Here is a 91,370-nt window from a genome sequence, read left to right as displayed (position 1 = left end):
GGCTCAGCTGATCTTGCGTCGGTAGATCGAGATCGCCCAGAAGTAGGCGACCACGAGGATGCCGACGAGCCAGGCGAGGGCGATCCAGATGTCGCTGCCGACGGGCTGGCCGGCGAACAGGGCCCGGGTGGAGTTCACGATGGAGGTCACGGGCTGGTTCTCGGCGAACCAGGCGACCGGGGCCGGCATCGTGTCGGTGGGCACGAAGGCCGAGCTGATGAAGGGCAGGAAGATCAGCGGGTAGCTGAACGCGCTCGCCCCGTCGACGGTCTTCGCCGAGAGTCCGGCGATCACGGCGAGCCAGGTCAGGGCGAGGGTGAACAGCACCAGGATGCCGACGACGGCCAGCCAGGCGCCCACGTCGGCTCCGGTGCGGAACCCCATGATGAACGCGACGCCGATGACGATCGCCACCGAGACCATGTTCGAGACGAGGGAGGTGAGCACGTGCGCCCAGAGCACGCTGGATCTCGCGATCGGCATGGACTGGAAGCGTTCGAAGATGCCGCCCTGCAGATCGAGGAACAGCCGGTAGGCCGTGTAGGCGACGCCGGATGCGATCGTGATCAGCAGGATGCCCGGGAGCATGTAGTTGATGTACGACTCGTCGGATCCGGTGTTGATCGCACCGCCCAGCACGTAGACGAAGAGCAGCATCAGTGCGATCGGCGTGACCGCGGTGGTGATGATCGTGTCGGGGCTGCGGAGGATGTGGGTCAGCGATCGGCCGGTGAGGACCCGGGTGTCGCTGAGGACGTGGGTGGTCATCGTGATTCCTTTCSTGCCTGGGCCGCGCCGTCGGTGCGGGCGGCGTCGTCCGTTTCGTCCTCGCCGGTCTCTCCAACGAGGGTGAGGAAGACCTCTTCGAGGGTSGGCTGCTTCTCGACGTACTCGACCGTGGCGGCCGGGAGGAGCTGCTTGAGTTCGGCGAGGGTGCCGTTCTGGATGATCGTGCCCTTGTGCAGGATCGCGATCCGGTCGGCGAGYTGYTCGGCTTCGTCGAGGTACTGCGTCGTGAGCAGCACGGTGGTGCCGCTGTCGGCGAGCTTCTTGACGGTCTGCCAGACCTCGATGCGGGCCTGCGGGTCGAGGCCGGTCGTCGGTTCGTCGAGGAAGATGATCGGCGGGTTGCCGATCAGGCTCATCGCGATGTCGAGCCGGCGGCGCATGCCGCCGGAGTAGGTCGCCGCCTTGCGGCCGCCGGCGTCGGTGAGCGAGAAGCGGGCGAGCAGGTCGTCGGCGATCGCGCCCGGGTTCTTCAGGTGACGGAGCTTCGCGATCAGCACGAGGTTCTCGCGGCCGGTGAGTACTTCGTCGACCGCGGCGAACTGCCCGGTCAGGCTGATCGTCTCGCGCACGTCGCCGGGGTTGGCGGCGACGTCGAGGCCGTTGACCGTCGCGGAGCCCGCGTCGGCCTTCAGCAGCGTCGCGAGGATGCGCNCTGATCGTCTCGCGCACGTCGCCGGGGTTGGCGGCGACGTCGAGGCCGTTGACCGTCGCGGAGCCCGCGTCGGCCTTCAGCAGCGTCGCGAGGATGCGYACGAGCGTGGTCTTGCCGGCGCCGTTCGAGCCGAGCAGGGCGAAGATGCTCCCCGCSGCGACGTCGAAGTCGACGCCCTTGAGCACGTGCAGGTCCTTGAACGACTTCTCGATGCCCTGAACGCGAATTGCTGATTCGGTGGTCATTTCTGGGTCTTCCTCTCTGCGTCGTCGATCGCCTTGTTGAGGCGAGCGCGTTCCTTGTCGATCCACTGCTTGCCCGAGTAGGCCGCGGCGAACTCCTCGGCGAACTCGACCGGGTCCTCGCCGACGATGTCGCGCACCGGCGTGCCGTCGATGGCGGCGCGCTCCCACAGGTCGGCCGCGTCGCCGAGCATCGTGACCATGGTGTCCCCATCGGTGATGCCGCCCGCGTACATCAGGTACCTGTCGACCGCCTTCGCGGCGGTGCGGTACGGCTCGGGGAGGGCCTCGATGCGGGCCTTGTACTGCTTGTACTGCTTCTTCTGCTCGAGCGACCCGGTGACGGTCTCGATCCACTTCGCGGCCATGGTTACTCTCCTTCTTCGTTCGTGCGTTCGATGCGGTGGTGGAGCTGGTCGATCCGTTCTGCGAGGAAGCTCCACGTCCCCCAGAACTCCGCCAGGTACGCGCCNCTCTCCTTCTTCGTTCGTGCGTTCGATGCGGTGGTGGAGCTGGTCGATCCGTTCTGCGAGGAAGCTCCACGTCCCCCAGAACTCCGCCAGGTACGCGCCGCCCGATGCGTTCAGCGTGTAGACCTTGCGCGGCGGGCCCTTCTCCGACGGAACCTTCTCGACGTCGACGAGGCCGCGCTGCTCGATCCTGACCAGCAGGGCGTAGACGGTGCCCTCTGCGATCTCGGAGAAGCCCTCGTCGCGCAGCCGGGCCGTGATCTCGTACCCGTAGGCCGGACGCACGGCCAGGATCGCGAGGACGATGCCTTCGAGCGTGCCCTTGAGCATCTCGGTCATCTGCTTGCCCATGGAACCCCCTCCTCTCTACTACTCGGTGTTGTTGACTACCGGTACATAGTAAGCACAAGTACCGGTAGATAGCAACACCAAGTAGTGAAATTCTTCGAACGGGTCGCCGAGCGGCGCCGGTTCGCGGGTGCCGGTCGCGCCGGTCGGCAGGCTGAAGCCGTCAGGCGCGAGCGGCGACGCGCAGAAGTTCCGTCATCCGCTGCACGGCGGGATGCGTGCGCATCGACCGCTTCACGCGCAGCATGATGCGCCGCTTCACGTCGACGTCGTCGACGGCGACCATCGCGACCCCGTCGGGGAGGCGGATGGCTCCGAGTCGCGGCAGCACCGTGACGCCGACGCCGGCGGCGACGTAGTCGAAGCCGGTCGCGTAATCGGGGGCCTCCAGGCGGAACCTCGGGGCGAATCCACGAGCTGCGCAAGCTGCCAGGACGATCTCCCGGCAGGGTCCGCGGGCGTCGTCGTTGTCGATCCATGGTTCATCGGCGAGCTCGAGCAGGGTCACCGACCGCCGTCGGGCGAGCGGATGTCCCCGCGGGACGACGACGACGTATCCTTCGGTGCGGAGCGGCTCGATGTCGTACCCGTCTGCGACGCCGTCGGCGACGGCGGGGTCGCGATCGCCGCGCACCGACTCGGCGACGTAGAGTTCGACATCGGGTTCGCCGGTGAGTTGCCCGTGCCGCTCGACGAGCGAGAGTTCGAGCCGGAGGTCTGGGAACTCGTCCAGCATCGTCGCGGCGATCGCGGGCATCCACGCCCGGTTCGAGGAGGAGAAGCAGCTGATGCGAAGGGTGCCGCTGCGACCCGAGCGGAGATCGTCGGCCAGCGAGTCGAAGTCGGCGAGCTGGTCGAGTACCCGCGCGGCACGATCGGCGACGGCGAGGCCCGCGGCGGTCGGCACGATGCCGCGACCGCGCTTCTCGATGAGGGTCAGTCCGGTCTCGCGTTGGAGCGTGCTGACGTGCTGGCTCACGGCGGACGGCGTGTAGCCGAGTCGTGCGGCCGCACGGTTGATCGAGCCGGTCTGCACGACGGCGCGGAACACCCGGAGTCGATGCGGATCCACCATGTTCCGGATCGTACAGTGATGCTGAACGAATCGGAAGGATCGTTCGCTTGTACTGCCGTGATTGCGTCAAGCAGTCTGGACGCATGCGACTGACTCCCACCACCGTGCCCGGCCCGACGAGTGCCGCGACGGCGCCGGATCCGATCGGTTGGAAGGTACTCGCCGCGATGATCGTGGTGCTCGTGCTGTGGGCCTCGGCGTTCATCGCGATCCGGGCGGTCGGAGACGCGATCTCGCCGGGCCCGCTCGCGCTCGGCCGGCAGCTCGTCGGCGCCCTGGTGCTCGTGGCCATCGCCGTCTGGCGGCGACCGCCGCTGCCCCGCCCGCGCGCCCTCGTGCTCATCGCGATCTACGGCGTGCTCTGGTTCGCCGGCTACACGCTCGTGCTGAACATGGCGGAACGCCACCTCGACGCCGGAACCGTCGCGATGCTCGTGAACATCGCGCCGCTGCTGGTGGCGCTCGCGGCCGGAGTCCTGCTGAAGGAGGGCTTCCCGAGGCCGCTCATGGTCGGCATCGGGATCGCGTTCGCGGGCGTGGTGATCATCGCGACCGGCGGGATCGGGGCGGACAGCGAGCCGATCGGAATCGTGCTCGGCATCCTCGCCGCGATGCTCTACGCCTCGGGAGTGCTCGTGCAGAAGGTCGCGCTGCGCTCGGCGGATGCCCTGAGCGCGACCTGGATCGGCTGCCTCGTCGGCGCACTGGTGCTGCTGTCGTTCCTGCCGCAGACCGTCGTCGAGATCGCGGATGCCCCGGCGCCGGCCGTGCTCGCGGTGATCTACCTCGGTGTGGGGCCGTCGGCCGTGGCGTTCCTGCTCTGGGCCTACGTGCTCAAGCGCAGCTCAGCCGGGGCCACGGCGTCGGCGACGCTCGCAGTGCCGGCGATCGTGGTCGTGCTCTCGTGGCTGCTGCTCGGCGAGCTGCCGACCGTGCTCGGCCTGGTGGGCGGAGCGCTCTGCCTGGCCGGTGTGGCGTGGAGCCGTCGTCGGCCCCGCGAGCGGACGGCGCAGGCATGAGAATGCCGCGTGGCGCAGCCGAGGCGCGCCACGCGGCATCCGTCGATCAGCGAGCCGCGCCCGCGAGCGTGCCGGTGACCTGGCCGGCCGGGTCGTAGATCACGCAGGAGACCACGCGGTCGCCCATCTGGTCCCAGCTGTCCTCCGAGGGGCGGTACGCGTACATGCCCAGCGCCGACGAGTCGTAGGCGAGGCCGACGAACGGCTCGAACTGCGCGAGGCAGGCCTCGTCGGCCTGCGTCTGGATGACGTCGTCACCGGGGTAGGTGTCGCCCTCGAGAGTGAGGTCGAAGTAGATCTCCTCGTCGTGCGGCTGGTCGCACGGCACGACGGGCACCTCGGAGACGAGCTCCTCGGTGACCTCGTTCATGCAGTCGCCGACCTTGAGGGCGAAGACGTCGGCGTCACCCTCCTCGATGATCTCCTGGGTGGTCTCGTCGCGCTCGGGCTGCGAGGCGGGGCCGCCGACGAGGTCGCTGACGATGCTGCATCCGGCGAGCGGGATCGCGACCGCGACCGCGGCGAGGGAAACAAGTGCGCGCGTCATTGTGCGACGCATGGTGGTATTCAAAGTGGGTAGGGCCTCTCGATTCGGGTGAAGGATGTCCGCGAGGGCGCGTCGATCAACCGGCGCCCCCGCCCTATCCGGTTGATTTCGAGGTCAGCCTATCGGGAGCGTCCGACGTGTTACACGCGTCAGCGCAAGGCAGGCAGCACCTCTGCGCCGATGAGCACGAGATGCTCCAGATCGCGCACATCGACGAGTTGGAGGTAGACGCGGTCGGTGCCGAGGTCGCGCAGTCGCAGGATCTTCTCGACCGCCGCTGCTGGGACTCCGGCGATGTTGACGTCGGCGAAGGTGGCCGGGTCCTCGTCGATGGCTGCGAGGCGTCTCGCGTAGTCGGCGTCGGAGGTCGCGACGACCGTGGGCAGTGCGACGCTCATGCGGATGGAGTCGGGGTCGCGGTCGATGTCCTCGCAGGCCTGCCGGACTCGGGCGAACGTCTCGGCGACCACCGTCTCGTCACGGAACCCGATGTTGAACTCGCTCGCGAACCGCGCGGCGATCGCCGGGGTGCGCTTCGGGCCCGACCCGCCGACGATGATCGGCACGCGGGCCTGTGCGGGCTTCGGCAGCGCCGGCGAGTGCACGAGCCGGTAGTGCTCGCCGGTGAAGTCGTAGTGCTCGCCGACGGGCGTCGACCACAGGCCGGTGACGACCTCGAGCTGCTCCTCGAGCAGGCCGAAGCGCTTGGCCGGGAAGGGGATGCCGTAGGCCTCGTGCTCCTCGGCGAACCAACCGGTGCCGAGGCCGAGCTCGACCCGGCCGCCCGACATGTCGTCGACCTGTGCGACCTGGATGGCGAGCACCGAGGGGTGTCGGAACGTCGCAGAGGAGACGAGCGTGCCGAGCCGGATGCGCGCGGTCTCCCGGGCGAGTCCCGCGAGCGTCGTCCACGCATCGGTCGGGCCGGGCATGGGGTCGGCGCCGTCCATGGCCAGGTAGTGGTCCGAGCGGAACCATCCGTCGAAGCCGAGCCGCTCGGCTGTGCTCGCGTGTGCGAGCTGATCGGCGTAGCTGGCGCCCTGCTGCGGCTCGGTGAAGATGCAGACCTCCACGCCCGCCGCCTACGCCTCGTCGACGAGCGCCGCGAGCACCTCGTCGTGGAGGGCGCCGTTCGTCGCGAGCGCGCTGCCGTGCCACGGCCCCGGTTCGCCGGTGACGGCCGTGAAACGCCCGCCCGCCTCCTCGACGATGGGGATGAGCGCTGCGAGGTCGTACGGCTTGACGTCGAACTCCCCGGTGATGTCGATGAGCCCCTCGGCGAGCAGCATGTACGACCAGAGGTCGCCGTAGGCGCGGTCGCGCCAGACGCGCTCGGAGAGTGCGAGCAGGCGGTCGAGGTAGCCGGCCTCGCGCCACTGGGCGATGCTCTGGAAGCTCAGGGAGGCGTCGGCGAGGGAAGCGACACCGGAGACCTGCAGGCGCCGGGCGCCGGGCACGGACGCCTCGCCGATGGCGGTCCGGGCCTCGCTGGCCCCGGCCTCCGCCGCCGATGTCGTGGTCCAGGCGCCGAGGCCGGTGGCACCCCACCAGCGGCGCCCCATGGCGGGCGCGGATGCCACGCCGACGACCGGCACGCCGTCGATCGCGAGGGAGATGAGCGTTCCCCAGACGGGCACGCCGCGGAGGAAGTTCGCGGTGCCGTCGATCGGGTCGATGATCCACTGCCGCGCCCCGTCGCCCTCGACGCCGAACTCCTCGCCGAGGATGCCGTCGTCGGGTCGGGCGGCTGCGATGCGTTCGCGGATCGCACGCTCGACCGCGAGGTCGGCTTCGGTGACGGGGGAGCGGTCGGGCTTCGTCTGCACGTCGAGGTCGATCGCACGGAATCGCGAGAGCGAGACGGCGTCGGCCAGTTCGGCCAGTTCGAGCGCGAGCGCGAGGTCGGAGGAGAGCTGGTCAGCGGTGTCGGCGGTCACGAAGATCAGGCTATCGTGGGCGCCGCGCTGGCCGGATCCGCGCCCGTCGCACGGTGTCGAACGGGGTGCGACGCGCCGATCGCGGGCTTCGATTGGCGCAACAGCGCATTCTCCTGATACTGTGATTCCTCGGTTCGGGTTATAGAAAATCCGGGCCGAAACAAGTGAAGAATGCACCTCTAGCTCAATCGGCAGAGCAACTGACTCTTAATCAGTGGGTTCTCGGTTCAAGTCCGAGGGGGTGCACGATCAAGCCTCGAACCTCTCGCCGGGTTCGGGGCTTTTTCATTTCCCGCGGCCGCGGCCGCGGCCGCTGCCGCTGCCGCTGCCGCTGCCGCACGCATCGCACGCCGTCGCCGTCGCCGGCCGGTGGTCGGTTGCCGGTTCGGACGTCCGCTGACTGTTCGACGCGGGAGACGGCTTGCACGGATGCCTCCGCGCCCTGAAGCGCGGAGGCATCACCGATGAGGTGAGATCGAGCCATCGGACTCGATGTTCGCGGCGGTCTCGGGAAAGTCGCGACGGCTTCGTTGATCGATCAGCTCGACCGCCCGTTCGTCAGGGTCTCGGACGGGTCTCCCATCGTGCTGCTCGAAGCGGACGGAGCGCACCTGCCCGTCGATCATCGTTCCATCGGCGCGCAACCTGACGGCGAGGTAGGCGCCGTAGCGCGTCGACTCTTCCGCGCCGAAGACGCCCCCGCCGCCGAAGTTACCCAGGCTGTACGCGATCAGCCTTCCGCGATAGAACTCCATCCCCCGCAGCACGTGCGGCCCGTGGCCCACGACGAGGTCGGCACCCGCGTCGACAGCCGCATGCGAGAACGCGATGGGGTCGCCGCGGTTCTCGCCGTACATGACCTCGGTTCCGGGTGTCACGGCATCCGCGCCGGCACCCTCGGCTCCCATGTGCGCGTGGACGACCACGATGTCCGCGTGTTCTGCGGCTGCCCGCACGACCTGTCGCACGTGGCGCAGGTCGGTGACCCGGTTGAAGCCGTCGTAGGGCGCGAATCCGAGCATCGCGACCGTGATGTCACCGATCCGTGTGAAGGCGATCTCATTGCGGTCGCCGACCGTTCGGACTCCGGCGTCGGTGAGATGCGCTCTCGTGTTCGCGTATCCGGCGCGCCCGAAGTCGCCGGTGTGGTTGTTCGCAAGGTTGAGGAGATCGAATCCGGCGAAATGTTCAGCCGCGTCCGGGTCGCTCCGAAACGCCAGGCAGTCTGCGTGCTGCTCGCACTTGTCGTATCCCGTGTCTGCGGAGATGACCTGTTCGAGGTTTCCGGTGACGATGTCCTGGGTGAACCAGGGCCGCACATCGTCGAAGTGGCCACGACCGCGGTCGGCGGGCACGGAGTGGTTCACGTCGTACAGCAGCATGTCGCCGGTTGCCCCGATGCTCACCTCTCCCGCCTGCGACGCGGGCTGGCGTGGAACCTCGGCCGGGCTGACCGGTATCGCCGTGACGCGGATCGTCGACACGCCCATCGCCGCGACCATCAGGGCCGCGACCGCCGCACGCCACGGGAGACGGTGCCGTGGCCGGGCCGGGTCGTCGCGGCGAGAGAGCTCAGCCGGTGTTCGGCGTGCCGGAAGGTCGAACAACCAGAGCAGTCGGTCGCGCACGATGAGGTGTCCGAGCATCGTGCTCACTGCGACGACGACCGCGGTGAGGATCATCGGGAGCAGGACGGCTGCGGCCAGCTGCACTGCGATCCTGGCACCCGAGAGCCAGCTCACCAGCGCGAGGTCGGCCAGAGCGAGCACCGGCATGTGTATCAGGTAGATCGGAAGCGTCCGAACGCCCAGCCAGGTCAGCCCCCGCCCGAGTCTCGGGATCTGCGGCAGGAGCGGTGCGACGACGATCCCCATGCCGACGCCGATGAGCGACACTGCAGGCCACACACCGGGCACTGTCTCCGATCCGGTGACCCTCATCACACCGAAGGCGACGAGGTACGCCGCGATCGACGTCGCCGCGACGAGTGGTCGCGGGCGCGCGGCGAAACGGCGGATGTGCGGGGCGAAGTACAGACCGAGCAGAAAGAAGAGGAGGTTGTACAGCAGCGAACCCCGGTTGCTCGCCACGTCGATCAGCCCCGCCGAAACCGTGACCGACAATGCGGCGGCGCCGCCGATGAGGATCCACCGCGGGAGACGCCGCAGTCCTTTCGCGACGAGGAAATACAGGGCGAGCGCGTAGAGGTACCAGGTGTTCGGGGGGCTGATCGTCACCGCTTCGATGAACTCGGCGACGCTGCGTGGGACGAAGGTGGGGAAGTCCGCGAACGCCCACATGGCGATCATGTGGATGAGGGTCCACAGGAGGTAGAGGTAGAGGAAACGCACCACGCGAGTGCGGAAGACGATCGCCCACGGCCGAGCGAGCGCATTCGCCGCGAAGTAGCCGGAGATCATGAGGAACAGCGGCATCAGGAACGGCCAGATGAAATCGCTGGCAAGGCCCCATACGCCGGGGATCGGTAGGCCGATCTTCCAATCGATCTGCAAGTAGGTCTTCAACACCACGTGCCAGAAGACGACGAGGAGGATCAGCAGGCCTTTGAGCGCATCCGCCCATGCCGACCGACCGGGAGGCTCGGTCGAGTCCCCGCTCATACGAGGATCGAGTTTCGGAAGGACGACTGCTCCGCGGATTCGAGGAGCGCTGCGATCAGCCCGACGTAGTCGAGTCCGGTCGCGGCGTACATCAGCGGAACCTGCGACTGTTCAGTCATCCCCGGAGCCGTGTTCACCTCATTCAGCACCACCCCGGCAGCAGTGGCGAAGAAGTCGAAACGCGCCACCCCGCTGCACCCGAGAGTCTCGTAGAGGAGGACGGCGGCGTGACGGATCGATGCTTCATCGCGTTCGCCGATCGGGGCAGGTACCGTGAACGCCGCACTGCCGTCGTACTTCTGCGTCCGGTCGAACACTCCGCCGGGGGCGACACCGATCTCAAGGGTGGAGCCGAGGCGCAACTCGCCGTCCCGGTCGCGGAACACGGCGATATCCACTTCTCGCCCCAGCACGTACTCTTCGACGAGCACAGGTTCACCGAACGCTCGAGCACGGCTCACCGTCTCGGCGACGCCGTCTCTCTCATGAACGACGAAGACGCCATTGCTCGAGCCACCGGTCGCCGGCTTGATGACGAAGGGGGGCTTCAGATCCGTCGTGGTCACGCTCGCTCCGACTCCGATTCCGGCGACCGCAGCCTTCGCGGTGGCGATGCCGAGCGAATCGGCGATCAACTTCGTGACCCATTTGTCCATCCCGAGCGCACCGGCCCGCACGGGGGAACCCACATAGGGCACGCCGGACAGGTCGAGGAACCCGGCGATCGCGCCATCCTCGCCGTTGACGCCATGCAGGGCGGGGAACGCGATATCGCAGTCCGCAAGCACCTCGACGGCACCATGCGCGGGCAAGACGCCGCCGTTCTCGTCATGCCACGCGCCGTCCTCCCCGATGGTGAGGGGAACGACCTCGAGGCCCAACTCGACGACCGCTCGACTGACGGCGGCGGCAGAAGCGAGAGACACGTCGTGCTCATCACTGACACCACCTCCGATGACGGCGATCCGGGCACTGGTGTTCTGCGTCATGACATGGCTCCTTGCGACTGACTCGCGGTCTCGATCGTGCGGTGGATACGGGGGATGCGGTTCCCTACGCGAGTGACGATCTCGTGCTCGATCGTGTGAGCCCACTCGGCCCACTCCGCGACAGTGGGCTCTCCGTCCGACCCGGGCCCGAAGAAGGTGACGCGTTCGTTCGGTCGCAGCACGTCGTCGCCCGTATCCACGACGACCATGTCCATCGAGAACCTGCCGACCAGGGGCCGTCGTCGCCCTCGTGCGAGGACCTCTGCCCGCCCGGATGCCTCGCGGGGAAGGCCGTCACCGTACCCGATCGGGAGCAGGGCCAGGTTCGTACGACTCCGTGTCACGTAATCGAGGCCGTAGCCCACTCCAGTGCCAGCGCTCACCTCGCGCGAAGACACGACTCTCGAGGTCAGTGTCACGGCCGGCCGCAACATGTCGGTGCGGCACGAAGGATCGATGCCGAACAGTCCCGCTCCGATTCGGTGGACATCGAAACCCGACCCGACACCGGTCAATGTCGCGGCTGTTGCCGCGAGGTGAAGGATGTGGGGCGCCAGCGTACGGCGTCTGGCCGTTCGAACCGCGCTCTCGAAGACCAGGCGCTCCCGCGTGTTCTGCGGATTGCCCGGATCGTCCGCACACGACATATGACCCATCACCCCGACCACTCGAATCGCGCCGAGCGCCTCGTGTTCGCGGGCGAGTGCGCACAGCGTGGGCCAGTCGCGCGCCGCGCAGCCGTCGCGGGCCATGCCGACATCGATGTGCAGGTGCACGCGCGCTGGTGTCCCGACACGCAGCGCTGCCCAACCGATGGAATACAGCAGATCCACACTCGGCACCGCGAGATCGACATTCTCACGCACAGCCGTCTCGAAGTCGGCGTCGGGCGTGTTGAGCCAACTGAGAATCGGCGCCCCGATACCGGTGGCCCGCAACGCGAGAGCTTCATCGACGGAGGTCACGCCGAGCGAGGTCGCCCCGGACTCGAGGACCGAGCGAGCGATCGCCCCATGTCCGAACGCGTCGGCTTTCAGCACGGCCATGACCCGACCCTCGGTCAACGCCGAGAATCTCGCCGTGTTCTCACGGATGGCGTCGTCATGCACGACGAGCTCCGAAACGGATGATTGCATGGTCAGAAGTCAAACGATCGCCGTGTTGCCGCCGAGTATCCGGTTTTCAATACGCGCACGATACGCAGAGCAGCCTCAGCAACGGCGGAATAGGCTGCCGGCATGACAAGCTACCTGCTGGCCGGGGGCGGGACCGCGGGACATGTCAATCCGCTCCTGGCCGTCGCCGATCGCCTGCGTGAACGCGAGCCGGACGCCACGATCCTCGTGCTCGGCACTGCCGAAGGTCTCGAAGCGCGACTCGTTCCCGAGCGCGGCTTTGTGCTCGAGACGATCCCGAAGGTGCCCTTGCCGCGCCGACTGAACCGCCAAGCGCTGCAGTTCCCTGCGCGCTTCCGCCGCGCGGTCACGCGCATACGCACGCTCGTCCGTGATCGCGGCATCGACGTCGTGATCGGGTTCGGCGGTTACGCCGCAACCCCCGCGTACGTCGCCGCGCGCAAAGAAGGCGTGCCCTACGTCGTCCACGAGGCGAACGCTCGGCCGGGACTCGCCAATGTGTGGGGCGCGCGCCGCGCCGCAGCTGTCGGCACCGTGTTCGCCGATACGCCGCTGCGCGGGGGAGAGGTCGTCGGGATGCCGCTTCGTGCCGAGATCTCCACGCTCGATCGTGCGGGGTCACGCGCGGAAGCCGCGGAGTACTTCGGGCTCGACGCCGACATGCCCGTGCTGTTGGTCTTCGGCGGATCGACGGGTGCCCGCAGGATCAACGAGGCCTTTGCGCAAGCATGGCCGGAGATCGTTGCCGAGGGCTGGCAGATCCTGCACGTGACCGGTGACGCGAACGCCGATGATGTGGACGCCTCCGGTGCCGAAGCTCGCGTTGTCGTGCCGTACGCCGACCGGATGGATCTGGCGTATGCCCTCGCCGACCTGGCTGTGTGTCGATCGGGGTCGGCGACCGTGAGTGAACTCAGTGCGCTCGGGATTCCCGCGGCGTATGTTCCGTATGCGGTCGGGAACGGAGAACAGGCGCTCAACGCCCGCGGGGTGGTGCAGGCCGGTGGGGCGCTGCTCATCGACGATGCTGAGTTCACCGCGGATGCCATCGTCGAACGTGTCATTCCCGTTCTGCGCGATGCTGAGGTTCGTGAACGGATGGGGCGCGCTGCCGCATCCTTCGGAACGTTGGATGGCACCGAGAAGCTGCTCGTGCTCGCTGATCGCGCTCGCGCAGGGGCAGGCGCCGCCCCGTTCGGCACCGCAGGCGTGTCTCCGTGACGTCGGTCTCGGAGATCACGGCGGTGCCGGAGAACGCCGCCATCGCCGCGGCGGCGATCAGTCGTCGAAGCCGCGTGCGGTCAGCGCATCGCCGAGGTGTTCGGCGGTCTGCAGCGCGCGCACGATGACCGGCACGGCGAGCGCGACGATTGATCCCTCTGCGCCACGGGCCTTCCTGGCCTCGAGCACCTCGCGCACGATGTCGGCGAGGAGCGGCACGCAGCGGATCGTGAGGGCCAGTGCGAGACCGACCCGGTCGGCGTCGATCCAGCGACGGAACGGGCGCAGCAGCGCCTGCATCGCATCGAGCGTCTCCGTGACGGGCGTCGTGAGCGTGTAGAGGGCGGCGAGCGCCACGGCGAGCACGAGGCGCACCGCCATCGTCGCAGCGGCCTCCCACCCGCCGAAGAACACCTGCACGGGAACGGCGAAGGCGAGGAGCCAGAGGATCGGCACGATCTGCCGCCAGACGAGCGGGAACGGGAGCCACGCCACGAGGAACACGACCGCCACGAATCCCGAGGCCGCGGCGAGCGCGACGGGGGAGGTCTGCATCGCGATCACCGTGACGATCACGGCGAGGAGACCGAGTTTCAGGAGCGCCGGGGCGCGATGCACGAGTGAGCGACCTGGATGGAAGACGCCGATCATCGCGGGCTCCCGATGATCTCGCGATAGGCGTCGAGCGCGGGCTCCGGGCGGTCGTCGGCGATGACCCGACCGGCCTCCATCACGATGACGCGATCGAAGTCCTCGAGCAGTTCGAGCTGGTGGCTGACGACGACGAGCTGCTGCGGCAGCTCGGCGAAGTGCTCGCCGACGAGCCGGGCATTGCGCGCGTCGAGCAGCGTCGTCGGCTCGTCTGCGACGATCACGGCCGGCTCGGCGACCAGCACCGAGGCGAGTGCGAGGAGTTGCTTCTGCCCGCCCGAGAGCCGATGCGCAGGTCGGTCGGCCAGCCCGGTGAGTCCGAATCGGTGCAGCGCCGCCTCGACGCGCGCCGCGGCATCCGCTCGATCGAGCTTGTGGCGTCGCAGCGTGAACGCGACGTCCTCGCGCACGGTCGGCATCACGATCTGGTTGTCGGCGTTGGTGAACACGAAGCCGACGGTGCGGCGCACCTCGCGTGCGTGGCGCGCGAGGTCGAGTCCGCCGACCGAGACGCGACCGGCGGTCGGCGCGACGAGGCCGTTGATCATGCGGGCGAGCGTCGACTTGCCCGAGCCGTTCGCGCCGACGATGCCGATGCGGTGCTCCGAGAGCACGAGCGAGACGTCGTCGACGACGCGTTCCGCATCGAAGTCGTGGCTGACGTGGTCGAAGACGATCTCGGTCATGGGGTCCGTTCCACGATCATGGCGATGCCCTGGCCGCCGCCGATCGAGCAGGCGGCGAGCCCCGGGCGGGCGTCATCGGAGGAGAACATGCGGGCGGCGAGCCTCACGAGCAGCACCGCGCCGGACGCGCCCCATGGATGCCCGAGTGCGATGGCGCCGCCGTCGCCGGAGATCAGCGACTCGTCGAGTCCGAGCTCGTCGCTGACGGCGAGGAGCTGGGCGGCGAACGCCTCGGTGATCTCGACGAAGCCGAGCTCAGCCGGGGTCAGTCCGGCCCGGGCGAGCGCGAGCCGGGCGGCGGGAGCCGCACCGATGCCCGGCAGCGCGGGGTCGCCGCCGGTGACGGCGGTGGCCACGATGCGCAGCGAAGGGAGACCGAGTTCACGTGCCACGCGAGCGGTCGTCACCGCCATCGCCGCGGCGCCGTCGGAGAAGCCGCACGAGTTGCCGGCGGTGACCGTGCCGAACGGGCCCGCTGCACCGTCGCTCGCTCCGGCGGGAGGAGCGAACGCGGGTGCGAATCGCGAGAGCCGCGTGACGTCCATCCCAGCGCGCGGGCGATCGTCGCTCGAGATGCCGTCGATCGCGACGATCTCGCCGGCGAAGACGCCGTTCGATCGCGCCGCGGCGGCGCGTGCGTGCGAGCGGGCCGCCCACGCATCCTGCCGTTCGCGGGAGATGCCGCGCACCGCCGCGAGCCGGTCGGCCGCCTGGCCCATCTCGGGATCCGGGAATCCGGTCGGTGCGAACGGCGCGCGCGAGTACCGTTCACCCGACAGCGGCCAGGAGCGGTGCGGCGCCGTCGACGCCGACTCGGCACCGCCGGCGAGGAACAGTGCGCCGTCTCCGGCCCCGACCCGGGCGGCGGCCTGCATGACGGCATCCAGGCCGGAACCGCACTGCCGGTCGACCGTGACGCCGGGCACCGAGGTGCCGAGCCCCGCCCGCAACGCGGCGACGCGGGCGATGTCGCCGCCGGGTCCCATGCAGTTTCCGAGCACGACGTCGTCGATCGCGAGGCCGCTCGGCGCGACGGCCGCCGCGACCCCGGCGAGGACAGGGGCGGCGAGCGAATCGACGGTGTGCGCGGCGAGGCCGCGGCCGGCCGTGCCGATCGCGGTGCGCAGCGGCGAGACGATGACTGGCGCGGAGCGAGCGCCGGAGCCGGGCATCACGACGGGCTCCCGTCGGACATCGCCGGGTGCGCCGGGCCGAGCGTTCCCGCCGCGAGCGCGACCCGGAGGAGGCCTCGTGCCGGCTTGCCGGAGACGGTGCGGGGGATGGCGTGCACGAACCAGCGCCGCGGCAGTTCGGCTGCGGGCAGGCGATCGCGTGCGGCGGCCATGACCGCTGCGGCATCCGTCGCGCCGTCGAGCTCGACGACGGCGACGACGCGTTCGCCGAGCAGTTCGTGCGGTTCGCCGATGACGACGGCCGCGACGACCCCGGGCAGGGCGAGGAGGCGCGCCTCGACGTCTTCGGCGAGCACGGTGGCACCCGCCGTCGTGATGGCGGCGTCGCCGCGGCCGACGATGCGGAAGGCCTCGGCATCGATCGGTTCGGCGAGGTCGCCGACCGTGGCGAAGCCGTCGCCATCGCGGCGGAGCATGCCGCCGCCGACGACGCCGAGCGCGAGGTAGGGCGAGCGGGCCCAGAGTTCCCGGCCCGACGCGGTCGGCCGCAACTCGACCTCGACGCCCGGGAACGGCGAGAGCGAACCGCCCCGGCCGGCCGCCACGAACGAGAGCTCTGCGGCGCCGTAGTACTCGGTCACGCGGATGCCTCGTGCTGCCGCCCGCGCGCGGAGGGGACCGCCCATCGCCGCGCCGGCGACGATCGCAGCCGACGGCAGCGCGTCGGACTCGATGAGACGTGCCAGCCGGGTCGGCGTCGCATGCACGACGCTCGCCCCGTCGAGCCCGTCGCCGACCGCTGCGCCGAGCCAGAGCGCGTGGAGCGCCGCGTAGAGGTGCATGGAGACGTGCAGCGGGCCGGTGACGGCGATCCGGTCGTCCGACCGGATCCCCGCGATCTCGGCGAGCGGTGCGGCCGAGGCGAGCCAGGAGGCGTTCGTTCGGGCGACGGCTCGCTGGCTGCCGGCGGGGTCGGAGGATCCCGAGGTGAGCACCGCGAGTTCGGTTCCCGCGGGCAGGCTCGACGAGATCCGCTCGGCGTCCGCCGCGTCACCGCCGACGAGCACCGGGCGGCCGCGGTCGAGGCACGCGAGCACGAGAGTGAGGAACTGTACGGGATCGGTGCCGGCCGGGCAGGCGACGAGTCCGTCGCCGCTCGGCAGCGAGGCCGCGGCGACCGCGTCGGCGAGCTCGCCGTAGCGCACGGCGTCGCCGCCGAACGCGAGGGCGAGTCCGTCGCGCTGTCCCCGCAGCCAGTCGCTCACGCCGCAGGGCCCGCGGGGGTCGGTTCGGAGCCGGACGCGCCGGTTCGCGATGCCCACGGCCACGATCGCGGCTCGATGAGCCCCGGCCATGCCCGGTGCACCCCCTTCGCCACGAGCACGGTCACGACGACCTTGGCGAGGTCGCCGGGAAGGTAGATCGTCGAGCCGAGCAGGGCGGCCCCGACCGGGATGTCGGTGATCGCGGCCATCACGGGCACCCCGACCAGGTAGATCGCGACGATGCCGCCGAGCGCGGTCCATGCGAGCGCGGGCGCGATCGGGTACCGCGGCAGCAGGCGGGCGGTCGCCCAGCCGATGACGGCGGCGCCGAGCAGCCATCCGATGAGGTAGCCGACCGACGGGCCGACGAAGACGCTGAGGCCGCCCCGGCCACCGGAGAGGAGCGGCAGGCCGGCTGCGACGAGCGCGATGAAGAGGAGCACGGAGAGGGCACCCTTGCGCGCACCGAGGATGGCGCCCGCGAGCATCACCCCGAGCGTCTGGAACGTGATCGGCACGGCGGCGCCGCCGATGGTGAGGGCCCCGGGAAGTCCCAGCGCGGCGATGAGCGCGGCGAAGACGGCGATCTGCGCGAGGTCGCGGGCACTGCTGCGGCGCGGGCGTGCGGCAGTGGGCGTCGCGTTCGACTCGGTGTCGGGCGGGGTGGTGCTGTGGGCGGAGGTCATCCGGTTCCCCTCTCGTGGCGTGCGGGCGATTGCCCGTGAATCACGCTACGAGTGGCGGGGGAGCGCCTTCTCGATCCAGTCGTACAAGAATCGCCGGTCGAATTTGGACGTCGGTGGCACCGAGCGTCTGAGCGCCCGGGCAACGCCTCACCTGCGCCGGATCAGGCGGCGCGGGCCTCGACTGCCGTGGCCATGCCGATGGTCGGCAGCGCGGCGGCTTCGACCAGGTCGGATGTCGCGGCGAACAGTTCGTGGTCGGCCGCAGCGTCGTCGGCCGCAGCGTCGACCGGCGCGGCCGTCTCGACCGGGTCGGCCCACACGATGAGCGGCGAGGGCTCCCAGCTGAGGGCGAGCGTCTCCTCACCGGCGGGCACGACGACCGCGACGGAATCGCGCTCCTCGAGGATCGCACGGGTGAGCTCGGCCGCGATCTGGTGCGTGAGCATCGCGTGGAAGATGCGGTCGGTGTCGCCGTCGGACTTGCGCACGAGCGACCACCCGCCGCCGGGCCCGATGAACTCGGACAGGCGCGAGTTCAGGAGTTCGAAGATGTGCTCGCCGCGAAGGTCGGCCGCAGAAGGGTGCGGCGTCGGGGCGGCAACATGGGCGGAGGCCTGGGCGGCAAGCCGTGCGCGGCGCCAGCGGCGGAACATCGGTGACCCCTCTCGTGGGTTCGTCTCGGGTCGTTCGTCCCAGTTTCGGGCACGGTGATGCGGATTGCGAGTGACACGCCGCGCAACGCCGGCGCGGCGGCGTTATTCGCCGAGTTCGCCCTGCTTGGTCTCTTCGGCGACCGTGCCGATCGCGATCGCGAGGCTCGCGGCCCACGACACCCACATGAGCAGCAGGCGCCAGTCGCGGGGGCCAGAGGCGGTGGTCTTCAACACGCCGATGCCGCTGATGATGGCGCTGATCACGGCGCCGCTGAAGAGGTACTTGCGCATGGGGCAACGCTACCGCGCCGCTTCGGGCGGCTGAGAGACATCCGTGAATCTGACCGATCGTGCAGAAGCTGACCGATCGGTCAATTACCGTGGATGCATGCCCTCAGATGCATCCGTGCCCTCCCGCGTGCGCGCCAGCGACGAGCTGCGCCAGGCCGCACTCGAGCAGTTCGCGACCGTCGGCTTCGCCGCGAGCTCGCTGCAGCAGATCGCCGACCACGCCGGCTACTCGAAGTCGAGCGTGCTCTACCACTACGCCTCGAAGGAGGCACTGCTCGAAGCCGCGATCGGCCCGTCGATCGACCTGCTCGAGACCCTGCTCGGCGACTTCGTCGCCGGTGGCCGCTCGGCGGCGGCGCAGGCGGTCTTCATCGAGCGCTTCGTCGACTTCCTGCTCGGCAACCGCCTCGCGGTGCACACCTTCGTGAACCAGGGTCAGTCGCTCCGCGGGCTGCCGGTCATCGAGCGCGCGAACACCGCCATCCAGGGCCTCGCCGACTCGATCTGCGCCGACGACGCCAGCCTCGCCGAGCAGATGCGCTTCGGCGTCGCGCTCGCCGGCGCCACGTACACGCTCGTCGCCGGCGCCACGTTCCTCGTCGGCGACCAGCAGGTCGCCGACGCCGACGTGCGCGACGCCCTCATCTCCGTGCTCTCCGAACTCCTGTTGACGGCCGACGGCCGCCCGACCCGATAGGCAGACCAATGGCTCTCCTCCTCCACCGCATCGGACGCTTCGCCTTCCGCCGCGCCTGGTACGTCATCGTCGCCTGGGTGCTCGCGCTCGGCGCGCTGCTCGGCACGGGCCTCGCGCTCGGCGGCCAGCTGCAGGACTCGTTCGCCATTCCCGGCACCGAGTCCCAGACGGCGATCGACCAGCTCGCCGCCGTGTTCCCCGAGACGGCCGGCGCTTCGGCCAAGGCCGTCGTCGAGGCCCCCGACGGGGAGACCGTCGAGGCGTCCTCGGCGCGCGACGCGATCGAGGCGATGGAGGCCGAGCTCGAACAGGTGGACGGCGTGGCGAGCGTGCTCGGCCCCTTCGACGAGTACGCCGGCGACCAGATCTCGGGGGACGGGCGCACCGCCTACATCCAGATCCAGTTCGACGGTCCGGTCACGGATGTCACGGCGGAGTCGCTCGACGCCGTCGAGGCGACCGGCGAACTCGGCAGCGAGGCGGGCCTGGCCGTCGCCTTCGGCGGCGACGTGTTCCAGGAGACGAGCTTCGGCCTGACGATCACCGAGGTGTTCGGCGTGCTCTTCGCCGCGGTCGTCCTGATCATCACCTTCGGCTCGCTCCTCGCGGCGGGCATGCCGCTGCTGACCGCCCTCGTCGGCGTCGGCGCGGCCTTCGGCGGCATCTCGATCGTCGCGGCGTTCACGACGGTCTCCTCGACCGCGCCCATGCTCGCGGTCATGATCGGCCTCGCCGTCGGCATCGACTACGCCCTCTTCATCCTGTCGCGGCACCGGAACCAGCTCGCGCGCGGGCAGGACCCCGAGGAGTCGGCGGCCGAGGCGGTCGCGACCGCCGGCGGCGCAGTGGTCTTCGCCGGCCTCACCGTGATCATCGCGCTGCTCGGCCTGCTCGTCGTCGGCATCCCGTTCCTCAGCGTCATGGGCGTCGGCGCCGCGTTCGCCGTGCTCATCGCGGTGGTGGGAGCCGTCACCCTGCTCCCGGCGCTCCTCGGCGTCTTCGGGCGCAAGCTCGTGCCGAAGCCGGGCAGCCGCGCCCATCGCCGCGCGAACGCCGACGACGACAGCGGCAAGCGCACGATGGGCCGCCGCTGGGTCGACCTCGTGCTGAAGGCGCCCGTCGTCTTCGTCGTGATCGTGGTGGGACTGCTCGGCGCCGCCGCCGTGCCGGCGCTCAGCCTCGACCTCAACCTCCCGAACGGCTCGGGCACCGAGGGTTCGAGCCAGCGCGAGGCCTACGAGATGATCGAGGAGGGCTTCGGCCCCGGCTACAACGGCCCGCTCATCGTCACGGTCGACATCACCCAGACGACCGACATCTTCGACGACCTCGACTCGATCGGGGCCCGCATCGGCGAGCTCGACGACGTCGCCTTCGTCGGCCAGGGACTGCCGAACCCGACCGCGGACACGGCCATCATCCAGGTGATCCCCGAGAGCGCTCCGGATGCCCCGGAGACCAAGGTGCTCGTCGAGAACATCCGCCAACTCGAGCCCTCGATCACGGCCGACTACGGCACTCCGATCGCGGTGACCGGCTACACGGCGGTCGCGATCGACATCTCGAATCGGCTCGCCGACGCGCTGATCCCGTTCGCCCTCATCGTCGTCGGGCTCTCGATCGTGCTGCTGCTCATGGTGTTCCGCTCGGTGTTCGTGCCGATCAAGGCCGCACTCGGATTCCTGCTCTCGGCGTTCGGCGCGATCGGCGTCACCGTCGCGATCTTCCAGTGGGGCTGGTTCGCCGACCTGCTGCACGTCGAGCCGGGGCCGATCCTCAGCTTCCTCCCGATCCTGCTCATGGCGGTGCTGTTCGGCCTCGCCATGGACTACCAGGTGTTCCTCGTCTCGGGCATGCGCGAGGAGTACGTGAAGACGGGTGACGCGCGGGGGTCCGTCGTGCACGGCTTCCAGCACGCCGCGCGCGTCGTGACGGCCGCCGCCCTCATCATGTTCTTCGTCTTCTTCGCCTTCGTGCCCGAAGGTGCCGGGGTGATCAAGGGCATCGCCTTCGCGCTCGCCGTCGGCGTCGCCTTCGACGCCTTCCTCGTGCGGATGACGCTCGTGCCCGCCGCGATGGCGCTCGCCGGCAAGGCGGCCTGGTGGCTGCCGAAGTGGCTCGCCAGGATCCTGCCGAACGTCGACATCGAGGGCGAGGGCCTCCGCGCCCACCTCGAGCAGGAGGAGTGGGCGGCCGCCCGCCCCGCCGCCGTGAACGCGGGGGATGCCGTCTTCGGGCTTCCCGAACGACCGATCGGCCCCCTTTCCGTCGAAGTTCCCGTCGGCGGAGTGCTCGTCGTGCAGGGCGACGCCGTCGACCGCCGCGTCGTCTCCGCGACGCTCGCAGGGCGGCTCGCGCCGGTCGGGGGCCGTCTCGCGGTGCTCGGCTCGCCGCTGCCCTCCGGCACCGGCACCGTCATGCGCGCGGTCGCGATCGCCGAGGTCGCAGCGGATGCCGCGCCGGGCGGCACGGTCGGCGAGCTCATCGCCGGCCGGCTCGACGCCACCCGGCCGTGGTACTCGATCGCGCCGTCCAACTCGCTCGTCCGCACCTGGACCGAGCGGGCGGCCGCGGCCGCCGGCCCCGGCCCCGACGGGCCCCGGTTCACGACCGCGACCCCGCTCGCCGCCCTCGGCGTCGAGGCCCGCACGCTCGTCGCGGTCGCGGCGGCGCTCGCCGAACGTCCGAAGGCCATCGTCATCGACCTCGACGACGATCCGGGCTCGGCCACGGGCGCACTCTGGCACGCCCTCGCCGCGCTCGTGCCCGCACAGGTCACGGTCGTCGTCGGCCTCGGCCGGTCCGCCGTGTCGCCCGCGATCTCGCCGCAGCTCGCGGGCCGCGGCATCCGCACCCTCGAACCCGTCTCGCGCAACCAGGAGGTCCTCCGATGAGCACCCGACTCTCCCGACTCTTCGGCTCGACCCCTGCGCAACGACGTGTGCGCTACGGCGTGCTGCTCGCCGCGGTCATCGCCGTGCCGCTCGCGGTCGCGGGGCTCGTCTCGGGGGCGCTCGGCAACGCCGGCGACAACCTCGAGCAGATTCCGGCGGTCGTCGTGAACAACGACGAGATGGTCACGATGACCCTGCCCGACGGCACCGAGCAGCCGGTGCTCGCCGGGCGCCTGCTCGTGACCGAGCTGACGGACCCCGAGACCGCCGGCTTCCAGTGGACGATCTCCAACGACGAGGAGGCGGCCGACCTCCTCGCCTCGGGCGATGCGTACGCCGTGCTCACCATCCCCGCCGACTTCTCCGAGTCGGTGACCTCGCTCTCGGGGTCGGACCCGACGCAGGCGAACCTCGACATCCGCACCGACGACGCCCACGGCTACCTCGCCGGATCGGTCGCGCAGTCGGTCGGCGACGCCATGTCGGCGACCTTCGGCCGCGAGCTGACCGCGCAGTACCTCGAGGGCTTCTACACGAACCTCGCCTCGATGGGCGGCTCGCTCGGCGAGGCTGCCGACGGCGCCACGCAGCTCTCGAGCGGCGTCGGCTCGCTCGCAGGCGGGCTCACCACGCTCTCGAGCGGCGTCGCCTCGGCGACGAGCGGGGCAGCGGATGCCGCGAGCGGCGCCCACACCTACGCCGCGGGCGTCACGCAGTACACGCAGGGCGTCGACGGACTCGCGAGCGGGCTCGGCGACCTCAGCACCGGTGCGGCCGGCCTCGACGGGTTGTCCACTGGATGGGACCAGTACGTCGGCATGATCGCCGGGGCATCAGGCCAGCTCACGAGCAGCGTCGACGCGTTGAACGACTACGTCGAGAAGAATCCGGCGATCCTCGAGCAGTACCCCGAGCTGGCCGTCTATCTCGGCTACGTCGACCAGGTCGAGCAGGGAGTCTCGCAGTTCGCAGCCGGGGGCACGAAGCTCGCGGCAGAGACGAGGGGCGTCATCGACGGCATCCAGGGCGGCATCGAGCAGTCGGCGGCCGGAGCCGCACAGTTGTCCGGCGGTTCGGCCGCGCTCCGCGACGGGGCCGACGGCCTGGCCTCCGGTCTCGACGAACTCGCCGGCGGCCTCGGCGCACTCCAGGGCGGCGCAGCGGATGCCGCGAGCGGCGCGACGCAGCTCGCGAGCGGTGCCGACACCCTCGCCTCCGGGCTCACCTCGGGCGCGGCGAGCGCGAAGGCGCTCACCGACATCGACGCCGAGCAGACCGCCGACGTGATCGCCGAGCCCGTCACGGTCGATGCGACCCGCGACCACCAGATCGCGGGCATCGGCGAGGTCATCGGCATGCTGTTCGTGCCGGTCGGTCTCTGGCTCGGCGCGATGGCGCTCTTCCTCGTCTTCCGCCCCTTCGGGCGCGAGGCGCTGCGCTCGACGGCGTCGACCGGCGGCCTCGTCTGGCGCACCCTCGCGCGGGCCGGGCTCATCGCACTCGCGCAGGCCGTCGCGGTCGTGCTGCTGCTGCACGGCGTCATGGGCGTGACGTGGAGCCTGCTGCCGCAGACCCTCGCGTTCGCGGCCCTGCTCGCGCTCGTGTTCACCTCGCTGCACGCCCTCCTGACGGTCTGGCTGGGCCGGGCGGGGCTCCTCATCTCCCTCGTGCTCGTGGCGCTGCAGCTCACCGCATCGGGCGGGCTCTACCCGATCGAGGTGCTGAGCGGGCCGTACCAGGCGCTGAGTCCGTTCCTGCCGCTGACCTGGGCGGTGCAGGGCATGCAGCTCATCGTGGCCGGGGCCTCGGGGGGAGCAGTCGCGATGGCGGCGGGAGTGCTCGCGGTCTTCGGACTCGTCGGCGTGATCGGCACCGGCCTCGTGGTCGGCAGGCGCCGCGGCATCCGCTCGATCGGATTCGCAGCCGCCGCCCTCGGCTGAGCCGCCGACGCGCAGCACGGGCGGCGCGGGCACCCGGTCGATCCGGCCGGGGCCCGCGCCGCCCGACTGTTAGCCTGAGGCGAGCGCGAGGAGGGACATCCGCCACATGCACGCCCCCGAACCGACACGCGACGAGCTGTACGTCGACGCCGCCTACGACATGATCGTGGTCTCCAACCGTCTGCCCGTCGACTACCAGCGCGGCGCCGACGGCGAGACCGTCTGGAAGAGCTCGCCCGGCGGGCTCGTCACCGCCCTCGAGCCCGTCATGCGGGCCGCCGACGGAGCCTGGGTCGGCTGGGCCGGCGTGGCCGACCGCGAGTTCGCTCCGTTCGAGCACGACGGCATCAGCATCATCCCGGTGCCGCTGTCGGAGTCCGAGCTCGAGGAGTACTACGAGGGCTTCTCCAACGACACCCTGTGGCCGCTCTACCACGACGTCATCGCGCCCCCGTCGTACCACCGCGAATGGTGGGACGCCTACGTGCGGGTCAACCGCCGCTTCGCCGAGGCCGCGGCCCGCGCCGCCTCCACGGGCGCCGTCGTGTGGGTGCAGGACTACCAGCTGCAGCTCGTGCCGCGGATGCTGCGCGAGAAGCGACCCGACCTCGTGATCGGGTTCTTCAATCACATCCCGTTCCCGGCATACGGCATCTACTCGCAGCTGCCGTGGCGACGGCAGGTGCTCGACGGGCTGCTCGGCGCCGACGTCATCGGCTTCCAGCGGGCCGCCGACGCGGGCAACTTCACCCGGGCCGTGCGCCGACTCTTCGGCTATGCGACCCGCGGCAGCGTCGTCGACGTGCCCGGGCCCGACGGCGAGGTGCGGCACGTCGTCGCCCGGCAGTTCCCGATCTCGATCGACTCGGCCGGGTTCGAGGAACTCGCGCGGAGCCCCGAGGTGCAGGCGCGCGCCCACGAGATCCGCGAGAGCCTCGGCAACCCCGAGACGATCATGCTCGGCGTCGACCGGCTCGACTACACGAAGGGCATCCGGCACCGGCTGAAGGCCTTCGGCGAGCTGCTGCGCGACGGCCGGCTCTCGGTCGAGGACGTCACGCTCGTGCAGGTCGCGAGCCCGTCGCGCGAACGCGTCGAGACCTACCGGCAGCTCCGCGACGAGATCGAACTCATGGTGGGCCGCCTGAATGGCGACCACTCGACGCTCGGCCACCAGGCCATCGCCTACCTCCACCACGGCTACCCGCGTGAGGAGATGGTCGCGCTCTACCTCGCGGCCGACGTCATGCTCGTGACGGCGCTCCGGGACGGCATGAACCTCGTGGCCAAGGAGTTCGTGGCCTGCAGCTTCGACGACGACGGCGTGCTCGTGCTGAGCGAGTTCACCGGGGCGTCCGACGAACTCCGTCAGGCCATCCTCGTGAACCCGCACGACATCGAGGGGCTGAAGGACGCGATGGTCGAAGCGGCGCGGATGCCTCGCAAGGAGCGGGCCCGTCGCATGCGGGCGCTGCGCAAGCGCGTCCGCGAGAACGACGTGGCGAAGTGGTCGTCGACGTTCCTGAAGACGCTGACCGGTGCCGGCATCATCGCCTCGGGCGTGACCGAGGGCCTGGATGCCGCGGTCACCCGCATCGCGGACACCGACCGGCTGCTCGTGGCGCTCGACTTCGACGGCACGCTCGCACCGCTCGTCGACCGGCCCGAGGATGCGCGGGCGACGAATCGGGCCCGTGCCGCGATCGAACGACTCGCAGCGACCGACGACACGCGCGTGGCGATCGTCTCGGGTCGTGCGCTCGAGAGTCTGCGCGAGGTCGCCGACCCGCCGCACGGGGCACTGCTCAGCGGCTCTCACGGCGTGGAACTGCAGCTCGACACGGGCGGAGTCACGATCGACCTGCGAGACGCCGAGCTCGCGGCGCTCGAACACCTCACGAGCGTGCTCGAGGACGTCGCCTCGGGCGCCGATGGCGCATGGGTGGAATGGAAGCCGGCGGGGCTCGCGCTGCACACCCGCAAAGTCGCCCCCGATGTCGCGGTCGAGCTGCAGCGTGCAGCACGGGCTCGCGTCGAGACGGAGATCCCCGAGCTCACCGTGCGCAGCGGCAAGGGCGTGATCGAGTTCTCGGTGCGCCCGAGCGACAAGGGGGAGGCGCTCACGCGGCTCAGGCAGCACGCGGGTGCGAGCGCCGTCGTCTACGTCGGCGACGACGTCACCGACGAAGACGCGTTCGCGGCGCTCGAGAGCGAAGATCTGGGCGTGAAGGTCGGTCAGGGCCGGTCGCTCGCGGCGTACCGCGTGCGCAGTCCGGAGGACGTCGCCGACCTCCTCGAGCGCCTCGCCGACGCCCGTGACGCGACGCGCGGGGGCCCGGCGCGCTGGCCATAGACTCGACCCATGTCGGAGTTCGATCCCAAACCTCGTAGCCGCACCGTCACCGACGGTATCGAAGCCATGACCAGCCGGGGCATGCTCCGCGCCGTCGGCATGGGAGATGCCGATTGGGACAAGCCGCAGATCGGCATCGCGTCCTCCTGGAACGAGATCACGCCCTGCAACCTCTCGCTCGCCCGCCTCGCGCAGGCCGCGAAGGAGGGCGTGCACGGCGGCGGCGGGTACCCGCTGCAGTTCGGCACCGTCTCCGTCTCCGACGGCATCTCGATGGGCCACGAGGGCATGCACTTCTCGCTCGTCTCGCGCGAGGTCATCGCCGACTCGGTCGAGGTCGTCATGCAGGCCGAGCGCCTCGACGGCTCGGTGCTGCTCGCCGGCTGCGACAAGTCGATCCCCGGCATGCTGATGGCAGCGGCCCGCCTCGACCTCGCCTCGGTCTTCCTCTACGCCGGCTCGATCGCGCCGGGCTGGGTGCGCCTGTCCGACGGCACCGAGAAGGACATCACGATCATCGACTCGTTCGAAGCGGTCGGCGCCGTCAAGGCCGGCACGATGAGCGAGGCCGACGCCAAGCGCATCGAGTGCGCCTTCGCCCCCGGTGAGGGTGCCTGCGGCGGCATGTACACGGCGAACACGATGGCCTCGGTCGCCGAGGCGCTCGGGCTCTCGCTGCCGGGCTCGGCCTCGCCGGCATCCTCCGACCGCCGCCGCGACTACTACGCGCACCGCTCGGGCGAAGCCGTCGTCAACCTGCTGAAGCACGGCATCACCGCGCGCCAGATCCTCACCAAGAAGGCCTTCGAGAACGCCATCGCCGTCGGCATGGCCCTCGGCGGCTCGACCAACATCGTGCTGCACCTGCTCGCCATCGCGCACGAGGCCGAGGTCGACCTCACGCTCGACGACTTCAACCGCATCGGCTCGAAGGTGCCGCACATCGGCGACCTCAAGCCCTTCGGCAAGTACGTCATGAACGACGTCGACCGTCGCGGCGGCCTCCCGGTGCTCATGAAGGCCCTGCTCGACGCCGGACTCATGCACGGCGACGCGCTCACCGTCACCGGCAAGACCCTCGCAGAGAACCTCGCCGAGATGGACATCGCGCCGCTCGACGGCGAGGTGCTGCGCACGCTCGACAACCCGATCCACGAGACCGGCGGCCTCACGATCCTGCACGGCTCGCTGGCTCCCGAGGGCGCCGTCGTGAAGACGGCCGGCTTCGACGCCGCCACGTTCGAGGGCCCCGCCCGCGTGTTCGAGCGCGAACGGGCCGCCATGGACGCCCTCACGGCGGGCGAGATCAAGCACGGCGACGTCGTCGTGATCCGCTACGAGGGGCCGAAGGGCGGGCCGGGCATGCGCGAGATGCTGGCCATCACCGCGGCCATCAAGGGCGCCGGCCTCGGAAAAGATGTACTACTCTTGACGGACGGTCGATTCTCAGGCGGCACAACCGGCCTCTGCATCGGCCATCTGGCACCCGAAGCGGTGGACGCAGGTCCCATCGCCTTCGTGCGCGATGGTGATCTCATACGGGTCGATATCGCAGCTCGTTCCATCGACCTACTTGTCGACGATGCCGAGCTGGCTGCCCGCCGTGAAGGCTGGGCTCCGCTTCCCCCGCGCTATACCCGTGGCGTCCTCGCGAAGTACTCGAAGCTCGTGCGTTCCGCCGCAGAAGGCGCCACGACGGGCTGAGTGCTGCGCTTCCCGCACACCGTCCACCAGAACAGGAACCGAATGTCCACGGAATCCAGTCCCGTGCCATCGCCCGCCCCAGTGCCCTCGGGCGCACCCGTGGAGATCACGGGCGCCGAGGCGGTCGTCCGTTCACTCGAGATGCTCGGCATCACCGACGTGTTCGGCCTCCCCGGCGGCGCGATCCTCCCCGTCTACGACCCGCTGCTCGACAGCAAGAAGCTCCGCCACATCCTCGTGCGCCACGAGCAGGGCGCAGGCCACGCCGCAGAGGGGTACGCCTCCTCGTCGGGCAAGGTCGGCGTCGCCATCGCGACGTCCGGCCCCGGCGCGACGAACCTCGTCACGGCGATCGCCGACGCCCACATGGACTCGGTGCCGCTGCTCGCGATCACCGGTCAGGTGTTCTCGAACCTCATGGGCACCGATGCGTTCCAGGAGGCCGACATCGTCGGCATCACGATGCCGGTCACGAAGCACTCCTTCCTCGTGAAGGACGCCTCGGAGATCCCGGCGACGATCGCCGCGGCGTACCACATCGCCACGACCGGCCGCCCCGGCCCCGTGCTCGTCGACATCACGAAGGACGCGCAGCAGGCGACGTTCTCGTTCCGCTGGCCGCCGAAGGTCGACCTGCCGGGTTACCGGCCGATCACGAAGGCCCACGGCAAGCAGGTCGCGGCTGCGGCGCAGATGCTCGCCGAGGCGAAGCGCCCGGTGCTCTACGTGGGCGGCGGAGTCATCCGCTCCGGCGCATCGGCGGAACTGCTCACGCTCGCCGAGACGACGAACGTCCCCGTGGTGACGACGCTCATGGCCCGCGGAGCCTTCCCCGACTCGCACCAGCAGCACCTCGGCATGCCGGGCATGCACGGCACGGTTCCCGCCGTCATCGCGCTGCAGGAGGCAGACCTCCTCATCGCGCTCGGCGCGCGCTTCGACGACCGGGTGACCGGCAAGGCGGCGCTCTTCGCGCCGAACGCGAAGGTCGTGCACGTCGACATCGACCCGGCGGAGATCTCGAAGATCCGCGTGGCCGACGTGCCGATCGTGGGTGACGCGAAGGACGTGCTCGTCGACCTCGAGGCCGCCTACCGCGACGCGATCGCGGGGGAGTCCGGCGCGCCCGACCTCGATGAGTGGTGGGCGACGCTCGACGGACTCCGCGCCGAGTTCCCGCTCGGGTTCTCGACGCCGTCCGACGGACTTCTCGCACCCCAGCAGGTCATCCAGCGCATCGGCGAACTCACCGGGCCCGAGGCGGTCTACGCCGCGGGTGTCGGCCAGCACCAGATGTGGGCGGCGCAGTTCATCAAGTACGAGCGCCCCAACTCCTGGCTGAACTCGGGCGGCGCCGGCACGATGGGCTACGCGGTTCCGGCCGCGATGGGCGCCAAGGTCGCCGAGCCCGACCGCGTGGTCTGGGCGATCGACGGCGACGGATGCTTCCAGATGACCAATCAGGAGCTCGCCACCTGCACGTTGAACAAGATCCCGATCAAGGTCGCGATCATCAACAACTCCTCGCTCGGCATGGTGCGCCAGTGGCAGACCCTGTTCTACGACGGCCGGTACTCGAACACCGACCTGAACACGGGCCACGACAGCGTGCGCATCCCCGACTTCGTGGCGCTCGCCGAGGCATACGGTGCCCTCGGCATCCGCGTCACGAAAGAGGAGGAGATCGACGACGCCATCAAGCTCGCGCTCGCGACGAACGATCGCCCAGTGGTGATCGACTTCGTCGTCTCGGCCGACGCGATGGTGTGGCCGATGGTGCCGCAGGGCGTCTCGAACAGCTACATCCAGTACGCCCGCGATCACTCGCCGGCATTCAGCGAGGAGGACTGACCATGTCGACACACGTTCTCTCCCTCCTCGTGGAGGACAAGCCCGGTCTGCTGACGCGCGTGGCGGGGCTCTTCGCCCGGCGCGGGTTCAACATCGAGTCGCTCGCCGTGGGCCACTCCGAGATCCAGGGCCTCAGCCGCATCACGGTCGTCGTCGACGTCGAGGACCTGCCGCTCGAGCAGGTGACGAAGCAGCTGAACAAGCTCATCAACGTCATCAAGATCGTCGAGCTCGACCCGGCGCAGTCGGTGCAGCGCGAACACCTGCTCATCAAGGTGCGGGTCGACAACGCGACCCGATCGCAGGTGCTCGAGGCGGTGAACCTCTTCCGTGCTCGCGTCGTCGACGTCTCGACCGACGCCCTCGTGATCGAGGTCACCGGCGACTCCGGCAAGACCACCGCGTTCCTCAAGGTGCTCGAGCCGTACGGCATCAAGGAGATCGCCCAGTCGGGCCTCCTCGCGATCGGCCGTGGCGGCAAGTCCATCACCGAGCGCGTCTTCAAGAACTGACCGTTTCCACGAACTGCACCATCCCCGATCAAGGAGAAAGACAGCATCATGGCTGAGATCTACTACGACAAGGACGCCGACCTCGCCCTCATCCAGGGCAAGAAGGTCGCCGTCATCGGCTACGGCTCGCAGGGCCACGCGCACGCGCAGAACCTCCGCGACTCGGGTGTCGAGGTCGTCATCGGACTCAAGGAGGGCTCGAAGTCGAAGCCCAAGGCCGAAGAGGCCGGCTTCGACGTCAAGAGCGTCGCCGACGCGGCCGCCTGGGCCGACGTCATCGTCATCCTCGCGCCCGACCAGTACCAGCGCCACATCTACGCCGAGTCCATCAAGGACAACCTGGCCGAGGGCAAGACCCTCGTGTTCGGCCACGGCTTCAACATCCGCTTCGGCTACATCGAGGCGCCCGAGGGCGTCGACGTCGTCATGGTCGCCCCCAAGGGCCCCGGCCACACCGTGCGTCGCGAGTACGAGGCCGGCCGCGGCGTTCCCGTGATCGTGGCCGTCGAGAAGGATGCATCGGGCAACGCCTGGCCGCTCACCCTCTCGTACGCCAAGGCGATCGGCGGCCTCCGCGCCGGCGGCATCAAGACGACCTTCACCGAAGAGACCGAGACTGACCTGTTCGGCGAGCAGGCCGTGCTCTGCGGCGGCGTCTCGCAGCTCGTGCAGTACGGCTTCGAGACCCTCACCGAGGCGGGCTACCAGCCGCAGGTCGCCTACTTCGAGGTGCTCCACGAGCTGAAGCTCATCGTCGACCTCATGTGGGAGGGCGGCATCGCCAAGCAGCGCTGGTCGGTCTCCGACACGGCCGAGTACGGCGACTACGTCTCGGGCCCGCGCGTCATCGACCCGCACGTCAAGGAGAACATGCAGGCCGTGCTCGCCGACATCCAGTCGGGCGTATTCGCCCAGCGGTTCATCGACGACCAGGACAACGGCCAGAAGGAGTTCCTCGAGCTCCGTGCCAAGGGCGAGGCGCACCCGATCGAGGCCACCGGCCGCGAGCTCCGCAAGCTCTTCGCCTGGAACGCATCGAACGACGACGACTACGTCGACGGCGAGGTCGCGCGCTAATCCGCACTCGATCACCCGCTGCATCGCAGCACTGACGGCCCGCTCCGGATGCTCCGGAGCGGGCCGTTCCCGTGCGCTGCACGAACGAGCAGCGCGGGTTGCGCTGAAGCCCGTGTCACGGGGCCGCCGCGTGTGTGGTCAGGGTGCACGCGAAGGCCCGCCCGGGGAACCGGACGGGCCTTCGCTTGCTTCCGCGACGGAGCGCTACTCCGCGGCCGGGGTCTCCTCGGGGGCCTCGACGGACTCCTCCGAGTCGGAGGCGGCGTCTCCGGCCACCGCGTCGACCTGCTCCTGGCTGTAGCCGCAGTAGTTCACGGCCTCGCGCTGCCAGTAGCTGACGAGGCGGTCCTTGCCGGCGGCGTGCGCGGCGGCGACGGTGCCCTCGTAGATCTGGCCGTCCTTCGACTCCTTGTTGACGTCGGGCACTTCGGAGCAGACGTGGAAGACCGAGCCCGACTTCGTCCAGTACACGAGGTCTTCGCCCGTCAGCTGCACGATGACGTTCGACTCCTCGGTGTACTGCTCGACCGAGGGCGGATTGTAGTCCACGCCGAGTGCCAGTGCACCGCCGCCGATGACGATCGCGATGATGCCGGCGAGCGCCTTCTGCTTGCCGTCCATGTCCTTGTTCGTGAAGATCAGGATGATGAGCGGCAGGAACGCGATGACCGCGATGATCGCGCCGAGCTGGTTCTGCACGAAGAAGCGCGTCTTGTCCTCCTTCGACGCGGGGTCGAGGCGGTTCGCCTTCTTCCAGAGCAGCGAGCCGCCGATCGCGAGCGCGCCGATCACGACGATGAGCACGATCAGCAGCACCATGTTCACCGGTACCTGACGCAGCACCCAGAAGATCGTGAACGCCTCACCGGCGATGGCGAGCAGCCAGAGACCGCCGGCGATCAGCCGGAACGTCGTGGCCTGCTTCTTCGCTTCGGGGGTCGGGGTCCACGTCCGTGCGTCGGCGGTATCGGCGACGGTCGTGCTGCCGCCGTCCTCCGCCGTCGTGGACTCGACTCGTACGACCTTCTTCTTGCTCTGCTCTGCCACGTTCGTCCTTCCGAGGGGTTGAGTGCCGCGATGAGCATATTGGAACGGGGTCGGCGGAGGGGAGAACGACGCGGAATCGTCATCATGGCTTCGTCGGACACCGATTCGGCGACGCGCTGCGCGCACCGGGCGTCGCGGCCTCGCCGCGACCGGGTAGCGTGTCGGGAATGTCACGAACTCTCCCGGTCGAGGTCGCCGTTCAGGATGTCGCGGGGGTGCGCGTCGCTCTCACAGCGGGTGCCGCTCGCGTGGAGCTCTGCCAGGCGCTCGGCTTCGGCGGGCTGACCCCCTCGGTCGGCCTCATCGAGGCCGCCGCTGCCGCGGCACGCGACGCGGCGACGCCGGGCTTCGTGCACGTGCTGGTGCGCCCGCGCGGCGGCGGATTCGCCTACGACGCCGACGAACTCGACACGATCGACCGTGACATCCGCGCCGCGATCGCGGCCGGTGCCGACGGGGTCGTCGTCGGCGCGCTCACCGACGCGGGGGAGCTCGACCGCTCCGCCGTCAGGCGATTCGTCGAGGCGGCGTCGGGCGGCGACGTGACGGTGCACCGTGCCGTCGACGCGAGCGCCGACCCGATCGCTTCGGTCGCCGCACTCCAGGAACTGGGGGTGCGGCGCGTGCTGACATCGGGCGGGGCGCCCGACTGCCGTTCCGGTCTCGCCGCGTTGACGCGGATGGCCGCCGAGTCCGGCTCGCTCGAGATCATGGCGGGTGGCGGGGTGCGCATCGACGACATCGCCGGGCTCGCCGCAGCGGGCCTCGACGCGGTGCATCTCTCGGCGCGGGCCGTGGCGACTCGCGGAGGCCCGAGCGGCCCGGGCGGCGGCGTCGACGGCTTCGACGTGACCGACGCCGACCTCGTCCGGGCTGCCGTCGCCGCCGCTGCAGGCGCCGTGCGATGACGATCGCGCCGCCGCCCGTTCCGGTACTGCAGCCGCCTGAACCGGGCAGCTCCGGCACGGAAGGGCTGTTTCGCGCTGCCGTGCTGCTCCTGGCGCGGAGCCTCCTGATCGGCGCCTTCATCGCGATCGTCGCCGGGCTGGTGGTCTTTCCGCTCCTCGGCCCCTTCCGCTTCGGCCCGGTCCTGCTGGCGATCCCGATGGCCGCGGCGGCGAGCGGCGTGGGCGCGGCGGCCCTGCTCGTCGTCGGCCGTGCACTGCACTGGGCATCGTCTGCCGAAACGCTCGTCGTGCCGTTCGGCGGCGCAGCGCTCTCGCTGCCGATGCTCGTCGTCTTCGAGCGGCCCGTCGGCGACGTGATCATCGGCTGGTCATGGGTGGCGATCGCCCTCGTCGTGCCGGCGGCGGCGCTGTGGTGGACGCGCGCTCGCCCGACGGCATCCTGGCCCGGGGCGATCGCGCGGCTGCTGACGGCGCTCGGAGTCTCGTTCGGGGCGCTCGTGCTCGCGCTCGTCCTCCTCTTCTCGAACGCGTTCCCACCCCCGATGCCGGCGGAGCCGCTCGACGACGGCGGCTCGTCCGAGGGCGGATTCCCCGATCCCGGCGGCTCATCCGGGTACGTCGAGGAGCCGGTTGTGCCGGAGCAGCCGCTCCCGTCGCTCGAGGAGGCGCGCCGCCAGTTCGCGCAGCTCGCCGACACCACGGCCGCCGCCGCGGGCACCATCGCGGTCTGGTCCGCCACGCGGCCGCTCGCGGTCGTCGAGGAGGCGTGCGAGGGTGGCGTCAAGCTGCGCCTCGGCGGCGAGTTCACGACCGGGGTGATCACCGACACGTCGAGCGACGAGCACGATCGCGAGGTCACCGAGGGCAACGTGGCGGCGGCCGACCGCATCGTCGCGGCCTGGCAGGCCGCTGGGCTCGGATCCGGCGAACGGATCCATGACGAACCGTTCCTGGGCGGCGGATCGCTCGGCGCCGTGGAGTCGGCACACATCGACTTCGAGTTCGGAATCGTGCTGCCCGACGTCGAAGGCACGTGCATCCCCGTTCCCTGACGCGCCCGGTCGCTAATGTGGTGAGCATGACCCGCGACTCCGACGACGACGCGCTGCGCTGGGAGGGCGACGACGACCCGACCCTCGCGCCCGGATGGAAGACTGTCGGCGCTCCGGCGGCGGTCCCGGCAGCCGAGGGCGATTCGCCCGACGAGCATCGCGCGGCCATCGCCGATGACGAGTCCGCGTCCGAGGCCGAGAACGCCGAGGTCGCGGATGCCGCGTCGCAGACCAGCTCGGCCGAGCTGGTCGTGCTCGGAGTGCTGGGCGGCATCTACCTGCTCTACGCCATCGGCTGGCTCGTCGTGGCGCTCGGCGAGGCGCCGGTCTTCGCCGACCCCGTCGCCCAGTTCATGTACGGGCTCGGCAGCTGGTTCGCCGTGCTCGCCGCGCCGCTGTGGTTCGGCGCGGTGCTCTGGCTCGCCGCCGACCACCGACGGGCGCGCCTGATCTGGCTGATCGCCGGTGCCGTGCTGCTCGTTCCCGTCCCGTTCCTGCTGCGAGGTTGAGATGACCGAGGCATCCGCACCCACCGGGTCGACCGCGACGAGCGCCGACCAGGCGACCGGCCGGCCGGCCACTCCGCTCTGGCTCGCGATCTCGATCGCCGTGGCGTTCGGCATCTTCTACGCCTACGACGTCTGGGAGGCGGTCGGCACCCTCGTCGGCATGAACATCACGGCAGGCGAACTCGGCGTCGCCATCACCGGCGCCGGCTGGGCGCTGCTCGTGGCCGGCATCGCCGTGCCGCTCCTCGTGTTCGGCGCGGCATTCTGGCTGGGGCGGCGACGCTCGCCGCTCGCGCAGCTGGTGCTCTTCCTGGCGGGATTCGCGCTCGTGCAGGTGCTCGCCGCTGACTTCGCGTCATTCGGGCTTGCTGTCCTCGACCTCTCCTGATGCGCGGCGTCACACAACGGCTGCGGAATGCGCGCTCCAGTAGAGTGAACGGGTAGGCGCCCCGAAGGCGTGTGGCGCATCCCACCGCAAGTCGCAGTGTCGTGCGCGCGCATCACCCGAAGGAATCGTTCGTGTCAAAGCCGGTCGTGCTGATCGCCGAAGAACTCTCGCCCGCCACCGTCGAGGCCCTCGGTCCCGACTTCGACGTCAGGTCCGTCGACGGCACCGACCGGCCCGCGCTGCTCGCGGCGCTGGCCGACGCCGACGCGATCCTCGTGCGCTCCGCCACGAAGGTCGATGCCGAGGCGATCGCCGCCGCGCCGAAGCTGAAGGTCGTCGCCCGTGCCGGCGTCGGACTCGACAACGTCGACATCAAGGCCGCGACCGCGGCCGGCGTCATGGTCGTCAACGCGCCCACGTCGAACATCATCTCGGCCGCCGAGCTGACCGTCGGCCACATCCTGAGCCTCGCCCGCCACATCCCGGCAGCGCACTCCGCTCTCGCACAGGGGGAGTGGAAGCGGTCGGCCTACACCGGTGTCGAGCTCTACGAGAAGACCATCGGCATCATCGGCCTCGGCCGCATCGGCGCGCTCATCGCCGCCCGCCTGCAGGCGTTCGGCACCAACGTGATCGCGTACGACCCCTACATCACTGCGGCGCGCGCGCAGCAGCTGGGCGTGCAGACCGTGAGCCTCGACGAGCTGCTCGAGCAGAGCGACTTCATCACGATCCACATGCCGAAGACGCCCGAGACCACGGGCATGATCGGCACCGAGCAGTTCGCCCGCATGAAGCCGACGGCGTTCATCGTGAACGTCGCGCGCGGCGGGCTCATCGACGAGGACGCGCTGCACGACGCGCTCGTCAGCCGCACCATCGCCGGTGCGGCCGTCGACGTGTTCGTCTCCGAGCCGCCGCGCGACTCGCCGCTCCTCGGCCTGCCGAACATCGTCGTGACGCCGCACCTCGGCGCGTCGACCGACGAGGCGCAGGAGAAGGCGGGTGTCTCGGTCGCGAAGTCGGTGCGGCTCGCCCTCGCCGGCGAACTCGTGCCCGACGCGGTCAACGTGGCCGGCGGCGTCATCGACCCGTACGTGCGTCCCGGCATCCCGCTCGTCGAGAAGCTCGGCCAGCTCTTCGCCGGCATCGCGAACGGGCCGCTCACGAGCCTCGACGTCGAGGTGCGCGGCGAGCTCGTCGAGTACGACGTGAGCGCGCTGAAGCTCGCCGCCCTGAAGGGCGTCTTCACCAACGTCGTCAGCGAGACGGTCTCGTACGTGAACGCGCCGCTGCTCGCCGAGCAGCGCGGCGTCGACGTGCGCCTCATCACGGCAGCCGAGTCGCCCGAGTACCGCAACGTGATCACGCTCACGGGCGCGCTCGCCGACGGCCGCCAGGTCTCGGTCTCGGGCACGCTCACGGGGCCGAAGCAGATCGAGAAGCTCGTCGCCGTCAACGGGTTCGAGCTCGAGGTGCCGATCGCGACGACCCACATCGTCATGGAGTACGCCGACCGTCCCGGCATCGTCGCGGTCTACGGCCGCGAGTTCGGCGAGGCCGGCATCAACATCGCGGGCATGCAGATCGCTCGTCGCGAGGCCGGCGGGCAGGCGCTCAGCGTGCTGACCGTCGACTCGCCGGTGCCCGCCGACGTGCTCGAGCGCGTCCGCGAGGCGATCGACGCGAGCCTCTTCGTCGAGGTCGACATCACCGAGTAGCGATCCGAACGACCGGCGCCGTCCTGAGCTTGTCGAAGGGATGCCCCGGCGCTTGCTGCTCGGCAGCGCGCGCCGGGGCATCCGTCGTCTACTGCCCGGTGCGGGCGATGCGCTCGAGCATGGTGACGAGCTCGTCCATCTGCACGGGGCCGATGTCGTCATCGCCGAGTGCCGACGCCTCGACCTCGGCGCGCAGGGCCGAGTGGTAGTAGAGGCCGTCGCCGATGAGCGTGATCGCGAGAGCCAGTGCCGGGTCGTCGACGTGGCGGCCGATCTCCTCGAGCCAGCGAGTGCGCACCGCGTCGATCGCGGCGGCTGCCTGGCGGTCACCGCCCTGCGCGAGCCGCACGGCGGCGACGAAGCTGTGGTCGAGCGGGGACTCGAGATCGACCGACGAGCGCACGAAGTAGGAGATCGGGCCGTCGGGTGCCGAGTGGATGCGCGCCACGTCGCCGTCGACGAGGCGGTGCAGTCGTTCGATGAGACCCGCGATGAGGGCGTGCCTCGAGCCGAAGTGGTAGAGCAGGCCGCCCTTGGAGACTCCTGCGGCACGGGCGGTGGCGTCGAGCGTGGCGGTGCGCTCGCCGTCGGCGATGATGATGCGCTCGAAAGCGTCGAGCACGGCTTCTCGGGCGGCGGGCGGGCGACTCATGATCCCAGTGTGGCCGATCGGGGGGAGGTTGACGACGTGCAGGGCATGTCTGTTACTATACCAGCTGGACGGTACAGTAACCGCCTGAGACGAACGAGCTTGAGATGACAGACACCAACCAGACCGCAGTGCACACGAACGTGGCGAACGCCGCTCCGGCACCCGACACGCCGACCGCCCGCGCGCCCCGACGCGCCTGGGTCGCGCTCGCGGTGCTCATGCTGCCCGTGCTGCTCGTCTCGGTCGACAACACGGTGCTGAGCTTCGCGCTGCCCGCGATCTCGCGCGACCTCGCGCCGACCGCCGCCCAGCAGCTCTGGATCATCGACGCCTACCCGCTCGTGCTCGCCGGCCTGCTCGTGGCGATGGGCAGCGCGGGCGACCGCTTCGGTCGCCGTCGCATGCTCCTCATCGGCTCCGTCGGCTTCGCCGTGCTCTCGGTCGTCGCCGCGTTCGCGCCGACGGCGGAGGCGCTCATCGCCTCGCGCGCCGCGCTCGGATTCTTCGGCGCGATGCTCATGCCCTCGACCCTGTCGCTGCTTCGCACGGTGTTCGTCGAGCGCGAGCAGCGCCGCCTCGCGATCGCGATCTGGGCCTCCGGCTTCGCCGCAGGCAGCGCCCTCGGCCCGCTCGTCGGCGGCGTCCTCATCGAGCACTTCCACTGGGGCTCGGTGTTCCTGCTCGCCGTGCCGGTGCTCGTGCCGCTGCTGATCCTCGTGCCGCTGCTCATCCCCGAGAGCCGCGACCCCGCTCCCGGGCGCATCGATATCCCGAGCACCCTGCTCTCGCTCGCCGCGATGGTGCCGGTCGTGTTCGGCATCAAGTCCCTCGCCACCGAGGGGGTCTCGGGCTTCGGCATCCAGGCGATCGTCTTCGGCCTGTTCTGCGGAGTCTGGTTCGTGCGTCGCCAGCTGAAGAGCCGCTCGCCGATGCTCGATGTGCGGCTGTTCCGCCAGGGGTCGTTCGGCGGTGCCGTGCTCGTGAACCTCTTCAGCGTCATCGCGCTCGTCGGCTTCCTCTACTTCGTGTCGCAGCACCTCCAGCTCATCGTCGGGCTCACCCCGGTGGCTGCCGGGCTCGCCCTGCTGCCGGGTCTCGTCGCGATGATCATCGCCGGCCTCGCCGTCGTACCGATCGCGCGCCGCGTCCGGCCGCGGGTGCTCGTGCCGATCGCGCTGCTCCTGTCGGCAGGCGGCTACGCCGTCATCGCGTTCTTCGCGACCGCCGACTCGATCGCCCCGGTCGTCATCGCGTTCATGATGCTCGGCGTCGGCATCGGCGCCGCCGAGACCGTCTCCAACGAGCTCATCCTCTCGAGTGCGCCGCCCGAGAAGGCGGGCGCCGCCTCGGCGGTCTCCGAGACCGCGTACGAGCTCGGTGCCGTGCTCGGCACGGCTGTGCTGGGGTCGATCCTCGCCGCCCACTACAGTGCCGCGATCGTGCTGCCCACCGAGCTGACCGCAGCGCAGGCCGCGACCGCGAGCGAGACGCTCGCCGGCGCCATGACGGTCTCCGAGCAGCTGCCCGCGGCGATCGGTGAACAGCTCGCGGCATCCGCTGCCCTGGCCTTCGACGAGGGCGTCGTGATCACCTCGCTGATCGGCGTCGCGCTCATGGTCGCCGCCGCGGTCGTCGCCGTGCTCGCGCTGCGCAACCCGAACGGCGCAGCAGCCCACGACTGAGTCCGGCCGTCGCGGGTGTCACGCGCTCGTGCGGACAGTACGCTGGGAGGGCTGGCGCACGAAGGAGAATTCATGGTGGACACGGTCAAGCTCGCGGTCATCCCCGGTGACGGGATCGGGCCCGAAGTCGTCGGAGAGGCGCTGAAGGCGCTCGCTGCGGCGACCGAGGGGTCGGATGTCGCGTTCGAGCAGACCGAGTTCTCCCTGGGCGCCGCCCGCTACCTCGCGACCGGCGACGTGCTGACCGACGACGACCTCGCCTCGATCAAGTCCCACGACGCGATCCTGCTCGGCGCCGTCGGCGGCGTGCCCGGCGACCCCCGCCTCGTCGGGGCGAACATCGAGCGCGGCCTGCTGCTGAAGCTGCGCTTCGAGCTCGACCACTACGTGAACCTGCGGCCGTCGGTGCTCTATCCGGGCGTCGCGAGCCCGCTCGCCGCACCCGGCGACGTCGACTTCGTCGTCGTGCGCGAGGGCACCGAGGGCCCCTACGTCGGCAACGGCGGCGCGATCCGCGTCGGCACGCCGGCCGAGGTCGCCAACGAGGTCTCGGTCAACACCGCCTACGGCGTCGAGCGCGTCGTGCGCTACGCGTTCGCCGCGGCATCCGCCAGGCCTCGCAAGAAGCTGACCCTCGTGCACAAGACCAACGTGCTCGTCTTCGCCGGTTCGCTGTGGAAGCGCACGGTCGACGCGGTCGCCGCCGAGTTCCCGGAGGTCGCGGTCGACTACCTGCACGTCGACGCCGCGACGATCTTCCTCGTGACCGACCCGGCGAGATTCGACGTCATCGTGACCGACAACCTCTTCGGCGACATCCTCACCGATCTCGCCGGCGCGATCAGCGGCGGCATCGGGCTCGCGGCCTCGGGCAACATCAACCCCGACCGCCGATTCCCCAGCATGTTCGAGCCGGTCCACGGCTCGGCACCCGACATCGCGGGCACGGGCATCGCCGACCCGACCGCCGCGATCCTCTCCGTGGCGCTCCTGCTCGATCACCTCGGCCGGGCCGCAGCCGCGCAGAAGGTGCAGCGGGCGGTCGTCGCAGACATCGCCGAACGCGGCGGCACCCGGCGCACGACCACGCAGATCGGCGACGCCATCGCCGCTCGCATCGGCGCACTCGACTGATCCAGCGCATCGAAGGACGAACATCATGACGATCAACCTCCCGCTCCAGGCCCCGTCGGCAGCCGGTCTCATCTGGCAGGTCACCCGCAACGGCGAGGCCAAGACGCCCGCCGAACGGGAGGCGATCCTCGCCGACCCCGGTTTCGGCAATCACTTCACCGACCACATGGTCGACATCTGCTGGTCGGAGAAGGGCGGGTGGCACCGCCCGCGCGTCTCGCCCTACGGCCCGATCCCGCTCGACCCGGCCGCCGCGGTGCTGCACTACGCGCAGGAGATCTTCGAGGGCATGAAGGCGTACCGTCACGCCGACGGCTCGATCCACACCTTCCGGCCGTTCGAGAACGCTTCCCGCATGCAGCGCTCCGCGCGTCGAATGGCCCTGCCCGAGCTGCCGAGCGAGATCTTCATCGAGTCGCTGAAGCAGCTCATCGCGGTCGACGCCGACTGGGTGCCGAGCGCGGCGGAGACGAGCCTCTACCTGCGGCCGTTCATGTTCGCGAAAGAGGCATTCCTCGGTGTGCGCCCGGCCAAGAAGGTCGCGTACTACGTGATCGCGAGCCCGGCCGGCGCCTACTTCCCCGGCGGCGTCGAGCCGGTGAGCATCTGGCTCTCCACGCAGTACTCCCGCGCGGGCAAGGGCGGCACGGGTGCCGCCAAGACCGGCGGCAACTACGCGTCGAGCCTGCTGCCGCAGGCAGAGGCCTACGAGCAGGGCTGCCAGCAGGTGGCCTTCCTCGACGACGAGGGCAACCTCGAAGAGCTCGGCGGCATGAACATCGTGCTCGTCAAGCGCGACGGCACCATCGTCACCCCCGAGTCGGCTTCGATCCTCGAGGGCATCACGCGCGACTCGATCCTGCAGCTCGCGGCCGACCGCGGCCACACGGTCGAGCACCGCGCCATCTCGCTCGACGAGTGGCGCAGCGGCGCCGAGTCCGGCGAGATCGTCGGCGCCTTCGCCTGCGGCACCGCCGCGGTCGTCGTGCCCATCGGCCGCCTCCTCGGCACCGACTTCGAGATCGTGCACGCGGGCGACGAGGCATCCGCTCTCGCGCTCTCGCTGCGTCAGGAGCTCACCGACATCCAGTACGGCCGGGCCGAAGACCGTCACGGCTGGCTCACCCGCCTCGACGCCTGACGGCCTCGCGCCCGTCTCGCTTCACCGATTCGCAGGCCGGTTCGCGGCGACATGCCGACCACGTGCGGCGTGCCGCGGCGATCGTCCTGCGACTCGGCGCGGAGACCGCCGCGGGTAGGCTGACGGCATGAAGATCGCGCGTTTCAGCCACGACGACACCATCGCATTCGGCATCGTCGACGAAGAGGAGCACGAGCTCGTCGTGCTGAAGGCCGACCCGATGTTCGCGGGCTACGAGCCCACGGGCGAGCGCGTCAAGCTCACCGATGCGAAGCTGCTCGCTCCCGTCATCCCGCGCTCGAAGGTCGTCGCGGTCGGCAAGAACTACCGCGATCACGCCGCGGAGATGGGCGGCGAGGCGCCGGCCGAGCCGCTGCTCTTCCTGAAGCCGAACACCTCGGTGGTCGGGCCCGGCGACGCGATCGTGCTCCCGAAGCAGAGCGAGCGGGTCGAGCACGAGGGCGAGCTCGCGGTCGTCATCGGACGCATCGCGAAGAACGTGTCCGAGGCGGATGCCGAGGACTACATCTTCGGCTACACGATCGCCAACGACGTGACGGCCCGCGACCTGCAGCAGCGCGACGGCCAGTGGGCCCGCGCGAAGGGCTTCGACTCCTTCTGCCCGCTCGGGCCGGTGATCGAGACGCACGTCGACTTCGAGACGGCCACGATCGAGACGAGGGTGAACGGAGCGCGTCGCCAGTCGGGGCGTCTCGCCGACATGGTGCACTCGGTCTCGACGATCATCGCTCACGCGTCGAGCGTGTTCACCCTGCTGCCCGGCGACGTCATCCTCACGGGCACGCCCGCAGGTGTCGGCCCGATCGTCGACGGCGACACGGTCGAGGTCGACGTGACCGGACTCGGAACACTCTCGAACCCGGTGCGCTCGGCCTGAGCCAACCACGGAAGTCGCGACGATCATCATCGGCCGTTGCGAGGTTCGAATGCGGTGCTGATCCGCGCCGGCGGCGAGGTCTCGTCGCCGTCGATGGGGCGCGCGCCGCGGGAACACGCGGATCGCGCAACTGACGCTTGCGGCGCCCGCGCGACCCGAGACCGCTCGAGCAGGTGACGGCGTCGTCCGGAATCCGGGTCCAGGCGCCCTCGACGCTCCCGGCATCCCGTTGCCGCGTCGAGTTCGCGCGTGCCAGCATGACCGGACCGACCGGCCGCATCACCGACGATGCCCTGGATTGCGACTCGCGCAGCGATCTCGAGGCCAGGTCGGCGCCGGCGCATCCCCGTGCCCGGCGACCTCGACGAAGGAGTCCCCACGTGTCAGCAACCCTTGCCCCGCCGCAGCCGACATCGACGAAAGAGCAGCGACGGATCGCCTTCGCGACCGTCATCGGCACCACGATCGAGTGGTACGACTTCTTCATCTATGCGAACGCCTCGGGCCTCGTGTTCGCCGCGGCGTTCTTCGCGCCCGCGGGCGACTCGCTCGCCACTCTCGTGGCGTTCGCCTCGGTCGGCATCAGCTTCCTCTTCCGCCCGCTCGGCGCATTCCTCGCCGGACACTTCGGCGACCGACTGGGGCGCCGCACCATGCTGGTGCTGACGCTCGGGCTCATGGGCATCGCGACCACGCTCATCGGCCTCCTGCCCACGTACGCGCAGATCGGCATCGCCGCGCCGATCCTGCTGCTCCTCCTGCGCATCCTCCAGGGCGTCTCGGCGGGTGGCGAGTGGGGCGGCGCCGTTCTCATGGCCGTCGAGCACGCTCCGGCGGCCAAGCGCGGACGTTTCGGCGCCTTCCCGCAGATCGGCGTGCCGATCGGCATGCTGCTCGCCTCCGCGGTGCTCGCGCTCATGGCCGGCGTGTTCGCGCCCGGTGAGGCGTTCCTCGAGTGGGGTTGGCGGGTGCCGTTCCTCTTCAGCATCGTGTTGCTGTTCGTCGGCATGTGGGTGCGCCGCTCGGTCGACGAGAGCCCGGTCTTCACGGCGCTCGCCGAGCGCAAGCAGCGCAGCAACGTGCCGATCGCGAAGCTGTTCCGCTTCCACGCGTTGCTCGTGATCCTCGCGGCCCTCACCTTCGCCGGCAACAACGCCGCCGGCTACATGACGACGGGCGGATTCCTCCAGCGCTACGCCACCGACCCCGAGGGGCCGCACGCGCTGCCCATCACGCCGGTGCTCCTCGCCGTGAGCGTGGCGGCCGTCGTCTGGCTGGCGACGACATGGTTCGGCGGGGTCGTCTCCGACCGCATCGGTCGCCGCACGACCTACATCATCGGCTGGGTGGTGCAGCTGGCGACGGTCTTCCCGATGTTCTTCCTGGTCGACACGGGCGAGATCCTGTGGTTCACGGTCGGCATCTCGCTCTTCACGATCGGCAACGGACTGACGTACGGCCCGCAGGCGGCGTTCTTCTCGGAGCTGTTCCCGGCGTCGATCCGGTACTCGGGCATCGCGATCTCCTACGCCATCGGCGCGATCATCGGCGGCGCATTCGCTCCCATGATCGCGCAGGCGATCGTGCAGGCGACCGGTTCGGTGATCTCGATCGGCTGGTACATGGTGGCGATCACCGTGGTCGCGTTCATCGCGACGCTCCTCATCCGCGACCGCACGGGGATCGACCTCGGCCCGGACAACGAGGAGGAGCAGGCGAGGAACCCGATCTACGGGGCGCGCGGCTGATCTCCACGGATGCCCCGGGGCGCGTGACACCCCGGGGCATCCGCGTTCCCGGCCGGCTCCGCGCACGACTCGCGTCAGCCTCCGAGCGGACTGAACGCCTCCACGTGGTCGGTCGCGAAGTCGGCGAGCGCCTGCGCCTTGGCGTTGTCCGAGCCGTGCCTGCGCAGCAGCATGACGCGGATGGCGGGCATCTCGGGGGAGATCTCGCAGATGCGCACCTCGTGGCCGTCGTACGTGCGGTCGGTGCGGGTGCGCTGCACCAGCACGGTGTAGCCGAGACCGCGACCGACGAGCGCCCGGGTGAGCTCGTAGCTCGTGGTCCGGTGCCGTACCTGCGGCGAGACGCCGACGCGGTCGAAGATGGCCATCGTGTTCTGGGTGCTCGGCGGGAGGTCGAGCAGGATGAACGGCTCGTCCGCGAGTCGGGCGAGCCGGACCGATCGCCGACCGGCCATCGGGTGGGTGCTCGGCAGCAGCACGTGCGGCCGGATGCGGTACAGCTCGACGGCGTCGAAGTCGCCCGAGACGTCGCGGTCGTACAGGATCGCCGCATCGATGCGGCCCGATGCGAGCATCTCCTGCAGCTCGTCGCCGCCGCCTTCGACGAAGTCGAGGCGGACCTGCGGGTGCACCGCGCCGAAGCCCTCGAGCAGCGTCGGGAGCACGGTCGGTGCGAGCGTTCGGTAGCAGCCGACCGTCATCGCACCGGCGAGCTGGCCGTCGGGCGCCGCGAGGCGATCGCCGAACTCGACGGCTCGCGACAGGAGGTCGCGGGCCATGGCGAGCGCGAGTTCGCCGTCGGCCGTCAGCACGATGCCGTGGGCCTTGCGCCGCTGGCAGAGGCGCGCGCCGACGGCCTTCTCGAGGTCGTCGAGCGATGCGGCCAGGGCCGACGGCGAGAAATGCTGCCGTGCAGCGGCGCCGGCGATCGATCCCTCCTCGGCGATGGCGACGAAGTGGGCGAGTTGGCGCAGGGTGAAATCGGCCATACATCGGATTCTCCGATGTTTCACCCCAGAATTCAACGCTTGTGCTGTGGTTTGGGTCGCGCGAGCATGTCCATGCCGAGGAATGGACCGATATCCGCTCGGTGAGCGAAGGAGAGAGTCGACGATGACTGCAGCACGCGAGGCGCCCGTCTCGGAATGGGTGACGATCCCCGACATGTACCGTGATCCGTTCCCGATCTTCCAGCGCATGCGCGCGGAGGCCGCCGTGCACTGGGTGCCGTCGGTGAACCGTTACATGGTGGTCACGTACGACGAGTGCCACACGGCCGAGATGGACGGCGAGACGTTCAGCGCCGACGAGACGGGCTCGCTCATGAAGCGGTCGATGGGCCACAGCATGCTCCGCAAGGACGATCCCGAACACGCGCCCGAGCGAGCGGCATGGCAGCCGCCACTGCGTCCCGGTGCGATCAAGACGGTCTGGCGCGAGGTGTTCGAGGCGAACACCGAGCGATACCTCGACCGGCTCGCCGACGCCGGTGACGCGGCCGACCTGATCTGGGACTTCGCCGCCCCGCTCGCGGCGGAGAACCTGCGGAGCATCCTCGGCTTCGTGAACGCGACGCAGGAGGACCTGCAGCGCTGGAGCCAGACGATGATCGACGCGACCGGCAACTACGCCGACGACCCCGTCGTGTGGGAGAAGGGGCGCCGCTCCTCCGAGGAGGTCGACCGGGCGATCGACGAGCTGCTGCCGTACTACGCCGCGCACCCGGATGCCTCGCTCATCTCGGGTCTCGTGAACATGCCGGGCGGTGAGCGGTTGCCGATCGAGGCCATCCGGGCGAACCTGAAGATGACCATCGGCGGCGGGTTGAACGAGCCTCGGGACGTGATCGGCACCGCCGCATGGGCGCTGCTCGAGAATCCCGACCAGCTCGGCCGCGTGCTGCAGGACCCGGCGCTCTGGCCGGTCGCGTTCGACGAGGCGATCCGCTGGATCGCCCCGATCGGGATGTACCCGCGGGAGACCACGCGTGACGTCGAACTCGGCGGCGTGCGACTCCCGGCCGGGTCGCGACTCGGGATCGTGGTGCTCTCGGCCAACCGCGACGAGCGGGTCTTCGAGTACGCGGAGCGCTTCGACATCGCCCGCGAGAAGAAGCCGCACCTCGCCTTCGGCGGTGGCGCGCACTACTGCGCGGGCGCGTGGGTCGCGAAGTCCTCCGTCGCCCAGGTCGCCCTGCCGAGGCTGTTCGAACGCTTCGAGGGCCTCGAGATCGACGGCGACCGCGAGACATCGGCCGGGGGTTGGGTGTTCCGCGGAATGCTGAAGCTGCCGGTCACCTGGCAGCGCGAGCGGAAGGGAGCGGCCGCGTGAAGATCACCTACGGACTCGGCGACCGAGGAACCCGTGAGGTCGACGTCGAGGCCGGCACCTCGATCATGCGTGCGGCGATCACGAACAGCGTCCCCGGCATCGTCGGCGAGTGCGGCGGCCAGGCGATGTGCGCGACGTGCCACGTCTACGTGCGCGACGAGCATCTCGATGCGCTCCCGCCGATCTCCGACGACGAGGAGGAGATGCTGGACTGCACCGTCGCTCCCCGTGACGAGCGGCGCAGCCGGCTCGGCTGCCAGCTCGCGGCCGGCGTCGCCTTCGACGAGATCGTCGTCGACGTGCCCTCGGCCCAGGTGTGAGCGACGTGCCCGGGGGAGTCGAGCCGCTTCGTCCGGCCGATGGCGTCGTCGTCGTGGGTGCCGGGCAGGCTGGCGTGCAGTTCGCGGACTCGTTGCGGAGCGGCGGGTTCGCGGGGCGGATCGTGCTCGTCGGCGACGAGCCGTGCCTGCCGTACCAGCGCCCGCCGCTGTCGAAGTCCCACCTGTCGGATCTCCCGGGCGCCGACGAGCCGTTGCCGCTTCGCGGGTCGGCGTTCTTCGACGACGTCGGGATCGAGTCGCGCCGGGGCGTCTCCGCGACGGCGATCGACCGGCCCGCACGCACGGTGACGCTCTCGAACGGGGAACAGCTGTCGTACGACCGGCTCGTCCTCGCACTCGGCAGCCGCCATCGGGCCCTCGACGTGCCGGGTGCCGAGCTCGACGGCGTTCATCGCCTCCGCACGGTGGAGGACGCCGATCGCCTGCGTGAACGCCTCGCATCAGTGTCGTCGGCGGTCGTGGTCGGCGCCGGGTTCATCGGGCTCGAGTTCGCGGCCGCAGCGGTCGCGCGCGGTGTCGCGACGACGGTGATCGCGTCGGGAGGCCGGCCGATGCCGAGGTCCCTCACCGGGGCCGCCTCCGCGCAGCTCGCCGATGTGCATCGCCGACTCGGGACGACGATCCGGTACGGCGAGCGGGTCGCGGCGATCCTGGACGTGAGCGGCAGAGCCGCCGGCGTGCGGCTGGAATCGGGCGAGCTCGTGCCGGCGGACCTCGTCCTCCTCGGCGTCGGCGCCGTCGCCGAAGACGAGCTCGGCGCGCGGGCCGGGCTCGCGACGGACGACGGGATCCTGGTCGACTCCCGGCTCGGCACACGAGACCCGTTCGTCTCGGCGATCGGCGACTGCGCCCGCTTCGTCGACGGCGACCACGGCGTCGCGCGGCTGGAGTCCGTGCAGAACGCCGTCGATCAGGCTCGGTACCTCGCGGCACGGCTCCTCGGCGCGACGAACGAGCCGTACCGGGCGACGCCGCGGTTCTGGACCCACCAGGGGCCGCTCCGACTCGACATCGTCGGTGTGCCCCGTCCGGGACTCGACGTCGTCGTGCGCGGCGACGTCGAGTCGGGCCGGTTCTCGATCTTCGGCTTCAGCGGCGACGACCTCGTGTCGGTCGAGTCGTTCAACGCCGCAGCGGACCACCTGTCGGCCCGGCGCTGCTTCGACAGCGGGCGGCTGCCGTCGCCGAGTCAGGCGGCCGACCCCGGCTTCGACCTCAAGGCGTTCTCGAAGGAGTCGCCGGTCAGCGCAGCCTGAGTCCGCGCGCCGCGAGCTCGACGTCCTCGTCGTCGTTCCAGACGTGGAACGCGACACGGGCCCGGCCGGCACGCCCCGACGCGGTGATGCCCGCGGCGCCGAGCGCAGCGAGCGCACTGCCGTCGAGGTCGGGCCACGCCACGATCGCACTGTCGGAAGGGGCCATCCCGAGCCGCTCGCGGAACGCGTTCGCGAGCCCGACGTCGTGACGACGCACCGCCTCCATGTCCAGCGAGGCGGCGAGTTCGAGGGCCGCCTCGGCGCCCGCCCAGGCGTGCCATGCGGGGGAGACGTCGAAGCGCTGCGCGCCCGCCGCGAGGTGCAGCTCCGGGCCGTAGCACGACGCCCACGGGTCGGTGCCCGAGTACCAGCCCGCCGCGTGCGGCGTCAACTCGTCGACCGCCCGGGTCGAGAATGCGGCGAAGGCCGCGCCGCGGGGCGCAGACAGCCATTTGTACGCGTGGCAGATCACGACATCGGCGTCGAGTGAGTCGGTCGGCATCCAGCCCGTGGCCTGCGTGGTGTCGACGAGCGTGAGCGCGCCGGCGTTGCGGGCTGCCGTGTTGACGGATGCCGCGTCGGCGACCTCGCCCGTCGCCGACTGCACGAGCGAATAGGAGACGAGCCACGTCGAGTCGGTCACGGCGCCCGCCAGCTCGGCCAGCGGCACGTGGCGCACGCGCAGGTCGCCTCGGGCGAGGAACGGGCCGATCACGGAGGAGAAGTCGCCGTCGACGCACACGATCTCCGCCCCGGCGGGCGCCGAGGCCGCCACGAGTGCGGTGAAGACCGACACCTGGGATCCGGTGGCGATCTCGCTCGGCGCGCGGCCGAGCAGCGTCGCGGCGTGGCCGCGGGCGCGGTCGTGGATCTCGCCGTACTCGACGCCGCACGCGGTGCCGGCCGACCACGACTCGAGGTCGCGTCGCACGGCGTCGCGCGTGACGTCGGCGGGCAGGCCCATGGTGCAGGCGGCGAGGTAGCCGCGTCCTGCGGCGTACCGCTCACGAATGGGGTGCATGGAACCAAGTCTCGGCGAGCCTGATTCATTCAACAAGACCCATCGAATGATCACACACATGCCTTCCGGTTATGATTCAGGCATGTCGGATGCCTCGATCGACGCCCTCGCCGCCGCCCTCGACCTGCAGACGGTGCGCGTCGTGCACCAGATCGCCGAGCACGGGTCGCTCACCGCCGCCGCCGAGTGGCTCGGCTACAGCCAGCCCGCGGTGAGCCAGCAGCTGCGGCGGTTCGAGCAGCGCACCGGCATCGCGCTCGTGGAGCGGGTGGGGCGGGGCATCCGCCTGACCGAAGCTGGCCGGGTGCTCGCGCGCCACGCGCAGGACGTCGCCACGGCCCTCGAGGCCGCCGCCGGCGAGCTCGCCGAGATCCGCGGCCTCCGGGCGGGGCGGGTGCGACTCGTGGCCTTCCCCTCCGCGTCGGCGACGCTCGTGCCCCGACTCATCGCCGCGCTCGCCGCTGCGCACCCCGGCATCGACGTCACCTACGTGGAGGCCGAACCACCCGAGGCGGTGCGAGCCGTGCGAGCCGACCAGGCCGACCTCGCGATCACCTTCAGCTACCCGGGCGATCGCGACGACCCGCATCAGGCGAGTGCACGCGGGCTCGATGTGCGGAGCTACGGCGACGAGCCGATGCAGCTCGTGCTTCCAGCCGGGCATGCGGCGGCGGCATCCGACTTCGTCGATCTCCGGATGCTGCGCGAGGAGCCCTGGATCGCCGGCTGCCCGCGGTGCCGCGGGCACCTGCTCGAACTCGCCGGGGCCGCCGGCTTCGTGCCGCGCATCGCCTTCGAGACCGACAACTTCGTGGCCGTCGAGGGCATGGTCGCACAGGGCCTCGGGGTGGCCCTGCTGCCGGCGCTCGCGCTCGCCGCATCGCCGCGGCACGCCGACGTGGTTGCGAGACCCACCGCGCGCGCCGACGTGCGCTCGCTCCACCTCGTGACCGCGCGCGGCGCGGAACGGGTGCCCGCCGTCGGCGCAGCACTCGCCGCGCTCGATGCCCTCGCCGCTCGGTAGCATTGAGGCGTATGTCTGAGACAGCTCACCCCACGACCACGGCCACCGGCAGCGACATCCGCGTGCGCTTCTGCCCATCGCCGACCGGAACGCCGCACGTCGGCCTCGTTCGCACCGCCCTGTTCAACTGGGCCTACGCGCGTCACACCGGCGGTACCTTCGTGTTCCGCATCGAGGACACCGACGCCGCACGCGACAGCGAGGAGAGCTACGCGCAGATCCTCGACGCGCTCACCTGGCTCGGTCTCACGTGGGACGAGGGCGTCGACGTCGGCGGCCCGCACGGTCCGTACCGGCAGTCGCAGCGCGGTGAGATCTACCACGAGGTCATCGAGCGCCTGACGGCCTCCGGCCACCTCTACGAGTCGTACTCGACGGCCGAGGAGATCGACGCGCGCAACGAGGCGAACGGCCGTCCGAAGCAGCTCGGCTACGACAATCACGACCGCGACCTCACCGAGGAGCAGAAGGCGGCGTTCCGCGCCGAGGGGCGCCAGCCCGCGCTGCGCCTGCGCGTGCCGGAGGTCGACCTCGGCTTCGACGACCTCGTGCGCGGCCGCATCGACTTCCCGATCGGGTCGACGATCGACTTCGTCGTCGTGCGCCCGAACGGTGCGCCGCTCTACACCTTCGTGAACCCCGTCGACGACGCGCTCATGGGCATCACCGACGTGCTCCGCGGTGAAGACCTGCTCTCGTCGACGCCGCGTCAGATCGCGCTCTACCACGCGCTCATCGACATCGGGGTGACCTCGTTCGTGCCGCGCTTCGGCCACCTGCCCTACGTCATGGGCGAGGGCAACAAGAAGCTCTCCAAGCGCGACCCCGAGTCGAACCTCTTCCACCACCGCGACCGCGGGTTCATCCCCGAGGGGCTCGTCAACTACCTCGCGCTGCTCGGCTGGGGCTTCTCGGCCGACCGCGACGTCTTCTCGCGCGACGAGCTCATCGCCGCGTTCGACGTCGCGAACGTCAACCCGAACCCGGCTCGCTTCGACCTGAAGAAGGCCGAGGCGATCAACGGCGACCACATCCGCCAGCTCGACGTCGCCGACTTCGCCGCGCGCACCGTGCCGTACCTGCAGGCCGCTGGCGCGGTCTCCAGCCCGATCACGCCCGGCGAGGAGGCCGTGCTCGCCGAGGGCGCACCGCTCATCCAGGAGCGCATCGCGCTCCTTGGCGAGGCTCCCGGCATGCTCGGCTTCCTGTTCACGGATGCCGCGGGCCTCGAGTTCGACGAGGCGGCCGTCGCCGCGCTCACCGCCGACGCGCCGACGGTGCTCGCCGCGGCACGCGACGCCCTCGACCGGCTGCCCGCCGAGGAGTGGACGCACGAGCAGATCGAGGAGGCGCTGCGCGCTGCCCTCGTCGACGGCCTCGCGCTGAAGCCCCGTGTCGCCTTCGGGGCGGTGCGCACGGCCATCTCCGGTCGGCGCATCTCGCCGCCGCTCTTCGAGTCGATGCAGATCCTCGGCAAGGTCGATTCGCTCGAACGCATCGACCGGTTCACGGCACTGCTCGCCTGACGCGCGCGGGCGCCCGCCGGGTGAGCGCTGCTCAGTTTGGCGGGCGTCGCGCCGTAGGCTAGAGTTACATGTCGGCGCGGGACTTCGGTTTCAGCCATTGGGGTATGGTGTAATTGGCAACACGGCGGTTTCTGGTACCGTTGTTCTTGGTTCGAGTCCAGGTACCCCAGCCAGAATCTTGTGAAAAGGCCCGGTCATCCGGGCCTTTTTCGTACCCCTCGCAGAAACCGAGCGTTGTTCGGTATTCTCGCTCCATTCGATGCGGATCGGGGAGCGGTGATGCACGGTCGCAGCAAGGTCGCGGTGCCGGGCGAGACCATCGCACAGCTCGTCGCACATCATCTTCGCGATGCCGGGCTCACGAGCGTGCGACCGCTCGACGAGGGCATGTACAACGCCGCATACCTGCTGGCGTTCGCCGACCGGCCCGACGCCGTCGTCAAGGTCGCTCCGCCCGAGGGCCTGCCGCGTCTCGCGTACGAGCAGCACCTCATGCGCGCCGAAACGGAGTACTTCCGGCTCGCCTCGCTCTACCTGTCGCTCATCATGCTCGCCGAGGGCCCGCCTCGCGGCTACCGCGGTCTCGAACGGGCGCTCACCGTTCGATACGTCCGACGGCGGATCGCGCTCACGCTGCGGCAGCTCGCATAGGGTGTCCACGCGCTCGCCGCGCGCACCGATCCGCGAGTGGGCTGGACATCCGAGGCGCACGCCTCACTCGACGAGCGCCAGGAACACCTCGTACACCATGAACGCCGGCCAGAAGATGCCCTGGAAGAATGCCCCGACGAACTCCCAGAACGCATCGGCCTGCTGGAAGAAGAACACCCAGGCCCCGATGATGCCGAGCCCGTAGATCGCACCTCCGCCGGCGAAGCATCCGGCGTTCGAACTCCTGTCAGTCATCTCGACCTCCCGGGGCACACGATACGCCGCCAGGGCGAATCCACCACCTGATCCCGATCATCCCGCCGCATGGCGACGTTCGGATCGGGCTCACGCGCCGGCAGCTCGCAGCGGGCGCCGACGCGCTCGCAGTGGGCGGCGAGCCGCGCGCGGGCTGGACATCCGGGGTGCGCTGCGCTTGCATGGAGTGTCGGCACCCTTCGAGCCTCCCTACGGGCTCGACGGAGACCGCGAAACGCCGACAGAGGATTGGGTGAGCCATGGGTTCTGGGAACATGCGGAATCGTGACTTCCAGGAGACGCGAACGCCACTCGGCGTCCTGGGCGGCTTCGTGGGGCTCATCGCCGCGAGTGTCGCCGCCGCCATGCTCGTCGTGGCCGGAGTGACGCCGGCTCTCGCGACCGTCGGCATCGCGGCATCCGGAACCATCAACATGTTCGAGAACCTCCCGGGGTACCTCCAGATCGACGAGCTCTCGGAGAAGAGCAACATCTACGCCATGGGCCCTGACGGGGCGCCACTGCTGCTCGCCTCGTTCTACGACCAGAACCGCGTCGAGGTCGGCTGGGAGGCTATCAACCAGTACGTGAAGGACGCCGCGATCGCCGGTGAGGACCCGCGGTTCTACGACCACGGCGGCGTCGACCTCCAGGGCACGCTCCGCGCAGCGGTCAAGACCGCGACGGGTGGTCGCACTCAGGGTGGTTCCTCGATCGCGCAACAGTACGTGAAGAACGTGCGCGTGCAGGAGTGCGAGGCGGAGGCCCATGACACCGCCGTCGAGGGGCTCACTGAAGAAGAGGTGGACGCGCTCACCTACGACGACCGCGCCGCCCTCGTCGATGCCGAGCGCATGAAGTGCTACGAATCGGCCACCGAATCCGACGGCAGTGCCGGCATCGAGCGCAAGCTCAAGGAGATGCGTCTCGCGATCGGCGTCGAGAAGCGGTACTCGAAGAGCGAGATCCTGCTCGGCTACCTGAACATCGCCGGCTTCGGCGGCACCGTCTACGGCATCGAGGCGGCCGCCAACTACTACTACTCGACGAGTGCGGCGAACCTCACGCTCGCGCAGGCCGCATCGCTGCTGGCGATCGTCAACAACCCCGTGAAGTTCCAGATCGACAAGCCCGAGAGCGAGGAGAACGGCGCCGCGAACGGGTACGCGAAGAACAAGGAGCGCCGCGACTACATCCTCGAGCACATGCTCAAGGAGCACAAGATCACGCAGGAGGAGTACGACGCCGCGCTCGCCACGCCGATCGAGCCGGTCATCAACGAGCCGAGCACCGGCTGCCAGACCGCATCGGACTCCGCGTACTTCTGCGACTACGTCAAGAACATCCTGCAGACCGACCCGACCTTCGGTGAAGACGAGGAAACGCGAATGCGCAACTTCCGTCGCGGGGGATACGACGTCTACACGACGCTCGACCTCGACCTGCAGAACGCCGCGGTGAACGCGATCGCCCAGAACGTGCCGCAGACCTACCCCGGGTGGGACGTCGGAAGCGTGATCTCGAGCGTGCAGGTCGGCACCGGCAGGGTGCTTGCGATGGCGCAGAACAAGGTGTACAGCCAGGACCCGGACGTGCTCGCACTCGGCCCGCAGTACACGAGCGTCAACTACAACACCGACTACACGCAGGGCGGGTCGAGCGGGTTCCAGCCCGGGTCCACCTACAAGGTGTTCACCCTCGCCCAATGGCTGAACGAGGGGCATGCGCTGAACGAACGCGTCGACTCGAAGCCGAAGTCGAACTGGGGGATCTTCCAGGACAGCTGCAACGGCCCGGTGAACGCCACCGCCGAGAAGTGGGCCCCCAAGAACGACTCCAACGAGTCGGGCGCCAACTATTCCGCGCTCGAATCGACCATCGGTTCGATCAACACCGGCTTCGTCGGCATGGCGAAGAAGCTCGACCTCTGCGGCATCCGCAAGACCGCCGAGGCGTTCGGGATGCACCGGGCCAACGGAGATCCGCTCCAGCAGGGGCCCTCGTCGGTGCTCGGCACGAACGAGGTGGCGCCGCTCAGTCTCGCGGTCGCGTTCGCCGGCATCGCGAACAACGGCGTCACCTGCACGCCCATCGCGATCGATCGCATCGTCGACCGCGACGGCGAGGAGGTCGCGGTGCCGAAATCGTCGTGCACGCCGTCCGTCACGCCCGAGGTCGCGGCGGCCATGCACTACGCGATGCAGCTCGTGATGACGAACGGCACGGCGACCGTGTCGAACAGGGATACGCAGCCGCACGTGCCGCTGATCGGCAAGACCGGCACGACCGACGGCAACAAGGACACCTGGATGGCGGGCGCCAGCTCGAAGGTGGCGACGGTCGCCGGTGTCGTGAGCCTCTACGGCGACGCGAACCAGCGCGGCATCTCGTTCAGCAGCGGTTCCGCCGCGACAGCCCGCCACCGCATGTGGCCGATGGTGATGTCGGTGGCCGCGGCGAAGTACGGCGGCGATGCGTTCTCGGTCGCCGACCCGGGGCATCCGGTCGCACCGCCGCACGCTCCGCTGCCCGGCACCGAGTCGCCGCCTCCGGATCAGACGACCCAGGTGCAGGGTTTCGACGAAGAGCAGATGCCGGGTGACGGCTCGTCCGACGGCGGCCCCGGCGACGAGGGCCGCCGGGGCGGCCCCGGTCGCGGAGACGACCGAGGCCACTGACCCGGCGGCCGGTCCGTGCTCAGGCGGTGACCGACTCCCGTCGGGCGAACCGCACGCGGTGGATGATCCACGCCGCGATCGCTGCGGCACCGACACCGAGTGCGACGAGGAGCCACGGCCCCATGGTCGCGGGGGAGACTCCGGCCGCGCCGGTGGCGAGCGTCGCACTGCCCTCGGCGACGAGCACATTGCCGTCGTTCAGCTCGGTGGTGCCGGTCGCGAGCTGGGATGCTCCGCTCGCGAGCGTCTCGGAACCGTCGGCGAGTTCGCTCGTGCCGTCGGCCAGCTCGACTGCTCCGCGCTGGAGCGTACTGGTGCCGGCTGCGAGATTCGCCGCTCCCGTGCCGAGCTCGCTCGTGCCCGAAGACAGGTCGCTCGCACCGGTAGAGAGGCGTTCGGCGCCCGAGGACAGGCTCGTCGCGCCGGCGGCGACCTTCTGCGTACCGGCCACCAATTCGTCGACACGGAGGTCGAGCGTCGCGGTGCCGTCGTTCAGCCGGGTGCTGCCGGCGAGGAGGTCGCCGGTCTTCGTGAACAGCGTGGCCGCGCCACCCGCGAGCAGGCTGTTGCCGGCGGCGAGCACGACGCTCTTGTCGGCGAGAGTCGCCGAGCCGACCACGAGCGGCTGGAGCTTCGCGCTGAGGGTCGAAGTTCCGATCACAAGGTCGTCCGCGCCGTCCGAGACGGTTGTGGCGCCTGGAACGAGCGCTGCGACGGTGCTGTGCGCCGTCTGTACGCCGGTATCGACGTCAGCCGCGCCTGCGGCCGCGTTCGCCGCACCCACTTCCAGCGTGGCAGCGCCGCTTGCCGCCTGTGCGGCACCGGCCTTCAGCTGGTCGAGCGAACCGAGCACTTCAGCGGATGCCCCGCCCTGTTCGAGCTGGGCTCGCAATGCGGCGATGCCGTCGACGAGCGAGGTGTTCGCGGTGACGAGGTCCTTCGCGCCGGTGTGAAGCTCCGTCGTGCCGGAGGCCAGGGCCGACGCGCCGGCCTTCAGCGTGTCCAAGCCCGGTGCGAGGGCGCCGAGTCCTGCTTCCACCTTGTCGGCGCCGGCTTGCAGGGCCAGCGCACCGTTGGCGACGTCCGTGACGCCCGCGTTCGCCGCCTTCACGCCGTCGCGGATTCCCCCGGCGCCGTCGGCGACTGCCCGTGCGCCGGCACTGAGGAGCGAGGACTTGCCGGCGATCTCGCCGTTCGCCGCGGCAACGAGGGAGACGCCGTTGCGCACGTCGGTCGCACCGGCTGCTGCGAGCGTGATGCCGTCCGACAGGCTGACGGAGCCCGAGGCGGCCTTGTCGGCGCCCTCGGCGAGTTCAGCGGCACCGGTCGCGCTCGCCGCTGCCCCGTCAGCAAGGGTGACGGCGCCGGTCGCCGCCTTCGCGGCGCCGACGCGGAGCTTCTCGGCACCCACGGCCGCTGTACCGGCACCGACAGAGAGCTTCTCGGCGCCGGTCGCGGCATCCGCTGCACCGTCGCTCAGCTCCGCGCTTCCGGCCGAGAGCTCGCCCGCCCCGTCGGCGACCTGCTGCGAACCGTCGCTCGCCTGCGCCGCGCCCGCCGCCAGCTGGTCGGCGCCGCCTGCGAGCTTGCTCGTCGTAAGCAGGAAGAGGGTCGTCATCGTTGCGAGCGCGAGCGCGAGCACGATGACGGCGATCTTGAGACCGGCGCCGTGCTGGTGCTCGGAGGCGGATTCGATTCTCGTCATTGAGACTCCAGGTGTGCGGGCGCGCGACAGTGCGCGCCGAGATGGGGGGTGCAGGATTCGCGACCGGTGCCGTGGCCGCCGCCGTCGATCGGCGAGGGTGGGCCGATCGCATGAGGCGCGGGGACTCGCGCATCCGACGATGCCGGCGTCGGCATCATCGGCGGAGCGGAGCGACCCCGAAGTGACATGAACGTACCAGCGACTGAGATTTCGTCAACGTATGCGGCCGAAGTTGTGTGCGAATCGCCAACGGAAGCGCCGCCGAATCCGTCCGACGTTGTCGGAGTGCCACAGGCGAGTGGCGCGAGCTCGTGCGAAACCTCCGACTTGTACGCTGGTTGCGGCCCGCGCCGGCGGGCGCATCACGAAGGAGCAGCATGACCGTCGCCGCCGAGACCCTGCAGGCCGTCGAGGCCGTCTTCACCGAACGGGTCGCCGCGCGAACCGCCCCGGGAGCGAGCTGGTCCGTGTTCGATCGCAGCGGCGTCGTCGCCGCCGGCGGCATCGGCATCGACGATCTCGACACCGGCCGGTCGCCCGGCGCCGACACGCTCTTCCGCATCGCGAGTTGCACGAAGAGCTTCACCGCTGCCGCCCTCCTGCTCCTCCGCGACCGCGGCCTGCTCGACCTCGATGCGCCGGCGCGCTCGTTCGTGCCCGAGTTCTCGCCCGAGGTTCCTGGCGGCCTCGAGGTCGACCCGACGGTGCGCATGCTCATGACGATGTCGGGCGGACTCCCGACCGACGACCCGTGGGCCGACCGCGAGGAGTCCATGACGCGCGAGGAGTTCAGTGCGACGCTCGCCGCGGGCGTCCGCTGCGCCACGGTGCCGGGCACCGTGCTCGAGTACTCGAACCTCGGTTACGCCGTGCTCGGCCAGGTCGTCGAACGGGTGTCGGGCGACGCGTTCACCGATTTCGTCGCCCGCGAGCTCATCGAACCGCTCGGACTCGACGTGCACTTCGAGCGGCCGGCGCACGACGGTGCGGCGGTCGCGACCGGGTACCGCCGATTCGGTGACGACGGATGGCTCGCGCTCCCATTCACCGGCCCGGGCGTGTTCTCCGCCATCGGCGGACTCTTCGCCTCGGCGGCGAGCCTCGCCGAGTGGACGGCTTGGCTCGCGTCGGCATGGGTCGGCGACGAACGCGGTCCGCTCAGCGCCGCCAGCCGGCGCGAGATGCAGCAGCTCATGCGCGTCGCTGCGAAACGGCACGCTCCTCCGTCCATGCCCGGCGCGCCGGTGCCGCCGCCGCCGGTCGCGTACGGCTACGGGTTCGGCCTCTTCGTCGAGCACGACGAGCGGTTCGGCGCCATCGCGTCGCACTCGGGCGGGTATCCGGGCTTCAGCGCGCACATGCGCTGGCACGTCGCATCGGGCATCGGAGTCGTCGCCTTCGAGAACGCGACGTACGCGAGGGTCTCCCAAGGCGCGGAGCAGGCGCTGGCGCTCGTGCTGGACGCCGCAGACCGGGTGAGCCCCGTGTCGCCGGCACCGGTGCCGTGGCCGGAGACCCTCGAGGCATCCGTCGTGCTCAGCCGACTCGTGAACGAGTGGTCGGATGCCGCGGCGTCGGCCGTGCTCGCCACGAACGTCGCCCTCGATGTGCCCTTCGTCGAGCGCCGCGCGGCCATCGAGGCCGCGTGGGCGGCGATCGGCGGACGCACCGCGGCCAGCGAGACGGCCGTCGACGCGGTCTGCGACTCGCCCGACCACCTCGTGTGGTTCCTGCCCGGCGCCGCCGGCAGGCTCCGCGTCGAGGTGCGGATGACGCCGCTCGCCGCGCCGCTCGCGCAGACGTTCCGCGTGCGGGCCGAGTCCGACGAGGCTTCCGTCGCCTGATCCGACGGCGAGCGGTCAGATCTCGATGGTGCCGCCCGGCTCGAGCGGCAGGTACTCGCCGCCGCCCTGCTCGGTCGCCCAGGCGAGGCGGGCGTTCGAGAGCGCCTTCCCTGCCGGCGAGAGCACCATCTCATGGCTCGGGAACGCCCGTCGGGGCGCGATCTCGACGACGTAGTCCATCGCCTCGCTGATCTTCATCCAGGGCGCGGCGGCCGGAGCCGCGAGCACCTCGACGGCCACTCCCGGCACCGTGAAGGAGTCGCCGCCGTAGTAGAGCGCGTCGTTCACGAGCACGCCGAGATTGTCGATCACGGGGATCGACGGGTGGATCACGGCGTGCCGGCCGCCGAAGAACCGCAACCGGAACGGGCCGACCTCGACGCTGTCGCCCGCCTCGACGGTCTCGACGGGGAAGTCGGCGGCGGCGGCGGCGACGCCGGCGGGACCGAAGATGCGCACCTCGGGGGCGGCAGCGACGATGCGGGTCAGCTGCTCCGGCGTCCAGTGGTCGTCGTGCCGGTGGGTGATCACGACGGCGACGGCCGCGGCGGAGGCCGGCACCGGCCGGGTGAACTTGCCCGGATCGATGAACAGCTCGCCGCCCGCTTCCTCGATGACGAGTGCGGCGTGTTCGAGTTTCGTCAGGCGCATGATTCGAGCCAACACCGGCCGCAGTCGTCGCGCAAGGCTGCCGACTGCCAGAATCACTGCATGCCCAGCGCATCGAAGCGACTCCTCGTCGCGATCAACCCCGCCGCTTCCTTCGGACGCAACCGTGCCGTCGGCCCGGCGGTGGCCGAGCGGCTGATGCGCGAGGGCCACGAGGTCACGGTGCTCCGCGAGGCGAACTTCGAACTGCTGCGGCGAGAGGTCGAATCCGCGTTCGCCCTCGGCACCGACGGGCTGGTCGTCGTCGGCGGCGACGGCATGGTCTCGCTCGGGGTGAACCTGCTCGCGGGCACCGGAGTGCCGCTCGGGATCGTCGCGGCGGGCACGGGCAACGACCTCGCGCGCGGCCTCGGCCTGCCCATCGGCGACCCGGCAGCGGCGACGGAGGCCCTGGTGGAGGCGCTCGGCCGCCCGCCGAAGGTCATCGACGCCGGCCTCATCCGGCACGGCGAACTGCGCACCTGGTTCGCGTCGGTCGTCTCGACGGGCTTCGACGCCGTCGTCAACGAGCGCGCGAACGGGATGACCCGGCCCAAGGGGCCGAGCCGGTACACGCTCGCGATGGTGCGGGAACTCGTCACCTTCCGTCCACGCAGCTACACGATCACGGTCGACGGAGTGCGGCGCGAGCAGCGGGCGATGCTCGTCTCGGTGGCCAACAACTCGTCGATCGGCGGCGGCATGCGCATCGTGCCGCACGCCGATCTCTCCGACGGGCTGCTCGACGTCTTCATCGTGCACCCGCTGTCGCGGGCACGGCTCGTCGCCGTCTTCCCGAAGGTGTTCGCGGGTCGTCACACGGATCACCCGGCGGTGGAGTTCCTCACCGGACGCGAGGTGCGCATCGAGGCGGACGACATCGTCGCCTACGCCGACGGGGAGCGCATCGGGCAGCTGCCGATCGACGTCGAGATCGTTCCGGGGGCGCTCGCGGTGTTCCGCTGAGCGCGGCACCGGCGGGCGCAGGCAGGCGAACGGATGCGGCGGCGGCCTCGATTTTGCAGCGGCCCCGAAGCTGTGTCATACTCTTCAAGTTGTCGATTCGGCCCCATCGTTTAGCGGCCTAGGACACCGCCCTCTCACGGCGGCAGCGCGGGTTCAAATCCCGCTGGGGTCACGTATGTGACATGCGACAACACAAGCAGAAAGCCCTCGCATTCGCGAGGGCTTTCTGCGTTTCCGGGTGCGTGTTTCCCACGACCCGTCGAAGACGATGAACGTCGGGGCGCGGCATCCGCTCGATGCCGTGCCCCGACGTCGCGTCAGTGGCGCGTCCCGGTCCCGACGAGCTCCGGTACGTGGGTGCCGTCCACGCCGGACCGGGCGTCGGGATAGGCGACCGGGAGACCGTCGTGCACCTCGTGCGGGTCGACCCTGTGGTACGACATCCGGTCGATCAGTGCCAGGGCGAGTGCCGACAGGATGAAGACGCAGTGGATGATGACCTGCCACATGACGCCTTCGCCGGTGTAGATGTCGCCGGTCTTGTTCTCGGCGTCCTTGCTGCCGAGGTCGCCGACCTCGATGAAGGTCTTCAACAGGTGGATGGACGAGATGCCGATGATGGCCATCGCGAGCTTGACCTTGAGCACGTTGGCGTTAACGTGGCTGAGCCACTCGGGCTGGTCGGGGTGCCCGTCGACCTTGATGCGCGACACGAAGGTCTCGTAGCCGCCGATGATCACCATGATGAGCAGGTTCGCGATCATCACGACGTCGATGAGGCCGAGCACCATCAGCATGATCGTGGCTTCGTCGATGTGCGTGATGTCGCGGAGCGCCTCCTCGCCGAGGTGCCACAGTTCGACGAGGAACACGACGACGTAGATCGCCTGGGCGACGATGAGCCCGAGGTAGAGCGGGGCCTGCAGCCAGCGGCTCGCGAAGATCGCGTAGCCGACGAGGGCGGAGCCCGGGGTCGTGCGGTACTGGCGGGCGGGGGGTGTCGAGCTCACAGGCACTCCTTCTCGTGGGGACCCTGATTCTATTGGCGCGCGTCGAGCGGAAACCTGTGCCGAGCCGCGCCTGGGCGATCGCCGGATTCGACTAGACTCGCGGGAGCGAAGGGGAGTATCCCGCGAGGCTCGGCCTCGACCCACGATCGTCAGTACGAGCGCCGTCGCCGCCGCTCCGGGCGTGGGACCTGCGAATCAGCGGGGGGAGAGACTTTCGGATTCCGTCGTCCCCGCAAACTCCGAAAGGCACCACGTTGCTCGAACTCCCCATCTGGTTCGAAATCGGATCCCTCGTCGTCCTGACGTTGATCCTCATCGCCGATCTCCTGCTCGTCCTGAAGCGGCCGCACGTGCCGTCGATCAAGGAGTCGACCCTCTGGGTCGTCTTCTACGTCGCGCTCGCGCTGATCTTCGCCGGGCTCATGTACTTCTTCGCAGGCGGCGAGTTCGCCGGGCAGTTCCTCGCCGGCTGGCTGACGGAGTACAGCCTCTCGATCGACAACCTCTTCGTGTTCGTCATCATCATGGCGAAGTTCGCGGTGCCGAGGAAGCTGCAGCAGGAGGTGCTCATGGTGGGCATCATCATCGCGCTCGTGCTGCGCGGCATCTTCATCCTGCTCGGCGCCTCGCTCATCGAGAACTTCTCGTGGATCTTCTACATCTTCGGCGCCTGGCTCGTGTGGACCGCGATCCAGCAGGTGCGCGGCGACCACGACGAGGAGGAGAAGGACACCTTCGTCGTGCGGATCCTCCGCCGCCGGGTCTCGATCACCGACGAGTACGACGGCGTCAAGCTCCGCACGGTCATCGACGGCAAGCGCTTCTTCACGCCGATGCTCATCGTCTTCATCGCGATCGGCACGACCGACCTGCTCTTCGCCCTCGACTCGATCCCGGCGATCTTCGGCATCACGCAGAGCCCGTTCATCGTCTTCACGGCGAACGTCTTCGCGCTCATGGGCCTGCGCCAGCTGTACTTCCTCCTCGGCGGCCTCCTCGAACGCCTCGAGTACCTCAAGTACGGCATCGCGTTCATCCTCGCCTTCATCGGCGTCAAGCTCGTGTTCCATGCCATGCACGTCAACGAACTGCCGTTCATCAACGGCGGCGAGCCGATCGAGTGGGCGCCCGAGATCTCCACGTGGATGTCGCTCGGCGTGATCCTCGCGGCGATGGCCGTCGCGACGGTGGCGAGCCTCGTGAAGGCCCGGCACGATGCGAAGTCGCGCGGCCACAAGCTCATGGACGAGGTGCCGCACTTCACCGAGGACTCGCACACCGACGGTCGCTGAGCCGACTGCGGCGCGGAGCAATCCGCGCCGCACGGCCCAGCCGTGGAGGCTGGACGACCGAGTCGAAGTAGGACGATTGACTTGGACAGTCGCCCCACTTCATACTTCGTTGCATGGTCAACGTCGACCGGGCGCCCGAGCCCGAACCCCTGAACGCGCGCGCCGTCCCCGCCGGCCCCGTGCCGTCGCGAGTCTCGATCGGATGGCTCCTCCGATTCGCGCTCGCGTGGTTCGGCCTCTGGCTCCTCGTCATGCTGCCGGGGCAGTTCATGATGGCCAAGCTCGCCGAGGTCGTCGCCCCCGAAGACAAGGTCGCGCTCACCGCGTTCCTCATCGGTGAGTCCTCCGTCGTGATCCTCCTCTCCGTGCCCGTGTTCGGCATCCTGAGCGACCGCACGCGGCTGCCCGGCTGGCGACGCCGGGCCTGGATCCTCGGCGGATTCCTCCTCGCCGGGGTCTCGTTCGCGCTTGTGGGGATCCAACGGAGCCCGATCGCGATCGCCGTGCTCATCGCGCTGGTGGCGCTGGGATATGCGGCCGTGCTCGTGGCGCTCTCCGCCGTGATCGCCGACCAGGTCCCGCGCTTCCAGCGCGGTCGCGCCTCGGCGGCGATGGGCGTGCCGCAGGTGCTCGCCCTGGCGATCGGCATGGTGATCGTCACGATGCTCGTGCCCGACGTCGGCGGCAGTTGGGCGATCGTCGGCGTGCTCGCGCTCGCTTGCGCAGTGCCGTTCCTGCTGGGCTCACGCGACCCCGAACCGCAGGCGGATGCCGCGCCGAAGCGCTTCTCGGCCGCACTTCGGATCCCGCCGCTCGGACCGAACCAGGATTACTACTGGACCATGTCCTCGCGCGTGCTCGTGAACGCCGGCAACATGGTGGGCACGGCCTATCTGCTCTTCTTCCTCTCCGACGTGCTGAAGGTCGACGACCCCGACACCGGCATGCTGGTGCTGATCCTCGTGTACCTGGTCGCCTGCGGTCTCGCCGGGTGGCTCGGCGGCCTCCTCTCCGACAGGCTCCGCGCCCGCCGCATCTTCGTGCTCGTCGCCGCGGCGTTGCAGGCGGCGGCGGCGCTGTTGCTCGCGATCGTGCCGACCTGGGATGCGTCGATCGTCGCCGCCGTGCTCCTCGGCCTCGGCTACGGCGTGTTCCTCTCCGTCGACCAGGCGCTCGTCACCGACGTACTGCCCGACCGCACGAATCGGGCTCGCGACCTCGGCCTCATCAACGCGGCGCAGAACCTGCCGATCGCCCCGCTCGTCGCCTGGCTCGTGTTGAGCTTCGCCGGCTACCGCGAGCTCTACGTCGTCGCCGCGGTGATCATGCTGCTCGGCGGCATCCTGATCTACCGCGTGAGGAGTGTGCGGTGAAGTTCGTGGTCGTGATGCGCTGACCCGCCGGAGTTCGGCCGCGCCGTTTCCACAGAGGTCATCGGCAGGCCTCGGGAGTTGCTAGCGTGGAGGCTCGGCGCCGGACGCACCGTTGCGGTCGCCACCCTTCCCGCTCGATCCGAGGAGAACCGTGTCAGGTGATGGCGAGGGCGTCGTCGCCCTGACGCGAGGCGCTGCGCTCATCGCGCACAGTGCGCGAACCGATGTCGGCCGCGTGCGCAGCGTCAACGAGGATTCCTTCCTCGCCGAGGCGCCCGTCTACCTCGTCGCCGACGGAATGGGCGGGCATGCCCGCGGCGATGCCGCGAGCAGCGCAGTGATCGAGACGTTCACCCGGCACCTCGAGTTCGGCGTGCCGTCGTCGCCCGAACAGGTGCTCGACGCGATCCACAGCTCGAACGAGGCCGTGCGTGCGCTAAGCGAAGCGGGTGAGGAGGGCACCGCGGTCGCGGGTACGACCCTGACCGGTGTCGTCCTCGTCGATGCCGGCGACGGTGCGGGATTCCACTGGATGGTCTTCAACATCGGCGACTCGCGCGTGTACGCGTGGGACGGCAGGACCCTCGAGCAGCTCAGCGTCGACCACTCGGCGGTGCAGGAGCTCGTCGATGCGGGGCTCATCCACGCCGAAGACGCGGAACGGCATCCCGAACGCAATGTCATCACCAGGGCGCTCGGGGCCGACGAATTCGTCGATCCCGACGTGTGGCTGATCCCGGCGGCCGGGCGACAGGTGTTCCTCGTCTGCAGCGACGGCCTCACGAAGGAGGTCGACGACCGGTCGATCGCGCACATCCTCGCCGGCGACACCGGCCACGCCGCCGGACTCGCCGGAGAGCTCGTGGACGCGGCCCTCGCGCACGGCGGTCGTGACAACGTGACGGCGATCGTCGTCGAGTCCGTGCTCGGAGCCGACGACGACGAAGACGAGACGACGCGCGACCGGCGCGGCAGGCTGTCGAGAGCGGTCGAAGAGACGCGCCCTCGCACGCAGGGAGGCGAAGATGGCGACGTATCGGCATGACCCAGAGGCCGCGTGGTTCGCGGCGGTCCGCGGCGGTGTGATCCTCGTCGTCCCGACCGCGGCGGCCGACCGGCTCGCGGCGCTCTGGCCCGACCTCGGCGATGGCGACCCCACCCCGATCGTGCTCGATCGCCTCACGGCCCAGGGGCTCGCCGCGACCCCGTCGTTCGCCCTCGTGGTGCGCGACGAGGCTGCGGGAACGGCGCGCGTCGTCGTGCGCGGCCCCATCAGCGTGCGGTCCGCGCACGACGAGATCCACGACGCCGGTGTGTCGACCTGGGTCGAGCGCGTGCTCGACGGCGCCTCCTCGATCGAGGTCGTCGTCGACGGCGGTGCGGATGACTCGGCGGTGCCGCTGCCCGTCGTCGAGGCGGTCGTGCCGGTGCGGTCGATCGAGTCCGACGGGGTCGAGCCGATCGCCCCTGCCCGGCCGAGTGCGCCGGCCGCCGGCTCATCCGCCGCGCCGCCGACGGCACCGACGCCGACGCCCGAGCTACCCGCGGCGCCGGCCGATCCGATGCCGTCCGCCCCGCCGGCGGCGCCGCCCGCCCGCGTCACCGCACCGGTCGAGCTCACCATGGTGCCCGATGAGGAGACGGTGGCAGCGCCGTCGGCGCTCCCGGTGCCACCCGCCCCGGTCGACGGCGACCACGACGGCATGACGGTCGCGAGCGTCGACATCCGCCGCCTGCGTGAGGAGCGTGCCGCTCGCGGCGCCGTCGCGACCCCGGCCGGGGGAGCACCGGCGATGCCCGCACCGGCCCAGGCCGGCATCCGCATGCCCGACGGCACGCTCGAACCGATCGGTCACGAGGTCGTCCTCGGGCGTGCGCCGAGCGTCAGCAAGGTGTCCGGCGGGCGCATCCCGCGGCTCATCACGATCGGGCTCGGCGACCCCGACATCTCGCGCAGCCATGTGCGGCTCGCCCTCGAGGGCGACACCGTCGTGATCACCGACCTGCACTCGCGCAATGGCACTCACGTGGTGGCGCCGGGCAAGGCGCCGGTGAAGCTGCGATCGGGCGAACCGACTCCGGTGCTCACCGGCACGGTCGTCGACCTCGGTGGCGGCTGGACCATCCAGGTGGTGGGCGGCTGATGCGACGCGCCCCGTCCACTCCGCCTGAGCTGCCGGGCTACGCCCCGCACGGCCTGCTCGGATCGGGTGGCTTCGCCGACGTCTTCCTCTACGAGCAGAAGCTGCCGCGCCGCAAGGTCGCGGTCAAGGTGCTGCTCGCCGAGGGCCTCGGCCGCGACACCAAGGCCCAGTTCGTCGCCGAGGCGAACCTGATGGCCCAGTTGTCGGCGCATCCGTTCATCGTCACGATCTTCCACGCGGATGTCTCGGCCGACGGCCGCCCGTACTTCGTCATGGAGTACTGCTCGGGGCCGAGCCTCGCCGAGCGCTACAAGCGAGCGCCGTTCTCCATCGAAGACGCCCTGCGCACCGGGGTGCGACTCGCCGGGGCGATCGCGACGGCGCACAGCGCCGGGATCCTGCACCGCGACATCAAACCGGCCAACGTGCTCACCAACGACTACGGCTGGCCGGCGCTGACCGACTTCGGCATCTCGTCGAACCTCGAGGGCGAGCTGCCGGTGCACACGGTGACGGCGAGCGACGGTCCCTCGGGCACGGGCTCCGGTCAGTCGGCGGTCGGCATGAGCGTGCCCTGGTCGCCGCCCGAGATGTTCGAGGACGAGCCCCGACCCGATACGCGCAGCGACGTGTTCTCGCTCGCTGCGACGGTGCACACGCTCATCGCGGGTCGCACGCCGTTCGAGATCCCCGGCCGGTCCAACGGCTCGCTCGACCTGATCGGACGCATCGAGCGCGGTGCGATCACCCCGATGGACCGGGTCGACGTGCCGCGCAGCCTGGTCGCCGTGCTCGCCAAGGGCATGGCCACCCGACGAGAGGACCGCTACCCGAGCGCCGTCGAGTTCGCCCGGGCCCTGCAGCGCGTCGAGCTCGAGCTCGGATACGCCGCCACGAACATCGAGGTGCCGAACCTCGCGAGCGCCCGCGAGGAGGCCGCGCCCGACGACGACGACGCCACCCGGGCGCGGTCGGTGCGCACCGTCGATGCGCAGGCGCCGCGTGCGGTGCCTGCGGTGCCTGCCGATGACGATGCCACCCGGGCCCGCTCGCCGCAGCAGATCCAGGCGCAGTCGCCCGTGGCGGCCGCAGCCGGGGTGGTCGTCGACGACGGCACGGTCGTGCGCCGCCCGGCGACCGGTACCCTCGTCGACTCGACGGTCGTCCGTCCGGCCGGAACGGCGCCCCATCACGCCGCCCAGCCGTCACCGCCTGAATCGACGATGCTGCGTCCAGGCGGTCACTCGGCCATCGCGGCCGCGCCATCCGCGTCCGCGCCACCCACGTCTGTCGCTGCTCCGCGCCGCAGCAGGCTGGGACTCGTCATCGGCATCGTGGCCGGCGTGGTCGTCGCGGCGGCGATCGGCATCTCGATCGCGATGGCCGGCACGGTGGCCCAGCCGCCGGCGGTCGAGACGGCGAAGCCCGACGGCGGCAACGCCGTGGTCCCGCAGATGGTGCCCGCTCCGGTCGTCTCGACCGGCGTCGCGAGCGCCGACGGCACCGTCACGTTCGAGATCTCCCACTCCGATGCCGAAGACGGCGACAAGTACCGGTGGAAGCTGTCCGACGGTTCCGGCGATCCCCAGATCGCCACGGGCGGGACCATCGTCGTCGACGGCCGGTCGCCGGGCGTCAGCACCTGCATCGACGTGCAGGTGCAGCGCGGCAGCAAGGTCTCGGAACCCGAGACGGGATGCACCCCGTGAGGCCGCTCCGCGTCGAGTACTGCGGCGAGTCGTACGCCGTCGAGGTCGGCGAGCCGTTCACGATCGGGCGTGAGTCCGACCTCACGATCGACGACAACCCGTACCTGCACCGCACCTTCCTCACACTCTCCTCGGAGTTCGGCCTCTGGTGGCTCTCCAACGTCGGCCAGATCCTGTCGGCGACGATCTCCGACGCCACCGGAAGCGTGCAGGCGTGGCTCGCGCCCGGTGCGAAGATCCCGATCGTCTTCCAAACGGTGCACGTGATGTTCAGCGCGGGTGCGACGACGTACGACTTCACGGTGCACGCCGAGGAGGACTTCTACAACACCTCGCTCACGGCGGCGCCGACGGACGGCGGCACCACCATCCTTCCGGTCACGCTCACCTCCAGCCAGCGGCTGCTCGTCGTCGCGCTGGCTGAGAACGTCCTCGCGCAGCCGGCGGGCGGCCGTGCTCTCGTGCCGAGCTCGGCGGAAGCCGCCGCGCGGCTCGGTTGGAGCATGACGACGTTCAACCGCAAGCTCGACAACGTCTGCGACAAGCTCGACCGCATCGGCGTCGACGGCCTGCGCGGCGGTCGGGGCAAGCTCGCGACGAATCGTCGTGCCCGCCTCGTCGAGTACGCCGTGGCGACTCGTCTCGTGAGCATCGACGACCTTCCGCTGCTGGACGCGACCGCCGAGTGAGCCCCATCGCCTGGCTGCGAGAGCGGAAGGGGCTCGCGTCGACCGTCGTGCTCTCGCTGCTCGCGGTGGGCGGAGTCACCGTCGCCGCGCTGCACCGCGGGTTCCCGGTGACCGACCCCGATCTGCGAGCCCGCGAGGTCTGGGTCACCAACGGCGAGGACCTGCTCGCGGGGCGACTGAACCGTCAGATCGAGGAACTCGACGCCGCCGTGGCGACCGTCTCGAACAGTGCGGACGTGCTGCAGGACGGTGAGGACGTCTTCCTCTACGACCGCGATGCCGGGTCGATCGAACGCATCGATCCGGCCTTCACGACGCTGACGCAACGCGTCGACGTGCCGCTCGGATCGCGGGTGGCGTTCGGCGGCGAGGTGCTGGCGGTGCTGTCGCCGAAGGGCGAGCTGTGGACGATCCCGGCCGGCGGGGAGTTGTCGTTCGACGCTGCGGGCACGACGCCGACGCTCGAACTCGGCGCAGACGCGGAGCTCGCGGTCGGCCCCGATGGCACGACCGTCGCGACCTCGCCGCACGACGGGCTGCTCTACCGGCTGGATCGCGCGGGCGGGGCGCCCACCACTGTGAAGCTGCCGGAACTGGGGTCGCACCAGCTGGCCGTCGTGGGCGATCGCGCCGTCGTGCTCGACACGGACCGTGCCGTCCTGCTCGTCGACGGTCGCGAGATCGAGCTGCCGGGTAAGGGGCTGCGCCTGCAGCAGTCGGGTGCCGAGCACGATGACGCGTACGTGGCGGGTGCCGCTTCCCTGTTCGCGGTGCCGTTGGGCGGGGGCGACGTCCGAGAGATCGACGTGGACGCCGCGGCGTCGGCTCCCGCTCGCGCGGGTGACGAGGTCGCCGCGCCAGTGCAGGTCGACGGGTGCGTGCACGCCGCCTGGGCGAACTCGGGCTCCTACGTCGCGCTCTGCGGCGATGCCGGACCGGACGCGGCGCAGATCTCGCCGTCGACCGTGGGTGCTCGCCTCGAGTTCCGCGTCAATCGCGATGTCGTCGCGCTCAACGACGTGAACTCCGGCAACACCTGGCTGGTCGACGCGAACCTCCGTCTCGTCGACAACTGGGAGGAGGTGACGCCGCCGGAGGAATCGGATGAGCTGGAGGGCGACGAGAAGAGCTCACAGCAGGTGTTCGAGGACACCCTCGCCGAGCGCACGGAGGTGAACCGCCCGCCGACCGCGCGCGACGACGAGTTCGGCGTACGTCCCGGCCGTACGACGATGCTCGAGGTGCTCGAGAACGACACCGACCCCGACGGCGACGTGCTGACGATCGGGGCGGTCCCGGACATCGCGGCCTCCCTCGGCAGGTTGGAGGCGATCGACGACGGCCGGGCGCTCCAGTTCACCCCTGCCGATGGAGCGGCCGGAACCGTGTCGTTCCGGTACTCGGTCGACGACGGTCGAACGGGCGCATCCGAGGCGGCGGTGGATGTCCGCATCGTTCCGGATGGAGTGAACGCCGCGCCGGCGGCATCGCGGGCCGGTGCGGTCGGGGTGGAGCAGGCCCAGCAGATCGGCTACAACGTGCTGTCGGACTGGAAGGATCCCGACGGTGACGACGTCTTCCTCGTGAACGCCTCGCCGACCGGCGGCGACTCGGTGCGGTTCAGTCCCGACGGGTTCGTCACATTCGAACATCGGAGCGGCGAACTCGGCCTGAAGGAGGTCGCCTACACGGTCTCCGACGGCCAGACCTCAGCGGCGGGCACGCTCACCGTCGACGTCCAGGCGGTCGGCGCGGTCAACCCCGTCGGAACTCCCGACTTCGGGCAGGGCTTCGCCGGCGAGACCGTGCTCGTCGAGCCGTTGGCCAACGACCTGAGCCCCTCCGGAGCGCCGCTGGCACTGCTCGGAACCGACGAGCTGCCGGCCGGACTCACCGCCGTCCCGGACCTCGCGCGCGGTACGATCGCGTTCTCCTCGCCTGAGCCCGGTGACTTCACCGTGCTGTACGACCTCGGTGCAGGGGCATCCGTCAGCGTCGGTCTCGTACGCGTGCGGTTCCTCGAACGACCGGCGACCGATCCGCCTCCCGTCGCGGTCGTCGACACCGCGTACCTGCGACCGGGGGAGCCGACCACGGTCTCGGTGCTGGCCAACGACGTCTCGCCGTCCGGCAGGGTGCTCGCCGTGCAGTCCGTCGACACCGGCGATGCCGGGGACCTCGTCTCGGTCGAGGTGCTGACCAATACCGCCCTGCGGATCACCGCGGCCGAGGCGCTCGACCGGCAGCTGCAGCTTCGATACACGGTCTCCGACGGAAGCGGCGTGTCGAGCGCGACGGTCACCGTGGTCCCGGTGCCCCCGCTCGTGAAGCACCAGCCGCCGGTGGCGGTCGACGATGCCGTCAACGTGCGGGCCGGAGACATCGTGACCGTCGCGGTGCTCGAGAACGACCACCATCCGGATGCCGCGTCGATGCACCTGCTCCCGGAACTCGGTTCGACGGAGCTCGGCGGTGGCGTCGCATTCGTCGACCGTGCCCGGGTCCGCTTCCAGGCGCCCGAGGAGCCGGGCTCCTACACGGCGGTCTACACGGTCGCCGACGACTTCGAGCAGACGGCGCGTGCGACCGTCGCGTTCACCGTCGTCGCACGCGATGACGACGGGAACACGGCACCGCTCCTGCCGCCCCTCACCTCGCGGACCTTCGCGGGATCCGCCGTCACCATCGACATCCCGCTCGACGGGCTCGACCCCGAAGGCGACTCGCTCGCACTGACCGGGGTGCTCGGCGGTGCCGCGCTCGGGCGCGTCGCCGACCAGACGAGCACCTCCATCACCTATCAGGCGTTCGACGGTTCGAGCGGCACGGACACGATCGCATACGAGGTGCGCGACGCACTCGGCGAACGGGCGACCGGTTCGATCCGGATCGGCGTGATCCCGCCACCCGAGACGGCACCCCCGCCGAACGCGGTCGACGATGCCATCGAGATGCGGCCCGGCCGCCGCGCGTCCGTGGAGGTGCTGCTGAACGACTCGGACCCGAGCGGGCACGCGTTGCGCGTCGTCGAGCTCCCGCAGGTCGACGACGCCGTCGAGGCGGAGTTCCGCGACCGCCGACGCGTGGTCGTGACGGCTCCCGAGCACGAGGGCGCGTTCACGGTGCGGTACGAGGTATCGAACGGTCACGGCGGCGCGGACACCGCCTTCATCCAGATCGCCGTGAAGCACGACGCGAAGATCCTGCCGCCGACGGCGGCGGATCAGGTCATCGAACCCGAGGACGTCGCCGGGGTCGACGAGGTACGGGTCGACCCGCTCCGCGACGCGACGAACCCCGGCGGACTCGTCGACGACCTCGAGGTCGGCGTCGAGGGACCGAACGCCGACCGCGCAACCGTGCTCGACGACGGAAGCATCCAGGTCCGGCCGGGCTCCCGACGCTTCGCCGTCGCCTATCGACTCACGAACGCGCTCGACGAACTCGACGCGATGGCGTTCATCGTGGTGCCGGCCGCCGGCGAGGAGGCCGCCGACCCGTACCTCGCCGATCTCGGCCGGATCGTCATTCCCATGAACGGACGGATCTCCTGGCAGGTCTCCGACATCGTGGTGGCGCCGTCGGGCCGACCGGTGCGCGCGGTCAGCGCGACGAGCACGAACTGGGCTGAGCCGGCCTTCGTCGACGAACAGTCGGTGCAGTACGTGCCGAAGCGCGACTATCGCGGCGAAGCGTCGGTGACCTTCGAGGTCGCCGACCGCGCCGACGCGCGAACGGGTGATCGGCGGAACGTCTTCCTCACCATCCCCGTGTTCGTCGGGGATCCCGACTTCGCCGACACGCCACCGGTATTCACCCCGAGAGCGGAGACGATCGAGGCGGGGGAGGCGGCGCTCTCGATCGATCTGCGCGGCTCGACCGACCATCCCAACCCCGCCATGCTCGACCGGGTCGGCTACTCGAACCTCCGCGGGGCCACGCCCGACATCATGGCATCCGTCAGCGGTTCGACGCTGACCGTCTCGGCACCGCTCGGCGTGCCGACCGGCACCTCGACCCGGCTCTCGTTCGACGTCGCGCTCGGCGAGTTCACCGTGCCGGGGTACGTCGACGTCACGGTCGTCTCGTCGACGCGTGCGAAGCCGCAAGCCCTCGACGACGGTCCGTTCGAGATGCTCAGGAGCGACTCGACGACGCTCGATGTGCTCGCCAACGACGTCAATCCGTTCCCCGGTTCGCCGCTGCAGGTCGTCTCGGCCGAGATCGATCAGGCCGATGTCGGGTCGAGCGCGTCGGTGACGCACACCGGCACCGGGATCTCGGTACGCACCGGAGCATCGTTCACCGGAACGCTCAGCGTGGTCTACCGGATCCAGGACGCCACGAAGGATCCGACTCGCGAGACGCAGGGCCGGGTGATGGTGACCGTGCGCGATCGGCCCGATCCGCCGAAGGCCCCCGCGATCGTCTCCGAGCAGAACGGATCGGTGAGTGTGCGGTGGTCGGCGCCGCCCGACAACAACTCGACGATCTCGGGATATCGACTCACGTGGAACGGGGGCGGCGCCGACTTCCCGGTCGACGCGGCGGGACCGGTCCACGTGATCTCCGGACTCGCGAACGGCACCGCCTATCGGTTCCAGGTCGCAGCGATCAACGGGATCGGCACGTCTGCCGCTTCGCCCTCGAGCGCGGCGGGAACCCCGTTCGGGCTCCCGGGTGCGCCCGCCGCCGCGAACCTCACCGCCTCGACTTCCGGCGACGCCCGACTCTCGTTGAACTGGGCTGCGCCCGCCGACAACGGTGGTCGCGGCATCTCCCGATACGAGTGGACCTTCGAGGGCACACCAGGCGGATCGGGCTCCGCAACGGGCACCTCCGCGACGGCGACGGGCGCCAACGGTGCCGGGTCCCGGTACTTCGTGGCCGCGTGCAACGTCGCCGGATGCGGACCGCGGACCATGTCGGGCACGGTGACGCCGACCGCGCCGTGGGTGCCGGCGAACGGCACCACGGTCACCCAGGCGACCTGCCCCGAACCGGCCGAGACCTACACCAACCCGCCGACGAACGCCGAACGAGGGTGCACGATGAACCCCGCCGGCATGATCTCGGCAGGGACGGTCGTCGATGCGGTCTGCCGATCGCAGCGGTGGGGCGAGAACTACTTCTACATGACCCAGGCGAGTGGCGTCTACAACGGATGGTTCGTCCTCGCCGCCCATACCGACCGTGGCGCCCGCACAGTACCGGATTGTTGAGCGTGGGCCGATCACGTCGACTGGTCGACTCGTGTTCCGTGGGGAGTACTCCCCATATGGACTCTCGCGATGATCGTGTTACCGTGTACCCCGGTGTGGGGGTCGGGCTCAGCGCCGATCCAGTGTCGAGCAGAGCAGGAGAGTGACCTCTTGGGTACCTTCACGTCGTGGGTGCGCGCGCGGAAAGCCGCAGCCTCCACCGTCGCGATCACCCTGCTCGCAGGCGTCCCGCTCACCTTCGCCGTGCTCCATCAGGGCTTTCCCGTCACCGACGTCGACCTCGCAGCACGCGAGGTCTGGGTCACCAACGGCAAGGACCTCCTCGCAGGCCGCCTCAACCGGCAGATCGAAGAGCTCGACGCCGCGGTGAACACGGCGTCGAACGCGTTCGACGTGCTGCAGGACGGCGAAGACGTCTTCCTGTACGACGAGAGCCTCGGCTCCATCGAGCGCATCGACCCTGCGTTCACGACGCTCGGCCAGGGCGTCGCCGCACCTCCCGGGTCCGAGGTGGCACACGGTGGAGAGACGCTCGCGATCCTGTCGCCGAGGGGCGAACTCTGGGTGACCGATGCCGCCGGCGAGCTGCAGTTGAACCCGGCCGACACCGAGCCCGCCGCGCGTCTCGGCGAAGGCTCGCACGTGGCCGTGTCGAAGGACGGCGTCGTCTACGCGAGTTCGGCAAAAGAAGACCAGCTCGTCAGGATCGCATCGCCCGGCGCGAAGGCCGAGCCGACCGAGCTGCCCGCCATCTCCACGCATCAGCTCTCGGTCGTGGGCGACGAACCCGTCGTCCTCGACACCGAGCAGAACGCCCTCATCATCGACGGTTCGGCGCGAGAGCTCGACGAGACCGCGTTGAAGATCCAGCAGGTGGGCGCCGAGAGCGACTCGGTGCTGCTCGCAACGGGTGACGGCCTGCTGCGCGCGCCCCTCTCCGGCGGCGATGTCGAGTCGATCTCGGCCGATGTCGGGGTTCCCGCGACCGCGGATGACGTGGCGAGCCCGGTCTGGCTCGACGGCTGCGCACACGGCGCCTGGGCCGGCGCCGGTCGCTACCTGAACGTGTGCGACGGGCAGAAGCCCGACGTGCAGACGATCGAGCAGGTCACGGCGGGCTCCCGACTCGAGTTCCGGGTGAATCGGAGCGTCATCGCGCTGAACAACCTGTCGAACGGCAATGTCTGGCTCGTCGACTCGAACCTGCGGCTCGTCGACAACTGGGACGAGGTGACCCCGCCCGACGAGACCGACGCCGAAGAGGGCGACGAGAAGGCCTCCCAGCAGACCTTCGAAGACACGCTCGCCGAGCGAAGCGAGGCCAACCGGCCGCCCACGGCGCGCGCCGACGCCTTCGGCGTGCGACCCGGTCGCACCACACTGCTCGAGGTGCTCGAGAACGACACCGACCCCGACGGCGACGTGCTGACGGTCACGAACGTCAGCGAGATCGCCGAGCAGTCCGGTCGGCTCGAGGTCATCGACGGCGGCCGAGCGTTGCAGTTCACGCCGGCTCCGGGTGCTGCGGGCACGGTGTCGTTCCAGTACACCGCCGACGACGGACGCCTCGGCGTCGCCCAGGCGAGCGTCGACGTGACGATCCGTCCCCCTGGCGAGAACAACGCTCCGGTCGCGCTCCGCGCCGGCGCGATCAGCGTCGAACAGGGCAAGTCGATGGGCTACAACGTGCTCAGCGACTGGCTCGACCCCGACGGCGACGACGTCTTCCTCGTGAGCGCCTCGCCGACGAGCGGCGACTCGGTGCGCTTCGCTCCCGACGGCTTCGTCACCTTCGAGCACAAGACCGGCGAGCTCGGCACGAAAGAGGTGCAGTTCGTCGTCTCAGACGGAATCGTCTCGTCCGCCGGTGTGCTCACCGTCGACGTCAAGGAGCCGGGAGCGCTGAACCCCGTCGGAACTCCCGACTTCGCCGAGGTCTTCGTCGGCGAGACCGCCCTCATCCAGCCGCTCGTCAACGACCTCAGCCCGTCCGGCGAGCCGTTGGCCCTGCTCGGCGTCGCGGGCACCCCCTCGGGGGCTGCGATCACTCCGAACCTCGAGCGCGGCGCGATCGCCTTCAGCTCCGATCAGGTCGGCAGCCACATCTTCCTCTACAACCTGGGTGCCGGGGCGGCCACGAGCGTCGGTCTCATCCGCGTCGACGTCAAGGAGGTTCCGGGGGAGGCTCCACCGCCGATCGCGGTGAAGGACACGGCCTACCTCCGCCCCGGCGAGCCGACGACACTGCCGGTACTCGCGAACGACGTCTCGCCGAGCGGACGCGTGCTCGCCGTGCAGACCGTCGACACCGAGGCATCCGGTGACCTGCTCTCGGTCGAGGTGCTGAACAACACGGTGACGCGCATCACCGCCTCGGAGGCGCTCACCGAGCAGCTGCAGTTCGAGTACGTGGTCTCCGACGGAATCGCGAGCTCCACCACGACGGTGACCGTCGTGCCGGTGCCGCCGCTCGTCAAGCACCAGCCGCCCGTCGCGGTCGACGACGCGGTGACGGTGCGCGCCGGCGACATCGTCACCGTCCCGGTGCTCGACAACGATTACCACCCCGATGCGGCGACGCTCATGCTCGACCGGGAGCTCGCCGACGCCTCGGGCGCGGGCGGCCTCGTGTTCGTGGCCGACGACACCGTGCGCTACCAGGCGCCGGAGGAACCGGGCGTGTACACGGTCGCCTACCGAGTCGTCGACGGCTTCGAGCAGTCGGCGACGGCAGCCGTGCGCTTCACGGTCCTCGGCCCCGATGCGAAGTCGAACCGGCCGCCCCTGCCGATGCCGCTCACCTCGCGCACCTTCGAGGGCACCGCGGTGCAGATCGACGTGCCGCTCGATGGCATCGACCCCGACGGCGACTCGGTGAGCCTCGTCGGCATCACGACCCCGCCCTCACTCGGTCGCATCGTCGACATCGGCAGCACGAGCATCAGGTACGAGGCCCACGCGGGTGCTGCCGGCACCGAGTCGTTCACCTACGAGGTGGCCGACACGGCGGGCAAGACGGCGACCGGGACGATCCGCATCGGCGTGATTCCGCGACCCACCGAAGCGCTCCCTCCGAATGCCGTCGACGATGTCGTCGAGCTGCGACCCGGCCGCCGTGCGGCCATCGACGTGCTCGCGAACGACTCCGACCCGAGCGGGTACAAGATCAGCGTGCTGAAGAAGCTGCCCGAGGTCGGCGAGGGGCTCGTCGCGAGCGTGAAGAACAACCGCGTCCTCGTCGAGGCCCCCGACACGGAGGGTGGCAGCTCGGTACGGTACGAGATCACGAACAAGCACGGCGGCGCCGATGGCGCATTCATCCAGGTGCTCGTCGCGAAGGATGCGAAGATCGAGCCGCCGACGGCGAACGACCAGGTCGTCGAGCCCAAGCAGGTGGCCGACAAGAACTCCGTCACGGTCGACCCGCTGAAGGACGCCCAGAACCCCGGCGGGCTCGTCGAGGACCTCGTGGTGACGCTCGAGGGACCGAACGCGGAGAACGCCGAGGTGATGACCGACGGCACCGTGAAGGTCCGGCCGACGTCGAAGCGGCAGGCGATCGCCTACCGCCTCACGAACGAGGTCGACGAGCTCTCGGCGATGGCGTTCATCGTCGTGCCGCCGAAGGTCGACCCCGACGCGAAGAAGGACGACGAGAAGGCGTTCCCTCCGCCGTACCTCGCAGATATCGGCCCGCAGATCGTGCGCATGAACGGAACGATCACGTGGAAGGTCGGCGACATCGTGATCGTGCCGTCCGGCAAGCCGGCGCGCATCCTCTCCGCGACGGCCTCGAACAGCGACGGATCGTCGCCGATGACGGATGCCTCGACGCTCACGTTCAAGCCGGCGAAGGACTTCCGCGGCCAGGCGAGTGTCACGTTCGAGGTGACGGACGGCGAGAGCGCGAACGATCCCAAGGGCAAGAAGACGTTCCTCACGATCCAGGTCACCGTCGGCGACCCGAACTTCGAAGACGTGCCGCCCACGTTCACTCCCCGCAGCATCAAGGTGGAGGCCGGTGAGAAGCCGCAGGAGGTCGACCTCCGGCAGTCGAGCGGGCACCCGAGCGACAAGGTGCTGCAGGAGCTCTCGTACAACGGCCTGCAGGGCCAGACCGCCGACTTCCAGGCCGGTATCAGCGGCTCGATGCTCACGGTCGGTGCGCCGCTCGGCGTGCAGCCCGGCACGAAGACGACGCTGACCTTCACGGTGGACTACAAGGAGTTCTCGGTCCCCGGATCGATCGACGTGGAGGTCGTGACCTCATCCCGGCCGAAGGCGCAGGCGCGCGACGACGGGCCCACGGAGATGCTGCGGTCCCAGACCAAGAAGATCGATGTGCTCGCCAACGACATCAACCCCTTCGCGGCCGAAGGCACGCCGCTTCGGATCATCGACGCGCAGATCGACCAGCAGGTGGTCGGCTCGGCGGCGAGCGTGAGCTTCACGCAGACCGACCTCTCGGTGACGACCGGGCCGACCTTCACGGGCGAGCTGAGCATCGTCTACCGAGTGCAGGATGGCACGAAGGACCCGAGTCGCGAGGTGCAGGGCCGGGCGACCGTCATCGTGCGCGCCCCACCGGATGCGCCGGCCAAGCCGGTGGCGACGGTGGGCGATGCCTCCGCGACGGTGCGCTGGAACACTCCGGCGAGCAACAACTCGCCGATCGAGGGCTACCTCGTGAGCTGGGACGGCGGAAGCAAGTCGTTCGTCCCGTCCGCAGCTGGCACCGATCAGACGATCAGCGGCCTCTCCAACGGCACGAGCTACACCTTCACGGTGACGGCCACGAACGGCATCGGCACCTCCGCGCCGTCTCCCGCGAGCAACGCGATCACTCCATTCGGCAAGCCGACAGCGCCATCATCGGCCTCGCTCTCCGCGTCCACCAACGGATCCGGTGACATGACGGCGAGCTGGGCGGCGTCCTCCGCGAACGGCAGTCCGATCAGCCGATACGAGTGGGGCTTCATCCAGGGCAGTTCGTGGAGCGGCGAGACGACAGCGCGCTCGGCTCCTGCCAACGGCACTGTCGGCACGACGTACGCCATCCACGTTCGCGGCTGCAACGCCGCAGGCTGCAGCGCTTGGACGAACTCGGGCTCCGCGACGCCCTCCAAGCCGCCGCGGCAGGTCACACTGTCCAAGGGCGATGACGCGGGTGGCCTGCCGGGCTGCGAAGGCGGCACCTGCTTCTACTACAACGTCGATGTGTCGTGGTTCAACCCGGGCACCTACACGCTGAACACCTACTGCAACGGCGGGTTCTTCCGTGGCACGACCATCTCGGTGGGCGGCGACGGGCGGGGTTCGTTCCGCGGCAACTGGAACAACGGCGGCGGGTACTGCGGCTACAGCAACGTGTGGGTCACCGTCGACGGCGTCGAGAGCAATCACATGGACTTCAGGAACTAGGAACAGGAACCCGACATGGCAGTGACACAGGAACAGGCGGACTGGTTCTCCGACGCCTTCGCGAAGCTCGTCGACAACGTCGACCAGGCGATCCTCGGCAAACGAGAGGTCATCAGGCTCGTCGTGACGGCCCTCCTCAGCGACGGTCACGTGCTGCTCGAAGACGTGCCGGGCACCGGCAAGACGGTGCTCGCGAAGGCGCTCGCCAACACCCTCGACGGCTCGAACTCGCGCATCCAGTTCACCCCCGACCTGCTGCCGTCCGATGTCACGGGCGTGACGATCTACGACCAGGGCAAGGGCGTCTTCGAGTTCCACAAGGGCCCGATCTTCGCGTCGATCGTGCTCGCCGACGAGATCAACCGGGCGAGCCCGAAGACCCAGTCGGCGCTGCTCGAGGTGATGGAGGAGGCGCGCGTCACAGTCGACGGTGTCAGCCATGAGGTCGGCCGCCCGTTCATGGTCATCGCGACGCAGAACCCCGTCGAGCAGGCGGGCACCTACACGCTTCCCGAAGCGCAGCTCGACCGCTTCCTGATCAAGACCTCGCTCGGCTACCCCGATCACAACACCGCGGTCGCCCTGCTGCTCGACTCCTCGAACCGCGCCCGTGCGTCGAAGGTGTCGCCGATCATCGCCCCCGGCTCGGTGGCGGCGATGGCGCAGCTGGCCTCCGAGGTGTTCGTCGACGCATCCGTGCTCGCCTACCTCAACCACATCGTGACCGCGACCCGCACGCACAAGGACTCGACCCTCGGCGTCAGCATGCGCGGCGCGCTCGCGCTCGCACGCGCCGTCAAGACCTGGGCGCTGTCGCAGGGCCGCACCTACGTGACGCCCGACGACGTGCGGGAACTCGCGGTGCCGGTGCTCGCGCACCGCATCATCGTCGACCCCGAGTCGGACTTCGCGGGCATCACCGCCGAAGACATCGTGAGCCGAGTGCTGGTCGACATCGAACCGCCCGCCTACCGCGCGGCATGACCGAGACCGCAGCGCCCGAACGCGCGGATGCTCCGCCGCGCGTGCCCTCGCAGGCAGCCATCGCCCTGCGGGGTGTCTGGCGCGCCGTCGTCGGGGGAGTGCGGAACATGCTCCGGCTCTCGGGCCAGGCGCTGACCCGCGCGTTCGGGTTCGCGACGCCCGTGACGAGCGTGATCTCGCCGATCGGCTGGATCGTCATCGCGGGAGCGATCATGGCGTTCGCGCTCAGCCGCATCTTCGGCTGGGTCGAGTTCGTCTACGTCGGCGCCACGCTCGCGGCGGCGCTCCTCGTCGCGGTCGCGTTCGTCTTCGGCCGGGCCAACTTCGGCGTGCAGATCGAGTTGAACCCGCATCGGGTCGTCGCGGGTGAGCGCGCGCTCGGCCGCATGGTCGTGACGAACGTCGCTGCGAAGCCGTCGATCCCGTCCCGCATGGAGCTGCCGGTCGGCGGTGCCGTCGCCGAGTTCGTCGTTCCCGTGCTCGCGCCGGGCGCCGAGCACGACGAGCTGTTCGCCGTTCCCACGCAGCGGCGCGCGGTCATCGTCGCCGGCCCCGCGATCACCGTTCGCGGCGATCAGCTCGGCCTGCTGCGGCGCACGGTGCGCTGGACCGACGAGGTCGAGCTCTTCGTCCACCCGGTCACCGCACGGCTCGCGCCGAGCGCCTCCGGTCTCGTGCGCGACCTCGAGGGCGAGGTCACGAAGACCATCACGAACGACGACATCTCCTTCCACGCCCTGCGCTCCTACGAGCCGGGCGACGCGCTGCGGAACGTGCACTGGCGGACGTCCGCGCGTACCGGACAGCTCATGGTGCGCCAGTTCGAGGAGACCAGGCGTTCGCAGCTCACGATCGTGCACACGACCGATCGCGCGGCCTTCGCCTCCGACGACGAGTTCGAGCTCGCGATCTCCATCACCGCATCGATCGGCGTGCAGGTCGTGCGCGACGGCACGAACATGAGCATCGTGAGCGAGCGGATGCTGCTCTCCACCGCCACCCCGACGGCACTGCTCGACGACACCTCGCGACTGGTCGAGACCTCCGGCGATCACGCGAACCTGCGTGATTTCGCCCGCGACTCGACGAAGCGGCTGCCCGCGCCGAGCGTCGTGATGATCGTCGGCGGATCGCAGGTGCCGCTCGCCGAGTTCCGCGCTGCCGAGACCGTCTTCGGCCTCGACACGCAGACCATCGGGTTCCGCGCGGAGTTCGGCGCGCCATCGCGCATCGCGAAGGTGTCCGGCCTCACCGTCGTCACGATCGGCCAGATCGGCGACCTGCCCCGGGTGATGCGGAGGGTGCGGCCATGACCGAGTCACTCGCTCCCGTGGCGGAGGCCGCCCCGCCCACGTCGCAGCCGGTCACCCGGCCGTTCCCCGTCCGGGCGTGGCCCGACGTCGCGATCATCTCGATCCTGTCGCTCCTCGGCGTCATCGGCTACGAGACCTCGTTCGGCGATTACAACTTCCTCGTCGCCGGCATCGGCGGCCTCGTCGTCGGCACCGCGTTCGGGGTACTCGGCTACATGCTGCGGCTCGGCGTCGTCACGAACGTGCTCGCCGCGCTGCTCGGCTACTTCCTCTTCGGCAGCGTGCTCACCATGCCGGCCCAGTCGATCGCCGGATTCGTGCCGACCCTCGAGACCCTCGCGGGCCTGGCGCTCGGCGCGGTCTGGGGCTGGGCCGATATCGTGACGCTGCAGACCCCGGTCGAGGCGCCGTACTACATCCCGGTCGTGCCGTACTTCGCGACCTGGCTCGTCGCGCTCGTCGGCACGATGCTCGCTAGTCGCTGGCTCGCGGTGCGGCGAACGCCGCTGCGGGCGAGCGTGCTGCTCATCGGCCCCGCGCTCCTGTTCCTCTCCGGCATCCTCCTCGGCACCGATGAGACGTATTTCGCGGGCGTGCGCGGTGTCGCGTTCGCCGTGATCGCGCTGATCTGGCTCGGCTGGCGTCGGAGCGCGGCACCCGCGGCGAGTGACGAAGGCGCGGCGAGGCTCCAGCGACGCAAGCTCGCCGGAACGGGCATGCTCGTCGTCGGCGCGGTGCTCGTCGGCGCCCTCGCGGGCACGGCACTCGCCCCGACGCAGCCCGACCGCTTCGTGCTCCGCGAGGAGATCACGCCGCCGTTCGATCCCCTCGCCTTCCCGAGCCCGCTCGCGGGCTTCCGTTCATACACGAAGGACCTGGCCGAGACGACGATCTTCACGGCGAGCGGACTCGAACCGGGCGACACCATCCGCCTCGCGAGCATGGATTCCTACGACGGCCGTCTCTGGAACGTCGCCGGCCCCGACGACATCGCGTCGTCGGACGGCGGGTTCTCCCTGGTCGGGGAGACGCTGCCCCTGCCCGCGCTCATGCGTCCGGGCGGAGAACGCACGGCCGAGATCGAGATCGACGGCTACGACGATGTCTGGCTGCCCGGCGTCGGGTTCCCGACCCGCCTGACCTTCGACGACGGCACGAGTGCCGACAACGCGGGCGATCTCCGGTACAACTCCTCGACCGGCACTGCGGTGCTGACGAGCGGCGTCGGCGAAGGCTACCGCTACACGATCGACGCGACGATGCAGAAGGTCGTCGACGACGACGACCTGATCGACACCCCGACGGCGCAGGTCGACCTCGCTCCGGTGGAGAACACGCCCGACGTCGTCGTGGCCAAGGCGCAGGAGTTCACCGGTGGCGCGGAGACGCCCATCGAGCAGCTGCGTGCGATCGAGACGGCGCTGAAGACGCAGGGCTTCCTGAGCCACGGACTCGCGTCCGACTCGGTGCCCTCGCGCGCCGGGCACGGCGCCGACCGCATGATCGAGCTGTTCACGCGGAGCCAGATGGTCGGCGACGAAGAGCAGTACGCCTCGGCGATGGCGCTGATGGCCAGGTACCTCGGCTACCCCTCGCGAGTCGTGATGGGCTTCGCGCCCCAGATCGGCGAGGACGAGGAGTCCGTCGAGGTCGTCGGCGACGATGTCACCGCCTGGGTCGAGGTCGCGTTCGAGGATGTCGGATGGGTCGCGTTCCATCCCACCCCCGACGAGACCGACATCCCGCAGGACCAGACGCCCAAGCCGAAGTCGGAACCGCAGCCCCAGGTTCGCCAGCCCCCGCGCAGCGACAACGAGGACGAGGACCTGCTCACGGCCGTCGAGATCGACGACAGCGACGACGAGAAGAAGGACCAGGGCTTCGTCATTCCGATGTGGGCCTGGGTCACCGCGGGCGCCGTCGGCATCCCGCTGCTCCTCCTCTTCGGCACGATGCTCGTGATCGCCGCCGTCAAGGCCCGCCGGCGCAAGCGGCGACGGACCCGTGGGTCCGGGGACCGCAGGGTCGCCGGAGCCTGGGACGAGCTGACCGACGAGTTCGCCGAGCTCGGCTTCGACGTGCCCCGCACCGGGAGTCGTCGACAGGTGGCAGCTGCACTCGAGGAGCAGTTGCACGAGCAGGGGCTCGGCGACGTCCGCTCGCCGCACACCGACACCGGCCCGGTGCGAGTGGTGCGTGCGGACGCTCCGGCGAGCGGCATCCGGATCATGCCCCTGGCCGACGCGACCGATCGGGCCGTCTTCGGCGGTCACGAGGTCGACGAGGTCGTGGTGGAGGAGAGCTGGAGTGCGGCGCTCGAGTCCGTGGGACTCGTACGCGCGGCGTCCGGGCGCCTGCGCCGCTTCTTCAGCCGGTTCCGCGTCCGCTCGAAGCGGGACTGGGCGAAGGTCGACATCTCGGGAGCGAAGCCGGCCAAGCCGACGAAACCGCCGAAGCCTGCCAAGACTCCGAAGGCGGCGCCTGCGACGGCGACCGACCACGGCGATGGCACGGTCGGAGCTCCGGCGGCGGGCTGACGTTCGGGGCTGAAACGGAGCGTCGACCTCGTTTAGAGTGGTGTCGTGGAACACGAGGGGTTCATCGTTCCGCCTCCCGGGTTGATCCCCGACACGGTCGAGGCGCCGCCGCGGCCTGCGCCGGCAGTGCCGCCCGCAGCCTTCCCGACCTTCAGGCCGGTTGCGCCGGCCGCACCGCCGCCGCAGCCGGTCGTCCCTGCCGCGGAGGCCGCGCCGCACGGCCCATGGATCCTCTCGCTGGACGACGGTCAGCGCTTCCAGGTCGGGGGCTCGCTCGTGCTCGGCCGCGATCCCGCGCCATTGCCCGTTCGGCCGCACGCGGCTCTCGTGCCGGTCGTCGACCCCGCGAAATCCGTCTCGAAGACGCACGCGATCATCGACCTCGAAGGCGCCGAGCTGTCGATCACCGACCTGCACTCGACGAACGGGGTGCTCGTGACAGGTGCGCAGGGCGCCGAACACGACCTCGCCCCGGGTGAACGGGTCGTGCTGGCGCCGGGCGACCGCGTCGAACTGGGCTCGTTCGCGGTCCGCGTCGACCGTGTGTGAGTCGCGTCATCTGGCGGGTGGGGTGTTTTCGAAGTGTTAGCCTGAAGCTGTGCGCGCACGACGACGTCTTCTCCTTCGTTGCCGCGGCGGGGCTTCGTTCTGAGGCCTTCCCCGCCGCGGAGTCTGTCGTCGGCTGACCCCTGGACCTGAGGAAGACGAACGCATGAACGCAGCACCCACGAACAACGCTGTCGCAACGGGTGAACGCCCGCGTACCCTGGCCGAGAAGGTGTGGAACGCCCACCTGGTCAAGCAGGGCGAGGACGGCACCCCCGACCTGATCTACATCGACCTGCACCTCGTGCACGAGGTCACGAGCCCGCAGGCCTTCGACGGCCTCCGCATGGCCGGCCGGCCCGTGCGCAGGCCCGATCTGACGATCGCGACCGAAGACCACAACACACCGACGCTCGACATCGACAAGCCGATCGCCGACCTGACGAGCCGCACGCAGATCGAGACCCTGCGCCGCAACGCCGCCGAGTTCGGTATCCGCCTGCACTCGCTCGGCGACAAGGAACAGGGCATCGTGCACGTCGTCGGGCCGCAGCTCGGCCTGACGCAGCCCGGCATCACGGTGGTGTGCGGCGACTCGCACACGTCGACGCACGGCGCGTTCGGCGCGATGGCGTTCGGCATCGGCACGAGCGAGGTCGAGCACGTGCTCGCCACGCAGACACTGCCCCTGAAGCCGTTCAAGACGATGGCGATCAACGTCGAGGGCACGCTGCGCCCCGGCGTCACCGCGAAGGACATCATCCTCGCGGTCATCGCGAAGATCGGCACCGGCGGCGGCCAGGGCTACGTGCTCGAGTACCGCGGCAGTGCCATCCGTGCGCTCTCGATGGACGGGCGCATGACGATCTGCAACATGTCGATCGAGGCCGGCGCCCGGGCCGGCATGGTGGCCCCGGATGCCACGACGTACGCGTACCTCGACGGTCGCGACCACGCCCCGGCGGGTGCCGACTGGGACGCCGCCGTCGCCTACTGGGACACGCTCGCGACCGACGAGGGTGCGCAGTTCGACGCCGAGGTGTTCATCGACGCCGACACGCTCGAGCCCTTCGTCACCTGGGGCACGAACCCCGGCCAGGGCGTCTCGCTCTCCGAGACGGTGCCCGACCCCGCGACGATCGACGATCAGCACGAGCGTGCCGCCGCCGAGCGCGCGCTCGAATACATGGCCCTCGAGCCGGGAACGCCGCTGAAGGAGATCGCGGTCGACGCCGTCTTCATGGGCTCGTGCACCAACAGCCGCATCGAAGACCTGCGCGCGTTCGCCTCGATCATCAAGGGCAAGCAGAAGGCCGACGGCGTTCGCGTCATGGTCGTGCCCGGTTCGGCCCGAGTGCGGCTCGAGGCCGAAGCCGAGGGGCTCGACAAGGTCTTCACCGACTTCGGCGCCGAGTGGCGCTTCGCCGGCTGCTCGATGTGCCTCGGCATGAATCCCGACCAGCTCGCTCCGGGCGAGCGCTGCGCGTCGACCTCGAACCGCAACTTCGAGGGGCGCCAGGGCAAGGGCGGCCGCACGCACCTCGTGTCGCCGCTGGTGGCTGCGGCCACCGCCATCCGCGGGACCCTGTCGAGCCCCTGGGATCTGCAGACCGAAGGGGAGGGGAACTGATCATGGAGAAGATCACCACCGTCACGGGCACGGCCGCACCGCTGCGCCGTTCGAACGTCGACACCGACCAGATCATCCCCGCGGTGTTCCTGAAGCGCGTCACGAAGACCGGATTCGACGACGCGCTCTTCCACGCCTGGCGCCAGGATCCCGACTTCGTGCTGAATCGCCCGGAGCACCAGGGCGTGAAGGTGCTCATCGCCGGTCCCGACTTCGGCACTGGCTCGAGCCGAGAGCACGCGGTGTGGGCGCTGCGCGACTTCGGCTTCGACGTCGTCATCAGCTCGCGATTCGGCGACATCTTCCGCGGCAACGCGGGCAAGCAGGGACTGCTCGCAGCGCAGGTCGCCTACGAGGACGTCGAGCGGCTCTGGGAGGTCGTCGAGGCCGACCCGGGAATAGCGGTGACGGTCGATCTGGTTGAGCGAACAGTGACCGTAGGGTCGCTGAAGGTGCCGTTCGAGATCGACGACTACACTCGGTGGAGGCTGCTCGAGGGGCTCGATGACATCGGGCTCACCCTCAGAGATGAAGCAGCAATAGCCGAGTTCGAGTCTCATCGAGAGTCGTGGCGGCCGAAGACGCTCCCCATCCGGGAGCCGGCGGAATCAGGGAGTCTGTGAACACACTCGGGCAGGATGCCAAGAACCATGGAACGGCAGTCGGGTTGAACGTCGACAAGATCACGATCAACGGTGGCAAGCCGCTTCGCGGTCGCATCGAGTTGAAGGGCGCGAAGAACCTCGTCACGAAGGCGATGGTCGCGGCCATCCTCGGCGACACCCCGAGCGTGCTCAAGGACGTGCCGAACATCAGCGATGTCCGCATCGTCCGCGGCCTCCTCGAGGTGCACGGCGTGAGCGTGACTCAGGGCGTCGAAGAGGGCGAGCTCATCCTCGACCCTTCGGCCGTCGAGACCGCGCACATGGCCGACATCGACGCGCACGCCGGCTCGAGCCGGATCCCGATCCTGTTCTGCGGCCCGCTGCTGCACCGACTCGGCGAGGCGTTCATCCCCGACCTCGGCGGGTGCCGCATCGGCGACCGTCCGATCGACTACCACCTCGAGGTGCTGCGCAACTTCGGCGCCATCATCGAGAAGCTGCCGAGCGGCATCCGCATGTCCGCGCCCGGCGGACTGCACGGCGCGAAGGTGGCGCTGCCCTACCCGAGTGTCGGGGCGACCGAGCAGGTGCTGCTGACCGCGGTGCTCGCCGACGGCATCACCGAGCTCTCGGGCGCGGCCATCGAGCCCGAGATCATGGATCTCATCAACATCCTGCAGAAGATGGGTGCGATCATCACGGTCGACACCGATCGGGTCATCCGCATCGAGGGCGTCGACAAGCTCGACGGCTACACGCACCGCGCGCTCTTCGACCGCAACGAGGCCGCGAGCTGGGCCGCTGCCGCCCTCGCGACCGACGGCGACATCTTCGTCGGCGGCGCACGCCAGGCGGAGATGCTGACCTTCCTCAACGTCTTCCGCAAGGTCGGCGGCGACTTCGAGGTGGAGGACGACGGCATCCGCTTCTTCCACCCCGGCGGTGAGCTCTCGCCCGTCATCATCGAGACCGACGTGCACCCCGGCTTCATGACCGACTGGCAGCAGCCGCTCGTGGTCGCCCTGAGCAAGGCCAAGGGCGTGTCGATCGTGCACGAGACGGTTTACGAGCAGCGCTTCGGCTTCGTCGATGCGCTCGTCGAGATGGGCGCGTCGATCGAGGTGCACAAGGAGTGCCTCGGCCCGGCGAGCTGCCGCTTCGGACAGCGCAACTTCAAGCACTCGGCCGTCATCTCCGGACCGACGAAGCTGACCGGCGCCGACATCGAGGTCCCCGATCTGCGCGGCGGCTTCAGCCACCTCATCGCGGCGCTCACGGCCGACGGCCGTTCGACGGTCTCGAACGTCGGGATCATCGCGCGTGGATACGAGAACTTCATCACGAAGCTGGAGCTCCTCGGGGCGGACTTCGAACTCGAAGGATAATGGGGGAGTGCCACACGACGACACGCCCTCGCCCAACTCCATGAAGCAGCGTTCGGAGACCCGCCGACCCTCGTTCTTCTGGCTGCTCGCCGCCATCGCCCTCCCGCCGCTGAGCCTCGCGGTCCGCTACCGGTTCCACCACCAGGAGCGGATGCCGCAGTCGGGAGCATTCGTGCTCGCGCCGAACCACTACAGCGAGATCGATCCGCTCGTGATCGGCGCGGGGGTCTGGAAGCTCGGCCGTGCACCCCGGTTCCTTGCGAAGGCCTCGCTCTTCAAGAACCCGGTGCTCGGCTGGCTCCTTCGCACCTCCGGGCAGATCCCCGTCGAGCGGGCGGGCAGCAAGAGCCACGCGGCACTTCGCGCGGCGGAGGAGCTCGTCGAGAAGGGCCGCATGGTCGTCGTCTACCCCGAGGGGTCGCTGACGCGCGACCCCGACCTGTGGCCGATGCGCGGCAAGACGGGCGCCGTGCGCATCGCGCTCGAACGCGACATCCCGATCTTCCCCGCGGCTCATTGGGGCACGCAGGAGCTCATGCCGCGCTACGGCAAGAAGATCCACCCCTTCCCGCGCAAGACCATCGACGTCATCGTCGGCGAGCCGCTCGACCTCAGCGCCTATCGGGGCAAGCCGCTCGACCAGCGCACCCTCCTGGCCGCGACGGGCGAGCTCATGAACGCGATCGCCGACCTGCTCGCCGAGGTGCGTGGCGAACCGGCCCCCGCCGTCCGCTGGGATCCGACGCAGCACGGTCAGAAGGAGACGGGTCGCCTTGAAGACTAGAGTTCCCGCCAAGAAGTCGGCCGGCAAGCGGGTCGCCGTGCTCGGTGCCGGCAGCTGGGGCACGACGTTCGCGAAGATCCTCGCCGACGGCGGCGCGGACGTCGTGCTGTGGGCCCGGAGACCCGAACTCGCACGCGAGATCCAGGAGGCCAAGCGCAACAGCGACTACCTCCCCGGCGTGAACCTGCCGCTCGGCCTCCGGGCGACGAGCCGTCTCGACCTCGCGCTCGCGGGCGCCGAGCAGGTCTACATCTCGGTGCCGAGCCAGTCGCTGCGCGACAACCTCGCGATCATGGCGCCGCACCTGCACGCACAGGCATCCGTCGTCTCGCTCATGAAGGGCGTCGAGAAGTCGACCGGCAAGCGCATGAGCGAGGTCATCGCCGAGGTGCTGCGCATCGACCAGGCGCAGATCGCGGTGATCTCGGGGCCGAACCTCGCGCTCGAGATCGCGAAGGAGCAGCCGACGGCGGCCGTCGTGTCGTCGACGAGCCTCGAGACGGCCCAGGCCGTGGCATCCGTCGCCCGCAACCGCTACTTCCGCACCTTCGTGAACACCGACGTGATCGGCACCGAGTTCGGCGGCGTGCTGAAGAACCTGATCGCCGTCGCGATCGGCATCGTCGACGGCGTCGGCTACGGCGAGAACACGAAGGCCTCGATCATCACGCGGGGTCTCGTCGAGATGACCGACTTCGCGGTCGCCTACGGAGCCCACCCCGAGACCCTCGCGGGCCTCGCCGGCCTCGGCGACCTGATCGCGACGAGCCAATCACCGCTCTCGCGCAACAACACGGCCGGGCGACTGCTCGGCCAGGGCTACCACCTGAACGACGTCGTCAATCAGATGCAGCAGACCACCGAGGGGCTCGCATCGGTCGGGCCGATCCTCGAACTGGCGCGTGCGATGGGCGTCGACATGCCCATCGTCGAACAGGTTCGGCAGGTGCTCGCGGGCACCCTCGACCCGAAGGACATCGCGCCCCACCTCACGACCGATGACGAGCCGCAGGGCGAAAGGACGATCGATGGACAAGCTCAGAGTGGTTCTGCTGTTCGGAGGGCGTTCCAGCGAGCATTCGATCAGCTGCGCTACGGCGGGCGGGGTGCTCCGGGCGATCGACCGTAGCCGGTACGAGGTGATCCCCGTCGGGATCACCCACGACGGCGCGTTCGTGCTCGAGTCCGACGACCCCGATCGCTTCGCCCTCGACCCCGCGCACCTGCCCGAGGTCGCCGACAACGGCAGCCGGGTGCGCTGGCCCGAGAGCGCGTCATCCCGCGAGCTCCGAGTGACGACGGTGTCCGCTGAAACAGGCGGCTCGGGCGAACGCTCGCTCGGCGACGTCGACGTGGTCTTCCCGATCCTGCACGGTCGTTTCGGCGAGGACGGCACGATCCAGGGTCTGTTCGAGCTCCTCGGCCTGCCGTACGTCGGCAACGGCGTGCTCGCCTCGTCGGTCGGCATGGACAAGCACTTCACGAAGACCGTGCTCGAGGGCGCCGGCATCGCGGTGGCGCCGTGGGTGACGCTGACCCGTGCCGCGCTCGACGAGAACCGCGAGTTGTGGGAGCGCCGCACCAAGGCGCTCGGCCTGCCCGTGTTCGTGAAGCCCGCACGCGCCGGCTCCTCGGTCGGCGTCACGAGAGTGTCCGACTGGTCGGAGCTCGACGCCGCACTCGAGACCGCGTTCGCCGAAGACGGCACCGTGCTCGTCGAGGCCGCCGTCGTCGGCCGCGAGATCGAGTGCGGGGTGCTCGGCGGTGCCGGCACCGACGTTCGGGTGAGCGTCGCCGGCGAAGTGGTCGTCAGCGGCCGCGAGTTCTACGACTTCGAGGCGAAGTACCTCGACGCCCCCGGCGTCGAGCTGATCTGCCCGGCCGAGCTGGGCGACGGCGAGCTCTTCGAGTTGCAGCGCATCGCGCGCCGGGCCTTCGAGGCCATCGGCGGAGAGGGGCTCGCCCGGGTCGACGTCTTCCTGACCGACGAGGGGTTCGTCGTGAACGAGATCAACACGATGCCGGGCTTCACCCCGATCTCGATGTTCCCGACGTGCTGGCAGGCGTCGGGGCTCGCCTATCCTGACCTCATCGCGGAGCTCATCGACGGCGGCCACGCGCGCGGCAGCCGCTGAGCGACGGGCGCACCGCCGCGCCTCGG

General features: G+C 70.0%; 73 protein-coding genes, 3 tRNA genes and 1 pseudogene. 50 read left to right on the top strand and 27 right to left on the bottom strand.

Annotated features, from left to right (window positions below):
* Positions 1–3: 3 nt before the first annotated feature.
* The 6 genes and pseudogenes from ASE14_RS05015 to ASE14_RS04995 form a co-directional block, all read right to left on the bottom strand.
* Entirely contained in the window at positions 4–768 is a 765-nt protein-coding gene (locus ASE14_RS05015; RefSeq protein ID WP_056651488.1) for an ABC transporter permease, read from the bottom strand.
* Positions 765–1,440: pseudogene (locus tag ASE14_RS05010) on the bottom strand (ABC transporter ATP-binding protein); the annotation flags it as partial. The gene ASE14_RS05015 and the pseudogene ASE14_RS05010, both read right to left, overlap by 4 nt.
* A gap of 1 nt (position 1,441) precedes the next feature.
* On the bottom strand, positions 1,442–1,686 hold a 245-nt coding region (locus ASE14_RS20345; protein WP_157372821.1), incomplete at its 3' end, for an ATP-binding cassette domain-containing protein.
* Positions 1,683–2,051 carry a DUF1048 domain-containing protein gene (locus tag ASE14_RS05005; protein ID WP_056651807.1) on the bottom strand — a complete coding sequence of 123 codons (369 nt, stop codon included), beginning with the start codon at positions 2,049–2,051 and terminating at the stop codon, positions 1,683–1,685. The genes ASE14_RS05005 and ASE14_RS20345, both read right to left, overlap by 4 nt.
* Positions 2,052–2,156: 105 nt before the next feature.
* The coding region (locus tag ASE14_RS05000) for a PadR family transcriptional regulator (RefSeq protein ID WP_056651805.1) at positions 2,157–2,504 on the bottom strand (348 nt) is incomplete at its 3' end.
* A gap of 160 nt (positions 2,505–2,664) precedes the next feature.
* The gene (locus tag ASE14_RS04995; protein ID WP_056651485.1) at positions 2,665–3,576 is read right to left on the bottom strand and encodes a LysR family transcriptional regulator; all 912 of its coding nucleotides are present in this window, start codon (positions 3,574–3,576) and stop codon (positions 2,665–2,667) included.
* An 83-nt stretch (positions 3,577–3,659) separates the two neighbouring features.
* Here ASE14_RS04995 and ASE14_RS04990 point away from each other — a divergent pair, with 83 nt between their 5' ends.
* Entirely contained in the window at positions 3,660–4,595 is a 936-nt protein-coding gene (locus tag ASE14_RS04990) for a DMT family transporter (protein ID WP_082600103.1), read from the top strand.
* 46 nt (positions 4,596–4,641) lie between these two features.
* Here ASE14_RS04990 and ASE14_RS04985 read toward each other — a convergent pair whose 3' ends face one another.
* From ASE14_RS04985 to ASE14_RS04975, 3 genes are all read right to left on the bottom strand, one after another.
* Complete coding sequence (locus ASE14_RS04985; RefSeq protein ID WP_082600101.1) at positions 4,642–5,154, bottom strand: septum formation family protein; 513 nt, start codon at positions 5,152–5,154, stop codon at positions 4,642–4,644.
* Positions 5,155–5,291: 137 nt separating this feature from the next.
* On the bottom strand, positions 5,292–6,215 hold the full coding sequence (locus ASE14_RS04980) for an LLM class F420-dependent oxidoreductase (RefSeq protein WP_056651477.1): 924 nt from the start codon (positions 6,213–6,215) through the stop codon (positions 5,292–5,294).
* Between the two features lie 9 nt (positions 6,216–6,224).
* Positions 6,225–7,079: an inositol monophosphatase family protein gene (locus ASE14_RS04975; RefSeq protein ID WP_056651474.1), complete on the bottom strand. Its 855-nt coding sequence runs from the start codon at positions 7,077–7,079 to the stop codon at positions 6,225–6,227.
* 173 nt (positions 7,080–7,252) lie between these two features.
* On the opposite strand from ASE14_RS04975, the gene ASE14_RS04970 reads away from it, so the two are divergent.
* Positions 7,253–7,325: transfer RNA gene (locus ASE14_RS04970), tRNA-Lys, on the top strand.
* Positions 7,326–7,537: 212 nt separating this feature from the next.
* On the opposite strand, the gene ASE14_RS04965 is transcribed toward ASE14_RS04970, so the two are convergent.
* From ASE14_RS04965 to alr, 3 genes are read right to left on the bottom strand one after another with little or no spacing between them, the layout of a single operon-like run.
* Positions 7,538–9,700 carry a CapA family protein gene (locus tag ASE14_RS04965; protein ID WP_056651470.1) on the bottom strand — a complete coding sequence of 721 codons (2,163 nt, stop codon included), beginning with the start codon at positions 9,698–9,700 and terminating at the stop codon, positions 7,538–7,540.
* A complete protein-coding gene (locus ASE14_RS04960) occupies positions 9,697–10,689 on the bottom strand; it encodes a D-alanine--D-alanine ligase (protein WP_056651467.1) in 993 nt (330 codons plus the stop codon). Before ASE14_RS04960 ends, ASE14_RS04965 begins: the two co-directional genes overlap by 4 nt.
* Positions 10,686–11,798, bottom strand: a complete 1,113-nt coding sequence (alr, locus tag ASE14_RS04955; protein WP_235511086.1) for an alanine racemase — start codon at positions 11,796–11,798, stop codon at positions 10,686–10,688. Before alr ends, ASE14_RS04960 begins: the two co-directional genes overlap by 4 nt.
* 129 nt (positions 11,799–11,927) lie before the next feature.
* Between alr and ASE14_RS04950 the strand changes: the two genes are divergently transcribed.
* Positions 11,928–13,046, top strand: coding sequence for a glycosyltransferase (locus tag ASE14_RS04950; RefSeq protein ID WP_056651460.1), 1,119 nt, complete (start codon positions 11,928–11,930; stop codon positions 13,044–13,046).
* A 57-nt stretch (positions 13,047–13,103) separates the two neighbouring features.
* On the opposite strand, the gene ASE14_RS04945 is transcribed toward ASE14_RS04950, so the two are convergent.
* The 7 genes from ASE14_RS04945 to ASE14_RS04915 all read right to left on the bottom strand — a co-directional run bounded on the left by ASE14_RS04945 (position 13,104) and on the right by ASE14_RS04915 (position 18,411).
* The gene (locus ASE14_RS04945) at positions 13,104–13,697 is read right to left on the bottom strand and encodes an energy-coupling factor transporter transmembrane protein EcfT (RefSeq protein ID WP_056651457.1); all 594 of its coding nucleotides are present in this window, start codon (positions 13,695–13,697) and stop codon (positions 13,104–13,106) included.
* Positions 13,694–14,383 carry an energy-coupling factor ABC transporter ATP-binding protein gene (locus ASE14_RS04940; protein WP_056651454.1) on the bottom strand — a complete coding sequence of 230 codons (690 nt, stop codon included), beginning with the start codon at positions 14,381–14,383 and terminating at the stop codon, positions 13,694–13,696. The genes ASE14_RS04945 and ASE14_RS04940 overlap by 4 nt, the downstream gene beginning before the upstream one ends.
* The gene (locus ASE14_RS04935; RefSeq protein WP_056651451.1) at positions 14,380–15,555 is read right to left on the bottom strand and encodes a thiolase family protein; all 1,176 of its coding nucleotides are present in this window, start codon (positions 15,553–15,555) and stop codon (positions 14,380–14,382) included. Before ASE14_RS04935 ends, ASE14_RS04940 begins: the two co-directional genes overlap by 4 nt.
* A complete protein-coding gene (locus tag ASE14_RS04930; RefSeq protein WP_157372792.1) occupies positions 15,555–16,781 on the bottom strand; it encodes a synthetase in 1,227 nt (408 codons plus the stop codon). Before ASE14_RS04930 ends, ASE14_RS04935 begins: the two co-directional genes overlap by 1 nt.
* The gene (locus tag ASE14_RS04925; RefSeq protein ID WP_082600099.1) at positions 16,778–17,467 is read right to left on the bottom strand and encodes a biotin transporter BioY; all 690 of its coding nucleotides are present in this window, start codon (positions 17,465–17,467) and stop codon (positions 16,778–16,780) included. The genes ASE14_RS04930 and ASE14_RS04925 overlap by 4 nt, the downstream gene beginning before the upstream one ends.
* Positions 17,468–17,628: 161 nt before the next feature.
* Positions 17,629–18,120, bottom strand: a complete 492-nt coding sequence (locus tag ASE14_RS04920) for a hypothetical protein (protein WP_056651443.1) — start codon at positions 18,118–18,120, stop codon at positions 17,629–17,631.
* A gap of 102 nt (positions 18,121–18,222) precedes the next feature.
* Positions 18,223–18,411, bottom strand: coding sequence for a hypothetical protein (locus tag ASE14_RS04915; protein WP_056651440.1), 189 nt, complete (start codon positions 18,409–18,411; stop codon positions 18,223–18,225).
* A gap of 97 nt (positions 18,412–18,508) precedes the next feature.
* On the opposite strand from ASE14_RS04915, the gene ASE14_RS04910 reads away from it, so the two are divergent.
* The 8 genes from ASE14_RS04910 (at position 18,509) to ilvC (ending at position 31,439) form a co-directional block, all read left to right on the top strand.
* Positions 18,509–19,108 (top strand): TetR/AcrR family transcriptional regulator, encoded by a 600-nt coding sequence (locus tag ASE14_RS04910; RefSeq protein ID WP_056651435.1) that lies wholly within the window; start codon positions 18,509–18,511, stop codon positions 19,106–19,108.
* Positions 19,109–19,116: 8 nt separating this feature from the next.
* Entirely contained in the window at positions 19,117–22,002 is a 2,886-nt protein-coding gene (locus ASE14_RS04905; protein ID WP_056651432.1) for an MMPL family transporter, read from the top strand.
* A complete protein-coding gene (locus ASE14_RS04900) occupies positions 21,999–23,942 on the top strand; it encodes a YhgE/Pip family protein (RefSeq protein ID WP_056651427.1) in 1,944 nt (647 codons plus the stop codon). Before ASE14_RS04905 ends, ASE14_RS04900 begins: the two co-directional genes overlap by 4 nt.
* 106 nt (positions 23,943–24,048) lie before the next feature.
* On the top strand, positions 24,049–26,295 hold the full coding sequence (locus tag ASE14_RS04895; RefSeq protein WP_082600096.1) for a bifunctional alpha,alpha-trehalose-phosphate synthase (UDP-forming)/trehalose-phosphatase: 2,247 nt from the start codon (positions 24,049–24,051) through the stop codon (positions 26,293–26,295).
* Positions 26,296–26,304: 9 nt separating this feature from the next.
* Complete coding sequence (gene ilvD, locus ASE14_RS04890; RefSeq protein ID WP_056651423.1) at positions 26,305–27,999, top strand: dihydroxy-acid dehydratase; 1,695 nt, start codon at positions 26,305–26,307, stop codon at positions 27,997–27,999.
* A gap of 42 nt (positions 28,000–28,041) precedes the next feature.
* Positions 28,042–29,850, top strand: a complete 1,809-nt coding sequence (locus ASE14_RS04885) for an acetolactate synthase large subunit (RefSeq protein ID WP_056651793.1) — start codon at positions 28,042–28,044, stop codon at positions 29,848–29,850.
* A gap of 2 nt (positions 29,851–29,852) precedes the next feature.
* Complete coding sequence (ilvN, locus tag ASE14_RS04880) at positions 29,853–30,362, top strand: acetolactate synthase small subunit (RefSeq protein ID WP_056651420.1); 510 nt, start codon at positions 29,853–29,855, stop codon at positions 30,360–30,362.
* Between the two features lie 48 nt (positions 30,363–30,410).
* The gene (gene ilvC / locus ASE14_RS04875; RefSeq protein WP_056651417.1) at positions 30,411–31,439 is read left to right on the top strand and encodes a ketol-acid reductoisomerase; all 1,029 of its coding nucleotides are present in this window, start codon (positions 30,411–30,413) and stop codon (positions 31,437–31,439) included.
* A gap of 204 nt (positions 31,440–31,643) precedes the next feature.
* Here the strand turns inward: ilvC and ASE14_RS04870 are convergent, their stop codons facing one another.
* Complete coding sequence (locus tag ASE14_RS04870; protein WP_056651413.1) at positions 31,644–32,486, bottom strand: hypothetical protein; 843 nt, start codon at positions 32,484–32,486, stop codon at positions 31,644–31,646.
* Positions 32,487–32,653: 167 nt separating this feature from the next.
* On the opposite strand from ASE14_RS04870, the gene ASE14_RS04865 reads away from it, so the two are divergent.
* The 5 genes from ASE14_RS04865 to serA all read left to right on the top strand — a co-directional run bounded on the left by ASE14_RS04865 (position 32,654) and on the right by serA (position 37,064).
* A complete protein-coding gene (locus tag ASE14_RS04865) occupies positions 32,654–33,394 on the top strand; it encodes a copper homeostasis protein CutC (RefSeq protein WP_056651410.1) in 741 nt (246 codons plus the stop codon).
* A complete protein-coding gene (locus ASE14_RS04860; protein WP_056651407.1) occupies positions 33,391–34,446 on the top strand; it encodes a hypothetical protein in 1,056 nt (351 codons plus the stop codon). Before ASE14_RS04865 ends, ASE14_RS04860 begins: the two co-directional genes overlap by 4 nt.
* A 26-nt stretch (positions 34,447–34,472) precedes the next feature.
* Positions 34,473–34,955, top strand: a complete 483-nt coding sequence (locus ASE14_RS04855; RefSeq protein WP_157372790.1) for a DNA polymerase III subunit gamma/tau — start codon at positions 34,473–34,475, stop codon at positions 34,953–34,955.
* A gap of 1 nt (position 34,956) precedes the next feature.
* Positions 34,957–35,343: a hypothetical protein gene (locus ASE14_RS04850; protein ID WP_056651400.1), complete on the top strand. Its 387-nt coding sequence runs from the start codon at positions 34,957–34,959 to the stop codon at positions 35,341–35,343.
* A 131-nt stretch (positions 35,344–35,474) separates the two neighbouring features.
* Positions 35,475–37,064 carry a phosphoglycerate dehydrogenase gene (gene serA / locus ASE14_RS04845; RefSeq protein ID WP_056651791.1) on the top strand — a complete coding sequence of 530 codons (1,590 nt, stop codon included), beginning with the start codon at positions 35,475–35,477 and terminating at the stop codon, positions 37,062–37,064.
* A gap of 88 nt (positions 37,065–37,152) precedes the next feature.
* On the opposite strand, the gene ASE14_RS04840 is transcribed toward serA, so the two are convergent.
* Complete coding sequence (locus ASE14_RS04840) at positions 37,153–37,716, bottom strand: TetR/AcrR family transcriptional regulator (RefSeq protein ID WP_056651397.1); 564 nt, start codon at positions 37,714–37,716, stop codon at positions 37,153–37,155.
* Positions 37,717–37,820: 104 nt separating this feature from the next.
* On the opposite strand from ASE14_RS04840, the gene ASE14_RS04835 reads away from it, so the two are divergent.
* From ASE14_RS04835 to ASE14_RS04815, 5 genes are all read left to right on the top strand, one after another.
* Positions 37,821–39,398 (top strand): MFS transporter, encoded by a 1,578-nt coding sequence (locus tag ASE14_RS04835; RefSeq protein WP_082600094.1) that lies wholly within the window; start codon positions 37,821–37,823, stop codon positions 39,396–39,398.
* 72 nt (positions 39,399–39,470) lie between these two features.
* Complete coding sequence (locus ASE14_RS04830; protein WP_056651394.1) at positions 39,471–40,532, top strand: 3-isopropylmalate dehydrogenase; 1,062 nt, start codon at positions 39,471–39,473, stop codon at positions 40,530–40,532.
* Positions 40,533–40,557: 25 nt separating this feature from the next.
* Positions 40,558–41,673, top strand: a complete 1,116-nt coding sequence (locus ASE14_RS04825; RefSeq protein WP_056651391.1) for a branched-chain amino acid aminotransferase — start codon at positions 40,558–40,560, stop codon at positions 41,671–41,673.
* A gap of 127 nt (positions 41,674–41,800) precedes the next feature.
* The gene (locus ASE14_RS04820) at positions 41,801–42,571 is read left to right on the top strand and encodes a fumarylacetoacetate hydrolase family protein (protein ID WP_056651388.1); all 771 of its coding nucleotides are present in this window, start codon (positions 41,801–41,803) and stop codon (positions 42,569–42,571) included.
* A gap of 380 nt (positions 42,572–42,951) precedes the next feature.
* Positions 42,952–44,319: an MFS transporter gene (locus ASE14_RS04815; protein ID WP_056651385.1), complete on the top strand. Its 1,368-nt coding sequence runs from the start codon at positions 42,952–42,954 to the stop codon at positions 44,317–44,319.
* Between the two features lie 74 nt (positions 44,320–44,393).
* Here the strand turns inward: ASE14_RS04815 and ASE14_RS04810 are convergent, their stop codons facing one another.
* Positions 44,394–45,308 carry a LysR substrate-binding domain-containing protein gene (locus tag ASE14_RS04810; RefSeq protein ID WP_056651382.1) on the bottom strand — a complete coding sequence of 305 codons (915 nt, stop codon included), beginning with the start codon at positions 45,306–45,308 and terminating at the stop codon, positions 44,394–44,396.
* Positions 45,309–45,432: 124 nt separating this feature from the next.
* Here ASE14_RS04810 and ASE14_RS04805 point away from each other — a divergent pair, with 124 nt between their 5' ends.
* Genes ASE14_RS04805 through ASE14_RS04795 form a run of 3 tightly spaced genes read left to right on the top strand, consistent with a single transcriptional unit; the run spans position 45,433 to position 48,247 of the window.
* The gene (locus ASE14_RS04805; RefSeq protein ID WP_082600086.1) at positions 45,433–46,650 is read left to right on the top strand and encodes a cytochrome P450; all 1,218 of its coding nucleotides are present in this window, start codon (positions 45,433–45,435) and stop codon (positions 46,648–46,650) included.
* Positions 46,647–46,970, top strand: a complete 324-nt coding sequence (locus ASE14_RS04800) for a 2Fe-2S iron-sulfur cluster-binding protein (RefSeq protein WP_056651377.1) — start codon at positions 46,647–46,649, stop codon at positions 46,968–46,970. The genes ASE14_RS04805 and ASE14_RS04800 overlap by 4 nt, the downstream gene beginning before the upstream one ends.
* Positions 46,967–48,247, top strand: coding sequence for an NAD(P)/FAD-dependent oxidoreductase (locus ASE14_RS04795; protein WP_235511085.1), 1,281 nt, complete (start codon positions 46,967–46,969; stop codon positions 48,245–48,247). The genes ASE14_RS04800 and ASE14_RS04795 overlap by 4 nt, the downstream gene beginning before the upstream one ends.
* On the opposite strand, the gene ASE14_RS04790 is transcribed toward ASE14_RS04795, so the two are convergent.
* Entirely contained in the window at positions 48,234–49,268 is a 1,035-nt protein-coding gene (locus tag ASE14_RS04790) for an aminotransferase class V-fold PLP-dependent enzyme (RefSeq protein WP_056651372.1), read from the bottom strand. The two genes, ASE14_RS04795 and ASE14_RS04790, sit on opposite strands and share 14 nt — an antisense overlap.
* 82 nt (positions 49,269–49,350) lie before the next feature.
* Between ASE14_RS04790 and ASE14_RS04785 the strand changes: the two genes are divergently transcribed.
* The 4 genes from ASE14_RS04785 (at position 49,351) to ASE14_RS04770 (ending at position 52,469) form a co-directional block, all read left to right on the top strand.
* On the top strand, positions 49,351–50,292 hold the full coding sequence (locus tag ASE14_RS04785) for a LysR family transcriptional regulator (protein ID WP_056651369.1): 942 nt from the start codon (positions 49,351–49,353) through the stop codon (positions 50,290–50,292).
* A gap of 11 nt (positions 50,293–50,303) precedes the next feature.
* Positions 50,304–51,818, top strand: a complete 1,515-nt coding sequence (gene gltX, locus ASE14_RS04780; protein WP_056651365.1) for a glutamate--tRNA ligase — start codon at positions 50,304–50,306, stop codon at positions 51,816–51,818.
* A gap of 98 nt (positions 51,819–51,916) precedes the next feature.
* Positions 51,917–51,991: transfer RNA gene (locus tag ASE14_RS04775), tRNA-Gln, on the top strand.
* 106 nt (positions 51,992–52,097) lie between these two features.
* A complete protein-coding gene (locus ASE14_RS04770; protein ID WP_056651362.1) occupies positions 52,098–52,469 on the top strand; it encodes a hypothetical protein in 372 nt (123 codons plus the stop codon).
* Between the two features lie 63 nt (positions 52,470–52,532).
* Here the strand turns inward: ASE14_RS04770 and ASE14_RS04765 are convergent, their stop codons facing one another.
* Complete coding sequence (locus ASE14_RS04765; protein WP_056651782.1) at positions 52,533–52,724, bottom strand: hypothetical protein; 192 nt, start codon at positions 52,722–52,724, stop codon at positions 52,533–52,535.
* A 275-nt stretch (positions 52,725–52,999) separates the two neighbouring features.
* On the opposite strand from ASE14_RS04765, the gene ASE14_RS04760 reads away from it, so the two are divergent.
* Positions 53,000–55,402 carry a transglycosylase domain-containing protein gene (locus ASE14_RS04760; protein ID WP_056651359.1) on the top strand — a complete coding sequence of 801 codons (2,403 nt, stop codon included), beginning with the start codon at positions 53,000–53,002 and terminating at the stop codon, positions 55,400–55,402.
* A 19-nt stretch (positions 55,403–55,421) separates the two neighbouring features.
* On the opposite strand, the gene ASE14_RS04755 is transcribed toward ASE14_RS04760, so the two are convergent.
* Positions 55,422–57,107 (bottom strand): hypothetical protein, encoded by a 1,686-nt coding sequence (locus ASE14_RS04755; protein WP_056651356.1) that lies wholly within the window; start codon positions 57,105–57,107, stop codon positions 55,422–55,424.
* Between the two features lie 377 nt (positions 57,108–57,484).
* On the opposite strand from ASE14_RS04755, the gene ASE14_RS04750 reads away from it, so the two are divergent.
* A complete protein-coding gene (locus ASE14_RS04750) occupies positions 57,485–58,951 on the top strand; it encodes a serine hydrolase (RefSeq protein WP_056651353.1) in 1,467 nt (488 codons plus the stop codon).
* Between the two features lie 15 nt (positions 58,952–58,966).
* Here ASE14_RS04750 and ASE14_RS04745 read toward each other — a convergent pair whose 3' ends face one another.
* Positions 58,967–59,602, bottom strand: a complete 636-nt coding sequence (locus tag ASE14_RS04745; protein ID WP_056651350.1) for an MBL fold metallo-hydrolase — start codon at positions 59,600–59,602, stop codon at positions 58,967–58,969.
* Positions 59,603–59,662: 60 nt separating this feature from the next.
* Between ASE14_RS04745 and ASE14_RS04740 the strand changes: the two genes are divergently transcribed.
* Both ASE14_RS04740 and ASE14_RS04735 read left to right on the top strand, forming a co-directional pair.
* Positions 59,663–60,565, top strand: a complete 903-nt coding sequence (locus ASE14_RS04740; RefSeq protein WP_056651345.1) for a diacylglycerol kinase family protein — start codon at positions 59,663–59,665, stop codon at positions 60,563–60,565.
* A 99-nt stretch (positions 60,566–60,664) separates the two neighbouring features.
* Positions 60,665–60,737 (top strand) — tRNA-Glu (locus ASE14_RS04735).
* Positions 60,738–60,882: 145 nt separating this feature from the next.
* On the opposite strand, the gene ASE14_RS04730 is transcribed toward ASE14_RS04735, so the two are convergent.
* Positions 60,883–61,575, bottom strand: coding sequence for a TIGR00645 family protein (locus tag ASE14_RS04730; protein ID WP_082600080.1), 693 nt, complete (start codon positions 61,573–61,575; stop codon positions 60,883–60,885).
* A 254-nt stretch (positions 61,576–61,829) separates the two neighbouring features.
* Here ASE14_RS04730 and ASE14_RS04725 point away from each other — a divergent pair, with 254 nt between their 5' ends.
* The 18 genes from ASE14_RS04725 to ASE14_RS04640 all read left to right on the top strand — a co-directional run bounded on the left by ASE14_RS04725 (position 61,830) and on the right by ASE14_RS04640 (position 91,344).
* Positions 61,830–62,867, top strand: a complete 1,038-nt coding sequence (locus ASE14_RS04725; RefSeq protein ID WP_056651342.1) for a TerC family protein — start codon at positions 61,830–61,832, stop codon at positions 62,865–62,867.
* Between the two features lie 113 nt (positions 62,868–62,980).
* Complete coding sequence (locus tag ASE14_RS04720) at positions 62,981–64,240, top strand: MFS transporter (protein ID WP_056651339.1); 1,260 nt, start codon at positions 62,981–62,983, stop codon at positions 64,238–64,240.
* A gap of 151 nt (positions 64,241–64,391) precedes the next feature.
* A complete protein-coding gene (locus ASE14_RS04715) occupies positions 64,392–65,285 on the top strand; it encodes a PP2C family serine/threonine-protein phosphatase (RefSeq protein WP_235511084.1) in 894 nt (297 codons plus the stop codon).
* Positions 65,266–66,384 carry an FHA domain-containing protein gene (locus ASE14_RS04710; RefSeq protein ID WP_056651334.1) on the top strand — a complete coding sequence of 373 codons (1,119 nt, stop codon included), beginning with the start codon at positions 65,266–65,268 and terminating at the stop codon, positions 66,382–66,384. Before ASE14_RS04715 ends, ASE14_RS04710 begins: the two co-directional genes overlap by 20 nt.
* Complete coding sequence (locus tag ASE14_RS04705) at positions 66,384–68,093, top strand: serine/threonine-protein kinase (protein WP_056651332.1); 1,710 nt, start codon at positions 66,384–66,386, stop codon at positions 68,091–68,093. Before ASE14_RS04710 ends, ASE14_RS04705 begins: the two co-directional genes overlap by 1 nt.
* Positions 68,081–68,782 (top strand): hypothetical protein, encoded by a 702-nt coding sequence (locus tag ASE14_RS04700; protein WP_056651329.1) that lies wholly within the window; start codon positions 68,081–68,083, stop codon positions 68,780–68,782. Before ASE14_RS04705 ends, ASE14_RS04700 begins: the two co-directional genes overlap by 13 nt.
* Positions 68,779–74,004: an Ig-like domain-containing protein gene (locus ASE14_RS04695; RefSeq protein ID WP_056651326.1), complete on the top strand. Its 5,226-nt coding sequence runs from the start codon at positions 68,779–68,781 to the stop codon at positions 74,002–74,004. The genes ASE14_RS04700 and ASE14_RS04695 overlap by 4 nt, the downstream gene beginning before the upstream one ends.
* Before the next feature lie 150 nt (positions 74,005–74,154).
* A complete protein-coding gene (locus ASE14_RS04690; RefSeq protein ID WP_056651322.1) occupies positions 74,155–79,425 on the top strand; it encodes an Ig-like domain-containing protein in 5,271 nt (1,756 codons plus the stop codon).
* Between the two features lie 15 nt (positions 79,426–79,440).
* A complete protein-coding gene (locus ASE14_RS04685; protein WP_200953263.1) occupies positions 79,441–80,409 on the top strand; it encodes a MoxR family ATPase in 969 nt (322 codons plus the stop codon).
* Positions 80,406–81,722 (top strand): DUF58 domain-containing protein, encoded by a 1,317-nt coding sequence (locus tag ASE14_RS04680; RefSeq protein WP_056651320.1) that lies wholly within the window; start codon positions 80,406–80,408, stop codon positions 81,720–81,722. The genes ASE14_RS04685 and ASE14_RS04680 overlap by 4 nt, the downstream gene beginning before the upstream one ends.
* Positions 81,719–84,259 (top strand): transglutaminase family protein, encoded by a 2,541-nt coding sequence (locus ASE14_RS04675; protein WP_082600074.1) that lies wholly within the window; start codon positions 81,719–81,721, stop codon positions 84,257–84,259. Before ASE14_RS04680 ends, ASE14_RS04675 begins: the two co-directional genes overlap by 4 nt.
* A gap of 45 nt (positions 84,260–84,304) precedes the next feature.
* Positions 84,305–84,808 (top strand): FHA domain-containing protein, encoded by a 504-nt coding sequence (locus tag ASE14_RS04670; protein ID WP_056651317.1) that lies wholly within the window; start codon positions 84,305–84,307, stop codon positions 84,806–84,808.
* A 163-nt stretch (positions 84,809–84,971) separates the two neighbouring features.
* On the top strand, positions 84,972–86,435 hold the full coding sequence (leuC, locus tag ASE14_RS04665) for a 3-isopropylmalate dehydratase large subunit (RefSeq protein WP_056651314.1): 1,464 nt from the start codon (positions 84,972–84,974) through the stop codon (positions 86,433–86,435).
* A gap of 2 nt (positions 86,436–86,437) precedes the next feature.
* Positions 86,438–87,058, top strand: coding sequence for a 3-isopropylmalate dehydratase small subunit (leuD, locus tag ASE14_RS04660; protein WP_056651311.1), 621 nt, complete (start codon positions 86,438–86,440; stop codon positions 87,056–87,058).
* Positions 87,055–88,425 (top strand): UDP-N-acetylglucosamine 1-carboxyvinyltransferase, encoded by a 1,371-nt coding sequence (gene murA / locus ASE14_RS04655; protein ID WP_056651308.1) that lies wholly within the window; start codon positions 87,055–87,057, stop codon positions 88,423–88,425. The genes leuD and murA overlap by 4 nt, the downstream gene beginning before the upstream one ends.
* Positions 88,426–88,465: 40 nt before the next feature.
* Positions 88,466–89,209 (top strand): 1-acyl-sn-glycerol-3-phosphate acyltransferase, encoded by a 744-nt coding sequence (locus ASE14_RS04650; protein ID WP_056651306.1) that lies wholly within the window; start codon positions 88,466–88,468, stop codon positions 89,207–89,209.
* Entirely contained in the window at positions 89,199–90,338 is a 1,140-nt protein-coding gene (locus tag ASE14_RS04645; RefSeq protein WP_056651303.1) for an NAD(P)H-dependent glycerol-3-phosphate dehydrogenase, read from the top strand. Before ASE14_RS04650 ends, ASE14_RS04645 begins: the two co-directional genes overlap by 11 nt.
* Positions 90,238–91,344: a D-alanine--D-alanine ligase family protein gene (locus ASE14_RS04640; RefSeq protein ID WP_082600069.1), complete on the top strand. Its 1,107-nt coding sequence runs from the start codon at positions 90,238–90,240 to the stop codon at positions 91,342–91,344. The genes ASE14_RS04645 and ASE14_RS04640 overlap by 101 nt, the downstream gene beginning before the upstream one ends.
* Positions 91,345–91,370 lie beyond the last annotated feature (26 nt).

Origin of the sequence: Agromyces sp. Root81, assembly GCF_001429165.1 — a bacterium.
Lineage (GTDB): Bacteria > Actinomycetota > Actinomycetes > Actinomycetales > Microbacteriaceae > Agromyces.
This window is presented reverse-complemented; position numbering and strand designations above follow the sequence as displayed.

Coding starts and splice junctions, on each gene's coding strand:
- ASE14_RS05015 (WP_056651488.1), bottom strand. CDS start 768: ATGACCACCCACGTCCTCAGCGACACCCGGGTCCTCACCGGCCGATCG.
- ASE14_RS05005 (WP_056651807.1), bottom strand. CDS start 2,051: ATGGCCGCGAAGTGGATCGAGACCGTCACCGGGTCGCTCGAGCAGAAG.
- ASE14_RS04995 (WP_056651485.1), bottom strand. CDS start 3,576: ATGGTGGATCCGCATCGACTCCGGGTGTTCCGCGCCGTCGTGCAGACC.
- ASE14_RS04990 (WP_082600103.1), top strand. CDS start 3,660: ATGCGACTGACTCCCACCACCGTGCCCGGCCCGACGAGTGCCGCGACG.
- ASE14_RS04985 (WP_082600101.1), bottom strand. CDS start 5,154: ATGCGTCGCACAATGACGCGCGCACTTGTTTCCCTCGCCGCGGTCGCG.
- ASE14_RS04965 (WP_056651470.1), bottom strand. CDS start 9,700: ATGAGCGGGGACTCGACCGAGCCTCCCGGTCGGTCGGCATGGGCGGAT.
- ASE14_RS04960 (WP_056651467.1), bottom strand. CDS start 10,689: ATGACGCAGAACACCAGTGCCCGGATCGCCGTCATCGGAGGTGGTGTC.
- ASE14_RS04950 (WP_056651460.1), top strand. CDS start 11,928: ATGACAAGCTACCTGCTGGCCGGGGGCGGGACCGCGGGACATGTCAAT.
- ASE14_RS04945 (WP_056651457.1), bottom strand. CDS start 13,697: ATGATCGGCGTCTTCCATCCAGGTCGCTCACTCGTGCATCGCGCCCCG.
- ASE14_RS04940 (WP_056651454.1), bottom strand. CDS start 14,383: ATGACCGAGATCGTCTTCGACCACGTCAGCCACGACTTCGATGCGGAA.
- ASE14_RS04935 (WP_056651451.1), bottom strand. CDS start 15,555: ATGCCCGGCTCCGGCGCTCGCTCCGCGCCAGTCATCGTCTCGCCGCTG.
- ASE14_RS04925 (WP_082600099.1), bottom strand. CDS start 17,467: ATGACCTCCGCCCACAGCACCACCCCGCCCGACACCGAGTCGAACGCG.
- ASE14_RS04920 (WP_056651443.1), bottom strand. CDS start 18,120: ATGTTCCGCCGCTGGCGCCGCGCACGGCTTGCCGCCCAGGCCTCCGCC.
- ASE14_RS04915 (WP_056651440.1), bottom strand. CDS start 18,411: ATGCGCAAGTACCTCTTCAGCGGCGCCGTGATCAGCGCCATCATCAGC.
- ASE14_RS04910 (WP_056651435.1), top strand. CDS start 18,509: ATGCCCTCAGATGCATCCGTGCCCTCCCGCGTGCGCGCCAGCGACGAG.
- ASE14_RS04905 (WP_056651432.1), top strand. CDS start 19,117: ATGGCTCTCCTCCTCCACCGCATCGGACGCTTCGCCTTCCGCCGCGCC.
- ASE14_RS04900 (WP_056651427.1), top strand. CDS start 21,999: ATGAGCACCCGACTCTCCCGACTCTTCGGCTCGACCCCTGCGCAACGA.
- ASE14_RS04895 (WP_082600096.1), top strand. CDS start 24,049: ATGCACGCCCCCGAACCGACACGCGACGAGCTGTACGTCGACGCCGCC.
- ilvD (WP_056651423.1), top strand. CDS start 26,305: ATGTCGGAGTTCGATCCCAAACCTCGTAGCCGCACCGTCACCGACGGT.
- ASE14_RS04885 (WP_056651793.1), top strand. CDS start 28,042: ATGTCCACGGAATCCAGTCCCGTGCCATCGCCCGCCCCAGTGCCCTCG.
- ilvN (WP_056651420.1), top strand. CDS start 29,853: ATGTCGACACACGTTCTCTCCCTCCTCGTGGAGGACAAGCCCGGTCTG.
- ilvC (WP_056651417.1), top strand. CDS start 30,411: ATGGCTGAGATCTACTACGACAAGGACGCCGACCTCGCCCTCATCCAG.
- ASE14_RS04865 (WP_056651410.1), top strand. CDS start 32,654: ATGTCACGAACTCTCCCGGTCGAGGTCGCCGTTCAGGATGTCGCGGGG.
- ASE14_RS04860 (WP_056651407.1), top strand. CDS start 33,391: ATGACGATCGCGCCGCCGCCCGTTCCGGTACTGCAGCCGCCTGAACCG.
- ASE14_RS04855 (WP_157372790.1), top strand. CDS start 34,473: ATGACCCGCGACTCCGACGACGACGCGCTGCGCTGGGAGGGCGACGAC.
- ASE14_RS04850 (WP_056651400.1), top strand. CDS start 34,957: ATGACCGAGGCATCCGCACCCACCGGGTCGACCGCGACGAGCGCCGAC.
- ASE14_RS04840 (WP_056651397.1), bottom strand. CDS start 37,716: ATGAGTCGCCCGCCCGCCGCCCGAGAAGCCGTGCTCGACGCTTTCGAG.
- ASE14_RS04835 (WP_082600094.1), top strand. CDS start 37,821: ATGACAGACACCAACCAGACCGCAGTGCACACGAACGTGGCGAACGCC.
- ASE14_RS04830 (WP_056651394.1), top strand. CDS start 39,471: ATGGTGGACACGGTCAAGCTCGCGGTCATCCCCGGTGACGGGATCGGG.
- ASE14_RS04825 (WP_056651391.1), top strand. CDS start 40,558: ATGACGATCAACCTCCCGCTCCAGGCCCCGTCGGCAGCCGGTCTCATC.
- ASE14_RS04820 (WP_056651388.1), top strand. CDS start 41,801: ATGAAGATCGCGCGTTTCAGCCACGACGACACCATCGCATTCGGCATC.
- ASE14_RS04810 (WP_056651382.1), bottom strand. CDS start 45,308: ATGGCCGATTTCACCCTGCGCCAACTCGCCCACTTCGTCGCCATCGCC.
- ASE14_RS04805 (WP_082600086.1), top strand. CDS start 45,433: ATGACTGCAGCACGCGAGGCGCCCGTCTCGGAATGGGTGACGATCCCC.
- ASE14_RS04790 (WP_056651372.1), bottom strand. CDS start 49,268: ATGCACCCCATTCGTGAGCGGTACGCCGCAGGACGCGGCTACCTCGCC.
- ASE14_RS04785 (WP_056651369.1), top strand. CDS start 49,351: ATGTCGGATGCCTCGATCGACGCCCTCGCCGCCGCCCTCGACCTGCAG.
- gltX (WP_056651365.1), top strand. CDS start 50,304: ATGTCTGAGACAGCTCACCCCACGACCACGGCCACCGGCAGCGACATC.
- ASE14_RS04770 (WP_056651362.1), top strand. CDS start 52,098: ATGCACGGTCGCAGCAAGGTCGCGGTGCCGGGCGAGACCATCGCACAG.
- ASE14_RS04765 (WP_056651782.1), bottom strand. CDS start 52,724: ATGACTGACAGGAGTTCGAACGCCGGATGCTTCGCCGGCGGAGGTGCG.
- ASE14_RS04760 (WP_056651359.1), top strand. CDS start 53,000: ATGCGGAATCGTGACTTCCAGGAGACGCGAACGCCACTCGGCGTCCTG.
- ASE14_RS04755 (WP_056651356.1), bottom strand. CDS start 57,107: ATGACGAGAATCGAATCCGCCTCCGAGCACCAGCACGGCGCCGGTCTC.
- ASE14_RS04750 (WP_056651353.1), top strand. CDS start 57,485: ATGACCGTCGCCGCCGAGACCCTGCAGGCCGTCGAGGCCGTCTTCACC.
- ASE14_RS04745 (WP_056651350.1), bottom strand. CDS start 59,602: ATGCGCCTGACGAAACTCGAACACGCCGCACTCGTCATCGAGGAAGCG.
- ASE14_RS04740 (WP_056651345.1), top strand. CDS start 59,663: ATGCCCAGCGCATCGAAGCGACTCCTCGTCGCGATCAACCCCGCCGCT.
- ASE14_RS04720 (WP_056651339.1), top strand. CDS start 62,981: ATGGTCAACGTCGACCGGGCGCCCGAGCCCGAACCCCTGAACGCGCGC.
- ASE14_RS04710 (WP_056651334.1), top strand. CDS start 65,266: ATGGCGACGTATCGGCATGACCCAGAGGCCGCGTGGTTCGCGGCGGTC.
- ASE14_RS04705 (WP_056651332.1), top strand. CDS start 66,384: ATGCGACGCGCCCCGTCCACTCCGCCTGAGCTGCCGGGCTACGCCCCG.
- ASE14_RS04700 (WP_056651329.1), top strand. CDS start 68,081: ATGCACCCCGTGAGGCCGCTCCGCGTCGAGTACTGCGGCGAGTCGTAC.
- ASE14_RS04685 (WP_200953263.1), top strand. CDS start 79,441: ATGGCAGTGACACAGGAACAGGCGGACTGGTTCTCCGACGCCTTCGCG.
- ASE14_RS04680 (WP_056651320.1), top strand. CDS start 80,406: ATGACCGAGACCGCAGCGCCCGAACGCGCGGATGCTCCGCCGCGCGTG.
- ASE14_RS04675 (WP_082600074.1), top strand. CDS start 81,719: ATGACCGAGTCACTCGCTCCCGTGGCGGAGGCCGCCCCGCCCACGTCG.
- leuC (WP_056651314.1), top strand. CDS start 84,972: ATGAACGCAGCACCCACGAACAACGCTGTCGCAACGGGTGAACGCCCG.
- leuD (WP_056651311.1), top strand. CDS start 86,438: ATGGAGAAGATCACCACCGTCACGGGCACGGCCGCACCGCTGCGCCGT.
- ASE14_RS04650 (WP_056651306.1), top strand. CDS start 88,466: ATGAAGCAGCGTTCGGAGACCCGCCGACCCTCGTTCTTCTGGCTGCTC.
- ASE14_RS04640 (WP_082600069.1), top strand. CDS start 90,238: ATGGACAAGCTCAGAGTGGTTCTGCTGTTCGGAGGGCGTTCCAGCGAG.